Here is a 115,343-nt window from a genome sequence, read left to right as displayed (position 1 = left end):
CAAATTTGACCTTGTTCGTCGAAGAGCCAGGGCAGCGGAATCCAAAGAAGGTAACCGATGCGAAAGAGCACGGACGACCAAAAGACCGCCTTGCCGGTATGGCGTCTGCTGATCCAATGACCGGCGGGGATGGCGAGGAAGAGATTGACGATGGCGGATGTGGCGGTGAGCAGGCCGATCTGCAGTGCGCTCGCCCCGAGGCGCGCCGCATACACGTTGAGAAAGTTGATCGCGGTGCCGCTCACCACGCCGAACCAGGCAATGTCGAGATACAGATGTTTGAAATTGGGACGAAATTTTTCGGGAATGTCGGATTGTCGAAACAAATTGAATTGCATAAGAGGGATTATACCCACGATTGCCGCACATCATTTTTCGCGCCCGTTGGTCGCCCGGAATGATATTTATCCCCGTTTTAAAAACTCCCGGATCGAGATCGAAGCCGCCGCGCCTTCGCCCACGGCGGACGCTACCTGCTTGACGCTTCCATGCCGCGCATCGCCCGCTGCAAAGATTCCCGGGATGCTGGTCTCAAACGGCAGCGCATCCATCTTTTTGAGATGCCGCAGGTCGTGACCGGTCAGGATGAAGCCGCCCGGGTCCAATTCCAGATATCCTTTTGCGAATTCTGTGTTCGGCTGCTGCCCGATGAAGACGAACGCCGCGGCCGGGTGTAACTCTTCGGTCTCGTTGGTTACTGTGTTTCGCGTCTTGATGGATTTCAGTTTTGATTCCTGTCCATCGAAGGATTCCACAACCGTATTGTATTTCACCTGGACCTTCGAACCGGGTTCGGTCACTTTATCGATTGCGATCTGGCTGGCGGTGAGTTTGTCGCCGCGCGCAAGCAGGGTCACTTTGTCGGCGAAAGTGGTCAGATGCAGGCCTTCCTCCACCGCCGCATTCCCTCCGCCGATGACGGCGATCTCCTTTGCGCCTTTGTAAAACGGACCGTCGCACGTGGCGCAGAAATGAATCCCCGCGCCGATGTAATCGTCCTCGCCGGGGACTTCCAGCCGGCGGTACGATGCGCCCGTGGCGATGAGGATCGCTTTCGAGTGATAATGCCTGCCGTCCGATGTGTACACTTCGTGATAGCCGTTCTCTTCTTCCAATCGTTCCACATCCACGGCTTGCAGGACTTCCACGCCGAATCGTTTGGCTTGCTGTGTCACCCGCTCGGAAAATTCCTGCCCGCTGATGCCTTCGGGGAACCCGGGGAAGTTATCCAGCCCGACGGTGATTCCAGCCTGCCCGCCCAAACCGGAGCGTTCGATGAGCAGGACGTCCGCGCCTTCGCGTGAGCCGTAAATGGCGGAGGTGAGTCCGGCGGGCCCGCCCCCGATGATGATCAGATCGTAATAGGTTTTCTTCGCTTCGGTCTTCAAGCCGAGTTTTTGCGCAAGTTCCGCGTTGGTCGGCTCGACGAGGAACGAGCCGTCTTCGAACACAATGGTCGGGATGATGCGCTTGCCGTTGTTCTTTTGTAAAACGAATTGCTCGGCTTCCTTGTCCTGCTCGATGTCCACCCATTTGAAAGGGATGAATTGCTCGCCCAGGAATTTCTTCGAGCGGCGGCAGTCAGGGCACCAATAGGCGCCGTACAAAGTGATCTTCGGGTCTGTCATTTCTTCCTCCTTGGAAAATATCGACGATAAATACAAATCTCTGTCGCGGCGTTGCGCTGTTTCATTACATGACGGGAGTGGGAGATTCTTCCTATATAATCCGATTCATGCTCAACCTGAAAAAACACTTCATGCTCGACCCCTCGGTGACCTTTCTTAACCACGGCTCGTTCGGGGCGACGCCGAAACCCGTTTTTAAGGAGTATCAGCGCTGGCAAAGGGAATTGGAATGGCAGCCCGTGGATTTTTTGGGCGTCCGCTATAACAGCCTGATGCGCTCTGCGCGCGAATCGCTCGCAAATTATCTCGGCACAAGCGCGGGGAATCTGGTCTACGCCCAAAATGTGACCGTCGCCCTGAACATCGCGGCGCGTTCGCTGGAATTGGGCGCGGAGGATGAAGTCCTATCCACCGATCATGAATACGGCGCGATCGACCGCACCTGGCGGTTTCTTTCCAGGGAACGCGGTTTTACCTATATCAATCATCCCGTCGATATTTCATCCCATGAATCGTTTCTCGAATCCTTCTGGAGCGGCGTGACTTCGAAGACTCGAATCGTTTTCCTGAGTCATATCGCCTCGCCGACCGCCACGATCTTCCCCATCGAAAAGGTTGTCGAACGCGCAAAATCGCAGGACATCATCACCGTCATCGATGGCGCTCATGCGCCCGGGCAGATTCCATTGGATCTCGACTCGCTCGGCGCTGATTTCTACGGCGGCAATCTCCACAAATGGTTGTGCGCTCCTAAAGGTGCGGGGTTTTTGTACGCGCGCCCCGAAGTCCAGCATTTGCTCAAGCCCTTGGTGGTCTCCTGGGGATACGAATCCGAAACGCCCGGCGATTCCACTTTCATCGATCATCACGAGTGGTGGGGGACGCGCGATGTGGCTTCATTCCTCGCCGTCCCGAAGGCGATTGAATTTCAACGGGATCATGATTGGGCGGAGGTGCGAAGCGCGTGTCATAAACTCGCGCTGGAGACGTGGATGCGACTCCACGATCTGACCGGAGTCCCGCCGCTTCACTCTGACCCCGAAACCTGGTTTGCCCAAATGAGCGTCGCCTCGCTCCCGGCGGATACCGACCTCGCCGCGCTTAAAGCGCGTTTATACGGCGAGTACCGCGTCGAGATTCCCGTCTTCGCATGGAATAAGAATAAATTAATCCGCCTCTCTGTGCAGGGATATAATTCACGCCGCGACATGGACCGGCTGCTGCTCGCCCTGAAGAAGTTATTGAAATGAAAACCGGCAAAATGAAGTATTTCCCGTTTATCATATTTGTGACTTTGCTCCTCGTGACGGGTCTTGCTCCGAGAGATTCGGTTTCTGCGCGGCCGCCAACGAACATCACCTCACCTTCCCAGTTGATAGACGCGGTGAATAACTTAAGACTCACCTACGGGCTGGCTCCCCTCCCGATCCATCCCATCCTGATGCAGACCGCCCAATCCCAGGCGGATTATATGGCAGCGACCGGAAACATCACGCATGCGCGCCCCGGCGGCATGACCTATACCCAGCAATTGCTCTCACTAGGATTTCCCCTCGCGGGCGATCTCTCATTGGGCGGTTTTCGTTCCGAGAACATCCTCAGTTCTTATGGACCGCTTGTCTGGAACGGGGTTCCGGATGGCTGGCAGGATGCCCAACATATGAATACGATGCTCTCGGGGAATTTCACGCATATCGGCGCGGGAATTTCCCAATCCGGCGACTCGTATTATTACGCGGTCGATACAGCGGCAGTGACGTCCAGCGGTCAGCAGCAGGAAAGCGCCTCCACCATTATGACGAGTGCGCCCTCGGGGGCGAATGAATCGGCTGGCGCGAGTCAATTCATGGTGCCGGTCACTGTCAGCACGCCGCGCCCGGATGGAACTGTGATTCATAAAGTGCAATACGGCCAATCGCTTTGGAGCATCGCCATCGCATACGGCACGACGATCAAAAGCATCCAGGCGTTGAATAACATGGGTGCGGATTCGACCGTGTATCAGGGACAGGAATTGCTTGTCATGACTGGGGCGACCCAGGCGGCGGCTCTCCCTTCCACAGTGACGGCTCAATCCACGTTCACACCTGCGCCTGCGACCGAATCTTCCGCCACCCCCGCACCGACGTTGACAGCGCTTCCGCCCACGGATATCGAAGAGGAGAATTCGTCGTCTGCCAGTTTCGGCTCATCCAAAGTCCTTGTGGTTGTGATCATTATCGCGGCTTTTGTTGGAGCCGGAATGGCTGTCTGGTTGATTCGCGAACCGGAATAAAATTGCCCCTGCTCGTGCTAAAATCCGATCAAACCTTAATTGGAGAACCGCCATGAAATCATTGCTCGAAAAACTGAAGATTCAACCCGTCAATGCCGGGGCGTGTACCGGCGTGGACGGCTGGCTGATGGATAAGAACGGCAAGGAACTGGCTTCATACAATCCGACGACCGGCGAGGTCATTGCGAAGGTGATTCAGGCAACGCCTGAATCGTATGAGAAGGTTGCCTCGGCGGCGCACCAAGCTTTCCTTATGTGGAGGCATGTCCCGGCGCCGAAGCGAGGCGACCTGGTCCGGGATCTGGGAAATGCGTTGCGCGAGATGAAAGAACCTCTCGGAGACCTTGTCACTGTGGAGATGGGGAAGATCCGTGCGGAAGGGCATGGCGAAGTGCAGGAGATGATCGATATCTGCGATTTTGCTGTGGGGCAGAGCCGTATGCTGTACGGTTTGAGCATGCATTCCGAGCGTCCTGCGCATCGCATGTATGAACAATGGCATCCTCTCGGCATTCTCGGTTTGGTGACCGCTTTCAACTTCCCGGTCGCGGTCTGGTCATGGAATTCGACGCTCGCCGCCATTTGCGGCGACACGGTGATGTGGAAGCCGTCTTCGTATACTCCACTGACAGCGATCGCCGTCACTCATATAGCCAACAAGGTCATGGCGGATCATGGCTTGAACGGCATTTTCAATCTTGTGATCGGCTCGGGGCGCGACGTCGGCGATTTGATGTTGAACGACAAGCGCATCCCTCTCGTTTCTTTTACCGGTTCAACGCAAATCGGCATTCATGTTTCAGAGACGGTGGCGCGGCGTTTTGGAAGAACGATCCTCGAACTCGGCGGCAACAACGCGATCATCGTTACGCCGAATGCAGATTTGGATATGGCCACGCGTGCGATTCTGTTCGGCGCGGTCGGCACGGCCGGTCAGCGCTGCACCTCCACCCGCCGGATCATCATGCAGAAATCCATTTCGAAGGAATTGACCAACCGCCTGGTGAAAGCATACAAACAGGTGCGCATCGGCGATCCGCTCCAGCCCGATACTTTGATGGGACCGCTGGTGGTCAATACCTCGGTGGAAGAGATGATGGATGCCGTCAACAAGGCGAAGGCGGATGGCGGCGAAGTCCTGACAGGCGGCGAAATGCTCCCAAAGCTTGGGCCGAATTTTGTAACGCCTGCCATCATCAAAATGCCGGCGCAGACCGAGATTGTCAGGACCGAAACCTTCGCGCCGGTCCTGTATCTGCTCGAATACGAATCGATCGAAGAAGCGATTCGTATTCACAACGATGTTCCGCAGGGGCTTTCCTCGGCGATCTTCACCGATTCGATGCGCGAGGCGGAGACCTTCCTTTCCGTGGGCGGTTCGGACTGCGGTATTGCAAACGTCAACATCGGCACATCCGGCGCGGAGATCGGCGGGGCGTTCGGCGGCGAAAAGGAAACCGGCGGCGGGCGCGAATCCGGCTCGGATGCCTGGAAGACCTATATGCGCAGGCAGACCAACACAATTAATTGGTCGAAAGAACTTCCATTGGCGCAGGGGATCAAGTTTGGCGAATGAATCCTCGCGTAGGGACACGATATATCGTGTCCCTACGCGATCTAAAATGGAATCGGCTAATTCTCAATCGCAAGCCTTATGCAAAGCCTGCGGACTGTGCTGTTCCGGTCATCTCTTTTCGTGGGTGAGACTCAATGCTCCCGAACTCGACGGGATCGAAAAATTGGGGATCAAAGTCATCCGCGACGACCCGCGCCAGCGCGGATACCTTCAACCCTGCCCGATGTGGGATGGGACGTGCAGGATTTACGGTCTGCCGGTTTATCCCAAGAGTTGCGTGAAGTACAAATGCAAAGTCTTCCGTCAATTGGAAGAGGGCGATATTTCATTGCAGAAGGGTTTGGTGATCATCGAAGAAACGCTTGCATTGATCCGCGAGATTGAGCCGCTGTTACCTGATTCATCCATGAAAAGCTTCCGGGAACGGTTGATCGCTCATAAAGAAGAATTGGAAAGTAAGAAGAAAGATCTTAATGGGGAATTTGTGCAAAAAACAGCCAAATTATTGACCCGGTATGAAGACGTATTAGGTGTGGATGATTTTATCGATTACGAGAGGTAGTCTATTTTTTCCACCACTTCAACACCCTCATCGCCCTGAGTGTATTCCATCGACTTGGTTGACCCGCTTTTTCCAGGTCGAAATATTTTCTTCCCGTCATTCCGGTGTTCATCACCCAGCGTCCATCAGGTTTTTGCTTGCGCTTCAATAACTCGATGGCGTCTTTCATCCTTTCGTCCTTCTTTGCATCACAGGCTTGGAAGTAATCCAGCGCGCGCAGGAAGTCGTACCGCCAGCGTGGAGGGAAGGGCATGGTCGTCATCTTTGGGTCGAAAACTTTCCCGGTGCGGTGCGATTTATACAGATGATGCCTCAATAAAAATTCATGTCCACGCGCGCGGACCGGACGGATGTGCTTTTTCTTTTCCGGGAAGAAGCATTCGTATTCGTATAATCCTTCCAACACGGAAAGCGTCGTGTGAAAAGAGGAATGGGTCGCGCCTTTATAGGATTCGCAGTTCCAGCCACCGTCCTTCATTTGTTGACCGATGAGATACGCGGCGATTGCGTGGAGACGCTCATCGTTGTGGTGAAAATACGCCAGCAGGGAAAGGATCATTCCCGTAATGCAAGTCTCGCTGTGTTTCCAGACTGCGCGCGAAAAGAGGTTAATGCCTCCATCCGTGTAAAAGCCTTCGTCGAGAAATAATTTGCAGGCACGTTTTGCCTGCGGGTTATTCGGCGGCAGACCGAGCAGGCGCAGGGTCAGCATGGTGTAGGTGGTGGAAATGAATTTGGGACCGTACATCCCGCCGCCCCAGCGGCCGTCAGGATCCTGTTTATCGAGTAGGCGTTTGCCCCAGCCTTCCTTGGCGATTTTCCCCCGCTCCGCTTCGAATTTTGCAGGCGGAAAGTTCAATAGGTCGCGTTGACCCTGCCAGCGAATCGACGGGTCGCCTTCGAGGAGCCAGGAGATGTTTTTATCGTTCATGGGCAGCTCCCTTCGCCGCCACTTCGACGGGTTCAGTGAAAACCCCGGCGAAAGAGTTACAACTTGAATATACCTTTGAGGTCCGGCACCGTCGCAAAATACTTCCGGTAAGCGGATGTTTCATTCAACACACCGCGCAGTGCGATAAACAACTCCGCTTGCAGGTACGGGTTCTTCTCCTGCGTCTCCTTCGATAATAGCACGTTATCATCCTCGATGCTCACTGTCAGCTGACCGCCTGCAGCGAGCCACTCCAGGCCGAGTTGTAGGGCGCTTTCCCGTGCAGCCGAGGCGGCGGCAAGTTCGGAAACTGTGGTCTTCCCCCGGCGTTGATTGAGGACGAATTTACACAAGCCTGCGAGGTAGGTCAGGAATTCATCGGGCTTTTGCTCGGCGGGAGGTTTGGCAAACACATAAACGATTTTTGGCTTGACGACATCCAGCGCTTTGCGCAATTCGGCAGGGGAGGGCGGTGTGGTGTAAATGGTCAGTTCTTCCGCCTGTGTCAGTTCAAGTCTGTTCACCCCAGCGGATCTGTCGGGACCCTCTGCCCAGATGAGAGTGGATGGTTGCAGGTTTAAGGTTGCAGGTTGCGATCTCAAATCTCTAACTTCCAATTTCGATTCTTTGATTTCGACCGGCTTTTCTTCGGTGACGCGGAATTCCTTGAATTGCAGGGTGACCTGTCTTTGCCCGCGGTAGGTGGTGGCGCGCAGGGTGTAGGCAATGTCGAATTTGGAATCGGCGGGAGGAAGTTCCTCGCCCGCGCCGCCCCACCACAGAAAACTGGCGATCTCACCGTTTTCATCTTCCACGTTCAGGCGCAGATGTTCCTTCGTCTTCCCAAGCGCAACTGCGGATTTGAGTTTCACGTTGCGCGTGGCGAGAGTCAGCTCGGGGTTGCCTGCGCCGAAGGGAGCGAGCAGCTCCAAACTATCGGCGAGGTCGAGGCTCAGGTCGGAGAGTCCAAGCCAGGCGTCGATCTGAAGCCTGGGTTCTTCGAAGACCATATCACCCAGTTGTTTTTCCACTGCCCTGCCCATGCCGTTTCTAAAAGCGGGAAGTTTATCCTTATGCAAAGACATGCCTGCTGCCATGGGATGTCCGCCGAAGCCGAGAAGCAAATCCTTTTGGGTTGTGATCGCTTCGATGATATGCAAGCCTTCGATGGAACGCGCCGAGCCGCGCAGGGTGCCGTCGTCCGATTCATTGAAAAGGATTGCGGGTTTGTGATAACGCTCGACCAGTTTATTGGCAACGATGCCGACCACGCCTCCGGGCCAGTTGGGATGCGAAAGAATGATAACGGGTTGATTGAGCAATTGAGGGCTTTCTCTGAGTTGCGCTTCAGCCGCGTCAGTGACTTGTTTGGTGAGCATACGGCGTTGCGCGTTCAGTCCTTCGATCTGCGCGGCGAGCACACGAGCGCGAGCGGAGTCATCGGTGAGCAGCAATTCAACCGCGGGATTGGCGTCACCGAGGCGGCCGAGCGCGTTAAGGCGCGGCGCGAAGGTGAAGCCGATGGTTTCTTCCGTCAGCGAATCGAACGATGCGCCTGCCAGCTCCGCCATTGCGCGCAAGCCGGGGCGGCTTGTGGTCCGCAGTCGCTCGATCCCTTGTTTGGCGAGCGAGCGGGTTTCGTTTTGCAACAAGGCGACGTCGGCGATCAGACCGAGAGCGACGAGATCAAGAAGATTTTCGGTTTCGGATCTTTGATTTTCGATTAAGAGCGCTTCAGCAAGTTTGTATGCAACACCAACCCCTGCAAGGGTTTCCAGCGTATGATCTTCAGGCAATAACTTTGGATTGATGATGGCTTTGGCGTTTGGCAGGGTTTCGCCCGGATCGTGATGATCGGTGACGATTACATCGAGTCCGTGTGAGTTGGCGAAGTCAATGGCTTCATGGGCGGTGATGCCGGTATCGCAGGTCAACAGCAACCTTGCGCCGTTATCGATGATGGGTTTGAGCGATTCGATGTGTACACCGTGGCTTTCCTTTCCGCGCACCGGGACGTAATAAACGACGTTCGCATTCAGCGCTCGAAGGGTCTGCACAAGCACGGCTGTGGAGGTTTGCCCATCCACATCGAAGTCGCCCCAGACGCAGATCTTCTCTCCACTTTGGATTGCCGCATGGATGATGTCTGCGGCTTTTTGGATGTCCGGAAACTGTGAGGGGAGATTCTTTTCGGGATATAAGAACGCCTCGGCTTCGACGGGAGAGTTGATTCCGCGGCGGAGGAGGGTCTGCGCGATGAGGGGAGTCAAGCCTAGGTCCTGGAACGAGGCGGGGATGTCAATCGGTTGCGGATCGAGCCAGCGGGTCATATTCGTCTATTCTAACAAATTCATCTTCATCCATCCCTTGACTTTGACACTGTGTTAAAGTGTATAAAGTGAAAGGATATGAGGCATGTTCAAGATCGGTGAATTCTCCAAGTTGAGCCGCGTTTCAGTGCGGATGCTGAGGCATTACGACCAGTTGGGCCTGCTCAAGCCAGTTCAAACGGATTCGGTCACCAATTACCGTTATTACACAGCGGATCAACTTCCGCGCTTGAATCGGATTCTGGCATTACGCGACCTGGGTTTTTCGCTCGAGCAGATCGCCGGGATGCTCGATGAAGGGCTGTCTTCCGAACAGATGCTCGGCATGTTCAGGTTGAAACGCGCCGAGATCGAGCAGCAGATGCAGGAGGAACGGTCGAGGCTGTCACGGCTCGAGGTGCGCATCCGCCAACTGAACCGGAGAGAGGAGGCTGGCATGTACGATGTGATTTTGCGAAGTGTCGGCGCGGAGTTGGCAGCGTCGTATCGCGAGGTTGCTGAGGATGATGAACGGATCTCGTCCATGTTTAATGAGCTGGAAATGTATGTAGCCCGGTTTGAAAAAGCCCGAGCGGATAAGCCCCCTTTTTCGATTTACTATGACGCGGAATATCGCGAAACCGAAATCGATGCGGAAGTTGCGGTGCCGCTGGCGTTTGCCATACCCGGCACTGGGACAATCAAGGTGCGCGAGATGCCCGCCATAGCAAGTGCGGCATGTGTGGTGCATTCGGGCGGTTATGCAACCCTGTATCAAGCGTATAACGCCCTCCTGAATTGGATCGATGCAAACCGCTACCGTATGCTGGGTCCCATCCGTGAGGTGTATTTGCGTTACGGCGCAGACGACTTGGATTTTGAATTGCCGCCAAGCCACCTGGCACAAAATCCGGATCAGTATGTGACGGAACTTCAACTTGAAGTCGAAAAAATATAGGAGGAACGATGCTTTATAAAACCTTGGGTAACAGCGGACTGAACGTTTCGGAGTTATGTCTTGGGACAATGACATTCGGCGAGGATTGGGGCTGGGGCGCCTCCAGGGAAGTCAGCAGGCAGATGTTCGATGCCTTCGCAGAAGCGGGAGGAAATTTCATCGATACGTCATGCAATTACACGAACGGAACGAGCGAGAAATTCATCGGGGAATTCACCAAAGGCGAACGGGACCGTTTCGTGATCGCCACGAAGTATTCGCTGCGGGTTGGAAAGGGGCATCCGTCTGACCCCAACCACGGCGGGAATTCCCGTAAAAGCATGCTTCGTTCGGTGGAAACAAGCCTGGAACGATTGGAAACCGATTACATCGACCTGCTTTACCTTCACATGTGGGATTTTCGCACCTCCATCGATGAGGTCTTGCACGCAGCCAATTCCCTGATCGCTTCGGGAAAAGTTTTGTATTTCGCGTTTTCGGATACGCCTGCATGGGTCGTCTCTTATGCGCTCGCAAGATGCATGGAGTACGGATGGGCACGGCCTGCTGCGCTTCAAGTTCCGTATTCAATCATGGATCGCGCGGTCGAGCGCGCGGAGATTCCAATGGCGGGCGAATATGGACTTTCCATCCTTACCTGGGGGATGTTGGAAGGCGGCGTGTTGACAGGGAAGTACAGTCAAATATCAGATGAGCCGAGGCGCGAGAAATCGGTCGGCGAACGCGAGATTAAGGCTGGCGAAACGGTGGCGGCTATTGCAAGGGAGGTCGGCTGTTCACCAGCGCAGGCTGCCTTGACATGGGTGCGCCAGAAAAACCCGAACATCCTTCCCATTTTGGGATGCAGGACGCTTGCCCAGGTCCAGGACAACCTTGGCTGCCTCGGCGTTCGGCTTACATCAGAACAAATGGCGGTATTGGATGCGGTGGCGGAATTCAAATTGGGCTTCCCACTTGCCTTCTTGAAGAGCGATCACGTTGGGAATTTGCTTTTCGGAGAGACGTATAAAAAGCTGGAAAAGGGATAGCCTCCCGTCGGACTTGTAATATAGAAAACACAAAAGCCGGAGTCAAGCCCGGCTTTTGTTTATAATTGGGGCATATGGCGTCTGGCTACTCTGGAACCCCTTTATATAAAAAACTCGGATTTACCACCCCGCCTCTTCGCGTCCTGACGATCAACGTGCCGCGCGAATATAAAGGCTGGCTGGGAGAGTTACCGAAAGGCGTGGCGCTGGCTTCGAATGTGACCCCTCCCATAAGGGCGGCGCATGTCTTCGCCACTGAACGGGGATTCCTGGACGCCGTACTTTCCACCCTGCGAACCAAACTTGCTCAGGACGGATTCGTTTGGGTTTCATGGCCTAAAAAATCGGCGAAGGTCCCAACCGATATTACCGAAGATGTGATCCGTGAGATTGCCCTGCCGCTCGGCTTTGTGGATGTGAAGGTCTGTTCGGTGAGCGATCTATGGTCCGGATTGAAATTGATGATCCGACGGTCTAACAGGGAGAAATAGACGATGTCAGACGAAGAGTTGGAAAATGAAATAAGATCACCAAGGATAAAACTCGACTGGCATTTTGAGAGGAGAATCGCGATGACACCAAAACGTATGCTTACGCTCGGCGGCACCTGGTACATGATCGAAGGTGTGGCGGGGCTTTTCTCCGGATCCGGGTTCGATTTTATGAGGTTTGGATTTAGTATCTTTTGCCTCTCGTTGGGGGTTTTATTCTTGATGGCGCGCAACGAGAACGTTTCCAAATTGCGGACCGCTGTTTTCGTAGTCGGGTTTCTGGCATCGTTTGGGATCAGCCTGATCGCCTTTTACGCCCAGTGGAGCGGTCGATTCATGACCTCCGCTCTTGGATATTTTCTGCCAGCGCTCTGGCTGGTCGTTGCAGCAGGGTTCTTCTTCGTCGGTCTTTATAATACCTCGCCGCGGATCAGGCGGCTCAACTAATCGACACGATTCAGAGTAATAAGAAATCACCTCACATATTGCCGCCCTGAGTAGCGCTAAAGGCGCAACGAAGGGTTTCCGAGACAATTGTAGAGGTGCTTTGCTCAGCATGACGCCTAAAAGCGCCGGGCGATTTAAGTTGCCTTGAATAGATAGGCGCTGATTAATGGATCGACAAGCGAAATAATAAATTTAGAATAGGAGATTTAGAGGTGAAGAAAATATTTAAATGGATTGGGATCGTACTCGCTTCATTGATTGGGTTGATTATCGTTGCCGGGCTTGCCATGTTTTCGATCGGCAACAGCCGTATGAACAAGACCTATGATTTCCCGCCATCAGATCTTGTGTTACCGACCGATGAAGCCAGCCTTGAGCTTGGCAGGCATCGCGCTGAAGTGCTTTGTCAGGGTTGTCACGGAGAAGATCTTGGCGGGGATTTGGAGTTTTTCAACGATCCGGCGCTGGGCACTATTCAATCCGCTAACCTGACAAGCGGTGACGGCGGTATCGGAAGCACATATACTACCGAGGATTTTGTCCGTGCCATCCGGCATGGAATTGACAGGGAAGGCAAGCCGATATTCATGCCCGCGGTCGTTTCCACAGCTTTTATGAGCGATGAAGAGCTGGCGGCGGTAATCGCCTACATCAAGACAGTCCCGCCAGTGGACCGGGCAACCAATGGAGCAGATTTCACACCGCTCGCAAAAATATTGTATACAGCGGGCATGCTCCCGCCAATGCCTGTCGAAACGGTCACACACGATATTCATGTCGCCGCCCCTGAACCCGGCGTAAGCGTTGAGTATGGTAAATATTTAATGGATACTCACGATTGCCGCTTGTGCCATGGTCCCGATTTGAACGGCGGTCCGTTCCCCGACCCGACCATCACTAAAATTTCCCCCAACCTGACCCCAGGCGGTGAACTCGCTTTTTGGAGTGAAGAGGATTTCATCAATACGATTCGCACAGGCGTCACGCCGGGCGGACATGAATTGGACTCCACCCTGATGCCCTGGCAGGATTACGGCAAATTCCACGACGATGAATTGAAGGCGATCTACATGTATTTACAATCGCTGCCGGAACTTCCGCAATACACGGAATGATCATAGCGGCTTAGTCACTCGCGGCGGGCAGGTATCCGTATCCTGCCCGCTGTTTTTATATTGGGGGATCGAACTTGCAACTTAGGATAAAATCAAGGGGCTGCGCTCTCAGGGTGAGGATGGTTTGGGGAGGGGAATCAAGTTCAGGTCCGGTTTGAGGCGTAAAAGTCACAAGGAACAGGAGAAAGTGAATGTCTGATAAATTGAATAAATTCAAGGAAATGATCGGCGAAGTATTCGATCTGAATCGCGCGGCGTCGGTGTTGTCGTGGGATCAGCAGGTGAACATGCCGCCCGGAGGGGCGGAGGCGCGCGGCCAGCAGCTTGCCACATTGGGGAAGATCGCGCAGGAAAAATTCACTTCCGATGAAATGGGAAGTTTGCTCGAGGAACTGAAAAAGGAATATACGGATCCCGAAACCGACGAAGGGGCGATAGTCCGTGTGGCGGCGCGCGATTACGAAAAGGCAAAACGCGTCCCGCCAGAGTTTGTGGCGGAGCAGGCGATGGTTTCTACGAAAGCGGTCGAGGCATGGGTGGAGGCAAAAGGCAAATCGGATTTTTCCATCTTCCGGCCGCATCTCGAAAAGAACCTGGAATTGATCAAGAAGTATGTTTCGTTCTTCCCTCCCGCCGATCATCCGTACGATGTGCTTTTGGATGATTACGAACCGGGCCTGCCAACCGCCGAAGTTCGCGAAATATTCGGCAACCTGCGCCCGAAACAGGTTGCGTTGATCAAAGCCATCGGCGAAGCCAAACAGGTGAAAAGCGACTTTCTTAAAAAATCATTCAATGAAAAGAAGGTTTGGGATTTTGGCGAAACCGTCATCAGGAAATTCGGATACGATTTCAGGCGCGGCAGGCAGGATAAAGCGCCGCATCCCTTCGAGACCACCTTCAGCGTGGACGATGTGCGAATCACGAATCGTTTCGAAAAGAACTCGCCGCTTGCCACGCTGTTCAGCGCCATGCACGAGTGCGGTCACGCTTTGTACGAACTCGGGGGTAACCCCGCTTATGAGCGCACACCCCTTGCAAGCGGCACATCGCTTGCAGTGCACGAATCGCAATCCCGCATGTGGGAGAATCTCGTCGGCCGATCGCTTCCCTTCTGGGAACATTTTTATCCGGAGTTGAAAAAAGCCTTCCCGTCACAACTGAACGGCGTGAATGTCAAGGCGTTCTATAAGGCGATCAACAAGGTCGAGCCAAGTCTGATCCGGGTCAACGCGGATGAAGCCACCTATAACCTGCATATCATGCTTCGCCTCGAGATCGAGATCGGCATGGTGGAAGGCAGCATCGCGGTCAAGGACCTTCCAGAAATCTGGAATGCCAGGATGCACGATTACCTCGGCGTCACGCCCCCCAGTGATTCGCAGGGCGTCCTGCAGGATATTCACTGGTCATACGGTTCCATTGGTTATTTTTCCACTTACGCGCTCGGCAATATCATCTCTGCGCAGTTGTGGGAGAGGATCAATAAAGAGATCAGGAATCTCGAAGAGCAAATTCGAAAGGGTCAATTCGCAGAACTGCGCGAATGGTTGAGAAAAAACATCCATCAGTATGGGCACAAATATGATCCGCGCGACCTGGTGCGGAAGGTCACTGGAAATGATATCGACTCGGCTGCATATGTCCGCTACTTGACGGAAAAGTACGGCGAGATTTACGGGTTGTAATTACCTTGAGCCTGGAAATGCTTTCCCGACCCGCCTTCGTTACGTTGAAAATGAAATCCAGACTTATCGTTCTCGCCTCACTTCTTGGACTTGTATCTGCCTGCACATCCCGGGCTGCTTCCACTGCCACACCCCTCCCGCCCGATTACCTGCCGACAGTGGTTGCGTTGACCGGTCAGGCGGCGTTTGCCACAGCCGCCGCATTGACTCCGACTGCCACACTGACAAACACACCGGAACCGCCGATTTCCCAGCCTGAGATTCCAACCGTCACACCGACCCTGGCGGCCGGCTTCACCGAATACGCGCAAATCCGCTTTATTGCGCCGGGTCCGATGTCGAGCCTGACTTCGCCGTTTGTGATGAATGCCATCATTGCCGCGGGAGAAAGTGACCGGATTCAGGTCGACCTGCTCGGCGAAGACGGACGCGTGCTTCAGCGGTTCATTCAGAAACTGGAGCGGAATCCGCTTGGAATCTTTCAGCGCTTCGAGTTCGCCTTTGAGATCCGCGCAGTTTCCGAAGCGGGTTATATTCGTATCAGCTCGAAGGATGATTTTGGCAGGATACAGGCACTGAATACCATGCCGGTCTTGCTGTATTCCATCGGTACGCCGCAGGTCAACCCGCCTGGGAATTTCATCTATGAGCGCATCGCCATGGATGGCTTCAAGGAAAAGACGAATTTTTACGCGGGCCAGGTGGCGTTGAAAGGGCGTATCTGGCCTTATAATGACCAACCCTTCGTGGCGGAATTGATCTCTCAAGAGGGCAAACCGCTTGGCACGCGCATCCTCGAAATAAACGGGATCGATACCCAGCCGTTCGAGACCGTGATCCCCTACAAGGTCAGTGAGTCTACTCCCGCCCGCCTGACATTCCGACAAGAAAATCCCTTGCTTTCCATCAGCGATCCGGATTTCGGCAAATTGGTCTATCTTTACACGATTGAAGTGATTCTAAATCCGTGATGTGCTGTAGAAGAGGTCTGTAAACTTGTTAAACAACCGGTTTGATAAATTGCTTGCCAAATCAAATGGCAATGGTATAATCTGCCCGCTGTTTAATCGGGGTGTGGCTCAGACCGGTAGAGCGCACGGTTCGGGTCCGTGAGGTCCCGAGTTCAAATCTCGGCACCCCGACAGCATCGAAAGAAAAGACTCCCAACCCGAGGGAGTCTTTTGATTATGAGACTGGTGCGATTGACGTAGTTAATGAACCAGATCGTCGTCGTGCACATGGTAGGGGACGTTGATGATCACGATTCCCTGCTGGCGCTTCAGTTGACTGCGGAACAGGTCGGCAGTATTGGTATGAAGTGCTCCCGTCAACGGGCTGTTCGAGATGAATTCCGGAACGACAATGGTCAGGGTTTCGCCAGGCTGGCGTTCCCGGGATATTTCGGCGATGTATTCCAATAAAGGCTCGAGAAAGAGGCGATAGGGAGAATTTAACATTACCATCCGCACGCCTTCACCCCACCGTTCCCATTTCTGCTTAACCTTTTCCGCGTCTGCAGGTTCGATGCTGACATGCACGGCTGTAATATCGTCCGATAACATCCGCGCATAGCGGAGCGCCGCCAGCGTTCCCTGATGCACGCCGCTGACCGGCATGATCACCCGGTGGCGGATGGTATGAGGTGGAATCGCGCCAAAGTTATCCAGTGAGAGTTTTCCTGCGAGACTTTTGTAATGTCGATGGATCAGCCAGAACACTGCAACCAGTATGGGGATCAGGATCAAGACCACCCAGGCTCCATCCTTGAATTTGGTAACGGCAAACACCATCATGACCACAGCGGTACATGCAGCCCCAAATCCATTAATGGACATTTTTTGAGCCCAGTCCTTGACATATAGCAGGGTCGATCCGCGCTCTGCTTTTTCCTCTCCCGGTTGGAGACCGCCGATCTTGCGCCAGCGCAATGCCATGCCGGCTTGTGACAAAGTGAATGAGAGGAAAACACCGATCGCATACAGCGGAATGAGACGGGTCACGCTTGCCTGGAAGATGATCAAAATGACAGATGCAATTGCAGCAAGCGCGATAATTCCTCGCGAGTAAACGAGGCGGCTTCCGCGATAGTTGAGTTGTCGCGGAAGGAACCCATCCTTGGCGACCAGCGCGCCCAGCCGGGGAAAATCCGCAAAGGCGGTGTTCGCCGCCATGATAAGGATGACTGTGGTTGCTCCGAGCAACATCAGGTATAAAGTCCCGCGCCCGGCAAATACAGTCCGCGCCAGCTGCGAGATCACCGTTTCACTCTCGGATGGGATTGCGCCGATCTCTCTGGAAAGGAAGGATATTCCGAGGAAGAGCGAACCAAGGATGAGCGACATCCATATTAGCGTGATACCTGCATTTTTGCTGCGAGGTTCTTTGAAGGCAGTGATCCCATTCGAGATGGCTTCGACGCCTGTCAGGGCAGTCGTTCCGCTGGCAAATGCGTGCAGGATCAGAAATGGCGTTATGGCTGAAATTTCGTCAAGCATTTCCAATTCAGGCGGGTCAACGACCATTCCAAGGGTTCCGGTTACAAAAAGCCGGAACATACCCAACCCGACGGTGATGAACATCATGGTTACGAAGAAATAGGTGGGAATGGCAAATGCCGTACCCGATTCCTTGACCCCGCGCAAGTTCATCAACATAACAAAAAGGATGAAACTGACGGAAAGAAAGACGCGATAGTCGTATAGAAAAGGGAATGCAGAGGTGATTTGTGCTACTCCGGATGCGATGGAAACCGAAACGGTTAATATGTAATCTGTCAGCAGGGCGGCTCCGGCAATGAGCGCGGGGAACTCTCCAAGATTATCGCGAGCCACAATGTATGCGCCGCCGCCATCTGGGTAGGCATGGATGGTTTGTTCGTAGGAAATAGTGACGATTCCCAACAGGATGACAATGGCGATAGAAATGGGAAACACGTAACCGTACGCGATCGACCCGGCTGCTGCGAGGATGACGAGAATCTCCTGGGTCGCGTACGCAGTCGACGAAAGCGCATCGGATGCAAAGACAGCCAGCCCCACCAGCTTGCCGATTGTCTGATGCGGAGCGTCTGCAGTGGAGAGGGGGCGCCCGATCAGCCATGAGCGCAGACTAGGGGAAGGTTTATGTAATGTATCCCGTTCGATGATCGGGGATTTTGAAATTTCTTCTTGATTGATCATTTTTTTCCGAAGCCTAGGTGAAAAGATTGTTCCAGAACCAGATCGAAGCAGTTTCTGCGAGAATGGATGCGTATAGACCAATAGAATGTATCATGTCCTGTGGATATTCCATGAGTTTGACTTGTAGTACAAAGAAACCGAACAGGAGGGTGATCGAGCCAGTCCACCCAAGTATGCTTTTCTTCAACGAAGAGTTTGTCCTTACCGGTTCGTGATAAAGTCCGGATATGATGTAAATAGGAGCGTTCAATCTTGTTTCGAGGATTTGCGCCAGCGGCTTGTCATTGAACCCGGGGCGGTATTCGGCGAAACAGACGATCACATCCCCTTCACGCCAGTATGACTTGACCGCATCCACCCAGTCCCTGCCGATTTCCACGGTCGATTCGACGAAGATATCCTTTTCTTCCACCATGGCGGAGATTGTCACCAGGCGTCTGCGAATTCCAGGTTCGTGTGCCGCATCCCTGCTCAGACCGAGGAGTTGGACCCGGCTTTCAATGGCTTTTGCCAACCCTTTGAGTTTTTGCGCAAACGCCGGGAAATCCACATCCAAATCAGGCACAAGGACGATCAGGCGGGATGCAGGTTTGAGGTCCGGAAGGGAGGCGGGCGGTACAACGAACGCGTGCGTATGAGTGTCGATGGATTTCATGTCACCTCTTATGATGATCGAATCGTATCCAACTCGAATAAAGCGGTGACAAAAATTTCCGGCAATCACATAAAGGACAAATAAAAACGCCCTTTTGTAAGGGCGTCGTAAAGTGACCATTGTCATTGCGAGGGCGTTAGCCCGAAGCAATCTTCCATTACTTTCATCATTCATCCGCAATGAAGCGATACCCGATTCCCGGCTCGGTCAGAATGATCTGCGGATTTTCTGGATCGGATTCGAGTTTCTTTCGAAGCTGGCGCATGTAAACACGCAGGTATTCGGTGTGGCCTGCATCGGCGGGATCCCATACATTGGTGAGGATGCTCTGGTGGGTTAGCACACGACTGTGATTTGCCGCAAGAAAGGCAAGCAATTTGTATTCGGTGCCGGTGAGTTTGATCTCATCATCGCCGCGTTTGACGATATGCCATGCAAGATCAACGGTGAGATTTCCGGACTTGACGACCTTGTTTTGCGCGCCATGTTTCGTCGCAGAATGACGCAGTGCCACGCGCACGCGCGCAAGCAGTTCCTCGATGCCGAAAGGCTTTGTGAGGTAATCATCTGCGCCTTTGTCGAGAGCTCTAACCTTGTCTTGTTCGCTATCCCTCACGGATAAGATGATGATCGGGCATTGTGTCCATTCCCTTAGGCGCGTGCAGACTTCGACGCCATCCATATCGGGTAATCCAAGATCGAGGATCACGATGTCCGGCTCCTTCGCAGCGGCGAGAGTAAGCCCTTCCTCCCCCCGGCTAGCTGTCGTGACGTTGAATCCCTTCTCTGTCAGAATGGTGCGAATCGCGCGCTGGATCTGGGGTTCATCATCGATGACAAGGATAAGTGGGGCATTGCTCATTCGACCTCCGGGTCGATCGGCATTTTGGGAGGCGGCATGCCTTCCCATTTCAGTGGAATGGTGAAATTGAACGCGAGTCCATCGGTTACATTTTCTGCCCAGAGTCGCCCGCCATGCGCTTCGATGATTCCCTTGCAGATGGAAAGCCCCAGCCCCGTGCCGGTCACGCGGTCTGTGGCAGTCAGGCGAAAGAACTTGTCGAATATCTTTTCGAGAAGGTCCTGAGGCACATGCGGTCCCTGGTTATGGAGGATGACATGCATTAAATCACCTTCCACAAATGCCCGGATGCGAATCACGGATTTCTCCGGCGCGTATTTCGCGCTGTTGCTGAGGAGGTTTGTGAAGACTTGTTCCATCTGCACATAATCAACGGGGACAAGAGGCAAGTTCTCAGGCGCATCCACTTCGATGCGATGGCTGCCGGTCCAACGTTTCATGCGGGCGAGGACACTACCAATGATCTCGGGCAGAATATTCCATTCGCGTTTCGGTTTGAGTACGCCCGATTCGATCCGCGACATGTCAAGGAGATTGCCGACCAGGATGTTCAAATGGTCGGATTCGTCGTCGATGGCGGCGATAAGTTCGGACCGTGCAGGCGATTCCCAACTGACTTCATTACCTCTCAAGCTTGACGCTGCAGCTTTGATGGTCGAGAGCGGAGTCCTTAATTCATGCGAGACAGATGAGAGGATCACGGATTTCAGTCTGTCACTTTCTTCGAGGATTCGCGTCCGGGATTCCGCCTGTGCAAGGCGTGCGCGTTCGAAGGCAAGCGCTCCCTGGCTGGCAAAAATCTGCAGTAGCTGTTTTTCGGCGGCGGTCAGGGATGGCTCTGCTCTCCAGAGTCGAATCTCACCAAGGATATCTTCAGTTAATTGGATGGGAACCGTCCATTCCGGCGGACGCGGAGGCGGATTTGTATCCGGTAGGCGGCAAATGATCGGAGGATTTCCGCGCATGTTCAACTCCACTGCTTCACAGCTCAAAACGGCCTGCGTATGGCTCGAAAGGATCTCAGCAATGGTCTTGGGATCATGCATGCCTGCGAGCGCCGTGCTGAGTTCGTATAACTGGGTTGCTTCCCGTTCGCGGGCTGTGGCAGCGGCGAGACCGGACTGCAGCCGGCCGACCAACTGGCTGATGGCTATCGCCACGATCAAAAATACGGCAAGGATTAATACATCGGCGGGTTGGTGAACTCCGAAATTGTAATAAGGCTGGATGAAAAAATAATTCAACATCAGGAATTCCGCCAGCGCGCTTGTGATGCCCGCTCCAAGCCCCCAAAAGGCTGTAATCGAACCCAAAGGAATAAGGTACAGCAGGGCAACGAGGGTTGTGTTAAGTTCATCGCGCAAGGTAAACAAAACCGCCGTGACAAGGGCGATTATGCCGAGTGCGAAAAGATGTGGCGAGGCGCGAGAGAGAAATGCCGAACGCTTCATGTTGTATGAGATACATTATACCGTTGCAAGAGTAATGCCACCTGCGGGCTCGTTACCGCCTATACTTGCAATCCCCGCATATTGATCATCTTAGCTGATAGAGAGTGTTTTATAAATCCTGTTTTGTGCCTTATAACGCGTTATTTTTGTCATTTCGACGAGCGATAGCGAGGAGAAATCTTGGATTTGCGCAAACAAGATTTCTCAAGGCGCTTTGCGCCACTTGAAATGACAATTTCAAAACGCTCTCTAAAGGAATTGGTTACTTTTGCCAGGGTAATTTTTCGAGGTCCACATTCCCGCCGCTGAGGATTACTCCAACTTTTAATCCGCTCAGGTCGATCTTGTTCTCCCATGGGACGGCAATGACGGTCGCTGCAGAGGGTTCGATGATGATTTTCGCGCGTTCCCAAATGAACTTCATCGATTCGATGATCCCTGTTTCGCTGACTGTGACAATCTGCTCGACGCGTTTCAGGATGATCGGAAATGTCAGCGTGCCCAGTGAAGTGAGGAGCCCATCGGCGATCGTTTTAGGGTGTGACGACGGGACGATCTCTCCAGCTTTCATGGAGCGAAAAGCATCATCCGCTTTTTCAGGCTCTGCACCGATAACCCGTATTCCTTTTCTGATCCCTGTCGCGGCAATTGATGTTCCACTTAATAATCCGCCTCCGCCGACCGGCGCGATGATCACGTCCAGATCGGGGATATCTTCAAGAAGTTCCAAGGCCGCTGTGGCCTGACCTGCGATCACATGTTCATCGTTGTAAGGATGGATGACGCTCGCACCCGTATCGAGCCTGATCTTCTCCATCGCGCTTTCCCTTGCTTGGAGCGTCGGCTCGCAGAATGTGATATTTCCGCCATAACCTGCGACGGCGTTTTTCTTCACCAGCGGCGCATTTTCCGGCATGACAATATATGCAGGGATGCCGCGCATCTTTGCCGCCAATGCCAGTGCCTGCGCGTGATTCCCGGACGAGTGGGTGACGACTCCGCGCTTTGCTTCCTCGTCCGTCAGCGACCAGACTGCATTACTTGCCCCGCGAAACTTGAACGCACCCACTTTCTGCAGGTTTTCGCACTTCATAAAGATTTGCGCGCCAACCCGTTGATCCAGGCTTTGGCTGGTCAGGACTGGCGTCCGGTGGATATACGGCGTGATGCGTCTGGCTGCGGATTTGATATCGTCCAGTGAAACTGACATTAATTCTCCAATCTCTACTTTCCGCGCTAATATCCCTTTTCAAAATCCACTTGATATTTTAGCGGTTTACCTGCCAGATAAAGCCGGTAATTTTCAATGAAGATCTTTGCGATATCCTCCGGGAAACTCGGCGCGGATGTGTGGAAGGTCATGATCAGGTTTTTCGCATCCCAAAATGGATGATCCGGCGGGAGCGGTTCATGCTCGAAGACATCCAACACCGCCCCGGCGATCCTGTTTTGATTCAATGCATCCAGAAGCGCGGATTCATCCAATGAAGAACCGCGTCCCACGTTAATGAAAATAGCGTTAGGCGGCAGGGTCTTCAAAACCTCTGCGTTCACAATTTTATGAGTTTCATTCGTGTCCGGCAAAATGCTGACAAGATAATCCAATCCTGTTGCGAATTCGGACAGATGACCGTGATGGTAATACCTGTCCACATCCGGGGATGTTTCGCTCGACCTTGTAAATCCGCGCACATTCATCCCGAAGAACTTTGCCGCGCTCGCCACTTCCTCGCCGATGGAGCCGACGCCCAGCAAGCCGATGGTTTTTCCACGCAGCGTGCCTGTGAGGGTTTTATCCCACGTTTTGCTCAATTGCGACTGTCTTCGTGAAAAGACCTTTCTCTCATGAGCGAGTAGATAGCCAATTACATACTCAGCCATCAACCCGCCAAAAACCCCGCGCGCGTTGGTCAACAGGTAATCTTTGCGAAGCAAAGGAATCAACAGCGGCTCCACGCCCGCCCACATGGACTGGACCCAGCGCAGATTGGGCAGATCATTCAAAACACCTGGGATCATGGAAGGCGCGCCAAAGATGATCTCGCAGTCTTTGGAAGGGCTGTTTTCAATGATCAGATCGGGGAGATCTGCCGACGCAAGAATTTTCCGATAGTCTTCGGCATCCCTGCTGAGTATGAGCAGGCGGGGCATGATGCTTCAATTTTACCCATTTTTTTCCGGCTATAATTGCGGGTATGAATCCGCAGAGTTCATCCTTCAAGGCGTTCTTGTCACATATCATCGACTATGCGGGGACGTACCCGCCCGCAAATTTGCCGCTGGGAGAAGCGTTCAATAATTTTATTTATTATCAGTCAAGCCCGGATGCCTGGATGCTTTCACGCTTCGTCGTCCAGGCAAAACGGCTTTTTGAGTTGCAAGGCTTCGATTCAAACCTGTCCTTTACCGCCCTGGGGCGCGGCGGCAGGGACCTGGATGAATTCCTTGGAAATGTGAACCTCGATATTGACGACATCCTTTCCTTTCGTGAAGCGCGCGGTTTGAGGGCAAATGTTGATACCTTCGAAGTGAGTCTGCCTGCATCAACGCTGGCGGATAAATTCGCCGCCAATGATGCCGTCACACGTTCCACCGACGCGTTGAACAGAAACGGGATCACCGTCTTTTTCGAAGCGCCTTTTGGCGAAGGCTGGTATGAGCGCGCAGAAAAATTGATTCGCGCGTTGCGAAAAGTGAGGGATAAGCATATTGGATTCAAACTCCGCACCGGCGGCGTGGCTGCGGAGGCCTTCCCTTCCCCGGCGCAGGTGGCTTGGGCGATCACGGAAGTCCGGGAAGCAGGCGTCCCGATGAAATGCACGGCAGGACTGCATCATCCGCTGCGGCATTATAACGAGAGCGTCCGAACAAAGATGCACGGTTTTCTTAATGTGTTTAGCGCCGGAATTTTGTCTATGGCAGTTGGAATACCCCCAACTCAAGTCCGGGAAATCCTTGAGGACGAAGACCCGTCGAATTTTGTTTTTGATGAAAACGGATTCGAATGGAAGGGTCTGCGCGCATCGGTATCTGAAATCGTCAGTGCCAGAGGGGTTGTGACTTCATTTGGGAGTTGCAGTTTTGACGAGCCACGGGAAGACCTGAGAAATCTTGATCTCATGTAATCGCATCGACGCGCGGAAAATATATTTATCAACAGGATGATTTATGCCCTTTATCGATATCCACCCCGACACCGATTTTCCGATTCAAAACCTGCCGTTTGGGGTTTTTTCCACGAATGCGAATCCGCGTCCACGGGTTGGCACAAGGCTTGGCGATTTTGTCATTGACCTCTCCGTGCTCGACGAAGAAAACTTACTCGGAAAAAGACACGGCTTCTTTGCCGACTCGTCCTTGAATCGATTCATGGCATCGGGACGGGAGATATGGCGGGAAATGCGTCAGCGTTTGGTCAGGATTCTTGGCGAGGAGCAGGCGTCCTTTAAGAAGGAGGCGGTGATTCCCATCGATCAGGTCCATATGCATCTTCCTGTGAATATCGGCGATTACACCGACTTCTATGCGTCGCGCGAGCATGCCACGAATGTGGGCGTCATGTTTCGCGGCAAGGAAAATGCGCTCATGCCCAACTGGATTCATCTTCCGGTTGGCTATCATGGACGCGCAAGTTCGGTGATTCTCTCCGGCACGGATGTGATTCGTCCACGCGGACAGATGAAGGGCAGTGATTCGTCGCCGGAATTTGCTGCAACGCGCCAGTTGGATTTTGAATTGGAGGTGGGATTTTTTGTCGGGACGGGCAATGAATTGGGAAAACCGATTTCGATCGATAAGGCGGATGAGCAAATTTTCGGAATGGTCCTGCTCAACGATTGGAGCGCACGCGATATTCAGGCATGGGAATACCAACCGCTGGGGCCATTCCTTGCAAAAAATTTTGCGACGTCCATTTCTCCCTGGGTGGTGACGATGGATGCGTTGGAACCATTTCGCGTGCGCGGACCTGAACAGGATCCCGCGCCTCTCCCTTACCTCAGAGCGGACTCTGTATCCGGATTCGATATTGCGCTCGAAGTGACTCTGCAATCCGCACGGATGGATGCTCCGCAAACCATCAGCCGCTCGAATATGAAACATTTATATTGGAGCATCGGGCAGATGCTGGCTCACCACACCGTTACCGGCTGCAACATGCGTCCCGGCGATTTGTGCGGCACGGGGACCATCAGCGGACCAACGGAAGATAGTTTGGGTTCGATGCTCGAACTGACCTGGCGAGGCGAAAGACCGATCCAATTGCCGGGCGGCGAAACACGGACATTTTTACAGGATGGGGATACGGTGACAATTAAGGGATATTGTCAGGGAAACGGTTACCGAATCGGATTTGGCGAAGTGACGGCGAAGATCCTCCCAACCCTCCAATAAAAACCCCAGCCGTGATGGACTGGGATTTTGCTTTCACCATTATTGTCTGCGATCTATCTGCGTCTGCGCCCGCCGCGGATCAAATTGACCAGCCAGATCAGGACTACTGCGCCGCCGACTGCCACGAGGAAACTGTAAAAATTGAATCCGGTCACGCCAGCCTTCCCGAAAAAATTCATGATGAAACCGCCGATGAATGCGCCTGCGATGCCGACGACGATGTTGGCGAGCGCACCCATCTGGCGGTCGGTCCTCATGATAAGGCTCGCGATCCAGCCTGCCAGCGCGCCAAAGGCAATCCAAACGATGATCGAGAAGAAGTCCATAATTCTGCCTCCGTAAAATAGGATTTTTGCGATTATACCGCCGATCGACTTGCTGATCTGAATATTCTGGAACTCGGTGGGCGAGGTCAAGCATCGATACCCTTGGGTATAATTTGCCCGGCATCGATAGAATGGAATGATAAAAACGAGGCAATGTCCGAAGATCGGCAAAACCCAATGGAGTTAAAAGTAAAAATCAAGAATCGCGTATCGACGTTGCGCTATCTCGGGCTCTCCCTGCTTGTCTTCATTCTGATAAGAAATTTGTGGGTTTCCGACGATGCCTTTATTACGCTGAGGACCGTCGATAATTTTCTGCATGGGTACGGGCTGGTCTGGAATGTGGGGGAACGGGTACAGGCTTTTACCCATCCTTTATGGTTGATCCTGTTGATCCCGGTCGGCATGTTTGTCGCTGATCCGTTGTATGTATTTTACATCCCTTCCCTGGTCCTTTCCGTTTGGACACTTTGGATATTTCTCCGCACGTTCACTCCCGGTTTGATTCAACTCGCTCTTGCTGTGATTCTGATCGGAAGTTCGTCCGCGTTTGTCGATTATTCGTCGTCCGGGCTGGAAAATCCGCTGACGCATTTGCTTTTGGCGGGCTTTCTCGTGATTTATTTTCGGCCCGAACCGCTGACATCGAAACGGTTTTTCCAATTATCCCTTCTGGCAGGTTTGGGGGTTTTAAACCGCATGGACACGATCCTGCTCTTCCTCCCGGCTTTGATCCAGCTCCTGTTTGCTCGCAGGCATCAGTTCGGACGCTCCGTCATCCTGTTTCTGGTGGGTTTCCTGCCCTTCGTCGTCTGGGAATTATTTGCACTCTTTTATTATGGGTTTCCCTTCCCGAACACTTATTATGCCAAGGCGGCTACGCATCTGCCCTCGGACCTATTGTTGAAACAGGGGATTGCATACATCGAGAATTCCTTTCATTGGGATCCGTTGACTCTGGGAACGGTTCTGTTTGGGGTGTTGTCGGCCTTCTTTCAGCGTGATTCAAAACGCATCTGCCTGGCCGTTAGTTGCGTCTTATATATCGCTTATGTGCTATGGATCGGCGGTGACTTCATGTCCGGAAGGTATTTCTCTGCCATCTTCCAGATTGGGCTGACGCTGTTGCTGACCTTCAACGCACGTAATCTTTTCGGAGAGATCCCGCCCCGGGTTCTTCAACTCCTTTTCCTGATGTTGATTTTGACGGGTCTCTCTGCAGAACGGCCGCCGATGTCGACCCATTCAGGCCAGCCCGGGCTTTATTCGGATCAATACGACATCGTCAGTGAACGCTTTTATTATTTCGATGCCAATGGCTGGATCAACTACGTCAAACACGGGGGGCGGCATGACCTCGCAACCAAGGGATTGGAAGCCGGTCAGGTAAAAATCTCCCCCGTGCAGATGAACACGATCGGCATGTTTGGTTACTATGCGGGACCCGACATCTATATCATCGATACCCACGCCCTGGCGGATCCGCTTCGGGCGCATTTGCCGGTTGATTCACCGGGAGCCATTGGACATTATGAACGCAAGATGCCCGCCGGTTATTTTGAAACGATCCGGTCGGGTTTTGCAGCTAACTTGATTCAACACCCGGACCTTCAACTTTATTACGAGAAACTCTCGATCTTGATCCATGGCAGCCTGTCCGCTCCGGGACGGTTTCAGGAGATCGTTCGTTTCAATACCGGGTATTATGATGAGTTACTGGAGAATTATCGACGCGACACCCAGCCCGCCCCTTGATATTCCTGTTATTTATGCTGAGCCTGCGAGATTATTACTGTAAAATCGGGTTGAATGAAAGTTTTGCCTTTGTAGATGAATCATCGTAGGAGTAGTGTCATGGAAAAAATCGCCCGGTTGAAATTTGCCCACCTCCCAACGCCGATTGAAGAATTGGTAAATCTTTCCACCGTTCTTGATGGACCGCGCATCTTTGTCAAACGCGACGACCAGACAGGACTCGCATTTGGGGGGAACAAAACCCGCAAATTGGAATTTCTCGTGGCGGAAGCCTGCGAACAAGGCGCGTACACCCTCATATCCGGCGGGGCGATGCAATCCAATCACTGCCGTCAGACCGCGGCAGCTGCAGCCAGGTACGGTTTCGAATGTAAACTTGTGCTGACAGGTGTAAGGCCGGAACAAGCCTCCGCCAATCTCCTGCTCGATCAGCTTTTTGGCGCGGAAATCATCACCGTCGAAGACCGCGCCTTCCGCGACCAGATTTTAGGCAAAACCTATGATGACGCGGTTGTGGCGGGGAGGAAGCCTTATCTTGTCCCGTATGGCGGCTCCAGCCCGACCGGTGCCTTGGGCTACGCATTTGCAATGGAAGAGTTGATGAAACAATTAAATGGTGACCTCGGAGGTTTTGAAATCCTCCGGGATCTGGAGCGTGGCTTTGACTGGATCGTCTTCGGCACATCCTCCGGCGGGACACATGCCGGGTTGGTGCTGGGTCAAAGAGTCTTTGGGTTCAAGGGGAAAGTATTGGGAATAAGCATCGATGAGACCGAAGATGACTTGAAAAATTATGTCTCTGCGTTGGCTTCACAAGCCGGTGAGAAACTTGGAGAGCGTATCAACTTCACCCGTGATGACGTCCTTGCGAATGATCATTATTGCCAGGCGGGTTATGGAGTTTTTGGTGAAGGAGAAAGGGAAGCCATCAATCTATTCGCCCGCCACGAAGGTTTACTGCTCGACCCCGTCTACACCGGGCGCGCCGCCGCCGGGATGATCGACCTCATTCGCAAAGGGTTTTTCAGGAAGGACGAGTCGATTCTTTTCTGGCACACGGGCGGTCAACCGGCGCTGTTTGCGGATAAATATTCGAATTCGATTTTATGAATTCTCCATGGGTTGGGCAGGGTGAGTGTTTGTCCCACTTGTTTAGAAGCCAACAAGTAATGATCATCTTTTGATCTTTGCCTTCAATTGGTGGTATCGATCCGTTCCTCGTTGTTTTTCGAAACGAATCGACCACCATATCTTTTGTTTATCAACGTCGCCACCCCGATTAATGCCCAAACAGTATTCAACGCCGTCGCCGAATATGCGCCGTGGCTGAATGTGTAATACGTCATGATGATACCTGCAAAAATGTTCATGCCCTGATACGTCAGAGAGTCGCTTTTAACCTTTCTGGCTGAGTTCAAGCCAAATGCTAGAAGATAAAGACCGGAACCGATCCAACCGAGGATGTCGATAAACAGCTCCATTACCCGATCACCTCCACTTCCATACCAACTTCGACCTTCCCTTCGTTCAGCGGGATGGTGTTCATTCCAAAAATCGCGCCGAGTTCGTGCCTGCGGAATTTTTCCAGCGTTTTGAGCGGTTCCTTGCTTTTCGCCAGCGTTTCCTTGTCGATCGTTGTCACAACGCAGCGCGGACAAGGCTTGACCAGCGCCATCTCCACGTCGCCGATTCGGATGCGCTTCCAGGCATCTTCTGCAAACGGTTCACATCCCTTTACCACCAGGTTCGGGCGGAATCGATTCATCGGGACTGCGGAATCCAACCGCGAGTTTAAGTCTTGAAGCGATTCTTCAGAAATGATCAGGATCGGGTATCCGTCTGCAAATCCGGTGTGATCGTCGCTGTTGACGGCATAGGCCGGATTCAATTTGCGCTTGAAGCCGTCCGTGATGCGCACAAGCCGTACCGAAATGTTTAGCCAATCCGATAGCCATCCGGCGGCGTCATCGCCCTGATCGATGGCATCCACACCTTTGCTTGACCAAATTTCGACCGGGATGGGTGTTCCCGAACTTTGAATATGGATTTGGATCGAATCGAAATCCGGTGCGGACAAAACCACCGCCTCGTTCTGCAGCGTGGGCGTGACCAGCGCCAGGCGCGGATATTCCCGCTGGGTCAGGAACCTGCCATCCGGTGTGACGACCATCATGCGGCGGTCGTTTTCCAGCCCCATCCGTTCGATATATGTCGATGTAACATCAAAGCCTTTGCAGGCTTTGATGGGGAAATAGGTGAGGTTTGAAACAGAGATCATGGAATTCCTTTGGGAATCACGAAGTCGAGATCATTGCCCGGTTGTCATGGCAGAGTATATCATTTTCGAAATTTGCGCCATGCAATCGTGCGCCTGAGTCTCGTCGTTCTCGGGGAAACCCTGCGTGAAAAGGGAGATCGCATATGGCTTGCGTCCCGGCGGGAAAACAATGCCGGTATCGTGGTAGTACTCACCTGTCCACCCGGTTTTATGCGCCACCTTCGCTTCGGCGGGAAGCAGGGCTGGAATGCTTTCGTTGAACTCCTGACCGAGCATCACCTGGATCATCTCATCGCTCGCCTGCTTGGAAACGACCCTGCCGTCCGCGATCAGTCGCATCATGTGAGTGGAACTGCGCGCACTGGCGGAATTGTTAATGTCGAGGCGATACGCCTTTTTATCCTCCAATCCGCGGATGACCGACATGTCCTTAATTCCAAGTTCGCTTATGAACGCATTCACTCGAGCCACCCCGACCCGCTCCATCAATAGATTCGTGGCAAGATTCGAGGAGCGCACGATCATCAATCTGTTCAGCTCGCGGATGGTCTCGGTTTCGCCGATCCGCATGTACAGCGTTTTATCCGAGTCGTCGGCTTCTTCGAGCGCGAATTCGCTTCCATCCACGATGCTTTTGAACGAGTTGTAGACCGACAGCCGTTCATCGAATGAAAGCAAACCCGCCTCCGCCTGCCGGAACACCTCCATCATCACCGGCACCTTCATTGTGCTGGCGGGATGCATCTTTAAATCTGCGTTGACGAGGATTTCCCCTCCCGTTTCCAGGTCGTGTGCAGCCACGCTGATGGTCCTGCCCTCGAATCGGTCGATGAATTTTTCCAATTGCATCATGCTGTTGTTTCCTCCCGCCGGGAAATGGATAAATAACTTTCGAAGCGAATGAGATTATCGACTTCTCTGCCCATCTTTTGAAAACCCGCAACTTCAACGTTGTGAGCCTGCCAGCAATCCGCGATGCTGCGCGGCTCGGCGGTTTTGTAGATTTTTAGCGTCATGTCCTGAATGGGCTGCGAGGGAAAGTTCGCGCTGATCAACCCTGTGCCGTCCGTAAAAAGCGTATAGAACTTTATTCCCATCCCAAAAACCAGCGCGTATGCGCCCCGTTCGCGATGCGCAAGGATCGGCTGGCTCATCGCGAGCCGCAGCGGCGATTCCACCCGGATGATCTCGCGGTTGAGCTTTGCGAGGATGAAAATGGGCAGATGAGTGATCGCGCTGTATTTTGGCAGGAGTTCGGTATAACAGCAGAAATCTGTAAATCCAACCGCTCGCAGCTGCCTGATCTCGTCTGAAAAACGCGCTCTTGCGAGATTCATCAATTCGGGATCCTGGTCCTGTCTGTAATCAACCTTCATTCGATAATATCCAAAACCTGCAATATCCCTTCCTGCGAAGGGATTCAATTCCTGTACAACCGCCTTTTCTTGCGAGGATTATTCGCCGCTCTCGTATTTAAATGAGAGTTTTAATTTTGTGCGATACGTGGTTACTTTACCTTCTTCGATAACCAAATCCATTTCGACGACTTCGGCAACGCGCAGGTCGCGCAGGGATTGCGCCGCGCGTTCCACGGCCGCAGCAGCGGCTTTCTCCCACGACTCCGTGCTGGTGCCGACCAGTTCGATCACTTTGTAAACACTTTCTGCCATGGTTCGCTCCTTTCAAGAACACTATACGATATTTAGGGCTTTAATTCAATCCGTTTGATCCTAATGTCAAGAGCTACCGCCCCCTTGGAAAGCACGCGCAGGGGATTGATCTCGATCTCTTCGATCTCTTCATGTTCGGCAGCGAGGCGCGAGAGGTTGATCAAGACATCCCTGACCGATCCCTCATCCACCGGCGGGATGCTACGAAAACCCTTTAACTTCCTCCCAGCCCATGTTTTACGCATCATGTCCTCCGCCTCGGATTGGTCCAGCGGACCCAGACAGAAGGCTACATCCTTGAGCCCTTCCACCTCGACCCCGCCCGAACCAAACATCATCAATGGACCGAATTGTTCGTCGCGCATCATCCCGACAATGACCTCCTGCCCTTCAGCGATATGCGATTGGAGGTGAACGCCGTCGACCTTCGGCGGAGGTACGCGGGATCGAATCTGTGTCAACATCTTCGTAAAAGCGGTTTGGAGCGATGCTGCATCCTTGATGTTCAGCACCACGCCGCCGACATCGGATTTGTGCAGAATATCCGGCGAAGCGATCTTCATCACGACCGGATATCCAAGTTCATTTGCGATTTCGACGGCTTCGTCTTCAGTCCTGGCAAGTTTGATCGGCGCGGAGGGGATGCCATAGGCGGTCATCAACTCGTTTGGAGTCCAGGACGTGCCTATTTTGGGTTTTACCTCCGCTTGCAGGTTCGGTAGGTTTTGTGCTCCCTTTGTGCGTTTCACCAATGCCGCCAACGCGGATGCAGCACGTTCCGGAAATGGGAATGTGACAACATTTGACCGAGTAAATGATTCGACCGCCTTTTCGACCAGCCTCGAGCCCATCAGGGCGATCACGACGGGTTTATCGGATTTTCCGATCACCGCATTGACTGCTTTCGCTACTTCGTCCGCTTTGAACATCGGTGGAGGCGGGAGAATGACCATCACCGCGTCCACGTTTTTATCCTGCAGGAGAATCTTCAAACATTCGGCGTATTGATCCGGGGATGCCGAGGCAAGCATATCGACCGGGTTGTTTATATTTGCAGCGGGTGGGAGAGTGGCGGATAAAACTTTCAGCGTGTCATCGCTCAAACGGGCAAGGACCATGTTGTTATTCTCGAGAGAATCGGCGGCGATCACACCCGGTCCGCCTGCATTGGTCAATATCGCAATCCTGCTTAAAGTGTCCGAGTATGCGCTGTGATCGTTCCCTGCGGTGGAAATACCACCCGGATATCTCTCGAGTGCCCGCGCCCAGTCGAACATCTGCTCGGCGGTCTCGGCGCGTAGGATGCCTGCCTTTTCGAAAGCAGCATCGAAGGCGGTATCCGATGCGGCTAAGGCTCCAGTGTGCGAGGCGGCCGCTTTTTGTCCCGCCTCGAAGCGACCGACCTTCAACGCAATGACCGGTTTCCGCTTCGCGACTTCACCCGCAGCCTGGACGAATCGTTTTCCATTTGAAACGCTTTCCATGTACATCACGATCACATGAGTATGCGGATCGTCGGCGAGCATGGTCAGCATATCGGTTTCGTTCACATCCGCCTGATTGCCGAGGCTGACGATGCGCGAGAAGCCGAAACCCTGACCGCGCGCCCAATCCACGATGGCGGCAGCGAATGCGCCTGAATGAGAAATGAAACCGATACCGCCTTGTTCGGGCATGGGAGGTTGCAGGAATGTCGTATCGAGGGGATAGTGTGTATCGATGGTGCCGATGCAATTTGGACCGAGTAATCGCACATCGTGTTTCTGTGCAACTTCCACACATTGTCGTTCGAGCTTTGCGCCTTCTTCGCCAACTTCACGAAAGCCCGCCGAGACGATGACGGCGGCATGGATGCCGCGCCTGCCGCAATCTTCGATGACTTGAGGTGTGGCTTGTGTGGGGACAATGAGAATTGCAAGGTCAACGGGATCTGGGATATCCTGAAGGCTGGCATGGATCTTCCTCCCGAAAACCTCTCCGCTCTTTTGCGCGAGGAGATGGATTGCGCCCTTGTAACCGCCTTGGATGAGGTTGCGCGTCACGCCGTAGCCGAGTTTCTCAGGCGATGTGGACGCACCGATGACAACGACGCCTCTGGGTTGAAAGAAGGGCAGAAGGGGAGAGTCCATTCGAGGATTAAACCACAATAATGGCTTATTTTGAGTTCAGAAATGCCGCAATTAATCCCTTGTCAAGTCCGATATCGACATTGCGCGAACCGCTGCCGGTTCGTTTATAAATCGTCTCGGGTTAATTATTCACCAGAACCTTGATCACCATTTGTTTTCGATAAAAGCCTTCCACCCCACATTCTCGGCAAGATTGGCGAGGCTTGTCACTTTTCCAACGTCGCCTTTTGCGTCATCGAGAATTTTGAGAAAAAGCCCATCCAGTTCCCTGCTTTTCAAACGGCGATAGACTTCGAAGACCTGCGGTTGTTTTTCAGGCGGATATTCCGCCTGGACTTTGCGATTAACCTCCCTCTCGGATACATCCTGCATGTTCATGAGGTATAGGAAGGCTCCAACCGCCAATAGCAGGGCAATACCTGTGAATAGCTCCGAAAGTCCCAATCCATTGGACCCATCCAGTACCAAGGATGCCGCCAGCGCGATCACAATGCCGGTGATTGTGTAGAACACACCGTTTTTCTTCCAAAGGGACATGTTCATCCGACACCAATTTCTTCGAAATCATTATAGCAAGATGGGACGGCGGTTTCAATAACGCGTTCCCAAGCCAGGTATCTTGCTCTCGAATGAGGGGAGAATCCCTCCTGCGGCACCCTGTCCCGTTGACCCGCTGTGGTCGCTCCCATCGCGGGCATCAAGATATTATTGTTCGAGTCTTCATCGTTCGCGGACCTGCCGTCGAGTCCGCCCGCCATCGGGAAGGCGGAAATTCCCACCGCGCCAATGAAAGGATTGATATCCCCGCCGGTTAGAAAAGACTTCATCCTGTCAAAAAGCGGACCAGCCACGGCGGCGGCTGCTTGAACGGGCACAAATCTCATGTGCAAATACACCGCCATCGAGATCGGAGCAATAAATTCCGGCGAGCTTCGTGTGATTATCCTTCGCACGACTTCAAAACAAGGTTCTTCCTGACACTCTCAAAACGGGAAGATAATCAGTATGCGTTGGTTGCCTTCTCTGTCATAATAAAAACGGCATTTTTTTCCGCGCCGTTACACAAAAAGGAGAATTGCATATGACACTGTCTGCACAACCAGCAGAATCGACTCTCTTGGGGGAATATTCGTATGAACTGCGTGCCGTCGAACGCGGGTACGCCAACCGAACGCTCTACATCAATTTGGAAAACAACCTGATTTCTGAAAAACCGGTCACGCAGCAAATGAAAGACCTGTTCACAGGCGGGCGCGGATTTGCGCTCAAGCTGCTGTGGGATGCCGTTACACCTGAAACCACCTGGGACGACCCGCGGAATGAACTGGTGATTGCAAACGGACCGATTTGTGGGATCACCGCGTATCCCGGCACAGGCAAATCAACGGTGGTTACGCTTAGTCCGCTGACAGGGAACGTGATTGACAGCAATGTGGGCGGGTATTTTGCGCCGTTCCTCAAATTCTCTGGCTTCGACGCGCTTGAAATTCAGGGCAAAGCGGCTCGGGATGTGATCATCTTCATCGACGGCGATAATGGCCGGGTCACGATCGAGCCGTACTCATTCGAAGCGGAAGATTCGCATCTGATCGGTAACATCCTCACCGCGAAGTATGGCGGCGACGAAAAGGGCAAACGCGGCGTTTCGGTTTTATCCTCGGGTCAAGCCGCGGAGCACACGCGCATTGCCGCGATCAACTCCACCTGGTACGACGTCCGCCGGAAGGAGGCGCGCATCAAACAGGCGGGACGCGGCGGCGCGGGGCGCGTTTTCCGCGACAAGAAGATTGCCGCCATCGTTTGCCGCTTTAGCGATATGAGTGGCGACAAGAACGGCGTGGCAGATATGGCGCTTATCCGCCAGGCAGGGCAGCGTATCAATAAAGAGATCACAGAACTGGACGATTCGCAGAATCAGATGCGGAAGATCGGTACTGCCAACATTGTGGATGTAATGGATCACTTCGACCTTCTGCCGACGCACAACTTCCGCTTCGGCTCGCATCCTGACACGCACAAGATCGATTCCAAAGTCTGGAAGGAAAAATTCACCCAAGGCCTGCCGGATGGATGCTGGCTGGGATGTACCATGTCCTGCTCGCACGGCGTTGATCACTTCCCGATTCAAACCGGACCCTATGCCGGCACCTGCGTTCTGGTGGATGGTCCTGAATACGAGAACGCCGCAGGACTCGGTTCGAACATTGGAAACTTTGACGCGCAGAAGGTCCTCGAACTCAACTTCTACTGCGACACCTACGGCATCGACACGATCTCGGTGGCGAACTGCATCGCCTTCGCAATGGAATGTTACGAGGAAGGGATTTTGAACAAGGAGCGCACCGGCGGCTTGGAGTTGAACTTCGGCAACGCAGCGGCGGCGCTTGAATTACTTCACCAAATGGCGCGCGGCGAAGGCTTTGGCGTGATCGTCGGCCAGGGCGTGCGCTACATGAAGGAATATTTTGCGCGCGAATTCGGCGGCGACCCGGTCTTCATGCACGACATTGGCATGGAGATCAAGGGCATGGAGATTTCCGAGTATATGACCAAGGAATCGCTTGCCCAGCAGGGCGGCTACGGACTGGCGACCAAAGGTCCCCAGCACGATGAAGCCTGGCTGATCTTCATGGATCAGGTTCATAACCTCCTGCCCGGTTTTCAGGACAAAGCCGAAGCGTTGCACTACTTCCCGATGTGGCGGACGTGGTTCAGCCTGCATGGACTGTGCAAACTCCCGTGGAACGATATTTCGCCCGCGAATAATAAGGAAACCAAGGAACCCGCCAAAGTGCAGGAGCACGTCGAAAACTACACGTGGATTCATCAGGGTGTGACCGGCAAGCCGACCAGGGCCGAAGATTTGCTGGCGCAATCGGAGCGAGTGTATAACTTTCAAAAAGTATTCGCCCTGCGCATGGGACGCGTCGGACGCAGGCATGATTTTCCGCCTTACCGCGCGATGGGACCTGTGACCAAACTTGAATTCGAATCGCGACGGGAGCGCTACGATGATCAATTGAAGAAACTCATCGGTATTGACCCGGCGGAACTGTCCACGGAGGAGAAAATGGCGCACCTCCGCAAATATCGTGAAGCGCAGTATGAATTGCTGATGGACGCCGTCTACGAACGCCGTGGCTGGGATAAGAACAGCATTCCCACCGTGGAAAAACTTCGCGAACTGAACATGGACCTTCCCGAAGTTGTCGAGGTGGTTGAGCAGGCGAAGAGGAAAATTCAGTAGAAACGAATCAAACATGACTCACCCCGAAATAAAGGTTTCGCGGGTGAGTTCGTTTATAAGAACAAATGGGACGCTGATAAACGCTGAAAACGCGGATTAATAATCCCTTTTCCGCGTAAATCTGCGCTCGTCCGCGTCCCAAATTAAATTCGGGGTTAATTATGTTTGATTCCATGCGCGAACTTATTCCTGGTCAAATCCCCAATAGTTTGCTGACGACCGAAAGCAAGATCCCGCCCGCGATGACACTCCCCAACTGGCCTGCCGTATTCGCTCCCATTGCATGCATTAAAATGAAATTATCCGAGTCTTCGTCGTTCGCGGTTTTTGCCGCGAGACGGCCCGCCATCGGGAAGGCGGAAATTCCCGCCGCGCCGATGAGCGGGTTGATCTTCCCGCCGGTTACAAACGACATCAACTTGCCAAAGAGCAAACCCGCCACTGTATCGAGCGCGAATGCGAATAGACCGAGCAGCATGATCTTGCCCGTATCGATATTGAGGAAACCGGCTGCTGTCATGGTCGAGCCGATTGCCAGGCCCAGAAACAGCGTGGCGATGTTGATGATTTCATTCTGCGCCGCATTGCTCAAGCGGTCCACCACGCCCGAAGCCTTCAATAAATTTCCAAGCATAAGCATCGAGATGAGCGGGGTCGCTTCTGGTACGAGCAAACCTACCACCAGGGTCAGCACGACGGGGAAGAAGATCAATGTCCGTTTCGAGATGGGCTTGGGCGCATACTCCATGCGGATCATGCGTTCTTTTTTCGTCGTCAATAATTTCATCAACGGAGGCTGGATGATGGGAATTAAACTCATGTATGAATACGCCGCCACCGCGATCGGTGCGAGCAGTTCCGGGGCGAGTTTGGTCGCTACGAAGATCGAAGTCGGTCCGTCAATTGCGCCGATCACGCCGATGGATGCGGCTTGATTCAATGGGAAGCCCAATGCGATCGCCAGCATGAGCGTGCCGAAGATCCCGAACTGACCCGCCGCGCCGAGCAGGACCATGCGCGGCTGCGCCAGCAGCGGCGAGAAATCGATCATGGCGCCGACACCGATGAAGATGAGCAAGGGGAACAATTCGGTTTTGATTCCCGCGTCGTAAATAACCTTTGTCATGCCTTCGGCGGCGGTCATGCCTGCCAATGGGATATTTGCCAGCAAACAACCAAACCCGATGGGCAATAACAAGACCGGCTCGATCTCTTTGAACACGGCGAGATAGATCAAAATCAGCGCGGCAAGGATCATTACGCCGTTGCCGATGGTGAAGTTGGATAAGCCCTTCAGTAATTCAGGAAGCAGCTCGTTTAGGTTCATGCCTACTCCGCAAAATGAATCAGCGCCTGTTTGTGCGCCACGCTCTGTCCCTGATTTACCAGCACCTTGTCCACGGTCCCGCTGTAGATCGAACGAATGCTGTTCTTCATCTTCATCGCTTCGATGATGAGCACCACCTGGCCCGCTTCCACCTTTTCCCCGGCTTTCACAAACACTTCCACCACGGTCCCTGGCAGCGGCGAAGTGAGGGTGTGGTTTCCGACGGGTGCGGGAGCCGATGCAGCGGCCGGAGTCGGAACTTGAATGACGGACTTTGATCCCGCCTTTGGCTTCGCATCTTTCTGGATCTCAACCTGATTTCTTCGATCCGGCATGACTTCGAACCGCTGACCCTCCACGTAAACGACGACAGGCCGTGCGTTGATGTTTTCGATTTCCACATCGTAGGTTTGGTTGTTGACCGTTAGTCTGTATTTCATATGTCTCCACAGAGACGTCCGGGACTTTAATACCTCGGAGGTCTGGCTTGATTCCCTTTTTCCGCCATTTGTCTCGTACGCAATCCCAACTGCCAGGCGGAAACGATCGCTGTTGGGGGCATTTCCAATGGACGCGCAGATGAAGCTTCCTGGTCTTCCAATGCCATGCCTGCGGCAATCAAAGCCACCAGCAGATTGGAATCGGCCTGGGTGGATGTGCCAGTTTTGGGCGAGTCTGATGCGGGTGGTTTATCCCGGGTCAAAACTGTCAGGACAGCCATCATCAGCCAGAGTAGAAGAATCGCACCAAAGACGAGCCCCATGCCGAGGGCGGTGATTTGGAGTGAGAGTTGAAGATCGGGTGTCATATGTGTTTGCCTTGAAAACGGAAGAGGCAGGTATTTCCTTCCACCCGCTAGACCGGAATGTTCCCATGCTTGCGCGGCGGCGCGGGCGCGAACTTATCGCGGAGCGCCGATAGCGAGGCGATGATCTTCGGGCGGGATTCGCGCGGCTCGATGATGTCGTCCACATAGCCGGTGGATGCGGCATAGTATGGGTTATTGAACTTATCGCGATATTCATCGGCAAGCCGTTTGCGTTCGGCGACAGGGTCGGGCGCGGACTCGATCTGTTTTTTGTAAAGAATGTTTGCCGCGCCTTCCGCGCCGAGCACGGCGATCTCAGCGGAGGGCCAGGCATAAGTCACATCGGTCCCAAGATACTTGCTCGACATGACAACATATGCGCCGCCGTATGCCTTGCGCGTGATGACGCAGATTTTCGGCACGGTGGCTTCTGAATAGGCGTAGAGCAGTTTTGCCCCATGACGGATGATGCCGCCATGTTCCTGCGCAATGCCGGGCAGGAAACCCGGTGAATCGACGAAGGTGACCAGGGGAATGTTGAAGCAGTCGCACATGCGCACGAAGCGCGTCATTTTGTCGGCGGCGTCGATATCGATCACGCCTGCCATGATGGACGGTTCCTGCGAAACGATGCCCACACTGTGCCCGCCGATGCGCGCCAGACCGATGATGGCATTGCGTGCCCAATCGGGTTGAAGTTCGAGGAATGTTCCATGATCGACGATCTTTTCGATGACCTGGTGCATCACGTACGGCTCATTCGCCTCGAGCGGCACGATGTCATTGAGGGATTCGTCCATGCGGGAAAGGTCGTCGATGGGTTGAACATACGGAGGGTTTTCCACGTTATTCGATGGCAGATACGAGAGGAATCGACGGGCCGTTTCGAGCGCATCCAACTCCGACTTGAGGCTCAAATGTGCGACGCCGCTGATGGACATGTGAACATTCGAGCCGCCCAGTGATTCCGCGTCGATCACCTCGCCGGTTACGGCTTTGATCACTTCCGGTCCGGTCAGGAACATGAATGATTGCTTTTCGACCATGATGACGAGGTCGGTCAGCGCAGGGGAATAGGCGGCGCCGCCTGCGCATGGTCCGAGCATGATGCTCACTTGGGGAACCACGCCGGAGTATTGCGCATTGCGCCGGAAAATTTCCGCATAACCGCCCATCGAACGCACCCCTTCCTGGATTCTCGCGCCACCCGAGTCGATCAATGATATGAACGGCACGCCGTTGCGGACCGCCAGGTCCATGACACGGCAGATCTTATGAGATTGCATCTCGCTCAGCGTCCCGCCATAAATTGTAAAATCCTGTGAGTATAGATATACCGTCCGCCCGTTGATCTGTCCGTAGCCTGTGACGACACCGTCTCCGTAAAACTTATCCTTCAGCAACCCCAATTCATCGCCCTGATGTGTGATGAACGGTTCGATCTCGTTGAATGTCCCGGGGTCCAGCAGGGCATCGATGCGTTCACGCGCAGTCAGTTTTCCTTTGGCGCGCTGTTTGGCGATGCGTTCCTCGCCTCCGCCTTCCTTTGCCTTCGCACGGACTTTTCTCAGTTCCAAAATTCTCGGATCTTCATTAGTCATAGTCAACCTCGCGGATGAAGTATAGCGATGCTTTGTCAGACAAACCAGTGATGGAGGTCATACGGGAAATAGGATAATCCGCCTCCTCTTTTGTTTTGGGTTGGTACGGTTTTCTGAAGTTTTATCTACGCTGCAACTTTATGGCACATACGGCGGCAGTGAAAAGACCTTGTAATGCCCATCCGCATCCTTTTCCACAACGATCACATATTCCGTGATCGGCTCAGACAGCGTTTCACCGCAGCAGCCTGTGAATTCGAAGCGCTCGCCGTCTTTTGTCATGAATGTGACTCCAAACTCCACTCGCGAGTCTCTCTCCTTGACCTGGACAATCTCCATTACTTCCATGCAGACAAATCCGTTTTGTTCACATCCACGCTGCCATAAGGTGACATAGTCTGTAGGGGAAACATCTGGATTCATTTGGGCGAGTTCGGCATAACTTCCGCCATATAAATTTACAGCAGCTTGGTAATCTTGCTTCACCAGAGCGCCAAAGAACGATCGAAGGGCATTTTCTGCGCTGTTTATTGAGATGGACTCGGTGCAGGCTGCGAATAAGCTGATAAGTAATATCAGAGAGGTGGTTCTTTTCATACTTTCAATATACATCATTCAGCGAAATAAAAAAACACTCCATTTATCGATGGAGTATTCCAATGTATGGAAACAATTCAGGTACTAACCCAGGAATTCCTTTACTTTCTTCAGGAATTGGGCGGGGTCAACTGGCTTGGTGAGGTAATCTTCCGCGCCCTGCTTGATCCCCTTGACCACGCTTTTCGAGTCGTGTTCAGCGGAGACGATGATGACGGGAATATCGCGCAGCATGGAATCCTCTTTGACTTTCGCGAGAACCTGGAAACCATCCATGACAGGCATCATCAGGTCGAGCAGGACTAGGTCCGGTTCTTCGCTTTGGATTTTTTCCCAGGCTTCCTTCCCATTGGATGCGGTCAAGACTTGATACTCCGATCCTTCCATTGCCTGCTCCAGCACTTCGATGTTGAACGGCTCATCGTCCACGATCAGAACTGTTGCTTTGCTCATATTTCACCTCAGGTAATTTTTGATTTTTTGTTTCAAGAGATTTCCATCCACAGGCTTGGTGACGTAATCGTTACAGCCCGCCTCTTTTGCCTTTTCCGCATCTCCAACCATGGCGTAAGCGGATAATCCAATGATAGGAATATCCGCCATGCTACCACGGATTCGACGTGTGGCTTCATATCCGTCCATGATGGGGAGCGAGATATCCATGAGGATAAGGTCCGGCTTTTCTAATTGTGCCAGTGTAACGCCCTGAGCGCCGTTTTTGGCGAAGATCAGGTTGTAGTCGTCTTCCAGTAATTGGGTGATGAAGTTGATGTTGAGTTCAGTATCTTCTACGACCAGAATTGTCTTTTGAGAGTGCGCTTCGTTTTTCTCTTCTTCTTGTTTATTGGATTCTGTCAGGGCGGTTTCAGCTGAATGGACAGGTTCCACTATGGCGGCGGAAGAAGCGCTGTCTTTTTGATATTTAACTGGGAAAGTTAAGGTAAACGTTGAGCCTTCGCCCAACACACTGGCGGCGGTCAAATCCCCGCCAAGTAGACGGGCGAGGTTGCGGCTGATGGTGAGTCCCAGACCGGTGCCGCCGTATTGACGCGTGGTGGTCGTCTCCGCCTGTTGGAACTCTTCAAAGACGCGCCCCAGCGCTTCTTCGCTGATGCCAATGCCGCTGTCTTTCACCGAGATGCTGATCATCTCCCCTTCGAGTTTTTCCACCTTCAACAAGATCTTGCCTTCGTGTGTGAATTTGGCGGCATTGCTGAGCAGGTTGAGGATGATCTGTTTGATCTTGTCTTGATCGTTGAAGACCCAGCCGATGGTTTCATCCACTTGTTTTTCGAGCGTGACATTGGGTTTGAGCAGGGGAGTGGCGAGCGCCAAACATTGATCGGCAAAACCGCCCAAACTGAATTTGCCGGGGATGACATCCATACGCCCTGCTTCGATCTTGGCGATGTCTAGCACGGTGTTGATCAGACCTAGCAGATGCTGGGAACTGGTGAGAACTTTATCAAGATTGCTGATCTGCTTATCAGGCAATAATCCTTCCGCTTTGCCTTTGATGATCTGAGTGAAACCCATGATGGCATTAAGCGGCGTGCGCAGTTCGTGACTCATGTTGGCAAGGAAGGTGCTCTTGGCTTTGTTGGCTTGTTCTGCCGCGGCGCGGGCTTCTTCGGCGTCTGTGAAGAGACGTTTTGTCTCCTCAAACAGACGTACATTTTGAACGGCAGTTCCCATATTGGAAGCGATGGTTTCAAGCAGGTTTAAAGAAAGATCAGTGAAAGCATTCTCTTTTTTATAATCTGCAAGGGAGATTCCTCCGATCACTTCTCTGCCTGCCAATAGCGGGACCACCACCACGGATTTTGGAATATCATCTCCAATTGACCCCTGCCATCGATGCCAGAATTTTTCCACTTCATCGCCTCTGACCACCCATGAAACGCCTCCCCTTCTGGCAGAAGCGCGAAGCATGACCTTATAACTGTGTAAGTCAAAAATTTCTTCGGTGATATTGATTTGCTCGCCATTGCGAACCATATAAGGCGCGATGACACGTTCGGTCTCTTTATCGAAGATGGAAATGGCGATGTTGTTGATGTTCAGCGCTTCCTGTATTCTTTCACCCACCCGCTGAATCATGCTCTCCAAATCCCCGACTTCGGTCAGGGTCTGACCGATATTATTGATGATCTGCAATTCGGTGGCGCGTTGTTCGGTCTCTTTGAGTAGGCGCTGGGTTTCCTCGAAGAGACGCACGTTTTGAATGGCGGTACCCATATTCGAAGCAATCGTTTCAATCAAGCGGATTGGAAGATCGGTAAAGGCATTCTCTTTTTCATAGTCGACAATGGTGATCCCGCCAATCACCTCCCTCCCTGCAAGCAACGGCAACATGACAAAAGACTTTGCAATTTCATCCCCATAAGCTCCATACCTGAGCCAGATTTTTTCAGCATTTGTATTAATCACCCATGATCTGCCCCCGCCTCTCATGGAAAGGCGGATGCCCGCTCTATATTTTTCCATCGAAAAATGCTCGGCGTTTACCCGCTTTCCGTTTACATAAAGGTAGTGTGAGATTCCGAATTCGGATTTTGGATCAAAGACAACAATGCCAATGGTTTCCAGTTTCAGCGAGGTTCGCAGTCTGTCACCCACGCGTTCAAGTGTTGAGTTCAAATCGAGCCCGTCAGTTAAAGTCTGCCCGATGTTGTTGATGATCTGCAATTCGGTGGCGCGTTGTTCGGTCTCTTTGAGCAGACGCTGGGTTTCATCAAAGAGGCGGGCGTTTTGAATGGCAGTGCCCATGTTGGATGATATGGTTTCAAGCATGTCAATGGGCAGGTCGTTAAAGGCATTATCCCTTTCATCGTCTGCGATGGTAATGCCGCCGATCACCTCTCCGCCTGATAAGAGGGGGAATGCTGCAAAAGACTTCGGGAGCCCCAGAATTGCAAATTTTCGAATATATTTTTCAAGGTATTTTTCGCTGGTGTTGGCAACCCATGACTTACCTGCCCACCTTGCTGCAAAGCGAAGCCCGAACTTGAAGTTTTCTGCCGTATCTTCATTGGGTTCAATCCGCTGCCCTTTATGATAGATATACTGGGCAAGTATAGAATTAACTTCTGTAGTGGATACAGCAATTGCAATACTTTGGACTTTAAGAATTTCTTGTAATCTTTCTCCTACATGTTCAATCGTACTTTGCAAGTCAAGACCTTCGGTCAACGTCTGCCCGATGTTGTTGATGATCTGCAATTCGATGGTCCGTTTCTCGGTCTCTTTGAGCAGGCGCTGGGTTTCCTCGAATAGGCGCGCGTTTTGAATGGCTGTTCCCATATTTGCAGCAATGGTTTCCAGCATATTGGTCGAAACGTTATCGAACGCATTCTCGTTTTCAAAATCAGCTATGGTGATGCCGCCAATTGCATCTTTTCCTGCCAGTAAAGGCAGCAAGATAAAGGCTTTTGGAACCAAGTCATTTTCCAAGAAATCGCCTGCGAATTTATGCCAGCTTTTTTCGACATTGGTATTCACCACCCATGACCTGCCCTTGCCCTTCATGGACATGCGAATCCCCAGCCTGTATTTCCGGAACGAAAATCGATCTGCAGCAAATGAAGGTTGATCGCTGTAAAAATGCTGGGCAATAACGATATCGGTATTGGGATCGGCAATGGTGATCCCGATATATTTCACTCCAAGAACTTCACGTAATCGATCTGCAACATATTCGAGCGTGCTTTTCAGGTCCAGTCCCTCCGTCAAAGTTTGCCCGATGTTGTTGATGACTTGAAGTTCGGCAGCTCGCAGTTCTTTGTCTTTTACAAGCAGGAGATTTTCAGCAGACAGGCGCGCAATCTCTGCATCGCGCTGGGCGAGTTGCTTTTCCAGCGCGTGATGTTTGGACACACCTGTGTTTTTTGATTTCTTTTGGGGAGTTGCCTTCGTCTTCGTGCTTTTGGAAGATGTTCGCGCTGGCATTTCCGGCTACCCTTCAAAGTGGAGATAAGATCAACCCAAAAGTAACTTGCCTCTTAATTGGACTAATTGTACCTTTATTCTTGTGAGTTTAGCCTCTTATCAGAACGATCTCGCGCTGTGGGTCACCGATATACAAGGCGCCTTTTTCGGTCAGCACCACATCTTCTTCCAAGCCGATGTAGCCGTAATTGGGAACAGCAAGCCCCGGCTCGATGGTGAAGACCTGACCAGCTTCCAGTTTCTGATTGGGCGATTCTCCATATTTCTCCCATTGCGGACCGAGCAATGCGCCGCCGTCGTGAGCGACACGTCCCAGTTGATGACCGAGTGCATACATGTATTCGGGGTAGCCGGAGTCGGTGACGATCTCGCGCGAGATGGTATCAATCGAGTTCCCGGTCGCGCCGGGCTTCATGGCTTCGCGTGATTTTTCAATCGCCGTACGGATTGTGATGAATCCGCGCTGAACTTCGGGTGGGGCTTCGGTTTCCCCTTCGCGCAGGACGTAAGCCACGCGCTGAATGTCGGAACAGTACTCTTCGTATTTCACGCCAAAGTCGAAATGAATGACATGTCCGCGCTCGATTTTGATCTCTGTGGGACCTGTATGCCCGATTTCCTTGTTCGGTCCTGAATTCACAGCCGGGTTGTTCTCGTGAGACCAGGCATAACCGACTCCATATTCCTCCATCAACGCATGCATGTAGTTCGCTACTTCGATCTCGGTCATGCCGACTTTGATGAAGGCGAAGGTTTTCCTGTAGATTTCGTTGGTGATCTCAACCGCTCTTTGGATACGGGCAAGCTCGGCTTTGGTCTTGCGTCCGCGCATCGCGTTGATGACCGGCTCGGCGCTGATCAGGCGATCAGGGTAGGGCGTTCCGGCGAGATACTCAATGAGGAACTCGTACATGGCGTGGGTCAGGCCGTCGGCGTGGACGTTGTTCCGGGATGTGTTAACCGCTATCCGATCCGGGTTGAGGCGGGTGATGGTCTCGCGTAAAACTCCGCTCACGGCGGCGTCATACCCGATGACTTCGGAGTACACGTTCATCCGCTCAATGGCTTCTTTTTCGAGGTTACCAACGATGACGATCTTGTCGCCTCGCTTCGTGAGGATGAGCGCGGAGGGCCAGGTCAGGTCGTTTCCGCCGATGAGGAAGTCGAGCACGGGGTCGCGGACGCCGCTGGTCTCGCGGACGAAGGTAAGCCAGAGGTCGATATCCTGCGCTTTGAGAATTTCGATGGCTTGGTCGACCTTTTCCTGAATGAGGGACATGGGTTCTCCTTTTGGACGATTGACAATGGACGTTAGACCGTGGAATTCTATCGTCCATTGTCTGCGGTCCGTGGTCGTATTTTTCGCGGGTCCTTGACAAGGAATATAAGGATACCAAGCATTGCCAATGAGAGGATGGCGGAGATCATAAACGTGGGAACAAAACCCGCGCTGTCTGCGACCCAGCCGCCGAGGATGGGGGCGATGATGGTCGCCGGGGCGGTGAGGGTTTGCGCCAGCCCGATATAAATGGGGCGTTCGGATTCGCCTCCAAAATCCACGGTCATGGTCATGCTTATCGTCCAGAGTGAAACATTGGTCATGCCGGTGAGGATGAAGATTGGGTAGAACCATAGGATGGATGTTGCGTTCCATGCAAGGAACGCGCTCAACACGGCCGAGACGGCTCCAAGGATGAGCATGACGCGATGGCCGACTTTGTCTCCGAGCCAGCCCATGCCGATATTGGCAATGGTTTGTGAGATGGTCAACGTGGCGGTAAGGTAGCCCGCGATGACCGGGGTCATATTGAATTCTCGCAGCGCGTAAACGATATAGAAGGAAAATCCCATCGTGGCAAATTGCGAGAGGATGCGCACGCTGAGGAACCAGTTGAAGTTTCTATCGCGGCTCAGAACGCGTTTGGCATCGTCCCAGAAATGGGTTTTTTCTTCGGGGATGATTTTTTCTGTGTCTTCCGGCTCGCGCGTGGCGGCCAGGGCAAACCAGCTTGCGGTGAAAAGAATGCTTGCAAGGAAGAAACAGGTTGCAAAGTCCCAGGGGGAGGCGAGGGCGTTGAGCAGGTATCCTGCCCCTATGGCGGATATGCTTATGAAAAGATTCGCAAGCCCGGCCTGCATCCCGAAAAATGTCCCGCGCGAATCAGGCGGGATGATCTTCGAGATCATCGAGGTCCACGCGTTGGCGGTGAATCCTCCGCCGAGCCCCTGCCAGACCAGCATCAAAAAAGCGAGGAATAGTCCGGCCTTCAAGCCAATGAACGGCAACGCCAGCGCGACCAACGCCAGGCCAAGAAAGGGGATACGTTCGTGAATGGTCATCATCAGAACAGTGCGCTTGTATTGGCGGAGGCGCGACACATGACTCGCGGTAAAAAGTTGCGGGAGGAGCCAGCCTGCCGAGTGGATGGCCGGTACGAGGCCGATCAGAGTGGCTGAATCGGTCAGCGAGGCGACGAACAGGGGCAGGATGGTGCTGAACGATGCAAAGCCGAGTGCCGCGCCGAAGAGACTGCCGTCCCACAGGTTGGCGCTGATGTTGTGTTTCAGATTTTCGCGGATATTTTTCTCGAGGGTGGTGTATTGAAACATGGCTGAATTCTACATGATACGGCTTGACAAATATCCCATTTCAGATAAAATAAAAACGAACGTTCGTTCATTTTTGGAGATTGGAAAATCATGGCGACAAAGGCTAAGGAAACACCGACAAAGGGCGAGGTCACCCGGCTGGCGATCGAAGACGCCGCCGTCGAATTGTTCATCGAACAAGGTTATCACGCCACATCGATGCGGCAGATCGCGGATCGGGCTGGGCTTGCGCTGGGCGGAATCTACAACCACTTCGCCAGCAAGGAAGAGATCTTCGAAGCCATCGTCCTGGATAAGCACCCATACAAGAAGGTCCTGCCGCTGGTACTTGAAGCGCAAGGGGAGGATATGAAAGCCTTTTTGCAGAACGCGGTCAAGGTCACGCTTGGGGAACTTGGATCGGAACCGATGTACATGAAATTAATGTTCATCGAGTTTGTGGAATTCAACGGCAAACACGGCGCTTCGATCCTTTCGGAGATTGCGCCCAAAGTGCTGCCGGTGTTCGAACGAATGATCAAAGGCAGGAAGGAACTGCGCGTGACCAACCCCGCCCTGCTCATGCGTTCGTTTTTCGGGATGATCATATCCTACTTTATAACGGAAATGCTCATCTCCAAATCGGTGATCGGAAAACTAATGCCCAAAGACACCGCCGCTGCCTACACAGATATTTACCTTCATGGCATTCTCAGGGAGCCGGTATGAACTCGCGATTGACATCCATCATCCGTAAGGAATTCATCCAAATATTTCGGGACATGCGCACGTTGGTGATGATTCTCGTCATCCCCATCATGCAGTTGTTCCTGCTCGGCTACTCCGCCACGAACGACGTCCGCAACATTCCGCTTGCTGTCTTGGATCGAAGCCGCAGCGTTGAATCGCGTGCGCTGCTTGATTCCTATCGCGCCGCGGATTATTTCCGCATCGCTTACAGCGTGGATTCGGAGTCGGAGATCGAAGAACTCATCTCACGCGGCGAAGCGCGCGCAGCGGTCATCATTCCGCCGGATTACGCCCAGCGTCTCAGCGACGGGAATGCCCAAGTTGCCTTCATCCTCGACGGGTCCGACCCAACCAGCGCATCGACTGCGCTCTCGGCGGCGCAGCTCATCAGCCAGGCTCATTCCACCGAACTCCTCACCGAAAAATTTTCGCGCACAGGCTCGAATATTCGTGTTCAACCGCCCGTCGAAGTCCGCACGACCGTTTGGTACAACCCGGACATGGTCAGCGCTCACTTCATGATCCCCGGCGTGATCGGCATGATCCTTTATGCGATTGCAGCGATTCTCACGGCCACATCGGTCGTACGCGAGCGCGAGCGCGGAACCATTGAACAGCTTATCGTCACGCCAATCCGTTCGTGGGAATTGATCGTCGGCAAACTCATGCCCTACGTCATCCTCGGATTTATCAATACCATCGAAGTATTGGCGGTGGGGCATTGGTGGTTTGGTATGCCCATACGCGGCGACCTCGGATTGATTCTTCTGCTTTCGAGTGTTTTCCTTGTCACCGGCTTGGGCATCGGACTTTTCGCCTCGACCATTGCGAACACCCAGCAGGAAGCCATGCTCACTGTGTGGATGACGCTTTTGCCGAGCATCTTCCTCTCCGGCTTTTTCTTCCCGCTCGAAGCCATGCCGAAAATTCTGCAATGGCTTTCGTACCTGGTGCCTTTGCGATATTACCTGGTCATCATTCGCTCGCTCCTTCTCAAAGGTGTCGGTCTCGAGATGATCCAATTCGATGTCATCGCCATGACTCTCTTTGCCATTGGCATCATGACCGCCGCTGCGCTGCGATTTAGAAAACGACTCGATTAAATTCATTCCCCTTGCTTCCCCTCTCCTTCCGGGAGATGGCGGGAGTGAGGGTAAAGGAGATTTCCATGAATCACAAACGTCCACCCATTCCTGCGATTGTCATTGTTCTGTTGCTTGTTGCGTTGAGCATCTACTTTATCGTCACGCAAACGACCGGCGCAGATGAAACTGCTCTCACGGCCTCCGGCGCGATCGAGGCAGTACAAGTCAATATTGCGCCGGAAATTGCTGGAAAAGTAACCGAAGTCCTCGTCGAAGAAGGTCAATCTGTTTCGGTGGATCAAACGCTTCTGCGCCTGGACCCCAGCCTGCTGACTGCCCAGCGAGCCGTTGCCTCCGCCTCAGTAGATTCTGCCACCGCCGCCCTTGCCGCTGCCCAAACCAAATTTGATCAGACGCTCGAAACTTCTCTCGCCGCGCAAGCTGCACAACGCGCCAAAGATTGGCAGGTGACCGCTCCTGGCGAATTCGACCAGCCGAACTGGTACATCGAACAGGAACAGCAGATCGCCGCCGCCCAAGCCGAACTCGAAGCCGCGCAAGCCGCCATTGACGATGCGAATGCGAATCTCGAAAAAGTCATCACCGACTTGAAGAATTCCGATTATCTCCAAGCCGAACAGGACCTTGCCGAAGCACGCGCCGCCTTTGTCATTGCCGAGCAGGTCAAGGATCAGGCGTCCAATGCGTCCGACAGCGGCGGGTTGAATGAAGCTGCGCAGGATTACTATGACGACATCCTCTCGAACCTTGAAGATGCCGAAGAAGCTTATAACGACCTGATGAACAGCGATGAAGCGGAAGACGTGGAATACGCGCGCGGACAAGTTCTCGTTGCCCAGCAGCGATATGACGCCGCCTATGCCCGCCTGCTGACCCTGCAGACCGGCGCTGACTCACCCGCTGTGATCGCCGCTGCGAAGGAATTGGATAAGGCGAAATCCGCTCTTGCGCAGGCAGAAGCAGGTCTCGCCTTGATCGATGCGCAGATCGCCAAACTGGCGGTCAGTGCGCCCATGAACGGAGTCATCCTGACGCGCAACGTCGAACCCGGCGAATTCGTCCAACCTGGCGCAACGACGTTGACGATCGGTAACATCAACGAACTGACCATCACGGTCTACGTCCCCGAAAACCGCTACGGTGAAATATCGCTTGGGCAATCCGCGACATTGACTGTGGACTCTTTCCCGGACATGACGTTCGATGCAACTGTCATTCAAATTGCCGATAAAGCCGAATTTACCCCGCGCAATGTTCAAACCGTGGAGGGTCGCTCGAGCACGGTCTTTGCCATCAAACTCCGTGTGGAAGACCCGCAAGGCAAATTGAAGATCGGGATGCCTGCGGATGTGGTATTCAGTGAAAAGTGATCAGTAAGCAGCGATCGGTTGGCGCGTAAGGAGATGGCATGAAGCCGGTTTCATTTGATTGGTCGAAAATGAAGAACATCCAAAAGATTCATCGCGTGCTGTACGCCATCGGGCTGGGGCGGCTGATCGGCGGGATCATTCTTCTTTTGACCACCACAGGCAGAAAGTCCGGGTTGAAGCGGGTGACGCCTCTTCAATATGAAAAGATCGGCGTGGATTACTACGTCGGCGCGGCGCGCGGAGTTAAAGCGGATTGGGTGCGAAACATCCTTGCGTTTCCCCAGGTGGATGTCCGCGTAGGCGCGAAGCGATTTCATGGCGCTGCCGAAGTCATCACGGATCCATCACGCATCGCAGACTTTTTGGAAGTCCGTTTACAGCGGCATCCTCGCATGATCGGGTTGATTTTGGAAAAAGCGCATGGATTGCCGCGTCGTCCCAGCCGCGCGCAGTTGGAAGAGTTGGGACGCGGCGAGGCATTTGTGATCCTGCACCCAACATCATTTAGCGAGAATTGAAATGACGGATTATCTCGTCCATGCACAAGATTTACCTTAATAAAAAATCAATTTTAGAAATATTCAAGGAGCTGACTAATGAAAACATTTCAGGCGCACGGCTATTTCTTTCGGCAGGCTGCGATCATCACATTAATTTCAGGAATGTATCTGCATGTCACCAGCCTGTTTATCGGGCATGATTTGCTTCGACAATACATCCTGACCCCTGGATTCGATATGACGCTTGCATTTCCCATGACCTATGCAGGGATCGTCGGATGGCTTTCCTGGAAGCAGGTATTGTTTGAGCATGGCTGGGAAAAGTATTTCTACGGATTCATCCTGGTCTATTTCACGATCAGTATTCCAATTCACGTTCAGACCTTTCTGACCCAGAGCACAGCCTACATCAACAAGTTTCCCAACTGGTACAGCTATCCGATACTTGCCCTGATGACCTTCATGTTGATATTCATCTGGAGTCTTCGATACCGTTCCCAGCCTTTAGCGGTGTAGAGTGTTGCAATGTACAAGTTTCGCAGAACGACACTGATCTTGAACGCCCTGTATCTTGGTTTGACCGGTTTCGCGCAAATGATATTTGAATTATTAAGTCATTATCAAGGTATTGGTCCCTTGAGGGACATATTTACGAATTCCGTCTACACCATCGGCTTCTTCGAAGCACACGGTTTTGCCGTATTGACAGGCATCCTTACGATCACTGTCATGATCAAAGAAATGAAATCATACTGGCATTTATATCTGGCCGGCGTATCGTTTCTATTGGGCGGCTCGAACCTGCTTTATTGGGATAGTTTTGCACAAGTCGGGTTGGTCACGGCTGGGTATGTCGCAACGGCGCTTCATATCGTATTTTTTATCCTGCAATCGATTTGTTATGTGAAGGCTCGCTCCAACGCATAGAAATTTGTCTTGCGACAGGACGAGATAATGAAAAAAATGGAACTTCTGATTAATGCAAGCAACCTAATGAAATACTTTGGCTCCACTCAAGCGGTGAAGGGCGTTTCTCTCCAAATTCCGGCAGGAGAGATTTACGGGCTCGTCGGCTCGGATGGAGCGGGGAAGACGACGACGATGCGCTTGCTGGTCGGCGGGTTAAAACCCGATCACGGCTCCATTGAAATTTGCGGCTATGATGTATTGAAGGAAACCGAAGATGCGCGCTCGAACATTGGCTATCTTTCGCAGCGCTTTTCGATGTACGAAGACCTGACTGTGCTGGAGAACATCCGCTTCTTCGCCGAAGTGCGTGGACTTTCATCCTCCGAATGGCTGCCGCGTTCGATGGAAATCCTCGAATTCGTTGGCTTGGAAAAATTCAAAGACCGCCGCGCCGGGCAGCTCTCCGGCGGCATGAAACAGAAACTTGGGCTTGCCTCCGCGCTGGTCACTCGTCCGCGCTTGCTTTTGTTGGATGAACCCTCCACCGGCGTTGATCCCGTCACCCGGCAGGATTTCTGGCAATTGGTTATTAAATTAGTTGCTGTGTTCCCTTCTCCCTCTGGAAGAGGGGATAGGGGGGAGGGCGTCTCCGTCATCATCTCCACCCCCTACATGGACGAAGCCTCCCGTTGTCATCGCATTGGATTTATGAAAAACGGACGGATCATCGCCGAAGACACGCCGTCCAATTTGCGTAAACGCCTCAACGGGCGTGTGCTCGAACTGCGCGGCTCCCCGCTCAATACGCTTCGTCACGTCGCTCATGCGGATGTGGATGTGGAAGACGTGCAAGCCTTTGGAGATCGATTGCACATCCGCGTGGGCGAAGAAAAATCGAAGGCGGTATTGAAGCGCTTGAAGGCTGAGATCAAACAGGCGGGCGGTCGTGTGGATGAACTTCGCTCTGTGCCGCCCGTGCTCGAAGATGTATTTATCGCGTTATCGGACCATGAATATGTGGGTGCGTCGCCCACCCTGGAAAGGAATGGATCATGATTAACCTCGATTTAAACGCATTGATCGACCGTCCTCAAAAGGATGTCTTTGCATTTGTTGCCAACCCCAATAACATGTCGAAATGGAACTCCGCTGTTGTAGGTTTGGAACAGGTTACGCCGGGCGCAGTGGGCACAGGGACAAAATTCAAAAGCATTGGCGAAATGATGGGACGCCGCATCGAAGGCGAAATGCAGATCACCGCTTATGAGCCTGATACGAAATGCGGTTTTCAGATCAATGCCGGACCCATGCAGGTCAACATCACGCTTTCTTTCAAGACCGTCGGCACGGGCACGAAGATCAATCTTAATGCGCAGGGCAACCCTGGGGGTTTGTTCAAACTTGCCGAAGGCGTGCTTGCGGGTCGTGTCAAAGCCATGATGGAAGAAAACCTTGCCCGCCTGAAAACTGTCCTTGAAAAGGGAGCGTAAATGTCCTTACCTGTCATCTACGTCGAAAATCTCACGCGGCGCTTCGGCGATTTCACCGCGGTGGATCACCTCAACTTCGAAGTGAACGAAGGCGAGGTGGTCGGCTATCTCGGACCCAACGGTTCTGGCAAGACCACCACCATCCGCATGCTGTTGGGTCTGCTTGCGCCCAGCGAAGGCGAGGCGACGGTGCTTGGCTATGATGTCGTCCGCCAGAGCGAGGAAGTCCGCGCGCGGGTGGGGTACATGTCGCAGAAGTTTGCGATTTACGACGACCTGACGACATTGGAAAACCTGACCTTCTACGGTGGCGTCTATGGCATTACGGATAAAGACCGCATCACGCAGACGTTGGAACTGGTCGGCCTTACCGGGCATGAATCCACGCTGACGAGGGATCTCTCCACCGGCTGGCGACAGCGGCTGGCGCTTGCCATCGCGCTTGTCCATCAACCCAGGTTGCTCTTCCTTGACGAACCCACATCGGGAGTCGACCCCACAGCCCGCCGTGCCTTCTGGGATTTGATCTATCAACTCGCCGAAAATGGCGTGACCATCTTCGTCACCACACACTACATGGACGAAGCCGAATACTGCGAACGCGTCGGTGTGATGCGCGACGGCAAACTGCTGGCGATGGATACGCCGACGAATTTGAAGAAGTCCGTTATCAAAGGCGATGTGTGGGAAGTGTTTGCGCATCCGCTCGAGCAGGGATTGGAACACCTGCATGAGCTGGAAGGCGTGGAACGCGTCGGGTTGGCGGGGGACCATTTACGGGTCATCAGCCAACGGGTCAGCGATGAGGCGATGCAAAACTTATTGAGAAAGAAAAAAATTCAGGTGGAAAAAATCGAGAGAGGGGAGCCCACCCTGGAGGATGTCTTTTTGGCATTGGCGAGATGAAAAGGTAGGGGCGGGATTACCCCGCCCCTACAGATTTATTGTTCGGGGGTGACGATCGCCATGATGAGATAGACCAGCAGCATGGCGCCGTTGAAGGTAAAGAATCCCAGCACGAATAACAGCCGGACGACGGTGGGGTCGATGTTGAGATAGTCGCCCAAACCGGCACAGACACCCGCGATCATGCGGTTGGATTTGCTCCGCGTGAGTACTTTAATATCGCTCATTGTTCGCTCCTTTCGTAATATCTACTTGCTTTACGCAGGCAAACGAAAAGAGTTGCGGGTTATTTGTATTTCCTTCCCTCCAGATAATTGGCAACAGCTGCATACAGCAGGAATGCACCCAAAGCAATGAAGAGAGCAGCCTGCAAGCCGAGCCACTTCAACTGCCACACGCCGAAACCCGCAAACGCCGCACCGACCAGCCCGTAAAAAATAGCATTGCGCATGTAAACCAAGCCGACGCGTTCCGATTGGAATAGATTGCGGGCGGTTAGTTTTTCCAGTTTGTGAGTTTCCTCCTCGTGGCGGTTTTTACAGGCAAGCACATCGTCCACAACGGCGGCGCAGTCGGAGCAAAGCCCGCGCTGACAGTATTTACAGATGCCGACAGCGGGGTCAGCCGGATGGTAGAAACAGTTCATTTTATTCTCCGATCACCTGCAAGACCAGCTCCCTTTTGCGGGGTTTGTTATCGAAATCCACGAAGATGATCTGCTGCCAGGTACCGAGTGTCAGGCGCCTGGCAATGAAGGGAATGGTTAATGAAGGACCAAGCATGCTGGCGCGTACATGGCTGTGACCATTTCCGTCGCCCCACCTCGAGTTGTGGGCATACTCGCGATTTGGCGGGATGATCTCATCGAAGAGGCGTTTCAGGTCGCTCAGCGCACCGGCTTCGTATTCGATGGTCGTCACGCCGCTTGTGGAAGATTGGCAGAAGATCGTTACAATCCCGTTCGTGATCCCGCTTCGCGCGACCTGGCTGGCGACCTGATCGGTGATATCGTGAATATCTGCATTTCCCCGTGCAGACAAATGAATGGTTAAGGATTTTACCGTCATGCCCCGATTATATCTTTACAACCGGGTGTCTCAATACGGTCTTCATATTTTCCGGCGCAGCCTTGCGCGGGTCGCTCATGTAAATTTCGTGATGCTTGCCGCCAATCGGTCCGACGCTATCCTTGAGCCCATTCTCTACCATGAACTCCTTCATCCGGTCGATGGTTGCGGGTTCGGTGGCGTAGGGTCCGATGTGCATGGTTTGAACGCACAAACCTTCCTCGAAGTGGGTCAACCGCGCTTTATTGAGAGCATCTGTCCCGCCTCTCTTCTTGCGAACTTGTTCGCGTGCTTCCCCGAATATCTCCGGAGTGACAATGTCTGGCTGCATGATCATCAATGTGTAGAACCAGTTATCTTTTCTGAAGATGTCAAAGTTGCCGTCCTCCACCCACCACAAACCTTCCAATGCCATGACCGGATAATCGATGGCGTTCGTCTTGCGCTTCTTGAACATGAACTTGAGCGTATACGATAGGTTGTACAGTGCCTGAGTCGCCTCTGCAAAGGCAGGTGACTTGCCCGGTTCTGATCCCTTCTCGATAAAACCGTCGATCATGACAAATTGTAGGTTTGGTACATGGAGCGCCTCGATCTTCTTCGCCGAGGGCTGGTAGAGCGGTTTGTACTGTTTTTTTAGGTCAAGGACTTTCATGTCAACCTCCGTTGTTTCTTTCCTGCAGCAGTTTATCGAAATCTTTTTCGAGCAGGTATTGATAGGCGAGCGGCTTGCCGTCCAAAACCGTGCCAAAGACGCCATATGCGAATGGAGAACGTTCCTGCACTTCCTTCGCCGTTTTCAATTCGACCACTTTGGCTTCGATACCGCGCGACTCTGCAAAGGTCAGGATGGCATACGTGCCATTTTCGATGTAGGGACATTGCGGCGTGCGGATGATCGTCAACCCGCGACCGAAGGCTTTGGCGCGTGCATCCCAGTCACTGGGCAGAGTCGGCTTAGAGCCCGTCCTGAGCGCGGTCGAAGGGGTGGATTCGAACCGATCAACCATCAATTGAAACGATGGCGGCGCCGAAGCCACTTCCGTGAATCCGTTGCGTTCAAAGATTTCCCTTCCAGCCAGCCAGGTGAGACTGCTGGTGAGCATGGCTACCCCTTTCAGCTTTTGCGCATGGGCATCCTTGATACATTCATCGATCAGGACTTTGCCGTAGCCCTTGCCTTTGCCTTTTCCCACCACCCAAAGGCAGTGGATGAACATATATCCTTTCGCCTTGACCGCGCGCCAGGCAAACTCGCCGGGGATGTATTCGATGAAGGCTGTGTCGCGCCCGCCGGTCTCGTGAATGACCTTGATCTTCATGCCTTCTGTGAATCGCGATTCGAGCCAGTCGCGTTTTTGTTTGTAGCCCGGTTCCTTGCGCTTGCTCATGTAGCAAAAGAAGCCGGACTCGTCAATGTTACCTGCATTTACGGTTTTGATCTCAAATCTTACTTTCATGTTACCTCTTTTATTTCACCACGGAAAGAAAGTCCGCGACGATCTTGGCAAATTCATCCGGCTGTTCTTCGAAAGAGAAGTGACTTGCGCTTTCGATCACGACAAATTCGGCATTGGGGATTGCCTCTTGATAAATGCGGCTGGCGGCTTCGCTTTGCAGGTCGTTTGTGCCGTGGATGACCAGCACGGGGGCGGTGACAGCCTTCAACGCATCGCGGTAGTCATGCCGCTGCCCCATGCTGACGTATTGCGCCCACACCATCCATCCGCCGGATCTTCCCTGAGGCGGGGTCTGGACAGGGACATCCACCACCTGGATGTAATACTCCCCATATTGCTCGTTCATTGCCACCAGGTCTTCTTCCGATTTTTGGAAGAGCGTGTTGAAATCCATGTACTCCGCCATGAATTCATCGAACTCGGCTTGTTGATCGGCGGGGAGCTTTTCTCGCACCGAGGTGAACAAGTCGCTTTCTTCATCCGGCTGCGGCATGACCATCATATTAGCTGGGGAGATCAGGATCAGTGCCTCGACATGATCTGGGAATTCAGCCGCGTAGAGCGAGGCGAGGAATCCACCCCACGAATGACCGATGAGGATCAATTTGTCGTCCCCCAGAATCTGTCGGATGCGTTCGATGTCCGCGATCTGTGCGCCCAATCCGAGGGTTTTGTCGAGTATTATCATGTTTTCATACATGTTCTGAGACTCGAAACGGTCGATCGGTCTGGTGGATTCTCCGCAGCCGCGTTGGTCGTAGTAGTGAAATTGAAATTCACCGGTTAGCGGCGCGAGTCCGCTCATGGGTTCGAGGAAGGGCAAACCGGGTCCGCCGTGAATGACAAGCACATTACGGCCATCTCCAACGACAAAGTGATGAAGTTCGATCCCCGGCTCGACGAGCCAGGTTTCGGAGTTTTGCAGTTGTTCCGGCGGTGTGAGCGGCGCGTTCAGGTTTTTTTCGCTCCGTACCATGCCCGGCATATACAACGGCTGGGTGGACATGTACCAAATCCCGCCCAGAACAAGAATTATCACAGAGAGAATGACTCCCAAAGTGATGAATAAAAATTTTCGTTTCATGATCTTTCCTTTTTATCAGCCATATTTACTTTTGGTTTCTTCAAGCCATTCTGCCACCATCGTTCGCAACTCCGTCGGTTCCAATACCTCCACCGCTGGGCCATACATCAACGCGGAACTCGCCGCCCATTCGAGCGTGGGCGCATGGAATGTGACCTTCACCGAGCCATCCGCTTGCGGCTCGACGGTGCGCCAGTAGGATTGATTGCCCGCGACCAGATTGGCGAATTCCGCTTCAAAGCGCAGGAGGGCGGTGATCTGGGGTTGTGCCTGCATTTCATTCTTGAGATAATCTTGCAAATCGAAATCAGCGGGTTTGGTGAAGGATGTCACCGACAACGAAACTTCGGCGATCCGATCGACACGGAAGGTGCGGACTTCTTTATGCACATGGCAGAAGCCGATGACGTACCACCAGCCCCAGCGATGGACGAGCGCATATGGGTCGAGTCCGCGCTTTGCAGGATGCGGCACCTGGCTGCTTTGGTAATTCATTTCCACGCTTCGGCTTTCGCGGATGGCGCGGCGGAGTTTTTCGAGGACGGGCGTCTGCGCCTTCAAATCGGCGCGGTGCATACCGGTGGCAACCAGCGACCCGCGCGCCCATGCCACTTCACGCGCCTGTTCTTCGGGCAATAGGTTTTCCAGTTTTGCAAGCGCGCCTTGAGCGGCATCACGATATAGGTCGCCCCACAATTCCCGCACCAGACCCGTTCCGAGTACCACGGCTACGGCTTCTTCCAATGTGAAAACCAGCGGCGGCATTTTGTATCCGCGCACGAGCGAGAATCCGCCGTACGGTCCACGCTCCGAATAGACTGGGATTCCCATTTCATCGAGCATCTCGAAATATCGGTGGACGGTGCGCAGGGACACGCCCAATTTCTCTGCCAGTGCCGACGCTTTCTGGTTGGGCTGGTTTTGCAGGAGGAAAATAAGCGTGATGAGGCGGGTGGCTGTGGTGTGCATGTGTCACATCCTTGAGAAATATAAAGCGGGTATATGTCAAATCATGACATATACCCGCAGACGAAAATACTAACCTTCCTACCCTTTTCGGATGACATCCTTCCCGTACTTTGCCTGGAGCTCATCCACCACCACTTGCAATTTCCGGGATTTTTCGCTTCCGACATCCCATAAGCTGAGTTGCCGCACCGGAGCTCCGATTCCGCTGACGCCGACGCCGATCAACCTGACGGCTTGATCCGGCTTGCGGACGGCGTTCATCAATTTGACCGCCGCGCGGTAGATCTCGTCCTCGTTGTCCGTTAAAGTCGGCAGTGTGACTTGTCTTGTCAGCGTGGTGAAATCGGGCCAGCGGATCTTTATTTTCACTGTCTTTCCGGCGAGATCGTTTTTGCGTAACTGCAGCGCAACATCGTGTGATTGTTCCCGCAGGGTCTTGAGCAGGTGTTTCTCGTCGCGGATATCCACATTGAATGTGGTTTCCTGGCTGACGGATTTCGTTTCGTATTCCGTGACGATGGGGCGGTTGTCAATGCCGTTGGCGTGACGCCACAGGTCGCGTCCGTTCTCGCCAAAGAGGCTGACCAATTCTTTTTCGGGCCAGCGGGCAATATCCCCGATCGTGTGGATGCCGAGTTCAGCGAGCCGCGCATTCGTTTTTGGTCCCACCCCCCAGAGCATGTCTGCGGGGAGGGGAGCGAGAAACTCTGCTTCTTCCCCGGCGGGGACAACTGTAAAACCAAACGGCGGTTCGTTCTTTCTTTTGCTCGATTTCTTGCCAACCTCCGTCGCAATCTTCGCCACGAGTTTATTGGATGCGATTCCGAGACTCGAGGGGAGATTCAGCTCGGTTCGGATCGCAGTTTGCAGGTCCAGGGCGAGGCGCGAGGGGGATTCGGAAAGTTCCGAAATGTCGAGGAAGGCTTCGTCGATGGAGATCTGTTCCACCAACGGAGTCAAATTCCGCAGTTTTTCCATCACCTTTTCGGAATATTCGCCGTAAAGTCTGTGCCTACCCGGTACGATGATCAGGTCGCGACAAAGACGCACAGCCCGGGACATGGGCATGGCCGAGCGGATCCCCAATGCGCGGGCGGCATACGAACAGGATGCGACCACACCGCGTTCATCCGGTTTACCACCAACGGCAAATGGTTTCCCGCGCAGCTGCGGATTCTGGATCTCTTCGACGGAACAGTAGAACGCATCGAGGTCGAGATGGAGGATCGTGCGGGCCATGAGGTGATTATAGTGCAGCCGGGATGGTCTCAAGAACGGACGAAAACGGGAAAAATTGACCACCAAATTGTTTTGAATTCATTATTGAACAATTATTAAAGAAAAGTTATACTAGGCAAGCGTATAGTCAAAACGGAACATTTTGCAGAACCTTTACGTCCATACTCCGTATTGGCTTGATGGAGGAAGAAATGAGACTTGTTATAAGAACGATTTCGACACTGCTCCTGCTTGCGATTCTGATGACTCTTGCGCCGGGTGGATCATCCACCGCAGGCGCGGCAAGTTGTTATTGGGCGCAGTTCGTTGCAGATGTGACCATCCCCGACGGGACGAACTTTGCCGCGAATACTGCGTTCAAGAAAACCTGGCGCATCAAGAACATCGGCTCCTGCGCGTGGGGGGGCGATGTCTCGCTGATCTTCGACAGCGGTGAGCGTATGAACGCGCCTGCCTCGCTCACCCTGCCCACGACGGTAAACCCGGGACAGACGGTCGACATCACAGTCGATATGACTTCGCCTGCCAACGCCGGTCACTACTTCGGCTATTGGAAATTCAAGACCACGAACTTCGGCGGTTTGACCTTCGGCATCGGTTCGAATCAAAATAAATCCTTCTGGGTTGAGATTCGAGTCAGCGGCGGTTCGACTGGAGCAGGGTATGACTTCACCGTCAACGCGCCCTCAGCCCAATGGTCGAGCGGAGTTGGGGCGTTTACGTTCCCCGCTCCCGATGGCAGCGCGAACGGATTTGCTTTCAAAGTGGATCAACCTAAACTCGAGAGCGGCGTGACTTCTGCTCAAGCCGGTTTGTTGATGGCGCCGAATAACGTCACGAACGGATTCGTCAAAGCCACTTATCCCGCCTTCCGGGTTCAAAATGGCGACCGGTTCCAAGCCACCATTGGCTGTGAATACGGCGCGACAAATTGCTATGTTGCATACAGCCTGTATTACAAGGTCGGCAACGGACCTGAGACCACATTCTGGACGTTCCGGGAAAAGTACGAAGGCTGGACGTATAACGTCAACCTTGATCTGAGCAGGCTTGCCGGGCAGGATGTTACCTTTGTTCTCGTCACCTCCGCCTACGGTTCCCCGACCGGTGACCGGGCTTTGTGGGTGAATCCGATCATTGCACGCGTTGGTGGCGGTAATATTACTCCTCCGCCCCCCCCGCCTCCTACCGGCAATAAATACGATTTCGGCACGGGATCTTCTCCGCTGGCATCTGGATATAACCGAGTCACAGAAACGACGAATATTTCGGGAGGTAATTTTGGCTGGACCGATACATCTGGACTGGAATCGCGTGATAGAACCACTCTGGCAGACGACCTGAATCGCGACTTTGTCATGCATGTGTCCGCTCCCAGAACCTTCAAAGTGAACCTCACCAACGGCACATACACCGTTAACGTTACGATGGGAGATAAAGATTTTGCCCACGACAACATGATTGTCAAGGCAAATGGAACTACGGTTCTTGGTGATGTGGATTCTGCCGCCGGCGCGTTTACCAGCAATACTTTCAACGTTGCCGTCACTGGAGGTTCCCTGTCCCTTGAATTTTCCGATGGGGGTGGCTCGGACCCGACGTGGGTCGTGAATTCCCTTGTAGTAACACCCACATCAACGGTCACACCCATTCCTAACGCCTGTGATCGCGCCCAGTTCATCGCAGATGTTACGGTGCGGGATGGAACTGCCTTCGCGCCCGGCATCGGCTTTAGCAAGACCTGGCGCTTGAAGAACGTCGGCACCTGCACTTGGACGAACTATAGCATCATGTTCGACAGCGGTGAAAAGATGGGCGGACCTGATTCCGCGCTCATCCCCGCCTCGGTCGCTCCGGGTCAAACCGTTGACATCACCCTTGCATTGACCTCGCCCACCACCGCCGGGACGTATCGAGGTTATTGGAAACTCAAGAATAACACCGGCGTGCCATTTGGCATCGGCTCGGCCGGCACGAAATCCTTCTGGGTCGAGATCAAGGTAACCGGGACCGGCATCGTCCCGAATACGCCGACCAAAACAACGACGCCCGGAACGCCTTCCACTCCTGCAACAGCCATGCCGGGAACGATCTATGACTTCGCTGCAAACGTTTGCGCTGCAAAGTGGTATAGCGGCGCGGGTGAACTTCCATGCCCCGGCGCGGATGGCGATGCGAGAGGATTCGTCCTGATCGCGAATCCATCACGAATGGAAAACGGGGTGACCGACGCCCGCACGGGTCTGATCACCTATCCACAGAACATCAATAACGGATACATTCAAGGCATCTATCCCTCCTACCTGGTGAAATCCGGCGACAAGTTCCGGGCTACGATCGGATGTGAGAGCGGCGCGACATCCTGCTACGTGGTCTTCCGCCTCGATTATTCCATTTCGGGAACGTCCTCGGTCGTTACATATTGGGCCTTCGTTGAAAGATACGAGGGGCAGGTGTACAATGCTGAAATCGACCTATCGTCGCTTGCCGGGCAGAATGTAAAATTCATCCTTACGGTTCTTTCTACGGGATCTGCTGTTGGCGACCGCGCGCTTTGGGTTTCGCCCATCATCTATAACGCATCTTCCGGCTCGCAGCCGGCTACCGCCACATCCACCGGAACCGCGACACCCACGGCTACATCAACGACTGGACCAACCTTCACTGCCACCAATACTACGACGGCTCCATCCGCAACAGCAACACAGACCGCCACCGGGACACCCACGCCGACCAATACGCCGTAAACGGGTGTAATAAAAGTTCCCGTTGTCATGCGACAACGGGAACTTTTTAATTCTGGTATCGTTGTAACGCAAAGCATCTTTTTTTGTTTCGTTCTGCCTGACCGGAGACTCCATGAAACGAATCGCTGTCCTGACCTTGATTCTCGTTACCGCATGTGCTTCATCCCCAACCCCCGCTTCCTACTTCGACGCTCCGCCTGATACCTCGACCCCGGCTTTGGAAACCACGACGCAAGCGTTTCCTTCACCAGTGGAATTTACTCCGTCTGGAATAGAATCAATTTCCGGGTCCGCGCAGGAGGCGGGAGAATTGTATTTCTTCCTCCAGCCGCGCCAGTCGGGTGGGACCATCGAACTCGTAAAAGTTTCCGCTACCTGCATCACCGACCCGGTGAACTGTCCGCCATTGGAAAAAATTCCGGTTCCCTTCGTGTTCAACTTCACCATCAATGCCCTGGCATGGTCACCCGACGGAAGATATGCGGCATTTTCCTATTCAACAAACCCAAATGGAACTCCCACCCAACTTTGGCTGTTCGATGCGGAAACGAAAAACTGGAAAGCCCTGGCAGAGTTCCCCTACATCGACCCTCCCTTCTGGTCGCCGGATGGATCTTGGATCGCATTCCGCACACAGAATGGCGCAGGCGGCGAGGACGTGTTCGTCGTGCATCCTGATGGGAGCGAATTGAAAAGTGTTTCCACCGATTTGCCCGCGGATGGTCGTCCATATATCATGGATGGTTGGTATACCGAGAACATTATCATGCGGTCCGCGCTGCCGGGCGCGAATGGAAACATTTATCTCGTCCGCGCGGCGAACGGGCAGGCGCGGCCCATGTTTGAGACCTTGCTGACCAAGGCGCAGTTCATCGCCTCGCCCGACGCGGGATTTTTCGCCTATGACGAATATGATTACAACTCGCAGATTCATTTTGTGAAAGTCATGGAGCCCGATGGCGCGAATGCCGAGACGATCGCGCAATTCACCGGCGGTTCGATCTACCCGATGATCTGGTCGCCGGATAGCAGCCTGATTGCCTTTAACTACTACGGCAATCTGGCGGGCGGAAATCCAACCGCGGAAGTATTCATCGTGAAGCGCACCGGCGGAGACTTGAGATCGGTCTATAAAGGTAACACGGTGGGACGTTTGCTTTTCTCCCCGCATACGAAATATTTGGTGATCGAAGAGACAACATCGACGACTGGCGGGCACCTGTTCTTGGTGGACCTTGCCACTTCGGCGATTGGGATTCTCCAAGCGCCTGGTCTCTCGACGGAATACGATTGGTACGCGCCTTCCTGGAGGCCGTAGCGCCTTTTCATTTCCCGCCGGTTGATTCGATTTTATCCACCCAAGCAGATCGCCACCCGGGTGCATCAAAGGGTTCCGGCCAGAATTCGACCTGTTTCCAGATTTTTCCGTCGCGGATTGTCGAAAATGTGATCGCGCGATCCCTGCGGGTTCCATCGCTGACCGTGACATCGGATACGACCAGGTCGCCCTCGGCAATAATGTTGTTGATGACGAACGTCCATTTTCCGCCTGCGGGGTAGGCGGTGTTGATCCGGGCAAAGTTTTCCCTGCCGCGAATCCGTTCGTTGGATTGAATCCAATCCAGTGTGAATTCGTCGTGGAGAAGGTCGGAGGCGGAGTAAAAATCGTTGCTCTCCATTCTCTTCCAGAATTCCAGAATAATTTCTTTCGAATCCATTCTACCCTCGCGACAATGAGAGCAATACTTCCATCGCTCGTTCCGAGTCTTTGAAAGGGACGAACAGATGGTCGTGGTGATAGGCGGCAACCACATTGCAACTGATGCCCGCCTTGGTCAGCGCGTTGGCCACCGCGGCGGTCAACCCGACGGCTTCCAGAGAGGAATAAACGTTTAATGTGATCCATGCACAGGTCATGGAGTAAAACAAGATATTTTCATCCGCCTGTGTTTTTGATAAAACTACCGTCACCCCTTCTCTCTCTTGAAAGACGAATAACGGTTTGAGTCCCGCGGCATCATTCAATGTATTCACGGTGCAAAAGACATACTCCCCTGGGTTTAGTTCGGGATTCAATTCATTGAGAAGTGTTCTTAGATCGGTTTCTCCGGTCATCCTTTTCTCCTTACATCCAGAACAGCGATCTTTGTCGAGTGGTTGAACGGTGCCGGATCGGTGATTGGCATTCCGATCGGCTGATATCCAATGAAATCTTCGGGTACAGGGATCAATTCGCGGATGCTGAGGTAGCCGTCCTTGCAAACAGACTCCAGTGTTTGCAGATATTCCCGTCCGCTGAGGTACAGGGCATTGTTGATTGCAATTAAAACCCCGCCGTCATTGATCAGCGGGCGGACTTTGTTTATGAGCCGTTCGCTCTCATGGAGCATGTCTATTTTTCCGCGCGTGGTGGCGGAAAAGAAAGGCGGATCGAGGATGACCCAATCGAAAGTTCGTTTCGTGCTTTTCATCCGAGCAACGACTGAAAAAAAATCTCCCGGTATGAAATCTTTTTTATGAATGGGGAGGTTGTTGAGAGAAAGGGAATCTTTCGCCAGGTCGAGAACCCTGCGGTTCAGATCGGTTTGAACTACATTCGCAGCCCTGCCAGCCGCGGCGGCGATGCCAAGGCTTCCCGTGTAGGCGAACGAGTTGAATACACTTTTTCCATGAGCGTTTACTAGAATCCACTTTCGCAAGTTGCGTGTATCGAGATAAAAACCCGCATCCCGGTTCATCGTCAGGTCGATCGCGAACCAGATGCCGTGTTCGTTAATTTTGCGGTCCGGCTCATCACCGAATAACAAAACCCCACATTGTTCGGGACGCGTTTTTCCACTACGGGACTTCAATAGACATGCGCGTAGCCAGTTAAGGGATGACCTTACATGATCCGCGATTTCAAGGATGAATTTCTTTTTTGGCTGTTCGGCAAAATCATAGATCACCAGCGTCTGCCCATAGATGTCAAGAACAAGATCGGGGAAACCTTCGTAAAATCCGTTGAAGAGGCGGAAAGCTTCCTCATGGCTGGTTTCGCAAAAATTCCGACGGGAAGCGATGGCTTGGTCGAGCAATCGGCGCAGGGAATCAAAATCCATTTTAATAGTGCATTTGGAAAGCTATCATGATTTTATTGAGTCGCGATTTCCGGTTGACAATGTGACGAAAACGGGTTTCGGGGTCGATGGGTTTATTGATCAAGGATGAATTCTGATTCTGTAATGAGAGGCAGCCTCACTGTGAATGTGGTTCCTTTGCCGACAGTGCTCTCGACAGAGATTGTTCCGCCCATCAGTTTGATGATCTGATTCGAAATGGAAAGTCCCAATCCATAACCTTTGCGGAGGGTTTTATTCGCCTCGGCAAGTTGTTTGAAGGGTTCAAAGATGGATTGGAGCGCTTCAGGCGGGATGCCGGGACCTGTGTCGGCAACCCGCATATTCCATTCCGTCAGTGAGTTGGTGAAGATGTCCACTGTGATGCCGCCGGTCTCGGTGAACTTGATGGCGTTGCTGATAAGGTTGACCAGGATTTGTTTTATCCGCTGGCCGTCGCCGACTATGGAGAGGGGCATCGCGTCTGATATCGTTGCCTGGAAGGTGAGTTCTTTCGCCTCCGCAAGCAGGCTCAACTGGCTACAGACCGAGCCGAGGACCTCGCGCGGTTCGAAGGCTGCTATGGATAGTTTTAGTTTCCCGCTGTCCAACTGTGCCTGGTCGAGCAGTTCCGAAACAAGCACATCCAGGTATTGTGTGCTGTCGCGGATGCGCCCGAGGATGTTTACCTGCTTTTCCGTCAGGTCGCCGTAGGATTTTCGCGCGATAAGGTCTGTGTACCCGAGGATGATCCCGAGCGGGGTTCTCAGTTCATGGCTGACGTTGGCAAGCAACTGCATTTTAAAGCTGTTCGCCCGCATTGCTTCATCCCGCGCAATGGCAAGAGCCGATTCATTCTCCTTGATGCTGGTCACATCGCGCAATGTCACGATCCAGCCTTCGTTCTGGCTGGAGCCATTTTTCAAGGCGCTGACGTGCAAATGCATCCAACGCATGGGTCCGCCGTCATCCTGAACCAGGATCTCTTTGTAATATCTGGGTGTTTGCAGATCGTTTTCGTTTATGAAGATCCACGGGCGGAATACTTCGCGGAAGGGTTTACCGATCACCGAGCCGTGATTCAGATTGAAAATATCCAGCGAAGCAGGGTTTAGCTCGACTATCCTCAAATCGCCATCGAGCACGATGACGGCATCTGAAATACTTTCGAACACGGCGCGATGCGCCACCGGGGTGATATCCAGCAGGCGGTAGCGCAGGAATCCCATGCCAAGGATCAGGATCGAGGCGGAAAAAGTGACCGATGTTATGTCGATATGGACAGGGAGCAGCCCAGAAATGACGATCCCGTTCGCTATCCATGGCAGGAGAATTGCCGTGATATTGATGATGATTTGCGAGCGGTAAACATCCCGTTTTTCCCAATATTCGCGCAGTAAGAGGTAGGTTCCGAAAACCAGCATCCCATATATATATGCCGCATGGAGCCAGAACCACCAGCCGAGAGGATTGTCGATCAGGATCAAGCCGGTTGCCGGGTCGGTTTGCAGATTCATTGTTCTAAAGAACCAGCCGTGGGATTCGGTGGTAAGGATGACAAGATACGTTGCAACTGGAAAGACCGATGCCATCAGGACGTTGCGCCGGGTTAACCATTCCCTTCGATCGGAATAGGCGAGCGCGAACGCAGTCCATGAAAGCGGCACGCCGATCACGCCGAGATAGCCGATTTTAAGCCCCCATACTTTCACTGCGAGGGTAGTCCCGCCAAGTTCGAGAATATAGCTTGCCGCCCAAAGCGAAGCGAGAAAACACATCGCAATGAATGGAACCGAAGCCGGGTGCCTTCTGAATCGCAGTGAGTAAACACCGAGGGTCAATGTAAGGATGACGGACAGCCCCCAGAGATAGAGGAGCGGCGTGTATTGCATGCGTAAATTATACAGCCGGAGGGATGGGAAAAAAGATTGCGGGAGCATTATGAACCGCCGCGGCATTCTCATGCCTTAATCACGATTTTGGGATACTCTTGCGCCAATCGATTTTCCCAGAGGTCTCATGTCCACAACAGCCATTCAGCCGGGACTGCCCGGCAAATCACGTTCGAGGGTGGTGACAAAGCCCGCCACCGATTTTTACGGCGGGGTAGGTTGGATTATCGGTCTGCTGATCACGGTCTTCGTCTCGACTCCCGTCATCCTGCTATTGGTTCGGAATGCGCCGCGCGGCGACCGGTCTGCGCCAGTAAGAATAGGGCAATAATGCAAAAAGAGATATATCTAAAACTTCTCATACGAAGCTCCTTCTGTTGCGATTAAGACAGCAGTTGCCATGACCCCCTTACTGGCTTCATTCGACCTTTCTGATATTTCTCGGATTCAAGACAGAGATCTCGCGAACCTTCAACACAGATTGCGCTTCTGCATTCAGTAATACCCAGTAAAACGATCGATTACTGGAGTAGGGTTCGATCCGCATGACCACTCCATCATACCAGCCCATATGTTCCCCGAATTTTTCATTCAACTGGATCTGCACCCGGTCCCCAATTTGAATGGTCTCGTCCAATGTCATTTTCGAGAAGCTGCCCAGAAGAGGATAATGCCGACGAGTGCTGTGACTGTGCCGTTCACTGCCCATTGCGGATCGCCGCTCATATAGCTCCCGGGCAGGACGCCCACGCCTTGGAAGATCCATACCAATCCGGACAGGAAAAGCAGAACAGCGATGATTTTGAGAGTGGTTTTAACCATGATTATCCTCTATTTGTTACCTGCCAAATGCGAAACATCCCGAAGGAATTTGTAATCAAACTGGCAGGCAGTCCAAACCATCGGGACGATGTATAACACCAGTTTATAAAACTCCCTGCCTTTGCGACAGGGAGTTTTTATTTCATTTTACCATTAGGGATTCGGCGTCCCTTGTACAGCGACCCCGACCCAGGTGAAGACCCGTTTTTCGCTCGTTGCACCCGAAGCGATCCAGATGGGCTGACCTTGTTCGTCCACGCCGGATTGCAACACAGGCACGACCCACCAGCGCATGACGTGTGCGACGTTATCTCTCGGACGGAACGTGGTCGGAACGATGTATTTTGTATCCGTCACGTAATCGGTGATGCGCCGGGTCTGACTGGCGGTCACATCTTCGATGATGACCTGGTATGCCTCTCCATCGCGGAGGACGCCGACGGATGCCCATTGCAAGGTCACGACGTCGTTCGCCAGGGTGAAGGCAGCGCCGTCCGCAGGCAGGAGCAGGTTCGGGGCGGGGTAGGGAGGCGGAAGGGTCGGCGTGGGAGTCGGCTGGTTGGGGTCCGGTGCGCGGGCGCAGAGCGGAATCAGGATCGTCTGCCCGAGAAAGACATTATCCGTTGTCAGACCGTTAAATTCCTTGATCGCGCTCATCGGCACGGCATAGTTGGCAGCGATGCTTGAAAGCGTGTCGTTTTCCTGAACGGTGATTTGCACGGTTTCGCAGGAGATGCGAGTTGCTTCCGCCGGGAGAGCTGTATTCGTAGCAGGCGGTGGAATGGTCGGCGTGGGATAGGGGATCAACAGCACCTGCCCGACAGAGATCGGACAGCTCGATGGCAGATTGTTCAACACGATGATGCTTTGAACGGAAATATTGAAATTGAACGCGATCTGCGAACACGAGCCGTCGTTGGCGGAAACCGTGTATTCAAACGGCGGTTGAAGCGTGACGGTCGGCGTTTCAGTGGCGGGCAGCGTGATGGTGGGAGTCAGCGATGGCGTTGCAGTTTCGGTCGGCGTGGAGGTCTCGCCCGCTGAAAATGATTCAGGGTCTTTTGGTACAAGAAGGAATGTAAGGCCTGCCGCGACTGCGATGACAGCCACCAACGAGCCGATCGCCACGGGAAGACTGAGCGTCACCTGCGGGAGGCTGGCTGCCTGAACGGAACGCTCTGCTTTTTTTGCGGCTTTTACTTCCGGCTGCACGGCAAATTCCGTGCCGCACACAAGGCAGCGCACTGCATTCTCACTCAGGCGTGTTCCGCAGGTTGGGCAGACCTTTGTCTTGCTGTGTGATGATTCTTGGGTCATACGGGCGGGGATTATACCATCGAACAATCCTGCGAATTTCAGTGATATACCATCGAATGAAATGCGCAGGATCGGAGTCGTTATATTTCAGAGTTAATCCGAGGCGGGTTTCGGTTTTGAAGTTACCAATACCTTATCCACGCGGCGACCGTCCATGTCGATGACTTCGAAACGCAGACTTTCCCATTCGAAATGATCGGCGGTTTGCGGCAGCCGACCGAGCGATGTCATTATGAAACCGCTCAGGGTTTCATATTCGTCTTCATGTGGGAGTCCTTTCAGGTTGAAGATTTCCTTGAACTCATCCACTTCCAGCATGCCATCCAGTAACCACGAGCCATCCTGCCTTTGAGTCGCTTGCGGTTCTTCGCCCTCCATTACGCCCACGATCTCTTCCAATATGTCGTTGATGGTCAACAAGCCCTGAACCCCGCCGAACTCGTCCACCACCAGCAGCATTTCCGTATTGTTCTTTTTTAACACTTCCAACGCGCGCGAGGCGAGCATGGTCTCCGGGATGAAGTACGCAGGCTTTGCCAGCTCCTTGAGGGCGATCTCCTTTTTCGATAGGGTCGTCACGAGCAGGTCGCGTGATTTAACGATGCCGACGATGGTCTCCAGTGAATCCTGCCGTACGGGGAACCGCGAGTACGGACTGCCGCCGATTTTTTCGAGGATTTCCTCGGTCGAGTCGCTCACATCGAGCCAGACGATCTCGGTTCGCGGGGTCATCACCGAGTAAACGCGTGTATCGCCGAGACTGAAAACACCCTCGACCATATCCTGTTCCGCTTCTTCAAAGACTCCGGCTTGTGTGCCCTGATCGATCAACACTTGCAATTCCTCCTCTGTGATGGGAGGCTCATTGGTCGGCTTGATCCCGAAAAGGGTCAGGATGAGTTCCGTCGCATTGCTCATCAATTTGACCAGCGGCGAGAACATTTTTGAAATGTAAATCATCGGACCGACGACCACCTTGGCGATGCGTTCGGGTTTGTGGATGCCCAATCGTTTCGGAACGAGTTCGCCGAGCCAGATGGTCAGGACGGTGATCGATAGGACCACGATCCCCAAGGAGATCGATTCGCTGTATTCGCCGACATATGGCAGATTTTGCATCGAGACAGCCAGCGCAGTGGAGATCGTTGCGCCGCCGACCGCGCCTGCCAGCACGCCGATCAATGTAATTCCGATCTGGATCGTGGAAAGGAAGGTGTTTGGGTTTTTCAGCAGTTCCAGCGCGGCTGCGGCGTTTTTATCGCCCTCGTTTGCCATTTGTTGAAGTTTAACCTTTCGCGAGGCGAGAAGTGCTGCTTCAGACATTGCCAGGATGCCGTTGATCAAAATCAATAAAAAGATGATTATCAGTTCGCTGCTAATGTTCATTGATCCCTGTAAAGATAAGGCGCAAGATGAATATATCTACGCGGCGCAGGCGCGCGGTGAAGCATTTTCGGCTTTGGTCGATTGAGGGCAAGGGGATGCTGGGGTCTGGGTCCGGCGAGTCTTCGGGCATTTTGGTACTTGCAACTTTTCGTATCCCTATTGTACCTGAAAGTTATTCTTTTTTCGTGAGTTTATCCTCGAGTTTATTGATGCGTTCGTTCAGCTTAGCGTAGCCGCGCATGATCATCACCGGAATCAGGATCGCCAGCACGATCAACGCGCAGGTGATGGCCAGCTCGAGAACGCCGATGCGGAACATCGTTCAACCCACCCTGATTCCGCTTCCTGCGCGCGCCTCGCCGACCACCCAATAGGATTGATTCAACTCCGTTGCGCGATTCGCGAACGCGGTTAATTTTTCCCGCGCCAGGCCGATCAACAACCCGCCGCTGGTCTGTGGATCGAATAAAAGCATTTGCGAAGGCTCATCCAGACCAGCGAATTCCGTGGATTTCTCAAAATGAGCTTTGTTGTCGAATGCGCCGCCGGGGAAGATGCCTTTTTCCGCGTACGAGCGCGCTCCGCTCATGAACGGGATTTTGGTTAATTCAAACTGCAAAGACAATCCGGATGCTTCCGCCATTTCCGAAGCGTGACCGATGAATCCAAAACCGGTGATATCCGTCCCGCCGCGGACGCCGAACTCCTGGGCAAGTTCGCTCCCCGTCTTATTCAGGTGAGACATCCACTTGATCGCCTCGACGATATGTTCTTCAGCTGCCTTTTCCTGTTTGATGGATGTGGTTGTGACCCCGCCCCCGAGCGGTTTGGTTAGCAAAAGGAGATCCCCATCTTTCAACCCGCTTTTACGGATGATTCTTTGCGGATGCACGAAACCAATTGCCACCAGGCCGTATTTTGGTTCCTTGTCCTTGACGGTGTGTCCGCCCGCGATCACAACACCGGCTTCACGCGCCTTCTCCGCGCCGCCGCGCAGGATTTCGCTTGAAATTTCTGGCAGAAGATTATCCGGTAATGCGGCGACGTTCAGTGCAAGGAAGGGTTTCCCGCCCATTGCATAAATATCCGACAAGCTGTTTGCGGCGGCGATCGCACCGTATTCATAGGGCGTATCCACCACCGGTGTAAAGAAATCCGTCGTGACAACAATGGCTTGATCGTCGCTTAAACGCCAAACAGCCGCATCGTCCGGCGGGTCCAGACCGATCATCAGGTCTGGAAATGATGCGGGATCGAAAATATCCCTTACGGGACGCAGGACCTGCGCCAGCGCATCCGCGCTTAATTTGGACGCTCAGCCCGCGCAGGCGGAAAGAGTCGTCAGGCGAACTTCGCGTCCGGTTTGTGGAATGGGCATGGTTTTCAGAGACCTGACAGGTTTTCAAAATCTGTCAGGTCTCTATTTATTTATTGTCCGATCGCTGTACCCGGCAGCGGCAGGATAAACTGCTGCCCGCTCGGTACGAAGATCGTCTGGACGTTCGGCGCGAGAGTCGTAACGTATTGGTACTGGATCAACTCCGCCGTGAGCGATTGCGCGATGGTGCGATTCGCCTCTGCTTGCGCCTGTGCCTGGATCAGCAATGCTTCGGCTTGGCCCTTCGCCGCGATCACCTGCGCATCCGCCTGGCCCTGAGCGACCTGGCGCGCCTGTTCGGCTTCCTGTTTCTTCTGCTCGACGACGAAGGCCGCCTGCTGCGCCTGTTGTTCGGCGATCTGTTTCTGTTCCACCGCTGCGGCGTATTCATCGCTGAAGCGGATGTTGCGCAGCACGAAATCGCGGAGCACAAGATTGTTTTCGGAAAACACGGTCAACATTCTATCGGTGATCAACTGTTCCATTTCAGCGCGTTTTGTGCTGACGATCTCCTCCACGCCATATTGGGATGCCACATCGCGGATGATGCCGCGAGCTTGCGTGCGGACAAACAGGTCCTCGTAGTTGAACCGCCAGGTGGAATACAACTGCACCACCTTGATGGGATCGACCGCATAGATGACCGACGCGTCGATGTAAACCTGCTGGCCGTCCTTGGTGCGCACCTGGATGGAGTCGTCACCGCCAGCCTCTCCTTCATCCGCCACTGAAGACATCGTGTAGGTCTGGTTCGTCTTGGGGAACCGCTCCACGCGCTCGGCAAAAGGCACGATCCAATGCAGGCCGGAACCCAACGGGTCTGGGCGGATACCGCCAGAACCAAGCACGGTCACCACAATGCCAAGTTCATCCGGCTCGATGAACACAATACCCGCGCCGATCGTCGTCAACAAGAGCGCGACAACGACCAATGCAATCGCGGCGGTACCTAATCCGCCCACGGGTTGTTTGCGACTGGCGCGCAGGGTAATTGTGATCAGGATTCCGATGAACCCGATCCACGCAAAAGAAGCAAGGCCTTGAAGCAGACTTGAAATATTCATTGTTCCTCCGGTTATTATGCAAAAATTATAACCGCCTTGCCCGCGCCCCCGAAGCATGTTAAGATTTTTCCAATGAAGACGGCAAAAGGCAAAATCGCAGAAATCTATTTGGATGGCTCCGCCCGCATGATTTGCCCGCCTGATTTGATTCCCGCCCCGGGGCAGTATCTCCATGCCCATGCAGACGGCTCGAACCTGCCCTTGCCTGTTCCGCTTTTCCCTAGCCTTTTCTTTCCACCCGATGGATTCCGCACCGCGCCCGGCATCCCTCCTTTATGGCAACCTGGTGAGACCCTCTTCCTTCGCGGACCCATCGGGCATGGATTCTCCCTTCCGCCTTCAGCAAGAAAGATCGCATTGGTCGCCTTTGATTCAACACCCGCGCGCTTGCAGGGATTGATTTCCCCGGCGTTAGAGCAAAAGGCGGAGGTTGTTCTGTTTTGCGATGCGGTAATTACGGATTTGCCTGAGGTGGTGGAGATACAACCCGTGAAAACATTGCCCGGTAATCTTCCCTGGGCTGATTATGCGGCATTGGATGTCGACAGGGTGAGTCTGAATCAGTTAAAGGAACTGCTGGGAGGGAGCGGACAAACCGCGGCGCGGATGGAGGCGCAGATTCTCATCCGAGCGCCGATGCCTTGCGGCGGGATCGCCGATTGCGGAGTCTGTGCCTTGACCATCCGTCATGATATGCGGTTGATCTGCAAGGAAGGTCCCGTTTTCGATCTAACGGATATCTGATCGAAAACTCAAGGGTGTGTGGCACGCTGTGATTATTAATACCAAATGCGGAAGGATGTGATCGTTGTGCCCGTCAACGCCTCATGCGCGCAGGTGATTTCTACGGGAACCAGGCTTCCCTTTTCCTGATCGTTGAACTGAAGCGAGAAATTGCCGATCCCGTATTCGTCGCTATACAGCGATCTCGAATCGCTTGCGCTGTTGTGCCATTTCACAACGGCGGTACAGGCGGCATTTGCAATTGGCTGTAAATTCTGGTCCTGCACGATGACGAAAAATGTCTGGTTGTCGATCGAAAGAGTCACCGCTTTCAAAACGAATGCCCGCACATGTAACCCGGTGATGACCCGCGGCGCGTTATTGATCGGGCTGGCAGGCCGCAAAAAGGCGGGGTCTTCGCCGAGTTGGTCGAAGTACGTGCGACCCAGGTCCGAGATGACGACGCGGAAACCGTCCGGTCTCCATGGCTGCCATTCGAGCCGCGCCCGCTCGAAATACTGTACGATCTTGCTGTCGTGATTTTCAAAATTTGAGATGGGAAAACCGAATTGGGCCGATCCGCCGTTATCTTCATAAAAATCGAGGAAGGCGAAGCAAACCGAAAACCCGGTCTCAGCGAAAAAGCGGCAGGAGAATGAATTCCCTACGTCGATTCCCCCCCTTGAAACGTAGGTTTCGCGTCCGAGCGCGGTCAATGTCACGCGTTGACCTTCAGGTTGATCCGGATTGAGTTCGAATCGCGCACGTTGAAAATACTGAACCGTCCTGCCGTCGCGGCCTGGGATTTGCTCTGTAATGGGATAACCGAATATATACTCGGCGGCGGGGTTGCTTTGATAAAAAGCCAGGAAGTCTCCAAAGACATTATGCCCTGTTTCGCTGAAGTAATGGCTTTCCACCGTCTGCGCGCGGACATGCCCCGATGCTGACAGGGGCAGGATGATCAGTGCTAAAAGCGCAAAATACTTCCACATCATTCCACCGTTGTCATTATACTCAGAAACACCTCCCCGGACATTACAGTCGGTTAACCGCTGCGCGATGCTAGCCGGGCTTGGGCTTCCGTCAGCGCCCGAACGATTCTCACCGCTGCGCGGCCGTCTCCATATGGATTCGCCGAACGCGCCATCGCATTGTAGGCAGAGGGGTCATCCAGCAGACGATTCGCCTCCTCTGTGATTTTATCTGTTGCTGTTCCGGTAAGTTTAAGCGTCCCCGCTTCCACGCCCTCAGGCCGTTCGGTCACTTCGCGCAGAACGAGAGTGGGAATCCCAAAAGCAGGCGCCTCTTCCTGGATTCCGCCTGAATCGGTCAGGATGATCGCGGCATGCTTCATCATGTGAACAAGAGGAAGGTAATCCAATGGCGGCAGCAATGTGATGTGGTCCACACCTTTGAGCAGGCGGTTGGCCGGCTCCTGTACGTTTGGATTCAAATGAACCGGGTAGACGATCTCCACGTCTCCTCTCGCGGCAAGTTGGATCAACGCCGTGTAAATATCTTCAAGCGGTTTTCCGAAATTCTCACGGCGGTGGGCGGTGACAAGCAATAACCGGCGATGGGAATTCCTCGTATCGCGATCTTCGTGTTGTATCCCCAATCTTTCGAGCAGCGCGCGGACCTCTTCCGGTTCGTTTTGTTTAACCACATACTGCAATGCATCGATGACCGTATTTCCGGTGACGTGGATGTTGTTTGCTTTCACGCCTTCGCGCAGCAGGTTTTCTTTTGACCAATCCGTAGGCGCAAAGTGCAGGTCGGCGATCACGCCTGCGATACGACGATTGATCTCTTCGGGAAACGGCTGCCATTTATCGTGCGTCCGCAAACCTGCTTCGACATGCCCGAATTTTATCCGTCGGTAATAACAAAGCAGTGACGTCATGGCGACTGTGGTTGTGTCGCCCTGAGCCAGCACCCAATCCGGTTGGAAAGTTGCTAGGACAGGATCAAGATGGGTAAAGATCGAAGCGCTGAGTTCGGCAAGCGATTGGTCTTCGCGCATCAGGTTGAGGTCGTAATCCGGTTTGATCTGAAATAATTCCAGCACCTGATCGAGCATCTGGCGGTGCTGGGCAGTGACACAGACCCGCGATTCGACCCCGGCAACTTTTGCAAGCTCCCGGAGGACCGGAGCCAATTTAACAGCCTCGGGGCGGGTGCCGAAAATTGTAAGGATTCTCATAATTCCTTTTGGACTAAAATAACGACAATGTATATGGAGATGAAACCATGAATGGAACAAACACGCCCAGACGGCTGCGATTTTTGGTCTGCATCATTTTGTTGCAAGCATGTCTGTTATTCATTTTATCTTCCTGCGCAAAAACCTCCTGCCAATTGCAGGCGGTAGCGGGCGGCTCGATATATTGCGAAGAAAATTCAAAATAGCTCAAATCGTTATTCAGCTTGCCCCGGCTTGCCGGATCCCAGTTTGACGATGCGAATTCCGGCGCTTTGCCATTGAGACGAGTCCCATCCGTTGACGGTGTCGATGGCGATTCTTGCCCGGGTGATCTTTGCAACGGAATCGGGGGATAGCTTTAAGAACTCGGAATGACTGACAAGTAAAACCAAAGCATCGGCATCCCGGATGGCGGCATTTAGGTTTGGAGTTATGGAAATCCCTGGAAGTTTTGCGTCCGTCTTGAAGGGTTCGTAGGCAAGCACATTTGCCCCTTCCCCTTGAAGCAGATGGACCACTTCCACGGCGGGACTCTCACGCAGATCGTCCACGTCGGGCTTGTAAGCGAGCCCGAGCGCGGCGATCTTTTTTCCTTTGAGCGGTCCAATCGCGCGTTTTACTGTGTCTGCAACGAAATGCGGCTGGGCATCGTTGACCTGCCTTGAATGATAGATGAGCGGCGTCAATTCGGGCGCGGCCTCCACGAAGAACCAGGGATCGACGCTGATGCAATGTCCGCCGACGCCTGGGCCAGGATTTAGAATCTTTACACGCGGGTGTAAATTTGCCAGTGAAACAGCTTCCCAAACATTAACGCCGAATCTATCGGCAAGGCGCGAGAATTCATTTGCGATTGCGATGTTTACATCCCGGTAGGTGTTTTCCATTAGTTTGACCATCTCGGCGGTAGTGGCGTCGGTTTGGATGATCTGCCCTTTGACGAAGATGGAATACAACCCGGCGCCTGCCTGTGCGGATTCGGGTGTCACGCCGCCGATGACGCGGGAGTTTTCGATCAACTCGCGCAGGATTTGCCCCGGCAGGACCCTTTCCGGCGAATAGCAAAGGTGGAAATCGGAACCCGCTTTCAGCGAAGACTTCTCCAATATGGGGGCAATCAGGTCGATGGTCGTGCGAGGCGGGGACGTCGATTCCAGCACGACCAAATCCCCCTTCTTCAAATATGGGACGATGGATTCTGCTGCGGAGATGACTGCTCGCATGTCTGCGAGCTTATACGTCACTCCCTGGTATTCGCCGGTCTCGTGTTCCTTGAATGGGGTGGGGACGGCAATGATGAAGGCGTCGGCTTCTTCGGGTTTAAGCGCGGCTTTGAACCTGCCCGTCTCGAGAGCTTTGCTGAAGGCATCGCGCAAACCGGGCTCGTGGATGTGAACCTCCCCGCGGTTGAGGGTTTGGACGACTTCGGGCTGGATATCCACCCCGAGTACGTATACTCCGTGAGCGGCGAAGGTTGAGGCGGTGGGCAGTCCGATATATCCCAGCCCAATGACGCAGATTTTGTCGAATTTCACTGGTTCTCCTGTAGGGACAAGGTCTCTCCATTATACAACCCGAAGGGGATTCGTTTTTGCAACGGGCGGGGTGATAAATCGTAAATCCCTGTGAAAATCATGTTGTATAATGAAATGGAGGCGCAATGGATTTCCTTTTGGACCCGAATATCGCTTATTTGTTCCTTTTGTTCGGCATTTTGTTCGGCATATTAGCCATCGTCACACCGGGAACCGGACTGCTCGAAGCGGGGGCGTTCATCTGCATCACGCTGGCGGGATATGCCGTTTACAACCTGTCGATCAACTGGTGGGCATTGCTTTTCCTGCTTGTAAGCATCGTGCCTTTTCTTTACGCGGTTCAAAAACCGAAACGGGAGGTCTACCTCGGTCTTTCCATACTTTTGCTCGTCATCGGCTCGGTCTTCCTCTTTGCGGTGGATGGATGGAGACCCGCTGTGAATCCGCTGGTTGCCCTGTTATCCTCCGGTTTGATGACGGCGTTCATTTGGATCGTCGTCCGCAAGTCTGTGCAGGCGGCGGCGGTTCGTCCGACGCATGACCTCGATGCGTTGGTAGGGCAGATCGGTGATGCTCGTACGTTCATCAAAGACGATGGAAGTGTGTACGTCCGCGGTGAGATGTGGACCGCCCGCAGTGAGGGTGAGATCCCGTCGGGGAGCCGCATTCGAGTCGTTCGACGCGAGGGGTTCGTCCTCGTTGTGGAAAAAGAAAAATCTGACAATCGTATCTAGTGAAAGGAGACAACAATGGAGTTTTTAGGTGGTAGCATAGCTTGTATCGTTGGCGCAATCGTCCTGGTCGGTTTTGTATTCCTTGCCAACGCCATCCGCATTGTGCCCGAATACCAACGCCTGGTCGTGTTTCGGTTGGGACGTAGTGTCGGCGCAAAGGGACCCGGTATTGTCATTCTCATTCCGGTAATCGACCGCGGCGTGAAAGTGGATCTGCGCGAGCAGGTGCGCGAAGTTCCGCAGCAGACATCCATCACCAAGGATAATGCCCCGATTTCCATCGACTTTTTGTGGTACTTCAAAGTGATGGAACCGACCCAGTCGGTGTTGCAGGTCACCAACTTTGAAACTGCCGCGGCCGGTATAGCGGCAACCACACTGCGCGCGGTCATCGGTGGTATCCCGCTCGATGACGTGCTTTCCCAGCGCGAGCATATCAACAATATGCTGCGCACCCGCCTCGACGAAGTGACCGAGCGCTGGGGTGTGAAAGTGACCAACGTGGAAATCCGCGAGATCGTCCCGCCGCGCGACGTGCAGGACGCGATGAACCGCCAGATGTCCGCCGAACGCATTCGCCGCGCCGTGGTGACCGAATCCACGGGTACGCGCGAAGCTGCCGTCAATGTGGCGGAAGGCGAAAAGCAAGCCGCCATTCTGCGGGCGGAAGGTCAGAAACAAGCCGCGATCCTTGAAGCCGAAGGCCAGCAGCAGGCGCAGGAACTGAAGGCGCAAGGTTTCGCGAAAGCCATCGAGGCGATCTACGGTTCCGCCAAGAACGTGGATCAGAAGACCATGACGCTGCAATACTTCGAAACGCTCAAATCATTGGGCATGAGTCCTTCGACCAAGTACATCTTCCCGATGGAGTTTACAACTCTGCTCGATAACTTCCTCGGCAAGGATGCGAAAAAGTAGGAAGGCTTAGAGTTAGGAACAAGCAACGAATGGAAGGCGGAACGTCTCGCCTTCCATTTCTTTTTATTGATACAATTCGCCGTATGGACATCGTCCCTGCCAACCTTCTCGATCTCAATGCACTGCGGAGATTGGAGCACGAGAGTTTCGAACTGGATGCCTGGCCCCTGCTGGACCTGATGGCGGTTTTGACATATCCCGATGTGGTTCGACTCAAAGCGGTGGAGGGCAGCCAGATGATCGGATTCATTGCCGGTGATCCGCATCCACGCGACGGGTGGGGCTGGATCGCCACCATCGCAGTGGATCCCCGCTATCGGCGGCGCGGAATCGCAACCGCGCTGCTGCATGAATGCGAGAAGCGACTCGGCGTGCCAAGGTCGCGGCTGACCGTGAGGCTGTCGAACGAGGCCGCGATCCGCATGTATGAGCGCGAAGGATACGCCGCCATCGATATATGGAATTCGTACTACAGCGACGGGGAGGATGCGATGGTGATGGAGAAGACCTTATGAGCGACAGACCCGAACGCCAAATGGAATTCGAAGCCCTGCGGGGGCTTTCAATTATCTTGCTGTTGTCGCTCCACAGCGAGATCTATGACCCGATCGTGTTCGGCGAGACCTTGAAGCACATCGGATTCTTCGTGGCCTCCTTCCTGTTGGGCTCGTTTTTTTTCCTGGCGGGCTATTTCACCGAGGTATCGCTCAACAAACCGAGTCGAAATATCATCTCCTTTGCCTGGTCGAAGTTCATCCGGATCTATCCGCCGTATTGGCTGGCAGTGATTCTATTTGTCTTTTATCTCGGCTACACCCTGAAGCGCACGGACATGGCGGTCTATGCGATGAACCTGCAGGTCGTGTTTTCGCCGGTCTTCGTCAAACAATTGCTCACGTTATGGTACATCAGCATGCTGGTCGTGTTCTATATCCTGTTCGGGGGAATGATGTTCGCGATTCGTTCGAGCGCCGGGCTCGCTGCCGCATCCGCGGCGCTGTTCGCTGTGACCTACTTCCTGCATTTGATGTGGGGATTCTTCGACCCGCGCTTCTTCCAATATTATTTCATCTTCCTTGCAGGCGTGTTCTTTTGTCGGTTTCAAGAGGTACGGCAGAAGCTCTACGATTGGAATCCCGTCGTTAAAATCATTCTTGCAGCTGCCGCCCTCTTCCCTCTGCAATGGATTTTGGAATATTCAAGGACCGAAGGCGCATTCTATCTGCTTGCAGTCGATTTCTTCATCCTGTCGTGGATCCTGCTGTGGCTGACGATCTTCAGAACGAAGGCGGGAAATTGGCGTATCTGGCTCTGGCTTTCGACCGCTTCATATTTCACGTATCTGTTCCACCGTCCATTATGGTATTTGATCGACAATACCTTTGGGTTGGGGAAGGATATGACCACCGTTTACATCCATTTGACCTTTGGCGCGATCCTGGCGTTGATTATCGGTTATTACCTCCAGCGCGGATACGACCGCCTGCTTGCATCGTTGCGTTTGAAATGACCGCGCAGGCATGAATTTTTATTCGGCTCGGACATCGGGTTTATAATCTGCGGATATGTCGAACGTCCTGCCGCCGCCCGTATGGGTGAATTCACCGGACCAGTTGGGGAAAATGGTCGAAGACCTCGCCGCACAATCCCGGGTGGCAGTGGATACCGAATCGAACAGCCTGCATGCCTATCGCGAAAAAGTCTGCCTGCTGCAATTTTCCTCGTCGAAAACGGATTATCTGGTCGATCCGCTTTCGCTCAAAGACCTTAGTCAGCTCGCCTCGATTTTTTCAAACCCGAAGATCGAAAAGATATTTCACGCCGCCGAATACGACCTGATCTGCCTGCGGCGCGATTTCGAATTCACCTTCGCCAACCTGTTCGACACAATGCACGCCGCGCGCGTGCTCGGATATCCGGCAGTGGGACTCGATAAACTGCTCGGAGATAAATTCGGCGTGAAGATGGATAAACGCCACCAGAAGGCAAATTGGGCGGCGCGCCCGTTGACCAAGGAACAGATCCATTATGCGCGTTTGGACACGCATTACCTATCCGACCTGCGCGACGCGCTCGAAAATGAATTGAAGGAAAAGGACCGCCTGTATTTCGCCGTCGAAGATTTCCAGCGCGCCTGCCTCATCGACGACACGAAGCCGAGGACGAATGGCGCGGCGTGGGAGCGATTTGCCGGGCGCAAGGACCTCTCTCCGCGCGAGTTGACCGTCGTTGCTCAATTGTGCAATTGGCGCGATAAGGAAGCGGAACGTCTCGACCGCCCTCCTTATAAAGTGATGATGGACGATGTTCTGATCGCCCTTGCGAAGAATCCGCCCGAAGCGAAGGAGGATCTATCCGCGGCGGGGCTCTCGGAGAAACAGATCCGTTTGTGGGGCGATATGGTTCTAAGTGCGACCAAACACGGGGCGCAGGCTCCGCTTGTGGAACGCAGGCAGGCTGAACGCAAGAACGATGCGGTGCTCAGAAGGCTGGAAAAGCTCAAGGCGTGGAGAAAGAATTTGGGGACGACGATGCAGGTAGAGTCGGATATCATCCTGCCAAGGCCCTATCTGGCGGCTTTGTCCGAACATCCGCCGAAGGATGTGGACGAACTGAAAGAGATGATGAGGGACACGCCTGCGCGTTTCGAGAAATTCGGCGCGCAGATCCTGAAGACCCTTGGAGTGAAACATGCGAATTAATTTTCACGGCGCGGCGCATACCGTGACGGGCAGCCAGCACCTGCTGGAAATCAACGGTCATAAACTTTTATTGGATTGCGGGCTGTACCAGGGCAGGCGCGCCGAGTCGTATGAGCGCAACACGAATTTCCGGTATGACCCGCGCAGCGTGGATGCGGTCATCCTTTCGCACGCGCATATCGATCATGCCGGGAACCTGCCGAATTTGGTCAAGCAGGGATACGAAGGCGCGATCCATGTCACGCACGCCACAAGGGATATTTCCACGGTGATGCTGGCGGATTCGGGGCGCATCCAGGAATCGGATGCGGAGTTCGTGAACAGGAAACGCGCCGAACGCGGAGAAGACCCGATCGAGCCGCTTTACACCGAAGCGGACGCGGAGGAAGTGGCGGGCATGTTTGCAGGCGCACATTACGGGGAGGCGTTCGAGCCGATCCCCGGAGTCGTCGCGCGGTTTTTCGAAGCGGGTCATATTCTTGGTTCTGCCGGTGTGTCGCTTGAGATCGAAGAAAAGGGCGGGAAGATTCACTTATGGTTTTCTGGCGATATCGGGCGGTTTAAACTGCCTTTATTGCGCGATCCTGTTTTGCCCGCCCATGCCGATTATATGATCATGGAATGCACGTACGGCGATAAGAAACACAACGACCCCCAATTGGCGTTCGACGAATTTCAAACAGTGGTCAAACGGACGGTGGAACGCGGGGGCAAGGTGATCGTGCCCGCCTTTGCGGTCGGACGCACGCAGGAGATCGTCTATCACCTGAACCAGATGATGTTCGAGGGCGATGTGCCGCGCGTGCCCGTCTATGTGGACAGTCCCCTCGCTGTGAGGGCGTCGGATGTTTTCAAACAGCATCTCGAATGCTTCGACGAGGAAACGAAGAAGTTCGTGCAGGAATCGCGCCACCCGGCTCTCGACTTCAAGATGCTGACCTATACACGCTCCGTGGAGGAATCCAAAGCCTTGAACGAGCGCACCGACCCGATGGTCATCATCTCGGCTTCGGGCATGGCTGAGACGGGGCGCATCCTCCACCACATCAAGAACAATATCGAGAACCCAAAGAACACCATTTGCATTGTCTCGTGGCAGGCACCGGATACTCTCGGGCGCAGGCTGGCGGACCGCGAACCGGAAGTGCGCATCTTTGGTGATTGGTATAAACGCAAATGCGATGTGGCGACCATTGGCGGTTTGTCCGGCCATGCCGGGCAGGACCTGCTGGTGAAATACGCGATGGGCGTCAAAGGGAGTGTGAAGGACGTCTTCCTCGTCCACGGCGAAGAAAAACAGGCGATGACCTTGAAGGGATTGCTGAAAGGGCAGGGATTGGACCGGGTGCATTATCCCGATATGCATGAGAGTGTGAGCTTGTAAAGAGACATAACTAACCCTGAATTTGATTTGGGACGCGGACGAGCGCAGATTTACGCGGAAAAGGGATTAATAATCCGCGTTTTCAGCGTTTATCAGCGTCCCATTTGTTCTTAAAACGAACTCACCCGCGAAACCTTAATTTCGGGGTGAGTCATGTTTTGTTTACAAATGGCTTGGATCTTGATCCACTAGCGCATAATGTTTTTTTCCAGGCAGCCGATCCTGCCTGCGCCTTGCCGCAAGCACAAGTGGGATGTGCGCAGATCGGGCGAGCGAGCCTCCAGCGAGCACCGTTCGTCCAGCTTGACTGGATCGCCCAGACCGAGTGCATTGGCACTTGCCATCCCCAACAGCCCGTCCTGAGCGTAGCGAAGGATCAGGCCGTCCGCCCCGCGAAGCGAAGCGGAGACGGGGTGCACGCTTTGTTGGGCGGCTCTGTGAATGGTAGAAGTTGTTTATCCACTCGCTAAGTGTTCTATCATTGCTCATTTGAGTAAAAGATTTCGCCCCAGCCAGATCGTCCAGATGGGATACAGGATATAAGTTCCGAGCCACCCAAAAAACGCAACATAGAGATACCACGGCATAGACTCCATGCTGTCGATCTTAGCGAAAATTCCTGGAATGCCGAAAAATCCAACCGCCATGAATGCTCCTACGACAATCCCGAAAACGACCAGGTTGTGAGGCAATATATCACCGCGCAGCATGGAATAACAAAACGTCACCAGCCATAAGCCGATTATTGCATACCCGATACCTGAATACCAACCAGCCAGTACAAAGTCTGTGAAGCCGAAAATGATCAGGATCGATCCGATGATAGTAAAGATCGCGCCGATTACCACAAGAACGAGCGCAATTTGACTCATCAGCGGTGATTTGGCGTGGTATTCGGCATATAACATCCATGCCAGAACAACGCTTGAGATACCAATAATGCTGTTGAATACATCATTGACCCTGCCAAAAGACTGATTTACTGTATACATTAAAGTGAGGAATATCATCGCAAGGATGGCTGAAACGCCTGTAGCGACTGCGATCCAGCCTGTTGTTGCGGTCGAGAAGTTGCTTGTTGTCACGAGTTTCTCCTGATTTATTGTTTATGCGGCAAGCAAATATTTAACGTATCCTTTAGAACGGTTTAAATCTCATTAAAAATAGCAGAACGGCTGTGACGATAAACCCTGCCCATGCAAGCAGGCGCGGATTGGTCTTGGCAACTAGTGCATAAACCACATCCATGCTTTCGGGGGCTTCGGGCGGATTATGTGTACCAAATCCAGTCATATATTCTGAGCCAAGCGCTTTGCGGATCGGAGAATAATATTTGCGTGCATACCAGATCATCCACACGAGCATACCAACCATAATTAGAAATGATAATCCCCACCAGCCTCTTTTCCACCAACCCGCCACAACACCCATGTGAATACTTGTGACCAGTAACAAGAGCATACTCACGCCAAATGGAATAAGTGTAATTTGCGTGATATTAAGTAATGCCTTCATACCACTTGTGTTTTTCTCTTTCGGCAACATGAAAGCGGTTGCCAGTTCTGCTCCATGTGAAAAGAAAAAGACAAACGCGGCAAGTACATGTAACCAGACCGACCATTGATAAAGATTCGACATTTACAACTCCTTGACTAACATTAAGATATTGAGATTGTACTGCACTTATTCCATTGTCACTAAACCCGAATTTGATCTTTATAAAAGCCCCTGTATTGTGCAAGAGTGCCGCCGAACGGTTTGCGTCTCGTCCCCGAGCCCTTCGACGGGCTCAGGGTAAACTCCGCAAGTGGATACCTGCTCTGTGTCTCGGCAAGCTCGACAACCAGGGCGGAGACGGGGCGCAAGCTTTGTTAGCCACCGTTCTATTTTTCAGATAACCAATTTGATAAATTCTTCTTCACACGCTTCAAGCGTTCACTTGAAATTTCACCGATTGCGCCAAGGAGAATTTCGCCTGACACAACCGCTAAACGACCGGCTCGAATTACGCTGTAACTATTAACCCGCGTTGCTCAAAATCTTCATCGCTATCTTTGACAATTTCATCCAACCCCGAAATATGCTGGTGTGTTTGTGAAGAAATCATACAAATCAGCCAATCATCATATCCCCCAGGAAGTTTGCTCAAAAGAAGAGCAGGGCGCAACTTACCTTCTTCAAGGTCAGTTTGCGGAAAACGAAAGACAACAACCTGCCCCGCTTTTTTCATGAAAAGACCACCCGTATATCTGACATGCTATAAAGGACAGGTTCATCTTCCATACCTCTCATTGCTGATGACAGTGACAATGAAGCCCAACCCTGTTTTTCTTGCTGTTCAGCCTTCATAAGTAAATACTGAACAAAGTCGAACAATTCTTCCTGAAATGAATACGGAAGTTTTTGTGCATCTCGGTGAATTTTTTCGTCAAGTGTCATGGTTTTTTCTCCGTCAATCGCTAAATGCTACACTTTCTGAATTTATTTTACACCAATAGCGGAAAGATATTGAAATTTTTATATGCAAGGAAGGTGGCTAACGAGACTGTCGAAAAACCGAACTGGGGAGGGCGAAAGCGGACAAGCGCCCGGTTTTTTCCCGCGGATCGCGGTGGAACGGGGTGACCGGGCTCAAAAAAGGCTTATATCCGCGCCCCAAAGGTATGGATCTTGCCGATATTGTGGACCAGGGCGAACAAACACCATTGTACATCCACTTTGCGTTTGGAGCGCAGGGTGAAACGATGCATGCGTTTATGGACACAGATGTTGGCAAAGACCGGGTTTCGACAGGCTTATCTACCAGCTCGACGATCCCCAGCCGCCGGGCATAGACCCGCTTGCCCACATCGCTATCGATCTTCGCCTTCATCGCATCGATCAAATTCGGCTCGCCCGTATCCACGGGAATGGAAAGATACCTGCGCGAGGTGGTGGAGCCGCTAAATGCAGGCGAGTATCAGCGACAATATGAAGCCCAGCAAATTAAATATCTGAGGAAGAAAGCGGCGAAGTTCGGCTTCCAACTCGTGCCTGTATAAAGGAGGGGGCGGCACGACAAAAAGGCGTGGAGCAAGGCTCGACGCCTGCTTTGCGTTTGATCGTCTGCAAGATATCGATGGTTTTAGGGCTGTAAGTTGAAGAGGAGCGTGGTTCTTCAAGGGACAGCGCCCCGCAGGATGAGCTCAGGGACGCTTGAGATGAGACGGTTTCTGAGGACGCTTTGTTGGGCGCACTCATTGGGCATACATCTCACACCTGAGAACTAGAACCACCGCCAAATTGACAACATTTTCATAAACTTGAAGGTCTTTCATTAGACTATGGTGACCAGACTGGCGAATAATCCTTGGCGGCATTCTCTGTCAATCTGACCAGATTGTTGCCATCTGAGTCAATCACATAGATTTCCAAATTTCCATCGCGTTCCGAGATAAACACAATTCTCGTTCCATCTGGTGACCAGACTGGGGTAATGTCACTCGCCGGATGGTTTGTCAGATTATAAGCATTCGTACCATCCGCGTTCATCACATAGATTTCAAAGTTACCGTCCCGATAGGAATTAAAAGCAATTTTCTCTCCATTTGGCGACCAGATGGGATAGTTATCCCAGGCACCACTATAGTTTGTTAGATTGATCGGATTGCTCCCGTCAGAGTTCATCACAAAGATTTCACGATCACCATTGCGTCCAGATGAAAAAGCGATTTTCGTGCCGTCTGGTGACCAGTTCGCGTGGCTGTCAACTCCTCCATATCCTATTCCGTTTGCTATACTGATCAGATTGGTGCCATCTACATTCATTACGCAAATTCCCCCAATCCCACCGCAACTGTTAAAAATAGCCCCAACCTTGTCCCACTCTACATCAGAACTAAAGGCGATCTTTTGACTATCAGGAGACCAGGCTGGGGATTCATCAAATGCAGGACGATCTGCAGGTGTAACCAGATTGCTATCCTCACCATCAATCGCATGCATGTCAAGCAAGCTGCTGCCATCAGCATCGATCACATACATGTCAAAAATGGACCAGACGCCAATTGAATGACCGGCAACAAACGCAATCTTCTTGCCATCGGGTGACCAAACTGGATCGCGAATACCTAGTTGCCAATCTGGGGTTGCCTGTCTATTTATGCTAAGGTCTTTTGCGTCTATTAGCTTGGTTGGATTGGAGCCATCCGTATTCATGATGTAAAGGCTGTCATTGACATTGTCATTGGTGACAAACGCAATTGTCTTACTGTCCGGAGACCAAGACGGATCGTATTTGGGAGTTATATCATTTGTCAATTTGATTAGATTACTGCCATCCGGATTTATCACATAAATTTCAGGAACCCCGTCCCGTTCAGATGTAAAAGCGATCTTTCCCCCTCCGCCACCAATCGCTGTTGCAGTTACGGTAGGCGTTAACGTTACTGTTGGAGCTAATGATTGGGTGGGAGAAATGGTTGTCTGTGTTGGAATAGGTGTTCGCGTTGACACGACGTCCAAAGTTGCAGTGAGGATAACGTTTGAACCAGACGAACATCCCATCAAAAATACAAATAAGAAAATGACTCGCAGTCTTTTCATGCTTTATCTCCTCCTCGTCGCCTTACACTTACGTAAACGGATATAGGCTTGAGGATACCTTTCATGTTTCCCTTGTCGGAAGTATCTTGTGGTTAAGCGCCCAACGAGACTGTCGAAAAACCGGACTGGGGCGGGCGAAAGCGGACAAGCGCCCGGGTTTTCTCCGCGGATCGCTTGGAACGAGGTGACTTGCAAGGCGATGTACATCTGACCCCGATTAGGAAGCTGGACGATATGAACGCCGTGCCGTTCATGCTGAACAATACCGGGAGTTGATGGGCGTCGTTTTTAGAATAACGATCACGACGCCTTTTTTGGGTTATGCAGTCTGCCTATCTTTCGTGATTTACTGCCGCGATTCTGTTTCTTAGGACGCTTTGTTAGGCGCAATTTGCAATAACTGACCTATCCAATCAAACGTTTTTTTGCGGCTTGAAATTCCTCATCACTTATGATGCCTTTATTCTTCAAATCAGCTAGCTTTTCAAGTTCACTGGACAATGAGGCAGGTTCTTGTTTTGGCGTAACAGGGTTACGAAGTATTTGTATCTGCTTTTCAATATATGCCTTTACTTTTTCAGCTTCTTCATTCGCCTTCCCGCCAGCAAAGATAAACGAGTTTTCATCTTTGGTAGCGTCCAAAACACCTCCACGGCTTTCCGTTCCACCAGGCAAAGTAAATTGAAGGTAGCCACTTAAGATGCCAGACTTTTTGAACTGAATGGCAGTAATTGAAGAAAATGGTATGGTCTTCGTACCTTTCAAGCCTTGATTTATAGCCCCGAGAAGACCTTTAGGCGTGATTGTAACTTTATCTTCATATAGTTCAAGAACACCTTGAACACCTTTCATTGTGAATAATGGTGGCATAATTTTCTCCTTAAATATTCTTGAATTTAACTTAGCACTCAAATGTTCTAATGATGGTCAGATAGGTATGGACTCGTAGCAGAATTTTTTCCACAATTTGGGCAAAGAGTTTTCTGTTCTTCTTCCATTTTTTTAAAGCAAAGATTGCATATGCGTGCTCCGCAGAATTTACATTCTTTCCACCCATCCATATTGAATAGGCTTTCTTTACAAACAATGCATTTATCTTCGAGTGTGATTGTCATTTTGGATTACTCCATTTATCTACATTAAGCGCCTAACGAGACTGTCGAAAAACCGAAATGGGGAGGGCGAAAGCGGACAAGCACCCGGGTTTTCTCCGCGGATCGCGGTGGAACGGGGTGACCCGGCTCAAAAAGGCTTATATCCGCGCCCCAAAGGTATGGATCTTGCCGATATTGTGGACCAGGGCGAACAAACACCATTGTACATCCACTTTGCGTTTGATCGTCTGCAAGATATCGATGGTTTTAGGGCTGTAAGTTGAAGAGGAGCGTGGTTCTTCAAGGGACAGCGCCCCGCAGGATGAGCTCAGGGACGCTTAAGATGAGACGGTTTCTGAGGACGCTTTGTTAGCCCCCGCTCGCTAATTTTTGAGAAGCAATTAGCAGGAACGGGTAAACATAAGGAAGTACACGGGTTACCAATGAAATTGTACTTTCTACATCGCCCAAGAAAGAAATGCTGGCAAATAATTTTTGAAGAACGGATGGTGAAGGCTTTTCTGACTCAATTTCTTTCTTAAGTTCTTCAATAGTTTGGATATATGCCATCAATTCTTTAGACGGCAACTCTGATTTTACAACATCTACCAATTGTTCTGTTAATTCATCCAGTTTTTTGTGCAATAAATCTGTGTCGTTCACTAATTGACTTAATTCTGAATTATTACTAAATCCAACTGCTTGAACATTTCCACCACTCATATCTCGGATAATGGCTCCGATATTTACTTGTGTTGGAACTTGATTTTCTGGAATCACAAAATTGTTTTCGATCGCATCATAGGCACTTTGCTTTACAGTATATACCTTAGTGCCTCTGCTGTTATGGTGAAATCCTAGTAAATCTACTTTACATAAAACTTCAAGGTCTCCAATTAAGTTACGACCAAAATTTCCTTGTATACCCATAAGCGTACTGCCGCTATTCGAAATTATTGGGATTAATGGTTCTTGCGCTTTCCCACTTTTCATTTGTTCAACTATAGTTTTTAGAAGTTCTCTCTGTCTAGGAGTGAGGTTGTATTTAGTCATGAGAGCTTAGATTCCTTAATCTTCAAGGGGGCTAACGAGACCGTCGAAAAACCGAAAAGGGAAGGGCAAAAGCGGACAAGCGCCCGGGTTTTTCCCGCGGATCGCGGTGGAACGGGGTGACCGGGCTCAAAAAGGCTTATATCCGCGCCCCAAAGGTATGGATCTTGCCGATATTGTGTACCAGGGCGAACAAACACCATTGTACATCCACTTTGCGTTTGATCGTCTGCAAGATATCGATGGTTTTAGGGCTGTAAGTTGAAGAGGAGCGTGGTTCTTCAAGGGACAGCGCCCCGCAGGATGAGCTCAGGGACGCTTGAGATGAGACGGTTTCTGAGGACGCTTTGTTGAGCGGCCCTACCTATACTCTAGGTTACTAATTCTTAAATTCTTCCATGGCTTTCCAAAGATATCCACTTGAACTTTTGAAAATTAGCGCATTTTCAAGTTGGCGTCTATCTTTCATATCCTTTATCTTGAAATTTGCTGCTGATAATAAACTTATTCCAATTTGACCTGTCATTAGCAATGGGGACGCGAGAAAATTCCACAAAGCAATCATTGCGCCATTCTTGGCTCCTTCGTAAACACCATCTGATAATCGCTCGACCCATTTATATTTCTCGGATTTCCGCTGTGTAAGGATTTCCATATTGATTGTATTCAACTCATCGGTAATTTTTTGTGTTCGCGCTAAAACAATTTTCCGATAATTCAAAGGTTCAGATTGAAGTTCAGTTAAGAAGCCGCGATAACTCGACAGAAATCCCACAAGTAAATCTTGATTCTTTTTTCTAAAATCAATAATTCTATCTACTGGCACAGTTGCCAAGTTTACAACACCTAGTTCAAAGATTGACTTTAGCAAGTCGTCACCTTTCAATGTCCGTAGAAACGAGGCTGTCTTTTCATCTTCGGAATTTGTTTCAATACTTTTCGAGTATTGAGTGAGTAAATGTTTTGTGTATAAAGATGCTGATACTGTATCTGCTACGCTTCCCCATATCATGGGAATCTTCTCATTACAGCACATTTCAAGTGTGTCAATCATAACTTGCATGTTCGTTCTTATTGCCCATTCAGTGAGCATTTTTTCAATATCTTCTTCTGATGGCTCGCTGTTTTCAGAGAAATAACTGGTTTCTTTTTTTTCGAATAGCCTCATTGAATCAATTATCTCATCTGTGTAAACCTTTTCCCCTTCCACGTCTTTTTCGTTAGTAATAGTAAGATTAATTTCATGATAACGAGGTTGGCAGTGTGATAATGTCTCTTGCCATTCGTCAGTAAGAACTATATCTACGTTTTTAAGGGAGCTACTTGGTATATCGTCATCTTCTTCCCAAGGGCTTGTTTTGGGTGTTTTCCCATTTCTAATATCATCAAAAACGTTTTCGCTTAAGAATTGCAATCCAGCATTTGCAAAAATACAATGTGGTTTATCAAAAAACAGCAATAGAAATTTCAGTTCTATAAGATATTGCAATAAATCTTCTGATAGACCTACCGCAATAGAATTAGGGAGGAGAGGAAGTGTAAATTTAGAATTATCCATATCGGTTTAATCCTTTTGCGGTGTTCGGGTCACTATACCGCCCAACGAGACTGTCGAAAAACCGAACTGGGGCGGGCGAAAGCGGACAAGCGCCCGGTTTTTCCCGAGGATCGCGGTGGAACGGGGTGACCGGGCTCAAAAAGGGCTTATATCCGCGCCCCAAAGGTATGGATCTTGCCGATATTGTGTACCAGGGCGAACAAACACCATTGTACATCCACTTTGCGTTAGATCGTCTGCAAGATATCGATGGTTTTAGGGCTGTAAGTTGTAGAGGAGCGTGGTTCTTCAAGGGACAGCGCCCCGCAGGATGAGCTCAGGGACGCTTAAGATGAGACGGTTTCTGAGGACGCTTTGTTAGGCGTTATTTCTCATTGCTCGGAACTATTAAGTATTGAGGCTTGCCATTGAAAACTCCAAATGCCATTTGCTCTGGCATTTGGAGTGTAGAAATGAAGTAGCTCATGGTGGGTGTGGCTTCATTACCCGCCCATTGAATCCACCATTTTCCATCCGCCGATAAATTTTCACCATAGTCGAAGAGACTTCCACCATGAAGAGGAATTCGCCCCTTTGGACTATGCAATATTGAAGTGCGGTTTTGAAGATCAACAGGAAGAGCAACGAAAAATGGTACCCATGATCCTGCACGTGGACCAACTTCAATGATCCAGTGTGTATGGGTTGGGGACTTCGGGTGCAAAGTGAAGTGATAAGGTTTTAGTATTGGTCGTGAAATATTTGGTTGACGATTCTCAACAGATGACTTAATGCGCTCTTTCCAGTCTGGGTCTCGGATGCTTACGAAAAGCCTGGCTTTAATTGCGGCAGGAATAAGTTCCTTATCCACCGAAGATAGAAATAGCCCAATTAGCGGGAAAGTCGCTGTTCTTTGCGAAAGTGCTCGATCTATTGCATAAGCCATCTCTTCTTGACATGCCTCGCTACCAAGGCTATTTTGTGTTGCGATGAAAAGCCATCCATCGCATTCGTTTGGACTAGTAATAAAGTTTGCAATTTGATCCCAAAGACGAACACCAGCACGAAGATTCCATCTATCTAGGTTTACTTTCAAGCCAGCAGAGATTAACTCTTGGGCAATAAAATCAACGTCCTGTGACTTATTGTCTTCCCACGCATAAGTAATCCATATAGTCGACATTCGAAAATCCTTATTAATTATTCTGTTGGGTGAAACGCCCAACGAGACTGTCGAAAAACCGAAAAGGGGAGGGCAAAAGCGGACAAGCGCCCGGGTTTTTCCCGCGGATCGCGGTGGAACGGGGTGACCGGACTCAAAAGGGCTTATATCTGCGCCCCAAAGGTATGGATCTTGCCGATTTTGTGTACCAGGGCGAACAAACACCATTGTACATCCACTTTGCGTTTGATCGTCTGCAAGATATCGATGGTTTTAGGGCTGTAAGTTGAAGGGGAGCGTGGTGCTTCAAGGGACAGCGCCCCGCAGGATGAGCTCAGGGACGCTTAAGATGAGACGGTTTCTGAGGACGCTTTGTTAGGCGGCGGTTGGGTTGAAATCGACCATATTATGCCGCACACTCAGTTATCCACTGCAATATACGATAGAAACGCTCTTGAGTTAGGGCGTGCCCTCCTATGTCGCGCTGATGTTCCAAATGAGCAATCACGCCCTCCGAAGCGCAGATTTCTTGGGACTCGTTCACAATTTTATTTGCATCTTGTGAAGCCTTGTCGTTTGTGGCTGACGCAATAAGAATTCGGCGAGGTGCGAAACAGGCGATCAGATCTGGAATATCATAACGTGTTACAAACCCTGGAATCACCTCTGCCATTTCAATGCCCAGTTGGTGTGCCATTTTATATTGATATGTGCAGGCTGCACCACTCGCACATGCAAAACGGATACGCTCATCCACTGCGCCATGGAACAACACGGTATTGCCACCGTAGGAATGTCCAAGAATACCGATGCGCTGTGGGTCGACCTGAGAATGTGAACTCAGAAGAGAGATCGCTTGGGCAGAGTCGCTCAGGACTTTGTGCATAAGTGTATCGCCTCGCAGTAGACGATAGCACATCTCATTGTAATGTTGCTCGACGTCTGCATCATCTGGTTCAATCCCTGTAATATTGTGGCGCCGATCTTCAAAACAAATGGAGTCAGGTGCTAAAACGACTATGCCCTGCTGTGCTAACGCTGGACCAAACGCTTGCAAAGTATCGCCCACCAAACCACAGACTTCACTCTTTCCCAAGTGCCTCTGACTATTATGCTGATGATGCACTAATACCGCAGCGAATTGATCTCTTCCATCTGGTAACAAGAGAAAGGCTGGAATTTGATCTCCCTCTTGGCTAGGGTAACTGATACGGAATCTTTGATAGCCATCTTCTTGAATTGTTTCGTGCGTTACATAGTGAACAGGAGCATCTGAAATGCTGAACTCTAGGAATTCACTGATCTCTTGACGTAACTGATCTATGCTCATTTAGTTTTCGTTCTCAACACTATGATGTTCAGTAGAGAGCCGCCCAACGAGACTGTCGAAAAACCGAACTGGGGAGGGCGAAAGCGGACAAGCACCCGGGTTTTTCCCGCGGATCGCGGTGGAACAGGGTGACCGGGCTCCAAAAAGGCTTATATCCGCGCCCCAAAGGTATGGATCTTGCCGATATTGTGGACCAGGGCGAACAAACACCATTGTACATCCACTTTGCGTTTGATCGTCTGCAAGATATCGATGGTTTTAGGGCTGTAAGTTGAAGGGGAGCGTGGTTCTTCAAGGGACAGCGCCCCGCAGGATGAGCTCAGGGACGCTTAAGATGAGACGGTTTCTGAGGACGCTTTGTTGGGCGGTTTTCATAAGAGGTACTTATCTTAAATCGATAATCCACTTTAAATTTCTGAAATCTTTCATGAAGTTTTTAGGCAAACAATTTTCTACATTGTAGAGTATCGTTGACGGAATCATCAATTGAGTTTCTTGTGGAAATTTTACTGAAAAAACAATGAACTCAATAGGTTTCAGCCAGAATTTATAACGACCAACAGGCTTTAATTCTTTCCAAGGAATGAATATTGCGGGTAATCCAAATCGAAAAATCCAAGGTATTAATAAAAAAAGACCTGCGGCGTTTACTCTCATATCTAAGCCAAGTGGAAAGCCCATTTTTCTTATAAAAATCCGCCTCATTCTAAATTTTTTTACAACACGTAAATTACTTGGCAAATAAATTGTGGATAATCGTTTCCAATCGACAATTAATATACCCATAAGGTACGCGATGCAAGTAAATATGTAGATAGCAAAAATAATAACAGACTCTAATAATACAAATTCCCAATCTATCATTTCTTTATTTCCCAAAAATAAGATAAATTCTGCAAAGAGCACCTTTTATAATAAGTTGCTCGAATTTCGATTTTCCTGAGCAGCCGCCCAACGAGACCGTCGAAAAACCGAACTGGGGAGGGCAAAAGCGGACAAGCGCCCGGGTTTTCTCCGCGGATCGCGGTGGAACGGGGTGACCGGGCTCAAAAAGGGCTTATGCCCGCGCCCCAAAGGAGTGGATCTTGCCGATATTGTAGACCAGGGCGAACCGCGTACGCGTCGATTGTACATCCACTTTGCGTTTGGAGCACAGAGGTAAGACTCTATTACGTTGAAAAGCACTTTTCTTAATAAGAGAAATTATAAGACGTGTAATTGATTCATGGATATTGATGTTATCAACAGAGTGTTTATGCACTTATCTCATTAGAATTCTAACTTCATGTCATACCAGGTTTCTCCGCCGTGAATAGATTTAGATACGCCATAGTTCATGAATCCCATTTTCTCATAATAACTCACCAACTTATCTTTACACGTTAATATGCATCCCCGCCGGTTTTGCAGTTTAGAATCGGATATGACACGTTCCATCATCATAGCCGCATAACCATTTCTGCGATATTCAGGAAGCACAGCTACTCCGAATATTGCCTGCCACTTGCCGCTTTCGTCATGAAGTTCGGCCTTTTCAAACATCTCATCGACAATGGCTAATTCATTTGTAACCATACCATCGATAAAACCGATTATTTTTTCATCAATTTCTAAAAGCCAAAAATGATCGGGGTATGCAGTTAACCGATCTCGCAAAGATTCTTCGGTAGCCGCTTCTGCTACAGGGAAGCATTCTTTTTCTATCCTGGCTATATCGTCTAAATCATCTATGGTGGCCGACCTTATATTCATTTTTATATTCTCTTCTTATAGAATGGTTGTATGCTTTGAAAGTTTATCGCTCAAAATAGCCATAGGCTACAAGTGCTGGTCATCAATTTTCCGAGAAATATGCTATTGCACAAGTAAAGATTTACGACGATCCCAACGAGACTGTCGAAAAACCCTTTGCTTCAAAATTGAGCTAAAAATTTTCCCACAACAGGCTGAAAAACAGCCCAAAAAATCCAAAATGTTGTGCGGAACCCCAAAAACCGGGCGCTTTTCAGCGATTCCCTCCCACGTTCAAAAGGTCGATTTTTAAGAGGGAACTTCTTCGACAGTTTCAACGGTTTGCGTTACCTGCGCTGGGGCGGGGACGGCGAAGCCGTCCAACTGGAAAAATGATAAGGCGTGAAAAAAGGCTTGGGATGTGCGCACGCCGCCGAAGGCGGCAGTCCCCAGCGTCAGGTAGTATCTTTAAGCAGGACATGGCAGATCGACCGTCAGGAGGTCGTTGGAGACCGTCGTGCAGCATGATCGCCATGTCCTATCGTCAGGTGAGCCCGAACAGTTGAAAGGTCGTCAGAGACCGAATACTAGCGTGGGCTCAACTCCATTATACGGAGAGGAGGAAGAAATGGCAACAAGTAGTGGAAAGTACGTAGGGATCGATGTGTCGAAAGACAGGTTGGATATTGCGGTACTGGGGGAGACCAAAGCCAGCCAGACAGGGAACGATGAAAAAGGGATAGCCGGACTCATCCGGGATATGAAAGCCCTCGAGCCCGAACGGATCGTCGTGGAAGCCACGGGCGGCTACCAGCGGGCGGTGGTGGCAGGCTTATTTCGGAAAGGCTTGGCGGTCGCAGTGGTGAACCCATCCCGGGTGAGGCAATTCGCGCGCGCGTGCGGTCTGCTGGCGAAGACGGACAAGCTGGATGCCCAGATCCTGGCTGTATTTGGAGAGCGGGTGAAACCGAGGTTGTACGAGGGGAAAGATGAGAAGGAACGGGAATTGAGCGGGCTGTTGGTCAGACGCAGGCAATTGGAGGAGATGATAAAGGCAGAAAAGAACCGGTTGCGGACGATCCAGCCCAGTTTGCAGGCTTCGGTGGAGCGGATCATCCATTGCATACAGTCAGAGAAGAAGGATGTGGAGGATCAGATCGGTGTGTTTATTGCAGGGCAGGAAAAGTGGCAGGTGGGACGCAGGATATTGGCGAGCGCACCGGGCGTGGGACCGGTCGCCACAGCTACATTCCTGGCGGACCTGCCGGAGTTGGGAAAGATGGACCGGAAGAAGATTGCGGCGCTGGTGGGAGTGGCGCCGATGAACCACGACAGCGGCAGGAAACGAGGCTATCGCAAGACCAAGGGAGGACGGGCAGATGTGCGCAGTGTCTTATACATGGCGACCCTGGTGGCGTGTCGTTACAATCCTACGATCAAGGTGCAGTACGAGAATCTGTTGAAGCGCGGCAAGGAGAAGAAGGTGGCGCTGACCGCGTGTATGCGGAAGTTTCTAACGATCTTGAACGCGATGATGCGAGATCAGGTCCCGTTCAGGCAGAGGGTCATAGTCTGAGACGGACTGGTCTTCCCTTTAATGGTGGTTTTGCTCTTGACTTTCAAGACAGTTGCTGCACGCTTTGTTGGGCAGGCTGCTGACTTACCAAAACCTTTGCCGAAAAAAGATAACACCGCCAACACGCCTGAATTTTACACACAACTTATCTTTTAGCAATGACCAAAACTAGAACTTGCCAGAACGCTGATTTTGGAAAACCTGATTTTGACCCAAAACCAACAATGCCAACAAAACCGACAAAATTTTACAAACTCAACTTACCTGAAACTTTGCGAAAAGAAGCCGCGCTAATTTTGAGAGCCTGGAAAACCGACCACGAACACGGCTAAAAGAAACTGACTTTGCAAATCAAAACCAAACTTAAACAAAACTGCTGGCGAAGAAAAGACAAGCCGATTTTGGAAACCTACAAAAATGAACCTGAACTTTTGCCAACGAAGAAAACAAAGCCGAAAGAAAAAGCCGAGAACTTGAAAACTTGTTTGCTGAAAATCGGACTCAAAGTTTTTCTTGAAGAAACGCCACCGCTAAAAAGATGGTTTTGCTCTTGCCTGCCCAACGGCTCGCGTTAGTGGCAGGTGGGCGGGACGAGGCTCGCCGTCGAAACGGGAAAAACCCAAAGCCGCGAAAAAGGCTTGAAAATGCGGCGCGTACCCACCTGTCCACTGCACGCATTGTTAGCTTGCTTTCATGCGAGTAGCGTAGACCTTTTGCATATCAAGGCTTTTCTATTAATTTCCTGCTTTGTCCCAAGGCTCCGTCGACCAGCCTAAAAAATCAAAGTTTGGCCAGTCCTTGTCGAATGGGATTATCTGTAGTTGAGGATCATTCAACTTTTGAATTATAAATTCGTCTCGCTTCGCATTGTTGTTTTGTAAGGCATATACCAGAAATTGTTGATCTGGCGACCAAATAATGCCTCCTCGTGGTTCTGTGTTTTCACTGAGTATACATAAATCTCTTGATAAACCAGAGTTCGCGTCCATCACGCGAATTACTGATTGCATATCACTCGCAGGTGTTAGTCCCGTACGCTGATTTCCATAGAACGAAATGAAATTCTTGTCGTTAGACCAGCTCAATCCAAATTGCCGCATTCCAAAATCCATCAATCGGAGGGTTTTTCCATTTTGATCTATAACTAGAATGCCCTCTCGATTTTCGGGAACACCAGTTGAAATAGGCAGTGCGAGCATCTTGCCATCTTCAGACCAAATTGCGTCGGCAAGGACTGGTGAAGTCATCACTGGATTTATGCCATCGTAGTTACTGTATTCCCATATATCCTTGCTTTGAGTCAAATCGTACAAAACAAGATGGTATTGGTTATTGATGTACAGGACCCTCGTCATGTCAGGCGAAATTGAAAAACCGCTATGTTGAGCTTGATTGATACCATTACTGATGCTTGATAAAGATTTCCATTCCAATTCATATGGATTCAATAACCATGTTTCCCATAACTCATCCCCGGAATTTCCTTTTTCGTATAAAACTCCCTGCAAATAATTGCTATTTACCCAAGATATTGGAAACCATGCGATGATTTTATCTCTACTTTGCTCCAAAGTCGGTACACGAACGTTTTTATTTTCTATTGCTCCACGATTTGATATGAATGTGATGGAAAGATTCTCCAAAGCAGCTGGATCTTGATGGAAAATTACCAGTGTTTTTCCATCCTTGGATAATGGTGACACATGGTAAAGCTCATCATTTGGCATGTGAAATACTGAATTAAACTCGTGCGTCTCTCCGTTAAATGCAAGAATTTCGGAATCGTCACTTTTCACGAAAAGTAAATCACCTGAAAACTGGAAGTCCTTGGTAATTGGGGTAGGGTTCTTCCCATTTTGGCAATTTACAAAGCTCTCCGCATCCTTCACTGGTTTTGAACAGGATAACAGGAGTAGCAATGCAAAAATTGCTGATGAGACAACGACCAGGAATTGCTTCTTGTGCTTCATATCACCCTGCAATAATCGAATTGAATGAGCAAGCTAACTAGATACTCGGTTGAGCTCCTCAACATAACTACCTATGGACAGAAACTCTCGAGAATGGTGTAAAATGCTGGCAGCCCTCAGTCTAAAAAGCACAACCACTTAGCACTCCACCATTATACCGACCCCAACCACCAAGTCAAGCACTCATGGCAAAAAAGATCCTCGACGAAATGAGCGAAATCCTGCGCTCCAGGCACTACTCCAACCGCACCGAAGAAACCTATCTGGACTGGGTCCGCCGGTACATCCTCTTCCACAAGAAGCGCCACCCCCTCGAAATGGGCGCAGAGGAGATCAGGGCATTCCTCATCCACCTCGCCACCGAACGCACCGTTGCCGCCTCCACCCAGAACCAGGCGCTTTCCGCCATCCTCTTCCTCTATCGCGAAGTCCTGCATAAAGAGATCGAACCCATCCTCCTCTCCGCCGCCAAACGACCCGAACGCCTCCCCACCGTCCTCAGCCGCGAAGAGGTCATCCGCATCATCGACCGGATGAATGGGCTGAACAAACTCATGGCGCAGGTTCTCTACGGCTCCGGCTTGCGCCTCATGGAATGTCTGCGCCTGCGCGTCAAAGACGTCGACTTTGAATACAAAACCCTCACCGTCCGCGATGGCAAAGGCGAAAAGGACCGCGTCACCCCCCTCCCCGATTCCATAATCCCCGACCTGCGCCGCCAGATCGAACGCGTCCGCCTCCTTCACGAAGAAGACCTCTCAGCCGGTTTTGGCGAAGTCTACCTCCCCACCGCCCTCGAAAACAAATACCCGAACGCCAGCCGCGAACTTGCCTGGCAATACCTCTTCCCCTCCCCCAAACGATCGCTCGACCCTCGCAGCGGCAGGGAACGCCGCCATCACATGGATGAATCCGGATTGCAGCGAACCATCAAAGAATCTACCCAAAAAGCCGGGATCCAAAAACGCGTCAGCCCCCACACCTTCCGCCACTCATTTGCCACCCATCTGCTTCAAAACGGCTACGACATCCGCACCGTACAGGAACTGCTCGGCCATAAGGACGTCCGCACTACCATGATCTACACCCATGTTATTCAGCGCGGCGGCATGGCAGTCAAATCCCCCCTCGACCCCTAACCATCAACCTCCCACCACCAACCTCCCACCATCAACCCCCAACCCCCAACCCCCAACCATCAACCCCCAACCTCCAACCATCAACCCCCAACCTCCAACCATCAACCCTCAATGATCTTAACGAACTTATACTCCGCCTTCGCCCCGCTCGGGTCTACCAGCGTGAACGACTCCGGAAAAACAGGTCCGGGGGGAGGCGTGGGGTCTTCGATCTCCTTGAAACCGTCGCAGATCGGCACCCCTTTATGGATGTACGCCATCCAGCCGCGCTCCGTCACGTTCACCCCGTCCACCGAGGTCACGCGCAGCCATTTGTCGCCCTTCTTTACTTCGTTGCCGTCTGCGGGCGCCTCCCAGATTTCATCGCCGACCACCAATTGACCGCGGTTGAACGAGGTGATCACCGCTGAAAACGTATTGTGGTCTTTCCTCATCCGCGTGCCGCTGCTGATGGGGGACATGCTGTATTGGGTCATGAGACTCTCCTGTATTCCACAAGCGTGTCGCCGAATTTTGCGATCAGCGTGGCTTGGGCTGTGCCTGCGTTGTAACGGGCGAGGAAATCCGCTTCCGTCCCGTTGAAATAGTTCAGGTCGATATCGAGGCTTTCCACGCCGTACAGCGCCCCGTCGCCGTTCGACGTGAACTGCCAGTACGTCCAATCCTCCCAGATCGGCGGGATGCGCGGCTCGGTTGGGTTGTACCATGCGATCCACAAAGGATATTGCGCAAAGTAACGCACGCCCGCCGCGTGTTCCTGGAAATAATAATAACCGGTGTAAACGCCGAGTTTTTGATTCGGCATCAGGGCTTTCACGCGTTCCATGAAATCGAACCAGTTGCGCCAGCCTCCGTACGGACCTCCGTATTGGTCCTCGAAATCGCCCCACATTTCCATCTCGCCGGGGTCGTTCCCCATGATCTCGGCCCATTTCTCCGCCTGACGTTTCGGGTTCACGCGGCTGTCGTAGAACCAGTACGCCCCGCGCAGCAATCCCGCCGTTTTTGCGTTCCGCCACGATGTTTTGAAGACCCTGTCTTCGAACGAACCCTGTCCCGCCCGGATGATGACCCCGCGCGTCATGGTCGCCATTTTGGCGAAACTGATGCCGTTCGGCGTCGTCGGGTCATCCTGCCAGAAGCTCACATCCGGTAGTTTGAAGTTCGTCAGGAACTGCGTTCTCGGCGGCTGGATGATGTGCTGGGCTTGCGGGCGCGATGTCTGCTCGGTCATGGCTTTCGGCAATTATAAAGCATCCCCCGGAATTGATGTCATTGCGAGGACGAAGTCCGAAGCGATCTCCCGTTTGCTCAAAGCAGCCGTCCCCGGCGGCGTCATACGCCGGAAACGTCAGCGTCCTAACTGCTCATTCCAAGACCCGCTCCCAGAGCCGTCCCCGGCGCTGGGTTTATCGCATTTTCCTCGTAATAACGCCGCTGCGGGCGGCGACTTGAACAGAAGCGCTTAGTTATTCAACGCCCCCTGGTTGATCCAATCCTTGATGATTTGCAGCTCCCCCTCGGTCACCTTCGGACCACGGTTCGGCATCTTGCCGCGCGCGATCAGGTCCACCAGCAGGCTTCCATCGGCGTTGCCCGGCAGCACCACCGGTCCGTTGAAGGAACCCGCCATCAGTTCATCGTAGCTCAACATGCTCAAGCCTTCCTTTACTTGCTCCACTCCGTGGCACTTGATGCACTTCGCTTCGAAGATCGGGTAAACGCTGCTTGCAAATCCGCTTGTGGTTGCCGCCGGGGAATCCGTTGCCGGAACTTCGGTTGCGGGAACGACCTCGACGGTTGGGATCGGAGAGGCAGTCGGCGAAGGGATCGCCTCGGTCGGCGCGGGCGGCTCGGTCGCGGTCGGAAGCGGAGCGCTTCCTCCGCAAGCCGCAAGAAGACCTGCGATCAACGACGCGGTCAGGATGAGCGAAGTTTTATTCATATCGGGTTTCCTTTTCGATGTTTTGCATGAATGCCGTCGCCGCACTCATTGGCGGCGGGGAAAGCGGCAAAGATCGCAATGATGGATTGGCCTTTGCGGGAGGTCCTTTGAAAAAATTTCATCGAATTTACATGATGGCGGTTAAAAGCGGATGAAGAAAGTGTGTGAATTCTTACTCTGCATTAACCTGTGAGATTTTACGCAAGGAAGGTATAATTCGACCGCCTCTCAAAAGGAACATCTCACATCAAGGCTGAATATGCCCGGCGCAATTACACTACCCAACGACTATTGGTTGAATTTCCAGGTAACGCCCAAAGACGTAGAAAACTTGCACACGTTTCTCTTTGAACGGGAAACGCCTCTCACCGCGAACGAACTCGTCGCGGAGCTGGTCGATTCGCGCCTGCTGGCTGAGAAACAATCTGCCGGGAAAAAAAATGTGGAGGGTAAACCTTTTCTTCCCAGGGAAAAATATCCCATCGGTGAAGTGCTGGTCTTCCCTGCGCTTGGCTGGCAGACCGGCACGGTGAAAAATATCCGCGCGGGCGTCAACCCCTCGGTGGAATCCTTCGATGTCATCACCGTCGAATTCGAAGACCAGTCGACCCGTTTGTTTGCGGCTGGGCTGGCGTCGCATCCGCTCAATGAAGCGCCCGTTGAAAAACCCGCGGACGACGCATCGGGCACGGGCGCCATCCTTTCCGAGCACGGATATGAACTCGCTGGGAAACTCGAAAGCGCCTTTGCCGCAGACGATGGGCTGGTGAAGATCGCCGGCCGCTGGTTTCCGCGCGCGTTGTTGATCGACATCAACGAAGGCCAGTTGAATCTCGTCGAAGCCGTCTTGGATATGGCTGGGGGCGAACCGCTCCCGACCGCCGATCTGATCAAGGATTCCGAACTCCCCGCCGGTGTCAACCCGAAACTGGCTGAATTTTCCTTGAACTATGCCATGCAAGCCGATGACCGCTTCGACGAGGTCGGCCCGGCCGGGCAGGTGCTTTGGTGTCTTCGCCGCCTCGAACCCGACTTTGTGCGCGAAGTCCCTCCGCCGCTTCGCTACGTTGAGATTACGCACGATCGGAGTCTCCTTTCTCCCGAAATGGCGGCATTGGAAGCCCAGCTCGATGATGAACTGACCCGCACAGATGGCGCCGAATCCCGTGAGGAGATTTCGTCCGTCAGCATCACGTTGATCTACCCGCATCTTCGCGCCGGGACGCTTCCCGTCTCGCCGCGCACGCGCAAGTTGTTCCCCACCGCTTATGAATCCCCGCGCGTGCGTTTTACCCTGGTGGACGGCAAGACCCGTCAGCGCATCCCTGCCTGGGTCGTGCTCGAGCATGGCTATGTCTTCGGTTTGCGTGAATGGTACAAGGCGCATCAATTGATTCCCGGTTCGCTGGTGCAGGTCCGCAGGGGCGAAAAACCCGGCGAAGTCATCGTCGAGGCGCGCACCCAGCGTTCCGCAAAAGATTGGGTGCGCACCGTCATGGTCGGCTCGGATGGCGGCTTTGTCTTTGCCATGCTCAAACAGCCCATCACAGCCGAATTCAACGAACGCATGGTCGTGCATGTGCCCGATTTCAAGGCGCTCGACCCGGTCTGGGAAAAGAAGCGCCCCTTCGAAGACCTGCTGCTTATGGTGATGCGCGAACTGGCGAAATCGAATCCCCAGGGTCACGTCCATGCGCAGGAGTTGTATGCGGCGGTGAACCTTGTCCGCCGCGTGCCGCCCGCCCCGATCTTTGCCGCGTTGGAATCGAATCCCCTCTTCAAGCATGTCGGCGACCTGCACTTCCGTCTGGCTGAGGAGGTCGCAGCGTGAGCCTGCTCAAGCCGACTGCAAAGACGCCCTTCCACATCGATTTCGAATGGTGGAAACAGAACGAGCGCGATTGGCACGTCTTCCTGCGCTCCTTTCTTTGCGCCGAACACCAGGAATCCCTGGCGGGTATCGAGGAGGGCGAATTGATCGATTGGATCGACCCTCACACCGCGGAGGTGAAACAGGTGGATGGCATCCAGCATGCGCTCATCAGTCATTGCGCGCAGCTGCCCGAGTTCGTCGATCCGCGCACGGCCCTGGTCGAGGCGGTCTTTCGGCTTTTCCTTGCAAATGGCAACATCCCCATGACCCCCGAGGACTTGAGCAAAAGGCTGGGCAGATCCGCCGACACCATCCTGCGCACCATTGCCGGTCCGCGCGTCTATCGCGGGTTGCGGCCGATCCTGAGCCAGGCTGAAGGATAGTCAGGTAAAATATAGGGAAAGCCCTCGTAGCTCAATGGACAGAGCAGCAGCCTTCTAAGCTGTTGGTTGGGAGTTCGATTCTCTCCGGGGGCGCTGGGATGTAGGATAAAGTTCAAGGAGTTGTTCCAATGCCTACCGTGGTTCGAAAAACGCGAGATACGCTCATGGAGGTCCGGCGCGGGATCCTTCACGCGGTCAGTTGGCAGGTCAAGTCCAGCCTGTGGGAGCCTTCCACAGATGTCTACGAAACGGAAGAATCCTATATCGTGCGCATGGAAATAGCGGGGATGCGCGAGGAGGACTTCGATGTTTCCCTCCAGGATGGCACATTGTATATCATGGGATACCGTCCGGATTTTTCCGCAAGTCGCGCCTATCACCAGATGGAGATTCGCTCCGGAAAATTTGCGAACGCCGTCACCCTGCCCGGCCCTGTCGACGCGGATCTTGCCGTTGCTGTATATCAGGACGGCTTTCTGACCATCACATTGCCCAAAGAAAAAACGAACCAAGGTTGAATCCTCGATGCCTGCTCAAAAATGGCTTTCCGGTTTGCAGGAATTCCTCCAGAAATTGGATGAATCCGACGGTGAGTTTCCGGAACTCACGCTTTCTTCTTTGATTACTCAGATAAAAGCGGGCGGTTCCACCGCTCCTGGTGCGGGGGGTGCTGAAGAGAAAATGAATATTCCCGATGTCCTGCCCATCCTGCCGCTACGCGGTGTTGTCGTTTACCCCAACACGGCTGTCCCGCTTACGGTGGGGCAGCCGCGCTCCATTCGCCTCGTCGACGATGTCGTCGGCGGGGATAAACTTGTGGGACTCGTCGCCGCCATCAACCCCGAGCAGGAGACCCCGGGTCCGAACGAATTGTATCGGGTCGGGACCATCGCCACAGTTCATCGCCTCCTCCGCGCCCCGGATGGAACCGTGCGGCTTTTGGTCCAGGGCATGGATAGATTCCGCCTCGGCGAGTTCGTGCAGGAAGAGCCTTACCTCAAGGCTCACATCCTCCGCGCGCCTGAAAGCGACGAGAAGAGCATCGAAACGGATGCGCTTGCCCGCAATGCCCGCGACCAATTCCAACAGATCACCCAGATGATTCCCTCCTTCCCGGAGGAATTGGCGAACTCGATCCTCTCGCTCGAAGACCCGCTCCAAACCGTTTACACCATCGCCAACTTCCAGCGCATCGAACTGAAGGATGCGCAGGAGATTCTCGAGATCGATTCGGTCTACGACAAACTGAAGAAGCTCATCGGTCTGCTCGTGCGCGAGGCTGAGGTCCTCACCATCGGGCAGAAGATTCAGAACGAGGCGCGCGGCGAGATCGAAAAGGTCCAGCGCGATTACTTCCTGCGCGAACAGATGAAAGCCATCCAGCGCGAACTCGGCGAGCGGGACGAACAGGCTGTCGAGATCGAAGAGTTCCGCAAGAAGATCGAAGAGGCGAAAATGCCCGAGGAGGCGGATACGCAGGCGAAGCGCGAGTTGGATCGATTGTCCCGCCTTCCGACCGCCGCCGCCGAATACGGGGTGATTCGCACCTATCTCGATACGCTTGTCTCGCTTCCCTGGTCGACCGGCACCGGGGATAACCTCGATATCGCCCATGCGCGCGCGGTCCTGAACCAGGACCATTACGGGCTCGATGATGTAAAGGACCGCATCCTTGAATTTCTCGCGATTCGCAAATTGCGTCTCGACCGCATCAACGATAAAAAGGAGGAATCCACCGACATGATTCGCCGCGAGCGCGAGGGTGTGATTCTCTGCTTTGTCGGTCCGCCCGGCGTCGGCAAGACCTCACTCGGCCAGTCCATCGCGCGCGCCATGGGGCGCAAGTTCATCCGCGCCTCGCTCGGCGGCATCCGTGACGAAGCGGAAATTCGCGGGCACCGCCGCACCTACATCGGCGCGATGCCCGGGCGCATCCTGCAATCTCTGCGGCGCATCGGCTCGAAGAATCCCGTCTTCATGCTCGATGAGGTGGATAAGCTCACCAACGATTTCCACGGTGACCCGTCTTCGGCTTTGCTTGAAGTGCTCGACCCCGAACAGAACAGCGAGTTCCGCGACAACTACCTTGAAGTGGCATACGACCTCTCGCAGGTCTTCTTCATCGCCACCGCCAATATACTGGACTATATCCCCGGTCCGTTGCGCGACCGCATGGAGATGATCTATCTCTCCGGTTACACCGAATCGGAAAAAATGGCGATCGCGCGCGGATATTTGATTCCGCGTCAGATTCGCGAGAATAGTTTGCGAAAGAATGAGGTTTCCTTTAACGACGAATCCCTCAAGATGATCATCCGCCAGTACACGCGCGAGGCGGGCGTCCGCAATCTTGAACGCAAGATCGGCGCGGTCTGCCGCAAGGTTGGCACGCACATTGCCGAGGGCAAAGCGAAGAAATATCGCATCAACCCGAAGCTCGTGGAATCCTTCCTCGATACCCCGATCTTCCTCGGTCCTGAAGAATTGAACAAGCGCACTTCGATTCCCGGCGTGGTCCCCGGCCTCGCATGGACGTCCTTCGGCGGCGATATTCTCTTGGTCGAAGCAACCGCCATGCCCGGCGGGCGCGGATTCCAGATCACCGGTTCCGTGGGTAACGTCATGCAGGAATCCGCGCGTGCGGCATTGTCTTATGTCCGTTCGCGTTCCGGCTCCTTTGGCATAACGCACGAATACTTCGACAAGCACGATATCCACATGCATATCCCGGCAGGCTCGCAGCCCAAAGACGGTCCATCCGCCGGGGTTGCAATGGCGACTTCGTTGGTGTCATTGATCACCGGGCGAAAGGTCAACCCGCAGGTCGGCATGACCGGCGAGATCACGCTGCGAGGCCAGGTCCTGCCCATTGGTGGCGTTAAGGAGAAGGTGCTGGCGGCTCACCGCAGCGGGCTCGGAACCGTCATTTTGCCGGATCAAAACCAGAAAGACCTGGACGATGTGCCCGACGAAATTCGGAAATCCATGAAGTTCGTGTTCGCCGGTTCCGTTGAGGATGTCATCGATGCCGCGTTGGAAAAAACGAAGGTGAAAAAGAAGAAGCAAACTGGCAAGCCGTCTAAACCCGCCGCGAGGAAGGCAAAAAAGAATGTCAAACCCAAAAATTCTTCTCGCTGAAGATGATGTCACCATGGTTTCCCTGCTCGATACCCTTCTCAAAATGGAGGGGTACGAAGTTGTGTCTCTCGCCGCCGATGCCGATGTGATTGCGGCAGTCCGATCCGTCAACCCGGATGTCCTCCTGATGGACGTCCATCTCTTCAGTCAAAGCGGGCTCGATGTCTTGCGGCAATTGCGCGCCTCCGACGATATAGCAAAGGTGCGGGTGTTGATGTCTTCCGGGGCGAATGTGCGCGAGGAATGTATGAACCAGGGGGCGGACGGTTTTCTGATGAAACCTTATATGCCGGACGATCTCTTCAACCTGCTCAGGCAGGTCATCTCCGCATGACCCCCGCGGTTCAGATTCGCGAATTCGATTTCGAGAACGATTACGGCAGCCTTTTGAGTCTTTGGCAGGGCATCGAGACCGGCATGCATGTCGGTCCGTCGGATACGCCCGGCGAGATCAAAAAGAAGTTGGAACGCGACCCGGACCTGTTCCTTGTCGCTGAATTGGAAAACCGGATCATCGGTTCGATCATCGGTGCGTTCGACGGCCGGCGCGGGATGATCTATCACCTGGCAGTGCATGGGGATTTTCGTCGTCAGGGAATTGGTGGGTTGCTCCTGGCTGAAGTGGAAAAACGACTCAAGGCAAAAGGCTGCATCAAATGCCTTCTGGTGGTGATGGACGATAACGAGACCGCAAAGCGGTTTTACGAAGAATCCGGCTGGGACCTGGTTCCCGAAGACCGTGTTTTTGCAAAGATGTTCATATGACGCTTCGCTTTGGAATCATCACCCTCTCGGATCGTTCCTCGCGCGGCGAACGGCAGGATGCATCCGGACCCGCTCTCGCCTCCTTCCTTCAAGCTGAAAACTGCCGGGTCTTAAAACAGGTCATCCTTCCCGACGATGAGTCAGCGCTTCGCCAGACGCTGGTCGAATGGGCGGATGGCGGCGAAATGGACATCATCCTCACGACGGGAAGTACCGGCTTTGCGCCGCGTGATATCGCCCCCGAAGCGACTCGGGCTGTCGTTCAAAAAGATGCGCCGGGTCTCGCGGAGGTCATGCGGGCTGGATCGCTCAAGAAAACCCATCATGCCATGCTTTCCCGCGCTGTGGCAGGCATTCGTGGCCGGACGCTCATCGTCAACCTGCCCGGCAGCCCCAGGGGTGCGGTGGAAAATTTGGGCTTTATCTTTCCTGTCCTCCCTCATGCCGTTCAATTGCTCAGCGAAGACCCCAACTCCGAGCAATCCCATTAGCAATCAACCTATTTCCAGATAAATTTGAGATCTTCGCCGCCGGCCGCATTCCAGTATTGTGGATTGGGGCTGAGAGTCATGCCTTCTTCGGTCCATGAAGAAATGACATACGCGCCGCTGGAGATGATGGTGCTTTGGCTTGTGCCGTATGCGGGGTTGCTTAGCGACGCGGGACTCAGGATCGCAAACGCCGGTTCCGCGAGATAGTTCAACAACTGCGGTTCGATGCGATTAAGGTGGACGATAAAGGTATTGGAGTCCACCTTCTGAACTCCGTCCACTTGCGAGACCGCGCGGTTATTTGCCTCTCTTTCGCCGTTGAAAGCCAGGAAGCGATTCAGCCAGGAGGGAAAGTTCCCGTCCCCGTGAAGGGGGCTGTTGGGTTCGAACCAGCGGTTGAAATTATCCGCGATCGCATCCACGGTGATCTGTGAGCCGTCGCTGAATCGTGTGTTGGGACGGATCTCGAATATGTAGTCCAGTTCGTCGTCTGAGACGGTCCAGGATTGTGCGATACCCGGCTGAATATTTCCGCTGGAATCGACCGTGACCAGCCCTTCATATAAATAGCCGCTCACCAGGAGCGAATCTGCGTCGGAGGTCTTGGCGGGGTCGAGCAGTACATCGCGGTTAATATGGGTGAAGGTCTGGGATTGAACCGTTGCTTCCGCGGTGATGACAGGCAGCTCGGGGGCTGCCACCCCTGTATCTTCAGAATTATCTTTTGGTCCGCAGGCTGACAGGAGGATAAAGGCGGCTGTAAGGATTAAGAAACCTTTTTTATTCGTTAAATTTTTCATGGTACACTCTCTCTACTCGATGGGGATCGAATTTTCTAAGGAAATATTGTAATTCTAATACATTTCAGCCGTTTGCTTTGCACGGCAATATAATTGTTCACTGCTGTTATATTTGTCGCTTAACGAACCCTTTTCGGGCGGTTTTCGCTACAAATTTAATGTCTATGAATACGATTCCAGGCGAAAGAAACGTCAATCTTTTTTTATCGAGCCGTTTAGATTTAGTGAGGTAGATATGTGGTTTTCGAATGCCAAACTTGACCTGTTCAAATTTCTATCCATCCTTGTGATCGTGTCCTTGCTTGTGGTTTCCTGTGCTCCGGGTCAGGGGTTGGAAGGAACTGGCGGAGAGGGGGGCACGGAAGAGCCTGCGCCTCCAACAGAACCTCCCACGGAGGAACCTGCGCCGCCTACAGAGCCTCCTACAGAGCCTCCTACGGAGGAACCGGCGCCGCCCACGGAACCTCCTTTAGAGGCGACCCCAACAAATACCCCGTCCGAAGAGGCGCAAGCGGCTCAAGTGGGACCTCAGGATCAGGCGACAGCCACACCCACGAATACGCCGACAAGTACACCCACATCAGCGGGGGATGCGGGCGCTCAGGGTGGGCAGGGAGGCGTGGTCATTGAGCCAACTTCGACAGAAACGCCTACTCCGCAGCCTGGTGGCAACCAGGGGAACGCAGGCGCTGCTGCGGTCGACGATCCTTATGTCGGTTTGGGGGTTGCGTGTAACAATGACCTGACTGCGACCTTTACGATCACGAATATCGGCGGTCCATTGTCGGGTGGAAGCTACACGGTTTCTGAACCGGGGAAGAACCCGGTTACGAACTCGCTCGATCTGAATCCGAATCAGAGCATTTCCTTCAACGCAGCCGGGAATGCCACGGTTAAGGTGACGTATTCAACTTCCCAGTTGGATGCCGTCAACCTGCAGGCGGTCGGTACCTGTCTTCCCCTCCCTCAGGCGACGGCTACTCCAACAGGCACTGCAACGAAAACGCCGGGTCCAAGCCAGACCCCGACGAATACAAGAACCCCGACTGCCACCCGTACGCCCACTCTTACGAAAACTCCCGGGCCGTCACCCACGCCTTCGAATACTTTTACTCCTACAATGACGCGGACTCCGAGGCCTACCCGCACGCCTACTGCCACACATACGCCGGGTCCGTCTCCGACACCGACAAATACGAGAACCCCGAGGCCGACAAGGACGCCGTCCAATACGCCCACGCCTTCCAACACGCCGCAGCCGACAAACACGCCTACGATCACGTTCACCCCATCGCCTACCAGCACGCCGGTCGATGGTCAACTGGATCTTAAGGTCTTTTGTAACGTCGATCAATCTGCCACCTTCCTTATCACGAATATTTCGGGAAGTGTGAGCGATGGGACATTTGTCCTTTCCGATCCGGCGCAATCCGGACCTGTGGACTTGCAGCCCGGTCAATCCGTTACTGTGAACGGCGCTGGCAACGCAAACATGACGGTGACCTATAAAACCTCCTTCTTATCCTCTGTGACCTTGAACGTGACCGGTTCATGCACCCTGAAACCCACCCCGACGCCGACAGCAACCAGCGCTCAGCCGGTGAATCCGCCAGTGTTTACAGTTCAAGGCGCTTGCGGCGGAGTGAATACCGGAACTGCGGTCTTCACCGTCACCAACAACGGCGGCGCGATGACGACCCCGTATACCTACAACATTACCGACTCAAACGGCACAGTCGTGGATACCGGGACGATCAACCTGCCATCTGGGCAGAGTACCACCATTACAGTTACCGGACCTTCCACCTCTTATGCGTTGTCATCGCCGGACGATGCCTCATTATCTTCACTTGTGGATATGTCCACTTGTGTGACCTCCCCTCCACCGCCGCCGCCTCCACCAGCTGATCTATCCATAACCGGCTCATGCACATCGAACACGGGTACGGCATCCTTCACGATCACAAACAATGGGAATGCCATGGCGGCGCCGTACGACTACGTGATTTTGGATGCGAACGGCGCGGTGGCGGGCGCAGGTCAGATCGACCTTGGCGCGAACCAAAGCACAACGATTTCCGTGACCGGTTCATCGACGAGTTATACCTTCGCCACACCCAATGATGTCGCACTTACGACCACTGTGGATATGACCGCGTGTGTGGCGGCGGGACCTGCAGGTGGACCGCGTGTGCCCCCGCCTGCCGATTTATCCATCACCGGAGTCTGCACTTCAGTGGGAGGTACCGCCACCTTTGTCCTTACAAATAACGGCACGAATATGGCTGTCCCATATCCCTATACGATCACGGATGCAGGCGGAGTTGTGGTACAAACCGGCACGATATCCCTGCTGGCGGGCCAAAGTATCACCCTGACGGTAACCGGCTCATCCACAAGTTATACATTCGCCACTCCGAGTGATGCGACGCTGACGACAGTTGTTGATATGACCGCCTGCGTCCCGCCTCCTCCGCCGCCGCCCGCGTTGACCGCCAACGGCATTTGTGTCTCAACCGATGTGGCTGAATTCACCATCACAAATAATGGTGGCGATATGCCTGCGCCATACGCGTTTACGATAACCGACCAGAACGGCGTGGTCATTCAGAGCGGGAATGTCCGACTGAGGTCTGGCGAAAGCATGACGATAACGGTGACCGGACCCAACCAGGTGCTCATCCTGAATCTGACCAATCCCTCGGGCACCACAGTCCGCGTTGCAATGGCTGATTGCGTGGAACCAATTAGATCGGTCGCCCCGGCTGAGCCGGACATTTGTATCCAGTGTCTTGTCTTCCATACCTTCCGCGACGATAACCTCGAAATCTATCGCCTGGACGGGATCGAAGGCCAGCCCGGTTTCAAACTATACAACCTCTCCAAGGATGAAGCGGTGGACAGCCGCCCAAGCCGCGCTCCGAATGATTCGTGGGTTGTCTTCCAGAGCAACCGCGATGGGAATGTCGAGTTGTATTACACGGACCTGCTCGGCTCCGGCGAGGCGACTCGCCTGACGGAGACGCAATCCAATAATACGAACCCGATGTACGGACCCGATGCCCAGACGGTCGTTTTCCAAAGCGACAGGAACGGACGGTTCGACCTGTTTACGATCGACCAGCAAACCGGCGAAGAGACCCAGATTACGAGCAATCCGGCTGATGATATCAACCCCTTCTATTCGCCAGATATCGAGAAACTTGTCTTCCAAAGCAATCGAAACGGCAACTGGGACATCTACATCCTCGATGTGGAAACGCTCACAGAAAAGAGGCTCACTGAATCCGCGGAGGATGAAATCTTCCCGGCCTGGTCGCCCAACGGCAAATTGATCGCCTATATCGTTCAGGATGAAAACGGAAACACCGATCTTTACGCGATGAACATCGATACCGGTCAGGTGAAAAGGGTCACAACGGACGGCAAGACCATCAACGCGGTCTGGTCTCCCGAAGGTGATCGTATTGCCTACCAGTCTGAACGGGATGGCAACCTGGATGTTTACTCCTTCGATTTCCGCGCCAACAAGGAATACCGCGTTACCGACTACGAAGGGTTGGATTCGGGTCCCACCTGGGATTGCGGCGGCACCAACCTGGCGTTTACCACCGTCCGCGACGGCAATCCGAATATCTTCCAGGCCTTCTGGCAGGGCGGACCCGCAGGGAATATGACGATCGACCCGGCTACGGATAAGTGGTCTCAATGGCGGCCGTCCAACGATGTGTCGAGCGTAGGTGAATAGATCAAATCAACCAACAAAGGCGCCCTCTCCTGGAGGGCGTTTTTGTTGCTTTCTCCATTGGAACTAGCCATGAAGCGATACTCATTGGTATAATCCGCCCGCTTCCGTGTTCTGTGCATCATGACGGGCAATAAACCAACCAAGGAAAGATGATTGTATGATCGACGTAAACGAACTTCGCAAAGGGGTCACCTTCGAACTGGACGGTAACCTCTACAAAGTATTGGATTACAGCCACAACAAGACCGGACGCGGCAATGCCAATATCCGCATCAAGGCGCGCAACCTGCTGACCGGCGCGAACATCGAGCGGACGTTCAACTCCGGGCAGTCAGTCCAGGATGTCAGCCTCGACTTCGCCAATGTTTCCTACCTCTACAATGACGGCGACATGTACTACTTCATGGATAAGGTCACATTCGAACAACCCGCCATCAAGAAGGAATCCC

Annotated in this window: 115 protein-coding genes, 2 tRNA genes and 1 pseudogene (2 of these 118 cut by a window edge); 50 read left to right on the top strand and 68 right to left on the bottom strand. The window is 52.6% G+C overall.

What is annotated here, in order from left to right; all coding sequences use genetic code 11:
• Both HS100_19590 and HS100_19585 read right to left on the bottom strand, forming a co-directional pair.
• On the bottom strand, positions 1–338 hold the beginning of the coding sequence (locus HS100_19590) for an MFS transporter (protein ID MBE7436128.1). It extends 916 nt beyond the left edge of the window; 338 of the gene's 1,254 nt are visible here — the first part of the coding sequence; the start codon lies at positions 336–338; its stop codon lies beyond the left edge, outside the window.
• Positions 339–404: 66 nt separating this feature from the next.
• Complete coding sequence (locus HS100_19585) at positions 405–1,628, bottom strand: FAD-dependent oxidoreductase (GenBank protein ID MBE7436127.1); 1,224 nt, start codon at positions 1,626–1,628, stop codon at positions 405–407.
• 107 nt (positions 1,629–1,735) lie between these two features.
• Between HS100_19585 and HS100_19580 the strand changes: the two genes are divergently transcribed.
• The 4 genes from HS100_19580 to HS100_19565 are packed head-to-tail and all read left to right on the top strand — an operon-like array spanning position 1,736 to position 6,041.
• On the top strand, positions 1,736–2,878 hold the full coding sequence (locus tag HS100_19580) for an aminotransferase class V-fold PLP-dependent enzyme (GenBank protein ID MBE7436126.1): 1,143 nt from the start codon (positions 1,736–1,738) through the stop codon (positions 2,876–2,878).
• Positions 2,875–3,903, top strand: coding sequence for a LysM peptidoglycan-binding domain-containing protein (locus tag HS100_19575; protein ID MBE7436125.1), 1,029 nt, complete (start codon positions 2,875–2,877; stop codon positions 3,901–3,903). The genes HS100_19580 and HS100_19575 overlap by 4 nt, the downstream gene beginning before the upstream one ends.
• 52 nt (positions 3,904–3,955) lie before the next feature.
• Positions 3,956–5,479 carry an aldehyde dehydrogenase family protein gene (locus tag HS100_19570; protein ID MBE7436124.1) on the top strand — a complete coding sequence of 508 codons (1,524 nt, stop codon included), beginning with the start codon at positions 3,956–3,958 and terminating at the stop codon, positions 5,477–5,479.
• A gap of 46 nt (positions 5,480–5,525) precedes the next feature.
• Positions 5,526–6,041, top strand: coding sequence for a hypothetical protein (locus HS100_19565; protein ID MBE7436123.1), 516 nt, complete (start codon positions 5,526–5,528; stop codon positions 6,039–6,041).
• A 1-nt stretch (position 6,042) separates the two neighbouring features.
• Here HS100_19565 and HS100_19560 read toward each other — a convergent pair whose 3' ends face one another.
• Together HS100_19560 and recJ are read right to left on the bottom strand one after the other, a co-directional pair.
• Positions 6,043–6,972 (bottom strand): hypothetical protein, encoded by a 930-nt coding sequence (locus HS100_19560; GenBank protein MBE7436122.1) that lies wholly within the window; start codon positions 6,970–6,972, stop codon positions 6,043–6,045.
• A gap of 56 nt (positions 6,973–7,028) precedes the next feature.
• The gene (gene recJ, locus HS100_19555) at positions 7,029–9,302 is read right to left on the bottom strand and encodes a single-stranded-DNA-specific exonuclease RecJ (GenBank protein ID MBE7436121.1); all 2,274 of its coding nucleotides are present in this window, start codon (positions 9,300–9,302) and stop codon (positions 7,029–7,031) included.
• 85 nt (positions 9,303–9,387) lie between these two features.
• Here recJ and HS100_19550 point away from each other — a divergent pair, with 85 nt between their 5' ends.
• From HS100_19550 to HS100_19515, 8 genes are all read left to right on the top strand, one after another.
• Complete coding sequence (locus tag HS100_19550) at positions 9,388–10,239, top strand: MerR family transcriptional regulator (GenBank protein MBE7436120.1); 852 nt, start codon at positions 9,388–9,390, stop codon at positions 10,237–10,239.
• Positions 10,240–10,247: 8 nt separating this feature from the next.
• Positions 10,248–11,267: an aldo/keto reductase gene (locus tag HS100_19545; GenBank protein ID MBE7436119.1), complete on the top strand. Its 1,020-nt coding sequence runs from the start codon at positions 10,248–10,250 to the stop codon at positions 11,265–11,267.
• A gap of 74 nt (positions 11,268–11,341) precedes the next feature.
• Positions 11,342–11,758, top strand: a complete 417-nt coding sequence (locus HS100_19540; protein ID MBE7436118.1) for a DUF3052 family protein — start codon at positions 11,342–11,344, stop codon at positions 11,756–11,758.
• 81 nt (positions 11,759–11,839) lie between these two features.
• On the top strand, positions 11,840–12,205 hold the full coding sequence (locus HS100_19535; GenBank protein MBE7436117.1) for a hypothetical protein: 366 nt from the start codon (positions 11,840–11,842) through the stop codon (positions 12,203–12,205).
• A 212-nt stretch (positions 12,206–12,417) separates the two neighbouring features.
• The gene (locus tag HS100_19530; GenBank protein MBE7436116.1) at positions 12,418–13,320 is read left to right on the top strand and encodes a c-type cytochrome; all 903 of its coding nucleotides are present in this window, start codon (positions 12,418–12,420) and stop codon (positions 13,318–13,320) included.
• Between the two features lie 191 nt (positions 13,321–13,511).
• A complete protein-coding gene (locus tag HS100_19525; GenBank protein MBE7436115.1) occupies positions 13,512–15,008 on the top strand; it encodes a carboxypeptidase M32 in 1,497 nt (498 codons plus the stop codon).
• Between the two features lie 17 nt (positions 15,009–15,025).
• Entirely contained in the window at positions 15,026–15,979 is a 954-nt protein-coding gene (locus tag HS100_19520) for a hypothetical protein (protein MBE7436114.1), read from the top strand.
• A gap of 97 nt (positions 15,980–16,076) precedes the next feature.
• A tRNA-Pro gene (locus HS100_19515) sits at positions 16,077–16,150 on the top strand.
• Positions 16,151–16,219: 69 nt separating this feature from the next.
• Here the strand turns inward: HS100_19515 and HS100_19510 are convergent.
• The 6 genes from HS100_19510 to HS100_19485 all read right to left on the bottom strand — a co-directional run bounded on the left by HS100_19510 (position 16,220) and on the right by HS100_19485 (position 23,306).
• A complete protein-coding gene (locus HS100_19510; GenBank protein ID MBE7436113.1) occupies positions 16,220–18,187 on the bottom strand; it encodes an APC family permease in 1,968 nt (655 codons plus the stop codon).
• 13 nt (positions 18,188–18,200) lie between these two features.
• The gene (locus HS100_19505) at positions 18,201–18,842 is read right to left on the bottom strand and encodes a hypothetical protein (GenBank protein ID MBE7436112.1); all 642 of its coding nucleotides are present in this window, start codon (positions 18,840–18,842) and stop codon (positions 18,201–18,203) included.
• Between the two features lie 166 nt (positions 18,843–19,008).
• Entirely contained in the window at positions 19,009–19,704 is a 696-nt protein-coding gene (locus tag HS100_19500) for a response regulator (GenBank protein ID MBE7436111.1), read from the bottom strand.
• Positions 19,701–21,155 carry a DUF4118 domain-containing protein gene (locus tag HS100_19495; GenBank protein ID MBE7436110.1) on the bottom strand — a complete coding sequence of 485 codons (1,455 nt, stop codon included), beginning with the start codon at positions 21,153–21,155 and terminating at the stop codon, positions 19,701–19,703. The genes HS100_19500 and HS100_19495 overlap by 4 nt, the downstream gene beginning before the upstream one ends.
• 262 nt (positions 21,156–21,417) lie before the next feature.
• A complete protein-coding gene (locus tag HS100_19490) occupies positions 21,418–22,365 on the bottom strand; it encodes a pyridoxal-phosphate dependent enzyme (GenBank protein MBE7436109.1) in 948 nt (315 codons plus the stop codon).
• A gap of 26 nt (positions 22,366–22,391) precedes the next feature.
• Positions 22,392–23,306: a D-2-hydroxyacid dehydrogenase gene (locus HS100_19485; protein MBE7436108.1), complete on the bottom strand. Its 915-nt coding sequence runs from the start codon at positions 23,304–23,306 to the stop codon at positions 22,392–22,394.
• A gap of 44 nt (positions 23,307–23,350) precedes the next feature.
• On the opposite strand from HS100_19485, the gene HS100_19480 reads away from it, so the two are divergent.
• Together HS100_19480 and fahA are read left to right on the top strand one after the other, a co-directional pair.
• Entirely contained in the window at positions 23,351–24,280 is a 930-nt protein-coding gene (locus HS100_19480) for a hypothetical protein (protein MBE7436107.1), read from the top strand.
• A gap of 43 nt (positions 24,281–24,323) precedes the next feature.
• Positions 24,324–25,547: a fumarylacetoacetase gene (gene fahA / locus HS100_19475; GenBank protein MBE7436106.1), complete on the top strand. Its 1,224-nt coding sequence runs from the start codon at positions 24,324–24,326 to the stop codon at positions 25,545–25,547.
• Between the two features lie 53 nt (positions 25,548–25,600).
• On the opposite strand, the gene HS100_19470 is transcribed toward fahA, so the two are convergent.
• The gene (locus HS100_19470; protein MBE7436105.1) at positions 25,601–25,873 is read right to left on the bottom strand and encodes a GlsB/YeaQ/YmgE family stress response membrane protein; all 273 of its coding nucleotides are present in this window, start codon (positions 25,871–25,873) and stop codon (positions 25,601–25,603) included.
• Between the two features lie 153 nt (positions 25,874–26,026).
• Here HS100_19470 and HS100_19465 point away from each other — a divergent pair, with 153 nt between their 5' ends.
• Positions 26,027–27,628 carry a hypothetical protein gene (locus tag HS100_19465; protein ID MBE7436104.1) on the top strand — a complete coding sequence of 534 codons (1,602 nt, stop codon included), beginning with the start codon at positions 26,027–26,029 and terminating at the stop codon, positions 27,626–27,628.
• A gap of 99 nt (positions 27,629–27,727) precedes the next feature.
• Positions 27,728–28,738 carry a D-cysteine desulfhydrase family protein gene (locus HS100_19460; protein ID MBE7436103.1) on the top strand — a complete coding sequence of 337 codons (1,011 nt, stop codon included), beginning with the start codon at positions 27,728–27,730 and terminating at the stop codon, positions 28,736–28,738.
• An 83-nt stretch (positions 28,739–28,821) separates the two neighbouring features.
• On the opposite strand, the gene HS100_19455 is transcribed toward HS100_19460, so the two are convergent.
• The 8 genes from HS100_19455 to HS100_19420 form a co-directional block, all read right to left on the bottom strand.
• Complete coding sequence (locus HS100_19455) at positions 28,822–29,109, bottom strand: hypothetical protein (protein MBE7436102.1); 288 nt, start codon at positions 29,107–29,109, stop codon at positions 28,822–28,824.
• A complete protein-coding gene (locus tag HS100_19450; protein MBE7436101.1) occupies positions 29,109–29,906 on the bottom strand; it encodes an MOSC domain-containing protein in 798 nt (265 codons plus the stop codon). Before HS100_19450 ends, HS100_19455 begins: the two co-directional genes overlap by 1 nt.
• Before the next feature lie 30 nt (positions 29,907–29,936).
• Positions 29,937–30,758: a serine hydrolase gene (locus HS100_19445; GenBank protein ID MBE7436100.1), complete on the bottom strand. Its 822-nt coding sequence runs from the start codon at positions 30,756–30,758 to the stop codon at positions 29,937–29,939.
• Complete coding sequence (locus tag HS100_19440; protein ID MBE7436099.1) at positions 30,755–31,282, bottom strand: hypothetical protein; 528 nt, start codon at positions 31,280–31,282, stop codon at positions 30,755–30,757. Before HS100_19440 ends, HS100_19445 begins: the two co-directional genes overlap by 4 nt.
• 78 nt (positions 31,283–31,360) lie before the next feature.
• Positions 31,361–31,576, bottom strand: coding sequence for a dodecin domain-containing protein (locus tag HS100_19435; protein ID MBE7436098.1), 216 nt, complete (start codon positions 31,574–31,576; stop codon positions 31,361–31,363).
• A gap of 32 nt (positions 31,577–31,608) precedes the next feature.
• Entirely contained in the window at positions 31,609–33,705 is a 2,097-nt protein-coding gene (locus HS100_19430; GenBank protein ID MBE7436097.1) for an acetate--CoA ligase family protein, read from the bottom strand.
• A 144-nt stretch (positions 33,706–33,849) separates the two neighbouring features.
• The gene (locus HS100_19425) at positions 33,850–34,242 is read right to left on the bottom strand and encodes a hypothetical protein (GenBank protein ID MBE7436096.1); all 393 of its coding nucleotides are present in this window, start codon (positions 34,240–34,242) and stop codon (positions 33,850–33,852) included.
• Between the two features lie 2 nt (positions 34,243–34,244).
• Positions 34,245–34,580: a sodium ion-translocating decarboxylase subunit beta gene (locus HS100_19420; GenBank protein ID MBE7436095.1), complete on the bottom strand. Its 336-nt coding sequence runs from the start codon at positions 34,578–34,580 to the stop codon at positions 34,245–34,247.
• Positions 34,581–34,786: 206 nt separating this feature from the next.
• On the opposite strand from HS100_19420, the gene HS100_19415 reads away from it, so the two are divergent.
• A complete protein-coding gene (locus HS100_19415) occupies positions 34,787–36,952 on the top strand; it encodes an aldehyde:ferredoxin oxidoreductase (GenBank protein MBE7436094.1) in 2,166 nt (721 codons plus the stop codon).
• Between the two features lie 193 nt (positions 36,953–37,145).
• Here the strand turns inward: HS100_19415 and HS100_19410 are convergent, their stop codons facing one another.
• The 9 genes from HS100_19410 to HS100_19370 all read right to left on the bottom strand — a co-directional run bounded on the left by HS100_19410 (position 37,146) and on the right by HS100_19370 (position 47,843).
• Complete coding sequence (locus HS100_19410) at positions 37,146–38,279, bottom strand: sodium ion-translocating decarboxylase subunit beta (GenBank protein MBE7436093.1); 1,134 nt, start codon at positions 38,277–38,279, stop codon at positions 37,146–37,148.
• A 2-nt stretch (positions 38,280–38,281) separates the two neighbouring features.
• A complete protein-coding gene (locus tag HS100_19405; protein ID MBE7436092.1) occupies positions 38,282–38,719 on the bottom strand; it encodes a biotin/lipoyl-binding protein in 438 nt (145 codons plus the stop codon).
• 26 nt (positions 38,720–38,745) lie between these two features.
• Positions 38,746–39,087 carry an OadG family protein gene (locus HS100_19400; protein MBE7436091.1) on the bottom strand — a complete coding sequence of 114 codons (342 nt, stop codon included), beginning with the start codon at positions 39,085–39,087 and terminating at the stop codon, positions 38,746–38,748.
• 47 nt (positions 39,088–39,134) lie between these two features.
• Complete coding sequence (locus HS100_19395; protein ID MBE7436090.1) at positions 39,135–40,688, bottom strand: acyl-CoA carboxylase subunit beta; 1,554 nt, start codon at positions 40,686–40,688, stop codon at positions 39,135–39,137.
• Positions 40,689–40,826: 138 nt separating this feature from the next.
• Positions 40,827–41,285, bottom strand: a complete 459-nt coding sequence (locus tag HS100_19390; protein ID MBE7436089.1) for a hypothetical protein — start codon at positions 41,283–41,285, stop codon at positions 40,827–40,829.
• Between the two features lie 84 nt (positions 41,286–41,369).
• On the bottom strand, positions 41,370–41,738 hold the full coding sequence (locus HS100_19385; protein ID MBE7436088.1) for a response regulator: 369 nt from the start codon (positions 41,736–41,738) through the stop codon (positions 41,370–41,372).
• Between the two features lie 3 nt (positions 41,739–41,741).
• Positions 41,742–45,233: a GAF domain-containing protein gene (locus tag HS100_19380; GenBank protein ID MBE7436087.1), complete on the bottom strand. Its 3,492-nt coding sequence runs from the start codon at positions 45,231–45,233 to the stop codon at positions 41,742–41,744.
• An 88-nt stretch (positions 45,234–45,321) separates the two neighbouring features.
• A complete protein-coding gene (locus tag HS100_19375; protein MBE7436086.1) occupies positions 45,322–46,512 on the bottom strand; it encodes an aminopeptidase P family protein in 1,191 nt (396 codons plus the stop codon).
• 47 nt (positions 46,513–46,559) lie between these two features.
• Positions 46,560–47,843, bottom strand: a complete 1,284-nt coding sequence (locus HS100_19370; protein MBE7436085.1) for an MFS transporter — start codon at positions 47,841–47,843, stop codon at positions 46,560–46,562.
• A 90-nt stretch (positions 47,844–47,933) separates the two neighbouring features.
• On the opposite strand from HS100_19370, the gene HS100_19365 reads away from it, so the two are divergent.
• From HS100_19365 to HS100_19325, 9 genes are all read left to right on the top strand, one after another.
• Entirely contained in the window at positions 47,934–48,551 is a 618-nt protein-coding gene (locus HS100_19365) for a TetR/AcrR family transcriptional regulator (protein MBE7436084.1), read from the top strand.
• Positions 48,548–49,675, top strand: a complete 1,128-nt coding sequence (locus tag HS100_19360; GenBank protein MBE7436083.1) for an ABC transporter permease — start codon at positions 48,548–48,550, stop codon at positions 49,673–49,675. Before HS100_19365 ends, HS100_19360 begins: the two co-directional genes overlap by 4 nt.
• A 65-nt stretch (positions 49,676–49,740) precedes the next feature.
• Positions 49,741–51,048, top strand: a complete 1,308-nt coding sequence (locus HS100_19355) for an efflux RND transporter periplasmic adaptor subunit (GenBank protein ID MBE7436082.1) — start codon at positions 49,741–49,743, stop codon at positions 51,046–51,048.
• Positions 51,049–51,086: 38 nt separating this feature from the next.
• Entirely contained in the window at positions 51,087–51,566 is a 480-nt protein-coding gene (locus HS100_19350) for a nitroreductase family deazaflavin-dependent oxidoreductase (GenBank protein MBE7436081.1), read from the top strand.
• A gap of 78 nt (positions 51,567–51,644) precedes the next feature.
• The gene (locus tag HS100_19345; GenBank protein ID MBE7436080.1) at positions 51,645–52,064 is read left to right on the top strand and encodes a hypothetical protein; all 420 of its coding nucleotides are present in this window, start codon (positions 51,645–51,647) and stop codon (positions 52,062–52,064) included.
• A gap of 9 nt (positions 52,065–52,073) precedes the next feature.
• Positions 52,074–52,475 (top strand): hypothetical protein, encoded by a 402-nt coding sequence (locus tag HS100_19340; protein MBE7436079.1) that lies wholly within the window; start codon positions 52,074–52,076, stop codon positions 52,473–52,475.
• A gap of 36 nt (positions 52,476–52,511) precedes the next feature.
• On the top strand, positions 52,512–53,513 hold the full coding sequence (locus HS100_19335) for an ABC transporter ATP-binding protein (GenBank protein ID MBE7436078.1): 1,002 nt from the start codon (positions 52,512–52,514) through the stop codon (positions 53,511–53,513).
• The gene (locus HS100_19330; GenBank protein MBE7436077.1) at positions 53,510–53,947 is read left to right on the top strand and encodes an SRPBCC family protein; all 438 of its coding nucleotides are present in this window, start codon (positions 53,510–53,512) and stop codon (positions 53,945–53,947) included. The genes HS100_19335 and HS100_19330 overlap by 4 nt, the downstream gene beginning before the upstream one ends.
• Positions 53,948–54,853, top strand: coding sequence for an ABC transporter ATP-binding protein (locus HS100_19325; protein MBE7436076.1), 906 nt, complete (start codon positions 53,948–53,950; stop codon positions 54,851–54,853). It abuts the gene before it with no gap.
• Between the two features lie 35 nt (positions 54,854–54,888).
• On the opposite strand, the gene HS100_19320 is transcribed toward HS100_19325, so the two are convergent.
• The 8 genes from HS100_19320 to dinB form a co-directional block, all read right to left on the bottom strand.
• Complete coding sequence (locus HS100_19320) at positions 54,889–55,080, bottom strand: PspC domain-containing protein (protein MBE7436075.1); 192 nt, start codon at positions 55,078–55,080, stop codon at positions 54,889–54,891.
• Positions 55,081–55,139: 59 nt separating this feature from the next.
• The gene (locus HS100_19315; protein ID MBE7436074.1) at positions 55,140–55,499 is read right to left on the bottom strand and encodes a hypothetical protein; all 360 of its coding nucleotides are present in this window, start codon (positions 55,497–55,499) and stop codon (positions 55,140–55,142) included.
• A gap of 1 nt (position 55,500) precedes the next feature.
• The gene (locus HS100_19310) at positions 55,501–55,920 is read right to left on the bottom strand and encodes a YjbQ family protein (protein ID MBE7436073.1); all 420 of its coding nucleotides are present in this window, start codon (positions 55,918–55,920) and stop codon (positions 55,501–55,503) included.
• 7 nt (positions 55,921–55,927) lie between these two features.
• Positions 55,928–56,575 carry a GyrI-like domain-containing protein gene (locus HS100_19305; protein ID MBE7436072.1) on the bottom strand — a complete coding sequence of 216 codons (648 nt, stop codon included), beginning with the start codon at positions 56,573–56,575 and terminating at the stop codon, positions 55,928–55,930.
• Position 56,576: 1 nt separating this feature from the next.
• Positions 56,577–57,380, bottom strand: coding sequence for a GNAT family N-acetyltransferase (locus tag HS100_19300; protein ID MBE7436071.1), 804 nt, complete (start codon positions 57,378–57,380; stop codon positions 56,577–56,579).
• A gap of 10 nt (positions 57,381–57,390) precedes the next feature.
• The gene (locus HS100_19295) at positions 57,391–58,464 is read right to left on the bottom strand and encodes an alpha/beta fold hydrolase (GenBank protein MBE7436070.1); all 1,074 of its coding nucleotides are present in this window, start codon (positions 58,462–58,464) and stop codon (positions 57,391–57,393) included.
• Between the two features lie 15 nt (positions 58,465–58,479).
• A complete protein-coding gene (locus tag HS100_19290; protein MBE7436069.1) occupies positions 58,480–59,433 on the bottom strand; it encodes a YafY family transcriptional regulator in 954 nt (317 codons plus the stop codon).
• 78 nt (positions 59,434–59,511) lie between these two features.
• A complete protein-coding gene (dinB, locus tag HS100_19285; GenBank protein MBE7436068.1) occupies positions 59,512–60,672 on the bottom strand; it encodes a DNA polymerase IV in 1,161 nt (386 codons plus the stop codon).
• Positions 60,673–60,863: 191 nt separating this feature from the next.
• Here dinB and HS100_19280 point away from each other — a divergent pair, with 191 nt between their 5' ends.
• Complete coding sequence (locus HS100_19280) at positions 60,864–63,419, top strand: hypothetical protein (protein ID MBE7436067.1); 2,556 nt, start codon at positions 60,864–60,866, stop codon at positions 63,417–63,419.
• Between the two features lie 112 nt (positions 63,420–63,531).
• Positions 63,532–64,737 (top strand): PD40 domain-containing protein, encoded by a 1,206-nt coding sequence (locus HS100_19275; protein MBE7436066.1) that lies wholly within the window; start codon positions 63,532–63,534, stop codon positions 64,735–64,737.
• Between the two features lie 7 nt (positions 64,738–64,744).
• Here HS100_19275 and HS100_19270 read toward each other — a convergent pair whose 3' ends face one another.
• The 4 genes from HS100_19270 to HS100_19255 form a co-directional block, all read right to left on the bottom strand.
• On the bottom strand, positions 64,745–65,137 hold the full coding sequence (locus HS100_19270; GenBank protein MBE7436065.1) for a nuclear transport factor 2 family protein: 393 nt from the start codon (positions 65,135–65,137) through the stop codon (positions 64,745–64,747).
• 1 nt (position 65,138) lies between these two features.
• Positions 65,139–65,534: an ACT domain-containing protein gene (locus HS100_19265; GenBank protein MBE7436064.1), complete on the bottom strand. Its 396-nt coding sequence runs from the start codon at positions 65,532–65,534 to the stop codon at positions 65,139–65,141.
• A complete protein-coding gene (locus tag HS100_19260; protein ID MBE7436063.1) occupies positions 65,531–66,520 on the bottom strand; it encodes a class I SAM-dependent methyltransferase in 990 nt (329 codons plus the stop codon). The genes HS100_19265 and HS100_19260 overlap by 4 nt, the downstream gene beginning before the upstream one ends.
• 92 nt (positions 66,521–66,612) lie before the next feature.
• Complete coding sequence (locus tag HS100_19255) at positions 66,613–68,409, bottom strand: PAS domain S-box protein (protein MBE7436062.1); 1,797 nt, start codon at positions 68,407–68,409, stop codon at positions 66,613–66,615.
• 127 nt (positions 68,410–68,536) lie between these two features.
• On the opposite strand from HS100_19255, the gene HS100_19250 reads away from it, so the two are divergent.
• Positions 68,537–68,740: a hypothetical protein gene (locus tag HS100_19250; protein MBE7436061.1), complete on the top strand. Its 204-nt coding sequence runs from the start codon at positions 68,537–68,539 to the stop codon at positions 68,738–68,740.
• 87 nt (positions 68,741–68,827) lie between these two features.
• Here the strand turns inward: HS100_19250 and HS100_19245 are convergent, their stop codons facing one another.
• From HS100_19245 to HS100_19215, 7 genes are all read right to left on the bottom strand, one after another.
• Positions 68,828–69,052, bottom strand: a complete 225-nt coding sequence (locus HS100_19245) for a hypothetical protein (protein MBE7436060.1) — start codon at positions 69,050–69,052, stop codon at positions 68,828–68,830.
• Positions 69,049–69,231, bottom strand: a complete 183-nt coding sequence (locus HS100_19240; GenBank protein MBE7436059.1) for a hypothetical protein — start codon at positions 69,229–69,231, stop codon at positions 69,049–69,051. The genes HS100_19245 and HS100_19240 overlap by 4 nt, the downstream gene beginning before the upstream one ends.
• A 153-nt stretch (positions 69,232–69,384) precedes the next feature.
• Positions 69,385–70,548 (bottom strand): LysM peptidoglycan-binding domain-containing protein, encoded by a 1,164-nt coding sequence (locus HS100_19235; GenBank protein MBE7436058.1) that lies wholly within the window; start codon positions 70,546–70,548, stop codon positions 69,385–69,387.
• Positions 70,549–70,641: 93 nt separating this feature from the next.
• Positions 70,642–71,934, bottom strand: a complete 1,293-nt coding sequence (locus HS100_19230) for an HlyC/CorC family transporter (GenBank protein ID MBE7436057.1) — start codon at positions 71,932–71,934, stop codon at positions 70,642–70,644.
• A gap of 172 nt (positions 71,935–72,106) precedes the next feature.
• A complete protein-coding gene (locus HS100_19225; GenBank protein MBE7436056.1) occupies positions 72,107–72,253 on the bottom strand; it encodes a hypothetical protein in 147 nt (48 codons plus the stop codon).
• Positions 72,254–72,256: 3 nt separating this feature from the next.
• Positions 72,257–73,312 (bottom strand): selenide, water dikinase SelD, encoded by a 1,056-nt coding sequence (selD, locus tag HS100_19220; GenBank protein MBE7436055.1) that lies wholly within the window; start codon positions 73,310–73,312, stop codon positions 72,257–72,259.
• 50 nt (positions 73,313–73,362) lie between these two features.
• The gene (locus tag HS100_19215) at positions 73,363–74,376 is read right to left on the bottom strand and encodes a hypothetical protein (GenBank protein MBE7436054.1); all 1,014 of its coding nucleotides are present in this window, start codon (positions 74,374–74,376) and stop codon (positions 73,363–73,365) included.
• A gap of 72 nt (positions 74,377–74,448) precedes the next feature.
• On the opposite strand from HS100_19215, the gene HS100_19210 reads away from it, so the two are divergent.
• Positions 74,449–75,120, top strand: a complete 672-nt coding sequence (locus tag HS100_19210) for a hypothetical protein (GenBank protein MBE7436053.1) — start codon at positions 74,449–74,451, stop codon at positions 75,118–75,120.
• 35 nt (positions 75,121–75,155) lie between these two features.
• Here HS100_19210 and HS100_19205 read toward each other — a convergent pair whose 3' ends face one another.
• The 3 genes from HS100_19205 to HS100_19195 all read right to left on the bottom strand — a co-directional run bounded on the left by HS100_19205 (position 75,156) and on the right by HS100_19195 (position 78,840).
• Positions 75,156–76,094 (bottom strand): hypothetical protein, encoded by a 939-nt coding sequence (locus tag HS100_19205; protein ID MBE7436052.1) that lies wholly within the window; start codon positions 76,092–76,094, stop codon positions 75,156–75,158.
• 53 nt (positions 76,095–76,147) lie between these two features.
• The gene (gene wecB / locus HS100_19200; protein ID MBE7436051.1) at positions 76,148–77,305 is read right to left on the bottom strand and encodes a UDP-N-acetylglucosamine 2-epimerase (non-hydrolyzing); all 1,158 of its coding nucleotides are present in this window, start codon (positions 77,303–77,305) and stop codon (positions 76,148–76,150) included.
• Positions 77,306–77,520: 215 nt separating this feature from the next.
• The gene (locus HS100_19195; protein MBE7436050.1) at positions 77,521–78,840 is read right to left on the bottom strand and encodes a nucleotide sugar dehydrogenase; all 1,320 of its coding nucleotides are present in this window, start codon (positions 78,838–78,840) and stop codon (positions 77,521–77,523) included.
• A gap of 125 nt (positions 78,841–78,965) precedes the next feature.
• On the opposite strand from HS100_19195, the gene HS100_19190 reads away from it, so the two are divergent.
• From HS100_19190 to HS100_19165, 6 genes are all read left to right on the top strand, one after another.
• The gene (locus HS100_19190; protein MBE7436049.1) at positions 78,966–79,574 is read left to right on the top strand and encodes a hypothetical protein; all 609 of its coding nucleotides are present in this window, start codon (positions 78,966–78,968) and stop codon (positions 79,572–79,574) included.
• A 15-nt stretch (positions 79,575–79,589) separates the two neighbouring features.
• Positions 79,590–80,492: an SPFH/Band 7/PHB domain protein gene (locus HS100_19185; GenBank protein MBE7436048.1), complete on the top strand. Its 903-nt coding sequence runs from the start codon at positions 79,590–79,592 to the stop codon at positions 80,490–80,492.
• 83 nt (positions 80,493–80,575) lie between these two features.
• On the top strand, positions 80,576–81,007 hold the full coding sequence (locus HS100_19180) for a GNAT family N-acetyltransferase (protein MBE7436047.1): 432 nt from the start codon (positions 80,576–80,578) through the stop codon (positions 81,005–81,007).
• Positions 81,004–82,002, top strand: coding sequence for an acyltransferase (locus HS100_19175; GenBank protein ID MBE7436046.1), 999 nt, complete (start codon positions 81,004–81,006; stop codon positions 82,000–82,002). Before HS100_19180 ends, HS100_19175 begins: the two co-directional genes overlap by 4 nt.
• A gap of 55 nt (positions 82,003–82,057) precedes the next feature.
• Complete coding sequence (locus HS100_19170) at positions 82,058–83,194, top strand: HRDC domain-containing protein (GenBank protein ID MBE7436045.1); 1,137 nt, start codon at positions 82,058–82,060, stop codon at positions 83,192–83,194.
• On the top strand, positions 83,184–84,578 hold the full coding sequence (locus tag HS100_19165) for an MBL fold metallo-hydrolase (GenBank protein MBE7436044.1): 1,395 nt from the start codon (positions 83,184–83,186) through the stop codon (positions 84,576–84,578). Before HS100_19170 ends, HS100_19165 begins: the two co-directional genes overlap by 11 nt.
• Positions 84,579–85,063: 485 nt before the next feature.
• On the opposite strand, the gene HS100_19160 is transcribed toward HS100_19165, so the two are convergent.
• From HS100_19160 to HS100_19140, 5 genes and pseudogenes are all read right to left on the bottom strand, one after another.
• Positions 85,064–85,663 carry a hypothetical protein gene (locus HS100_19160; GenBank protein MBE7436043.1) on the bottom strand — a complete coding sequence of 200 codons (600 nt, stop codon included), beginning with the start codon at positions 85,661–85,663 and terminating at the stop codon, positions 85,064–85,066.
• A 52-nt stretch (positions 85,664–85,715) separates the two neighbouring features.
• On the bottom strand, positions 85,716–86,216 hold the full coding sequence (locus tag HS100_19155; protein MBE7436042.1) for a hypothetical protein: 501 nt from the start codon (positions 86,214–86,216) through the stop codon (positions 85,716–85,718).
• A gap of 245 nt (positions 86,217–86,461) precedes the next feature.
• Positions 86,462–86,808, bottom strand: a pseudogene (locus tag HS100_19150) (type II toxin-antitoxin system PemK/MazF family toxin).
• Positions 86,805–87,017: a hypothetical protein gene (locus HS100_19145; protein MBE7436041.1), complete on the bottom strand. Its 213-nt coding sequence runs from the start codon at positions 87,015–87,017 to the stop codon at positions 86,805–86,807. Before HS100_19145 ends, HS100_19150 begins: the two are co-directional and overlap by 4 nt.
• A gap of 203 nt (positions 87,018–87,220) precedes the next feature.
• The gene (locus HS100_19140; GenBank protein ID MBE7436040.1) at positions 87,221–87,328 is read right to left on the bottom strand and encodes a hypothetical protein; all 108 of its coding nucleotides are present in this window, start codon (positions 87,326–87,328) and stop codon (positions 87,221–87,223) included.
• Positions 87,329–87,418: 90 nt separating this feature from the next.
• Between HS100_19140 and HS100_19135 the strand changes: the two genes are divergently transcribed.
• Entirely contained in the window at positions 87,419–87,619 is a 201-nt protein-coding gene (locus HS100_19135) for a hypothetical protein (protein MBE7436039.1), read from the top strand.
• 280 nt (positions 87,620–87,899) lie between these two features.
• Here HS100_19135 and HS100_19130 read toward each other — a convergent pair whose 3' ends face one another.
• From HS100_19130 to HS100_19095, 8 genes are all read right to left on the bottom strand, one after another.
• Positions 87,900–89,162: a PD40 domain-containing protein gene (locus tag HS100_19130; GenBank protein ID MBE7436038.1), complete on the bottom strand. Its 1,263-nt coding sequence runs from the start codon at positions 89,160–89,162 to the stop codon at positions 87,900–87,902.
• Between the two features lie 405 nt (positions 89,163–89,567).
• Positions 89,568–90,032: an SHOCT domain-containing protein gene (locus HS100_19125; GenBank protein ID MBE7436037.1), complete on the bottom strand. Its 465-nt coding sequence runs from the start codon at positions 90,030–90,032 to the stop codon at positions 89,568–89,570.
• A gap of 593 nt (positions 90,033–90,625) precedes the next feature.
• Complete coding sequence (locus HS100_19120; GenBank protein ID MBE7436036.1) at positions 90,626–91,309, bottom strand: hypothetical protein; 684 nt, start codon at positions 91,307–91,309, stop codon at positions 90,626–90,628.
• Between the two features lie 376 nt (positions 91,310–91,685).
• Complete coding sequence (locus tag HS100_19115; GenBank protein MBE7436035.1) at positions 91,686–92,864, bottom strand: hypothetical protein; 1,179 nt, start codon at positions 92,862–92,864, stop codon at positions 91,686–91,688.
• Positions 92,865–93,228: 364 nt separating this feature from the next.
• Positions 93,229–94,026, bottom strand: coding sequence for a toll/interleukin-1 receptor domain-containing protein (locus HS100_19110; GenBank protein ID MBE7436034.1), 798 nt, complete (start codon positions 94,024–94,026; stop codon positions 93,229–93,231).
• 385 nt (positions 94,027–94,411) lie between these two features.
• Positions 94,412–95,335 carry an acetylxylan esterase gene (locus tag HS100_19105; GenBank protein ID MBE7436033.1) on the bottom strand — a complete coding sequence of 308 codons (924 nt, stop codon included), beginning with the start codon at positions 95,333–95,335 and terminating at the stop codon, positions 94,412–94,414.
• 384 nt (positions 95,336–95,719) lie between these two features.
• Positions 95,720–96,121 (bottom strand): hypothetical protein, encoded by a 402-nt coding sequence (locus HS100_19100; protein ID MBE7436032.1) that lies wholly within the window; start codon positions 96,119–96,121, stop codon positions 95,720–95,722.
• Between the two features lie 483 nt (positions 96,122–96,604).
• A complete protein-coding gene (locus tag HS100_19095; GenBank protein ID MBE7436031.1) occupies positions 96,605–97,087 on the bottom strand; it encodes a GNAT family N-acetyltransferase in 483 nt (160 codons plus the stop codon).
• A gap of 607 nt (positions 97,088–97,694) precedes the next feature.
• Between HS100_19095 and HS100_19090 the strand changes: the two genes are divergently transcribed.
• A complete protein-coding gene (locus tag HS100_19090) occupies positions 97,695–98,642 on the top strand; it encodes an IS110 family transposase (GenBank protein MBE7436030.1) in 948 nt (315 codons plus the stop codon).
• Positions 98,643–98,986: 344 nt separating this feature from the next.
• Positions 98,987–99,217 (top strand): hypothetical protein, encoded by a 231-nt coding sequence (locus HS100_19085; GenBank protein ID MBE7436029.1) that lies wholly within the window; start codon positions 98,987–98,989, stop codon positions 99,215–99,217.
• Between the two features lie 159 nt (positions 99,218–99,376).
• Here the strand turns inward: HS100_19085 and HS100_19080 are convergent, their stop codons facing one another.
• Positions 99,377–100,612: a hypothetical protein gene (locus HS100_19080; GenBank protein MBE7436028.1), complete on the bottom strand. Its 1,236-nt coding sequence runs from the start codon at positions 100,610–100,612 to the stop codon at positions 99,377–99,379.
• A gap of 209 nt (positions 100,613–100,821) precedes the next feature.
• Between HS100_19080 and HS100_19075 the strand changes: the two genes are divergently transcribed.
• Positions 100,822–101,751 (top strand): integron integrase, encoded by a 930-nt coding sequence (locus HS100_19075; protein MBE7436027.1) that lies wholly within the window; start codon positions 100,822–100,824, stop codon positions 101,749–101,751.
• 101 nt (positions 101,752–101,852) lie between these two features.
• Here the strand turns inward: HS100_19075 and HS100_19070 are convergent, their stop codons facing one another.
• The 3 genes from HS100_19070 to HS100_19060 all read right to left on the bottom strand — a co-directional run bounded on the left by HS100_19070 (position 101,853) and on the right by HS100_19060 (position 103,696).
• Positions 101,853–102,227 carry an NfeD family protein gene (locus HS100_19070; GenBank protein MBE7436026.1) on the bottom strand — a complete coding sequence of 125 codons (375 nt, stop codon included), beginning with the start codon at positions 102,225–102,227 and terminating at the stop codon, positions 101,853–101,855.
• Positions 102,224–102,985, bottom strand: coding sequence for a glycoside hydrolase family 25 protein (locus HS100_19065; protein ID MBE7436025.1), 762 nt, complete (start codon positions 102,983–102,985; stop codon positions 102,224–102,226). Before HS100_19065 ends, HS100_19070 begins: the two co-directional genes overlap by 4 nt.
• Before the next feature lie 231 nt (positions 102,986–103,216).
• A complete protein-coding gene (locus tag HS100_19060; protein MBE7436024.1) occupies positions 103,217–103,696 on the bottom strand; it encodes a hypothetical protein in 480 nt (159 codons plus the stop codon).
• Between the two features lie 259 nt (positions 103,697–103,955).
• Here HS100_19060 and HS100_19055 point away from each other — a divergent pair, with 259 nt between their 5' ends.
• The 8 genes from HS100_19055 to HS100_19020 all read left to right on the top strand — a co-directional run bounded on the left by HS100_19055 (position 103,956) and on the right by HS100_19020 (position 110,346).
• Positions 103,956–105,527: a hypothetical protein gene (locus HS100_19055; GenBank protein MBE7436023.1), complete on the top strand. Its 1,572-nt coding sequence runs from the start codon at positions 103,956–103,958 to the stop codon at positions 105,525–105,527.
• Positions 105,524–105,952 carry a hypothetical protein gene (locus HS100_19050; protein ID MBE7436022.1) on the top strand — a complete coding sequence of 143 codons (429 nt, stop codon included), beginning with the start codon at positions 105,524–105,526 and terminating at the stop codon, positions 105,950–105,952. Before HS100_19055 ends, HS100_19050 begins: the two co-directional genes overlap by 4 nt.
• 20 nt (positions 105,953–105,972) lie before the next feature.
• A tRNA-Arg gene (locus HS100_19045) sits at positions 105,973–106,045 on the top strand.
• Between the two features lie 35 nt (positions 106,046–106,080).
• Positions 106,081–106,470: an Hsp20/alpha crystallin family protein gene (locus HS100_19040; protein ID MBE7436021.1), complete on the top strand. Its 390-nt coding sequence runs from the start codon at positions 106,081–106,083 to the stop codon at positions 106,468–106,470.
• A gap of 163 nt (positions 106,471–106,633) precedes the next feature.
• Positions 106,634–109,090 (top strand): endopeptidase La, encoded by a 2,457-nt coding sequence (gene lon, locus HS100_19035; protein ID MBE7436020.1) that lies wholly within the window; start codon positions 106,634–106,636, stop codon positions 109,088–109,090.
• On the top strand, positions 109,062–109,424 hold the full coding sequence (locus HS100_19030) for a response regulator (GenBank protein MBE7436019.1): 363 nt from the start codon (positions 109,062–109,064) through the stop codon (positions 109,422–109,424). Before lon ends, HS100_19030 begins: the two co-directional genes overlap by 29 nt.
• Positions 109,421–109,855: a GNAT family N-acetyltransferase gene (locus tag HS100_19025; protein MBE7436018.1), complete on the top strand. Its 435-nt coding sequence runs from the start codon at positions 109,421–109,423 to the stop codon at positions 109,853–109,855. Before HS100_19030 ends, HS100_19025 begins: the two co-directional genes overlap by 4 nt.
• Positions 109,852–110,346: a MogA/MoaB family molybdenum cofactor biosynthesis protein gene (locus tag HS100_19020; GenBank protein ID MBE7436017.1), complete on the top strand. Its 495-nt coding sequence runs from the start codon at positions 109,852–109,854 to the stop codon at positions 110,344–110,346. The genes HS100_19025 and HS100_19020 overlap by 4 nt, the downstream gene beginning before the upstream one ends.
• A gap of 8 nt (positions 110,347–110,354) precedes the next feature.
• On the opposite strand, the gene HS100_19015 is transcribed toward HS100_19020, so the two are convergent.
• On the bottom strand, positions 110,355–111,146 hold the full coding sequence (locus tag HS100_19015; protein MBE7436016.1) for a hypothetical protein: 792 nt from the start codon (positions 111,144–111,146) through the stop codon (positions 110,355–110,357).
• A gap of 235 nt (positions 111,147–111,381) precedes the next feature.
• On the opposite strand from HS100_19015, the gene HS100_19010 reads away from it, so the two are divergent.
• Together HS100_19010 and efp are read left to right on the top strand one after the other, a co-directional pair.
• A complete protein-coding gene (locus HS100_19010; protein ID MBE7436015.1) occupies positions 111,382–114,894 on the top strand; it encodes a PD40 domain-containing protein in 3,513 nt (1,170 codons plus the stop codon).
• A gap of 157 nt (positions 114,895–115,051) precedes the next feature.
• Positions 115,052–115,343, top strand: partial view of an elongation factor P gene (gene efp / locus HS100_19005; GenBank protein MBE7436014.1) — the 5' portion only. Its footprint extends 266 nt past the window's final position; only the first 292 of its 558 coding nucleotides appear in the window; its start codon is at positions 115,052–115,054; its stop codon lies beyond the right edge, outside the window.

The organism is Anaerolineales bacterium, from assembly GCA_015075725.1.
Lineage (GTDB): Bacteria > Chloroflexota > Anaerolineae > Anaerolineales > Villigracilaceae > Villigracilis.
This window is presented reverse-complemented; position numbering and strand designations above follow the sequence as displayed.

What these genes read in the sequence shown, in the direction of transcription:
- dinB (MBE7436068.1), bottom strand. Translation starts at nt 60,672, where the DNA reads ATGGCCCGCACGATCCTCCATCTCGACCTCGATGCGTTCTACTGTTCC.
- HS100_19130 (MBE7436038.1), bottom strand. Translation starts at nt 89,162, where the DNA reads ATGAAAAGACTGCGAGTCATTTTCTTATTTGTATTTTTGATGGGATGT.
- HS100_19080 (MBE7436028.1), bottom strand. Translation starts at nt 100,612, where the DNA reads ATGAAGCACAAGAAGCAATTCCTGGTCGTTGTCTCATCAGCAATTTTT.
- HS100_19345 (MBE7436080.1), top strand. Translation starts at nt 51,645, where the DNA reads ATGAAAACATTTCAGGCGCACGGCTATTTCTTTCGGCAGGCTGCGATC.
- HS100_19125 (MBE7436037.1), bottom strand. Translation starts at nt 90,032, where the DNA reads ATGCCACCATTATTCACAATGAAAGGTGTTCAAGGTGTTCTTGAACTA.
- HS100_19520 (MBE7436114.1), top strand. Translation starts at nt 15,026, where the DNA reads ATGCTTTCCCGACCCGCCTTCGTTACGTTGAAAATGAAATCCAGACTT.
- HS100_19350 (MBE7436081.1), top strand. Translation starts at nt 51,087, where the DNA reads ATGAAGCCGGTTTCATTTGATTGGTCGAAAATGAAGAACATCCAAAAG.
- HS100_19325 (MBE7436076.1), top strand. Translation starts at nt 53,948, where the DNA reads ATGTCCTTACCTGTCATCTACGTCGAAAATCTCACGCGGCGCTTCGGC.
- HS100_19310 (MBE7436073.1), bottom strand. Translation starts at nt 55,920, where the DNA reads ATGACGGTAAAATCCTTAACCATTCATTTGTCTGCACGGGGAAATGCA.
- HS100_19010 (MBE7436015.1), top strand. Translation starts at nt 111,382, where the DNA reads ATGTGGTTTTCGAATGCCAAACTTGACCTGTTCAAATTTCTATCCATC.
- HS100_19565 (MBE7436123.1), top strand. Translation starts at nt 5,526, where the DNA reads ATGGAATCGGCTAATTCTCAATCGCAAGCCTTATGCAAAGCCTGCGGA.
- HS100_19280 (MBE7436067.1), top strand. Translation starts at nt 60,864, where the DNA reads ATGAGACTTGTTATAAGAACGATTTCGACACTGCTCCTGCTTGCGATT.
- HS100_19460 (MBE7436103.1), top strand. Translation starts at nt 27,728, where the DNA reads ATGGAAAAAATCGCCCGGTTGAAATTTGCCCACCTCCCAACGCCGATT.
- HS100_19140 (MBE7436040.1), bottom strand. Translation starts at nt 87,328, where the DNA reads ATGCATCGTTTCACCCTGCGCTCCAAACGCAAAGTGGATGTACAATGG.
- HS100_19525 (MBE7436115.1), top strand. Translation starts at nt 13,512, where the DNA reads ATGTCTGATAAATTGAATAAATTCAAGGAAATGATCGGCGAAGTATTC.
- HS100_19470 (MBE7436105.1), bottom strand. Translation starts at nt 25,873, where the DNA reads ATGGACTTCTTCTCGATCATCGTTTGGATTGCCTTTGGCGCGCTGGCA.
- HS100_19070 (MBE7436026.1), bottom strand. Translation starts at nt 102,227, where the DNA reads ATGACCCAATACAGCATGTCCCCCATCAGCAGCGGCACGCGGATGAGG.
- HS100_19255 (MBE7436062.1), bottom strand. Translation starts at nt 68,409, where the DNA reads ATGCAATACACGCCGCTCCTCTATCTCTGGGGGCTGTCCGTCATCCTT.
- HS100_19060 (MBE7436024.1), bottom strand. Translation starts at nt 103,696, where the DNA reads ATGAATAAAACTTCGCTCATCCTGACCGCGTCGTTGATCGCAGGTCTT.
- HS100_19535 (MBE7436117.1), top strand. Translation starts at nt 11,840, where the DNA reads ATGACACCAAAACGTATGCTTACGCTCGGCGGCACCTGGTACATGATC.
- HS100_19165 (MBE7436044.1), top strand. Translation starts at nt 83,184, where the DNA reads ATGCGAATTAATTTTCACGGCGCGGCGCATACCGTGACGGGCAGCCAG.
- HS100_19065 (MBE7436025.1), bottom strand. Translation starts at nt 102,985, where the DNA reads ATGACCGAGCAGACATCGCGCCCGCAAGCCCAGCACATCATCCAGCCG.
- HS100_19425 (MBE7436096.1), bottom strand. Translation starts at nt 34,242, where the DNA reads ATGTCCCTTTGGAAGAAAAACGGTGTGTTCTACACAATCACCGGCATT.
- HS100_19495 (MBE7436110.1), bottom strand. Translation starts at nt 21,155, where the DNA reads ATGAAGCGTTCGGCATTTCTCTCTCGCGCCTCGCCACATCTTTTCGCA.
- HS100_19395 (MBE7436090.1), bottom strand. Translation starts at nt 40,688, where the DNA reads ATGACTAATGAAGATCCGAGAATTTTGGAACTGAGAAAAGTCCGTGCG.
- HS100_19415 (MBE7436094.1), top strand. Translation starts at nt 34,787, where the DNA reads ATGACACTGTCTGCACAACCAGCAGAATCGACTCTCTTGGGGGAATAT.
- HS100_19550 (MBE7436120.1), top strand. Translation starts at nt 9,388, where the DNA reads ATGTTCAAGATCGGTGAATTCTCCAAGTTGAGCCGCGTTTCAGTGCGG.
- HS100_19485 (MBE7436108.1), bottom strand. Translation starts at nt 23,306, where the DNA reads ATGCCCCGCCTGCTCATACTCAGCAGGGATGCCGAAGACTATCGGAAA.
- HS100_19215 (MBE7436054.1), bottom strand. Translation starts at nt 74,376, where the DNA reads ATGAATATTTCAAGTCTGCTTCAAGGCCTTGCTTCTTTTGCGTGGATC.
- HS100_19235 (MBE7436058.1), bottom strand. Translation starts at nt 70,548, where the DNA reads ATGACCCAAGAATCATCACACAGCAAGACAAAGGTCTGCCCAACCTGC.
- HS100_19250 (MBE7436061.1), top strand. Translation starts at nt 68,537, where the DNA reads ATGTCCACAACAGCCATTCAGCCGGGACTGCCCGGCAAATCACGTTCG.
- HS100_19570 (MBE7436124.1), top strand. Translation starts at nt 3,956, where the DNA reads ATGAAATCATTGCTCGAAAAACTGAAGATTCAACCCGTCAATGCCGGG.
- HS100_19490 (MBE7436109.1), bottom strand. Translation starts at nt 22,365, where the DNA reads ATGTCAGTTTCACTGGACGATATCAAATCCGCAGCCAGACGCATCACG.
- HS100_19095 (MBE7436031.1), bottom strand. Translation starts at nt 97,087, where the DNA reads ATGAATATAAGGTCGGCCACCATAGATGATTTAGACGATATAGCCAGG.
- HS100_19430 (MBE7436097.1), bottom strand. Translation starts at nt 33,705, where the DNA reads ATGGACTCTCCCCTTCTGCCCTTCTTTCAACCCAGAGGCGTCGTTGTC.
- HS100_19205 (MBE7436052.1), bottom strand. Translation starts at nt 76,094, where the DNA reads ATGTGGAAGTATTTTGCGCTTTTAGCACTGATCATCCTGCCCCTGTCA.
- HS100_19405 (MBE7436092.1), bottom strand. Translation starts at nt 38,719, where the DNA reads ATGAAATACAGACTAACGGTCAACAACCAAACCTACGATGTGGAAATC.
- HS100_19015 (MBE7436016.1), bottom strand. Translation starts at nt 111,146, where the DNA reads ATGAAAAATTTAACGAATAAAAAAGGTTTCTTAATCCTTACAGCCGCC.
- HS100_19440 (MBE7436099.1), bottom strand. Translation starts at nt 31,282, where the DNA reads ATGAAGGTTGATTACAGACAGGACCAGGATCCCGAATTGATGAATCTC.
- fahA (MBE7436106.1), top strand. Translation starts at nt 24,324, where the DNA reads ATGCCCTTTATCGATATCCACCCCGACACCGATTTTCCGATTCAAAAC.
- HS100_19585 (MBE7436127.1), bottom strand. Translation starts at nt 1,628, where the DNA reads ATGACAGACCCGAAGATCACTTTGTACGGCGCCTATTGGTGCCCTGAC.
- HS100_19465 (MBE7436104.1), top strand. Translation starts at nt 26,027, where the DNA reads ATGTCCGAAGATCGGCAAAACCCAATGGAGTTAAAAGTAAAAATCAAG.
- HS100_19400 (MBE7436091.1), bottom strand. Translation starts at nt 39,087, where the DNA reads ATGACACCCGATCTTCAACTCTCACTCCAAATCACCGCCCTCGGCATG.
- HS100_19315 (MBE7436074.1), bottom strand. Translation starts at nt 55,499, where the DNA reads ATGAACTGTTTCTACCATCCGGCTGACCCCGCTGTCGGCATCTGTAAA.
- HS100_19410 (MBE7436093.1), bottom strand. Translation starts at nt 38,279, where the DNA reads ATGAACCTAAACGAGCTGCTTCCTGAATTACTGAAGGGCTTATCCAAC.
- HS100_19355 (MBE7436082.1), top strand. Translation starts at nt 49,741, where the DNA reads ATGAATCACAAACGTCCACCCATTCCTGCGATTGTCATTGTTCTGTTG.
- HS100_19105 (MBE7436033.1), bottom strand. Translation starts at nt 95,335, where the DNA reads ATGAGCATAGATCAGTTACGTCAAGAGATCAGTGAATTCCTAGAGTTC.
- HS100_19300 (MBE7436071.1), bottom strand. Translation starts at nt 57,380, where the DNA reads ATGAAAGTAAGATTTGAGATCAAAACCGTAAATGCAGGTAACATTGAC.
- HS100_19480 (MBE7436107.1), top strand. Translation starts at nt 23,351, where the DNA reads ATGAATCCGCAGAGTTCATCCTTCAAGGCGTTCTTGTCACATATCATC.
- HS100_19330 (MBE7436077.1), top strand. Translation starts at nt 53,510, where the DNA reads ATGATTAACCTCGATTTAAACGCATTGATCGACCGTCCTCAAAAGGAT.
- HS100_19110 (MBE7436034.1), bottom strand. Translation starts at nt 94,026, where the DNA reads ATGTCGACTATATGGATTACTTATGCGTGGGAAGACAATAAGTCACAG.
- HS100_19375 (MBE7436086.1), bottom strand. Translation starts at nt 46,512, where the DNA reads ATGTCCCTCATTCAGGAAAAGGTCGACCAAGCCATCGAAATTCTCAAA.
- HS100_19040 (MBE7436021.1), top strand. Translation starts at nt 106,081, where the DNA reads ATGCCTACCGTGGTTCGAAAAACGCGAGATACGCTCATGGAGGTCCGG.
- HS100_19055 (MBE7436023.1), top strand. Translation starts at nt 103,956, where the DNA reads ATGCCCGGCGCAATTACACTACCCAACGACTATTGGTTGAATTTCCAG.
- HS100_19175 (MBE7436046.1), top strand. Translation starts at nt 81,004, where the DNA reads ATGAGCGACAGACCCGAACGCCAAATGGAATTCGAAGCCCTGCGGGGG.
- HS100_19190 (MBE7436049.1), top strand. Translation starts at nt 78,966, where the DNA reads ATGGATTTCCTTTTGGACCCGAATATCGCTTATTTGTTCCTTTTGTTC.
- HS100_19265 (MBE7436064.1), bottom strand. Translation starts at nt 65,534, where the DNA reads ATGACCGGAGAAACCGATCTAAGAACACTTCTCAATGAATTGAATCCC.
- HS100_19100 (MBE7436032.1), bottom strand. Translation starts at nt 96,121, where the DNA reads ATGGGTATATTAATTGTCGATTGGAAACGATTATCCACAATTTATTTG.
- HS100_19290 (MBE7436069.1), bottom strand. Translation starts at nt 59,433, where the DNA reads ATGCACACCACAGCCACCCGCCTCATCACGCTTATTTTCCTCCTGCAA.
- HS100_19115 (MBE7436035.1), bottom strand. Translation starts at nt 92,864, where the DNA reads ATGGATAATTCTAAATTTACACTTCCTCTCCTCCCTAATTCTATTGCG.
- HS100_19380 (MBE7436087.1), bottom strand. Translation starts at nt 45,233, where the DNA reads ATGCCAGCGCGAACATCTTCCAAAAGCACGAAGACGAAGGCAACTCCC.
- HS100_19445 (MBE7436100.1), bottom strand. Translation starts at nt 30,758, where the DNA reads ATGATGCAATTGGAAAAATTCATCGACCGATTCGAGGGCAGGACCATC.
- recJ (MBE7436121.1), bottom strand. Translation starts at nt 9,302, where the DNA reads ATGACCCGCTGGCTCGATCCGCAACCGATTGACATCCCCGCCTCGTTC.
- HS100_19575 (MBE7436125.1), top strand. Translation starts at nt 2,875, where the DNA reads ATGAAAACCGGCAAAATGAAGTATTTCCCGTTTATCATATTTGTGACT.
- HS100_19320 (MBE7436075.1), bottom strand. Translation starts at nt 55,080, where the DNA reads ATGAGCGATATTAAAGTACTCACGCGGAGCAAATCCAACCGCATGATC.
- HS100_19455 (MBE7436102.1), bottom strand. Translation starts at nt 29,109, where the DNA reads ATGGAGCTGTTTATCGACATCCTCGGTTGGATCGGTTCCGGTCTTTAT.
- HS100_19240 (MBE7436059.1), bottom strand. Translation starts at nt 69,231, where the DNA reads ATGGTTAAAACCACTCTCAAAATCATCGCTGTTCTGCTTTTCCTGTCC.
- HS100_19225 (MBE7436056.1), bottom strand. Translation starts at nt 72,253, where the DNA reads ATGTTCCGCATCGGCGTTCTCGAGCTGGCCATCACCTGCGCGTTGATC.
- HS100_19435 (MBE7436098.1), bottom strand. Translation starts at nt 31,576, where the DNA reads ATGGCAGAAAGTGTTTACAAAGTGATCGAACTGGTCGGCACCAGCACG.
- lon (MBE7436020.1), top strand. Translation starts at nt 106,634, where the DNA reads ATGAATATTCCCGATGTCCTGCCCATCCTGCCGCTACGCGGTGTTGTC.
- HS100_19090 (MBE7436030.1), top strand. Translation starts at nt 97,695, where the DNA reads ATGGCAACAAGTAGTGGAAAGTACGTAGGGATCGATGTGTCGAAAGAC.
- HS100_19170 (MBE7436045.1), top strand. Translation starts at nt 82,058, where the DNA reads ATGTCGAACGTCCTGCCGCCGCCCGTATGGGTGAATTCACCGGACCAG.
- HS100_19305 (MBE7436072.1), bottom strand. Translation starts at nt 56,575, where the DNA reads ATGAAAGTCCTTGACCTAAAAAAACAGTACAAACCGCTCTACCAGCCC.
- wecB (MBE7436051.1), bottom strand. Translation starts at nt 77,305, where the DNA reads ATGAGAATCCTTACAATTTTCGGCACCCGCCCCGAGGCTGTTAAATTG.
- HS100_19335 (MBE7436078.1), top strand. Translation starts at nt 52,512, where the DNA reads ATGGAACTTCTGATTAATGCAAGCAACCTAATGAAATACTTTGGCTCC.
- HS100_19260 (MBE7436063.1), bottom strand. Translation starts at nt 66,520, where the DNA reads ATGGATTTTGATTCCCTGCGCCGATTGCTCGACCAAGCCATCGCTTCC.
- HS100_19360 (MBE7436083.1), top strand. Translation starts at nt 48,548, where the DNA reads ATGAACTCGCGATTGACATCCATCATCCGTAAGGAATTCATCCAAATA.
- HS100_19185 (MBE7436048.1), top strand. Translation starts at nt 79,590, where the DNA reads ATGGAGTTTTTAGGTGGTAGCATAGCTTGTATCGTTGGCGCAATCGTC.
- HS100_19340 (MBE7436079.1), top strand. Translation starts at nt 52,074, where the DNA reads ATGTACAAGTTTCGCAGAACGACACTGATCTTGAACGCCCTGTATCTT.
- HS100_19505 (MBE7436112.1), bottom strand. Translation starts at nt 18,842, where the DNA reads ATGAAATCCATCGACACTCATACGCACGCGTTCGTTGTACCGCCCGCC.
- HS100_19245 (MBE7436060.1), bottom strand. Translation starts at nt 69,052, where the DNA reads ATGACATTGGACGAGACCATTCAAATTGGGGACCGGGTGCAGATCCAG.
- HS100_19450 (MBE7436101.1), bottom strand. Translation starts at nt 29,906, where the DNA reads ATGATCTCTGTTTCAAACCTCACCTATTTCCCCATCAAAGCCTGCAAA.
- HS100_19075 (MBE7436027.1), top strand. Translation starts at nt 100,822, where the DNA reads ATGAGCGAAATCCTGCGCTCCAGGCACTACTCCAACCGCACCGAAGAA.
- HS100_19370 (MBE7436085.1), bottom strand. Translation starts at nt 47,843, where the DNA reads ATGTTTCAATACACCACCCTCGAGAAAAATATCCGCGAAAATCTGAAA.
- HS100_19295 (MBE7436070.1), bottom strand. Translation starts at nt 58,464, where the DNA reads ATGAAACGAAAATTTTTATTCATCACTTTGGGAGTCATTCTCTCTGTG.
- HS100_19390 (MBE7436089.1), bottom strand. Translation starts at nt 41,285, where the DNA reads ATGAAAAGAACCACCTCTCTGATATTACTTATCAGCTTATTCGCAGCC.
- HS100_19540 (MBE7436118.1), top strand. Translation starts at nt 11,342, where the DNA reads ATGGCGTCTGGCTACTCTGGAACCCCTTTATATAAAAAACTCGGATTT.
- HS100_19275 (MBE7436066.1), top strand. Translation starts at nt 63,532, where the DNA reads ATGAAACGAATCGCTGTCCTGACCTTGATTCTCGTTACCGCATGTGCT.
- HS100_19155 (MBE7436042.1), bottom strand. Translation starts at nt 86,216, where the DNA reads ATGTCGAATCTTTATCAATGGTCGGTCTGGTTACATGTACTTGCCGCG.
- HS100_19230 (MBE7436057.1), bottom strand. Translation starts at nt 71,934, where the DNA reads ATGAACATTAGCAGCGAACTGATAATCATCTTTTTATTGATTTTGATC.
- HS100_19270 (MBE7436065.1), bottom strand. Translation starts at nt 65,137, where the DNA reads ATGGATTCGAAAGAAATTATTCTGGAATTCTGGAAGAGAATGGAGAGC.
- HS100_19025 (MBE7436018.1), top strand. Translation starts at nt 109,421, where the DNA reads ATGACCCCCGCGGTTCAGATTCGCGAATTCGATTTCGAGAACGATTAC.
- HS100_19210 (MBE7436053.1), top strand. Translation starts at nt 74,449, where the DNA reads ATGAAGACGGCAAAAGGCAAAATCGCAGAAATCTATTTGGATGGCTCC.
- HS100_19500 (MBE7436111.1), bottom strand. Translation starts at nt 19,704, where the DNA reads ATGAGCAATGCCCCACTTATCCTTGTCATCGATGATGAACCCCAGATC.
- HS100_19020 (MBE7436017.1), top strand. Translation starts at nt 109,852, where the DNA reads ATGACGCTTCGCTTTGGAATCATCACCCTCTCGGATCGTTCCTCGCGC.
- HS100_19580 (MBE7436126.1), top strand. Translation starts at nt 1,736, where the DNA reads ATGCTCAACCTGAAAAAACACTTCATGCTCGACCCCTCGGTGACCTTT.
- HS100_19030 (MBE7436019.1), top strand. Translation starts at nt 109,062, where the DNA reads ATGTCAAACCCAAAAATTCTTCTCGCTGAAGATGATGTCACCATGGTT.
- HS100_19180 (MBE7436047.1), top strand. Translation starts at nt 80,576, where the DNA reads ATGGACATCGTCCCTGCCAACCTTCTCGATCTCAATGCACTGCGGAGA.
- HS100_19145 (MBE7436041.1), bottom strand. Translation starts at nt 87,017, where the DNA reads ATGACACTTGACGAAAAAATTCACCGAGATGCACAAAAACTTCCGTAT.
- HS100_19385 (MBE7436088.1), bottom strand. Translation starts at nt 41,738, where the DNA reads ATGAGCAAAGCAACAGTTCTGATCGTGGACGATGAGCCGTTCAACATC.
- HS100_19510 (MBE7436113.1), bottom strand. Translation starts at nt 18,187, where the DNA reads ATGATCAATCAAGAAGAAATTTCAAAATCCCCGATCATCGAACGGGAT.
- HS100_19560 (MBE7436122.1), bottom strand. Translation starts at nt 6,972, where the DNA reads ATGAACGATAAAAACATCTCCTGGCTCCTCGAAGGCGACCCGTCGATT.
- HS100_19545 (MBE7436119.1), top strand. Translation starts at nt 10,248, where the DNA reads ATGCTTTATAAAACCTTGGGTAACAGCGGACTGAACGTTTCGGAGTTA.
- HS100_19365 (MBE7436084.1), top strand. Translation starts at nt 47,934, where the DNA reads ATGGCGACAAAGGCTAAGGAAACACCGACAAAGGGCGAGGTCACCCGG.
- HS100_19120 (MBE7436036.1), bottom strand. Translation starts at nt 91,309, where the DNA reads ATGACTAAATACAACCTCACTCCTAGACAGAGAGAACTTCTAAAAACT.